This is a genomic window from Polaromonas potterensis, from assembly GCF_033446725.1.
Taxonomy (GTDB): Bacteria; Pseudomonadota; Gammaproteobacteria; order Burkholderiales; family Burkholderiaceae_C; genus Polaromonas.
Map to the genome: position 1 here is coordinate 54312 of NZ_JAWQLX010000004.1, position 113766 is coordinate 168077.

Consider the following 113766-nt stretch of genomic DNA (forward strand, 5'->3'; position numbering starts at 1 on the left):
AATCCCCGGCCGGTCCCCAGAATTGCTTCATCGCTTCGTCAAAGCCCACTTCTGCGGCTTGTGCGCAGCGACAAGCGATTTACCACCTACCGGAGAAGCACCATGCAACGTCGTTTTACCCTCAAGGCGCTGACCGCCGCCGTCGCCCTGGCCGGCCTGGCCGTGCTGCCCGCCCATGCCCAGTCGGGCGGCACCATCAAGGTGGGCGTGTTGCACAGCCTGTCGGGCACCATGGCCATTTCTGAAACCACCTTGAAAGACACGGTGCTGATGGCGATTGAAGAGATCAATGCCAAGGGTGGTGTGATGGGCAAAAAGCTGGAGCCCGTGGTGGTGGACCCGGCCTCCAACTGGCCGCTGTTTGCCGAAAAAACCAAACAACTGCTGGGCCAGGACAAGGTCGCCGTGATCTTCGGCTGCTGGACATCGGTCTCGCGCAAGTCGGTGTTGCCGGTGGTGGAGGAAATGAACGGCCTGCTGTTCTACCCCGTGCAATACGAGGGTGAAGAGTTGTCCAAAAACGTGTTTTACACGGGCGCGGCTCCGAATCAGCAGGCGATTCCTGCCGTCGACTATTTGATGAGCAAGGCCGGCGGTGGCGCCAAACGCTGGGTGTTGCTGGGGACCGACTATGTGTACCCGCGCACCACCAACAAGATCCTGCGCGCCTACCTGAAAAGCAAGGGCGTGGCCGACAAGGACATCGACGAGAAATACACGCCCTTCGGCCACTCCGACTACCAGACCATCGTGGCGGATGTGAAGAAGTTTTCGGCCGGCGGCAAGACGGCGGTGGTGTCCACCATCAACGGCGACTCCAACGTGCCTTTCTACAAAGAGTTGGGCAATGCCGGCCTGAAAGCCAAAGACGTGCCGGTTGTCGCCTTCTCGGTGGGTGAGGAAGAGTTGCGTGGTGTGGACACCAAACCGCTGGTCGGCCACCTCGCGGCCTGGAACTACTTCCAGTCGATCAAGAGCCCGGCCAACACCGAGTTCATCAAAAAATGGTCGGCCTACGCCAAGGCCAAAAAGCTCCCTGGCGCTGACAAACCGCTGACCAACGACCCGATGGAAGCGACTTACATCGGCATCAACATGTGGAAACAGGCGGTTGAAAAAGCCCAGTCCACCGACACCGACAAAGTCATTGCCGCCATGGCCGGCCAGACCTTCAACGCACCCTCGGGCATTGTTTCGAAGATGGACGAGAAAAACCACCACCTGCACAAGTCGGTGTTTATCGGCGAGATCAAGGCCGACGGCCAGTTCAACGTGGTCTGGAAAACACCCGGCCCGGTGAAAGCCAAGCCCTGGAGCCCTTACATCGAAGGCAACGACAAAAAGCCTGACGAACCCGCCAAGGGCGCGACCGTCGCAACCAAATAAACAGGGTTGCCGCCGCCAGGCCCGTCAAGGCCGGGCGGTGCAAGCCGCGCCTGGGTTGCAGAAAACCGGTGCGGCTTTTTTGTGGTCTGGCTCGCTTCTTGCACTGCTTCGGTGCACGTCCGGTGCATGGTTTTTTTAGGGAAGTTGCAGCCTGGGCATCACAACACGCCAGCCGTGGCTGGCGGCTGTGCCCACCCTACAGGTTCTTCTCATGATGATGCGCACATTATTTCTATTCGCTACGCTTTTGATAGCCGCCAGCGCCTATGCCTTGAGCCCGGAAGAGGTCAAAGGCATGGCACTGGGCGAGACCGAGGCGCGGGTGGAGGCTTTGGGCAAGGCGGCCGCCAAACCTGACGAAAAAACCACGGCCTTTATCCAGGCGCTGGCGGACGACGCCGTCAAAACCGCTGGCGAGCAGGTGTTTGTGATCAAGGACGACAAGGGGTTCGATCCGATCAGCGGCGCGGCGCTGAAAGTGCCCGACGATGCGGAAGACGTGATCAACAACAACCTGATGCGCGGTGAGTTGGACAATGCGCTGGCCGCGCTCAAGCTGTTTTCCAAAGACGTCAAGGTGCGGCGTGAGGCGATCAAGACCTTGTCCAGCGGCAGCGACGAGTCACGCCTGCCGTTGATTGAAAAAGCCTATGCCGCCGAGACGGTTCCCGCGCTGAAAACCCAGCTGGACTTGCTGCGCGCCACCATCCTGCTGGACAGCAGCGATAGAAGCACACGCCTGGAGGCCGCCGCGCGCCTGTCTGGCAGCAACCACCCGGTCAGCAAAACCACGCTGATCGCACGCCTGGCCACGGAAGAAGACGTCGATGTCAAAAACGCGCTGCAGGTTTCGTTGCGCCAGGTCGAGGCCGCGCTGGCCTGGGGCGACAAGCTGGGCGCAGTGTTCAGCGGCATCAGCCTGGGCAGCATCTTGCTGTTGGTGGCGCTGGGCTTGGCCATCACCTACGGCCTGATGGGTGTCATCAACATGGCGCATGGCGAGTTGATGATGATTGGCGCTTACGCCACCTATGTGGTGCAGGGCCTGTTTCAAAAATACCTGCCCGGTTTGTTCGACTGGTATCTGCTGGCGGCGGTGCCGGTGGCTTTTCTGGCGTCGGCCTTGATGGGCGCGGCGCTGGAGCGCGGCGTGATTCGTTTCCTCTACGGCCGGCCGCTGGAGACCTTGCTGGCCACCTGGGGCATCAGCCTGATGTTGCAGCAACTGGTGCGCTCGATTTTCGGCGCGCAAAACGTGGGCGTCGAAAACCCGGTGTGGATGAGTGGCGGCGTGCAGGTGTTGGGCAATCTGTCGCTGCCTTACAACCGGCTGGTGATCATTGGGTTTGCAATTGCCGTGTTGTTAGGCATGGCCTGGCTGATCAGCAAGACGCGGCTGGGCCTGTTTGTGCGCGGCGTCACGCAAAATCGGCCGATTGCCTCGTGTATGGGCGTGAACACTGCGCGTGTGGACACCTATGCGTTTGCGCTGGGCTCGGGCATTGCGGGCCTGGCCGGTTGCGCGCTGAGCCAGGTGGGCAATGTCGGGCCGGACCTGGGCCAGGGCTACATCGTGGATTCCTTCATGGTGGTGGTGCTGGGCGGCGTGGGCCAACTGGCCGGCACGGTGTATGCCGCCATGGGCCTGGGTATTTTGAACAAATTTCTCGAAGGCTGGACCGGTGCGGTGCTGGCCAAAATTGCGGTGCTGGTGTTCATCATCATCTTCATCCAGAAGCGGCCGCAAGGCATCTTCGCCATGAAAGGGCGCTCCGCCGAGGCATGACCATGACAACATCCACTCCAACCCTCGACGAGGCCCTGCAAGTTGGGCAGAACCTTCCCGCGACACGCACGGCACCGGTCGATGTGCCGCCTGTTGCGGCGGTCACCCCACCGGTCGAGGCCGTGCACACCGGTTCGGCTTCTGTGCGGCTCCCGGCCAAAGGCCCCATGCTCACACGGGCCGGTTGGAGCGCTTTTATCATCGCGCTGCTGGCCGTCTGTGCTGTGGCGCCGGTGCTGAATCTGCTGGTGCCGGAGAGCAGCATGTTCCACATGAGCACCTACGCGGTGGCCTTGCTGGGCAAAATCATGTGTTACGCCATCTGCGCGCTGGCCATGGACCTGATCTGGGGCTACACCGGCATTTTGTCGCTGGGGCATGGCATGTTTTTCGCGCTAGGCGGTTATGTCATGGGCATGTATTTGATGCGCCAGATCGGCCTGGAGGGCAATTACAAAAGCAGCCTGCCCGACTTCATGGTGTTTCTGGATTGGAAAGAGCTGCCCTGGCACTGGACCTTCAGCGACAGCTTTGTCGCCACCTTGTTCCTGATCGTGCTGGTGCCCGGACTGGTGGCCTTTGTGTTTGGCTACTTTGCCTTCCGCTCGCGCATCAAAGGGGTGTATTTTTCCATCATCACGCAGGCCATGACGTTTGCCGCCATGCTGCTGTTCTTTCGCAACGAAACCGGCTTCGGTGGCAACAACGGTTTCACCGACTTCAAACGCATCCTGGACATACCGCTGGCCACACCCAGCATGCGCATGTTGCTGTTTGTAATCACCGGGCTGAGCCTGCTGGGCTTCTTTTTATTTGCCAAATGGCTGGTGGGCAGCAAATTTGGCCGGGTGTTGCAAGCGGTGCGTGATGCCGAAACACGCGTGATGTTTTCGGGCTACAACCCGATTGGTTACAAGTTGACGATCTGGACCATCTCGGCCGTGATGTGTGGCATTGCCGGCGCGCTGTATGTGCCGCAGGTCGGCATCATCAACCCGAGCGAAATGAGCCCGGCCAATTCAATCGAGATGGCCATCTGGGCCGCCGTGGGCGGTCGCGCCACGCTGATCGGGCCCATCCTGGGTGCTTTTATTGTCAACGGTGCCAAGAGCTGGCTGACGGTGGCTTACCCCGAGTACTGGCTGTATTTTCTGGGCATGTTGTTTATCGCGGTGACGCTGTTCCTGCCAAATGGTGTGGTTGGACTGGTGAGGAAACTCAGGAAGGGAGGCGAGAAATGACGCCAGATCTTCTGGAGCAGGGCGCGCGTCGCATTGAAGAACGCCGGGACGCATTGTTGGCGGACAGGAATAACACCGCGTCCGGCGGGCGCAGCGCTAGCGCGGGCCGCGTGGCCACCCCGGGTGAGGTGGACGTGACCCATGGCCGTATCTTGTACCTGCAAGACGTCAGTGTGAGTTTTGACGGCTTCAAGGCCATCAACAAACTCTCGCTGGACATTGCCCCGGGCGAGCTGCGCTGCATCATCGGGCCCAACGGTGCGGGCAAGACGACGATGATGGATATCATCACGGGCAAAACCCGGCCCGACGAAGGCACCGTTTTTTTCGGCAGCACCATAGACCTGCTGCGCCACGCCGAGCCGCAGATTGCGCAATTAGGCATAGGTCGCAAGTTTCAGAAACCCACGGTGTTTGAACAACTGACGGTGTTTGAAAACCTGGAACTCGCCCTCAAGACCGACAAGGGCGTGAAGTCGTCGATGTTCTTCAAGCTGGATTCGGCACAGAGCGACCGCCTTGCTGAAATCCTGGTGACGATTCACCTGGCCGGCAGTGTGAACCGTCTGGCGGGCAACTTGAGCCACGGGCAAAAGCAGTGGCTGGAGATTGGCATGTTGCTGATGCAGGATCCGAAACTGCTGCTGCTCGACGAACCCGTGGCGGGCATGACCGATGAAGAAACGGCACGGACGGCGGAGTTGTTCTTGACGCTCAAGGGCAAACACTCGCTGATGGTGGTGGAACACGACATGAGTTTCATCCGCACGATTTCCGAGATCGTGACGGTCTTGTGTGACGGGTCGGTGCTGGCGCAGGGAACGCTGGATCAGGTGCAGGCGGATGAACGGGTGATCGAGGTGTACCTTGGGCGCTGATTCCTTCAGCGTTCTGGACGAGCTCGTTGAAGCTTGCTTCGATCCGTCGGCCCATGGTTTGCCCACAAGCCGGGACTCGCCCCGGCGGGCGACTTACTTTTCTTTGCTTCGCCAAAGAAACCTAAGGAAAAGAAAGGCGACCCGACTGGCTGGGTCCCTGCGCTGCGCTACGGGCAACCTGCGGTGTTCGGCAAAAGCGGGGTCTCGCTCGAACTCGCCTGCGGCTCAGACAATCGCGAGCCCTGATCCGCTTTTGCCTGCGCTCCTCGGCCCAGCCAAACGGGCTAGGGGTAAGGAAACGGATGCGGGGAGACGAGGACGCGCTTGGCGCGTCCTCGTCGGAGCCCGGCTTCGTTCCCCGCTCCCAACCCCTTCTGCCTGCGCCGAGGAGCGGAGGTCCAGCCGGATCAGGGCGAGCGATTGTCTGAGCGCAGCGAGTTCGAGCTCGACCCCGGTTGGACCGAGTACCGCAGGTCGCCCCCGTAGCGCTAGCGAAGGGGGACGCAGACAGTGGGGTCGCCTTTTCTTTGCTTACTTTCTTTTGGCGAAGCAAAAGAAAGTGAGTAGCCGCCGGGCTACCCCCGGCATGCCACGCCAACCACAAGCCTGACGAGAAACACCAAAATGCTGAACGTCAAAAACATCAACCAGTATTACGGCGGCTCCCACATCCTCCGCGACGTAAGCCTGGAATCCCACCTCGGCAAAGTGACCGTCCTGCTGGGCCGCAACGGCGTGGGTAAAACCACGCTGCTCAAATCACTGATGGGTCTGGTGCCCATCAAGACCGGCAGCATCGAATTTGATGGCAAATCCATCCAGAACGCCACACCCTACGCGCGTGCAAGAGCCGGCATCGGTTTTGTGCCGCAGGGGCGCGAGATCTTCGCGCGGCTGACGGTCGAAGAAAACCTGCGCATGGGCCTGGCCTACAAAAGTGCGGGTACGCCGGTGCCTGGCGAGTTGTACGAGTTGTTTCCTGTCCTCAAGCAGATGCTGAACCGGCGCGGTGGTGATCTCTCGGGCGGGCAGCAGCAGCAACTGGCGATTGCGCGTGCGCTGGCCGCCAGCCCCAAGCTGCTGATCCTGGACGAGCCCACCGAAGGTATCCAGCCCAGCATCATCAAGGACATTGGCCGGGTGATCCGTATGCTGGCGGACCGGGGCGACATGGCGATTTTGCTGGTCGAGCAGTATTACGACTTCGCCCAAGAGCTGGCCGACGACTACCTGGTGATGGAGCGCGGCGAATTTATCGCGCGCGGCCAGGGCAAAGACATGGAAGCCAACAAGGTGCGTCAACTGGTCGCGATCTGATGTTTCGCGGCAGTGAACAAAGCCCGGTTCGCCGGGCTTTGTTCATGGCGGCTGGAGGGCCCGCGCGGCCGTGGCCCTAAAATCGCCGCTCTTGCGCCCGCCCGGCGTTCCTGTCTTTCGCTTCCGGCCTTGCTGACAAGGCCCTGGCCATCATTTCACGCCTCATGACCCTGCTTGCCCTGGACCACTGGCTGATCAACCCGCCGCCGCAGCCTGGTTTGTCCGGCTTTCGCCGTTTTGTCGTGGAGTTCCTTTTCTTCGGTCTCAAGGAGGCGCGGGCCTGCCTGTTTGCGGGGCTTTTTTTTGCGGCGGTGTTCCTGGTGCCCCGCACCGGCGTGGCGGGCATCCCGCGTTATGACCTGTTGCTGCTGATCGCGCTGCTGATTCAGGGCTGGATGGTGGCCACCGGGCTGGAAACCGTGGACGAACTCAAGGCCATCTGCCTTTTTCACGTCGTGGGTTTTGCGCTGGAGGTGTTCAAGACCTCTGGCGGCATTCAGTCCTGGAGTTACCCCGACTTCGCCTACACCAAGGTGTTTGGCGTGCCGCTGTTTTCCGGCTTCATGTACGCGGCGGTCGGCAGCTACATCATTCAGGCCTGGCGCTTGTTCGACCTGCGTGTGAGCCACCACCCACCCTACTGGATGGCCAGCCTCATCGCCGTGCTGGTGTATGCCAATTTCTTCACCCACCATTTCATCGGTGACTACCGCTGGTATGTCGCGGCCTGTGCGGGCGGCCTGTATGCGCGCTCGGTGGTGGTCTTTCGTCCTTTCGATCGGGATCGGCGTATGCCGCTTCTGCTGGCGTTTGTGTTGATCGGCTTTTTCATCTGGTTGGCCGAGAACCTCAGCACCTTTTTCAGCCTGTGGCACTACCCCAACCAGCTGGGTGCCTGGTCGGTGGTGCATGTGGGCAAGTGGAGCTCCTGGTCGCTGCTGGTGGTGATGACGTTCACCATCGTTGCCAACCTCAAACACATCAAGGCGCGTATCCATGTCCCCGAGTGAACACAGGCCCGGCGTCATAGCCTGGCGCTTTGACCGGGAAGCGCTGGCCTGGGCCGTGTTGATTTTTATCGTGGAAGTGCTGATTGCCACCGTGTGGGCGCGCCACCGCTGGCTGCGCGGTTTTTTCGGCGACCTGCTGGCCGTGGTCTGGGTGTATTACCTGTTCAAGACCGTGTTGCGCGCGCCGGTGCCGTGGCTGGCCGGCGCGGCGTTTGGTGTCGGTTGCCTGGTCGAGCTGGGCCAGTATCTGGCGGCGGCCCAGGGCTGGCAGGTCGCCCACCCGGTGTTGCGCATCGTGCTGGGGTCTGTGGCCGACTGGCTGGATGTGCTGGCGTACGCCGTCGGCTTCCTCATGGTGCTGGGGCTGGAGCGGCTGTGTGAGCGCCTTCGACCCGTCGGCATGGTGCCCAACGCTTCGTCAAAGTGAGCCGCAAGCGGCCCACTTTGTTTTGGCCAACCTTCGGCGAGGCCAAAGCCGTGGCCTCACTTCGATCGAAAAATAATCTCTTTCATGCGTTGCAGCTTGGGCGACACCACCGGCACCGTCAGCATGGTGCTGGCAATCGCCATCAGCAACAAGGCGGTGAAGGTTTCGTTGGTGATGATTTGTTTGTCCAGCAGGATGTTGACAAAAATGATCATGATCAAGGCCTTGGTCTGCAGCAGCCAGCCGATGATGGAGCTTTCGCCCGGTGCCCACCTGAGCACCTTGCCCGCGATATGAACCCCGATCAGCTTGCCGGCCACCGACGCCACCAGCAAGACGGCGGCCGCGATAAACACGGCTTCGCCGCCCACCGACCAGTTGGTGCGCAAACCCGTACTGAGGAAAAACACCGGCATCATCACCAGCAACACGTGGTGGCGGAGCAAGTCCATGTGTTCCTGGTTGAACCATTCACCGTCCATGATGGCGCCCGCCAGGAAGGCGCCCACCATGTAATGCAGTCCCGCCCAGTCGGCACCGAAGGCGCAGATGATCAGCCAGACGAGGCCGGCGTACCAGCGGTCGCGCTCGGGCAGCCACACCATGAGTTTGCGGAAGGCATAACTCAAGGCGGCAAAGGCCACCAGAAAGCCGGCCTGCCGGCCGACACGCTCCCAGTCCATCAGGATCAGTGCCAGCACGCCCCAGATCGCGATGTCGTCCAGGCTGGCATAACGCAGGATGCGCTGGCCTATGGGCTGGCGCAGGATGGCGAGTTTTTCCATCAGCAAAATCAGGATGGGCAGCGCGGTGACGGCGCAGGCCATGCCGACCCCCATCACAAACTGCCAGCGCATGCCCTGCGGACCCACCCAGCCCTCATACATCAGCATGCCGGCGGCGACCACGCAGCCAAACACCAGTGGTGTGCCCAGCGCCAGGCCGGCGGTGATGCTGCTTTCGCGCCGGTGTGCCCAGGCTTTTTTCAGGTCCAGCTCGATGCCGGCGATCCAGACAAAGACCATCACCGCCCACCAGGCAATGCCGTTGAGCGACTGCACAACCGGCGCGCTGAAGACAAACGCGTAGTAGTCCGGGTAAATTTTGCCGAGGATGCCGGGGCCGAGCAGGATGCCGGCAATGATTTGCACCACCACCAGCGGTGCGTAGTAGTCGGTGTTGAAGACCCGCCAGATCAGGTAGGGGACGGTAAAAATGATCGCCATGGCGATCAGGTAAATCTCGGTCGTGGTCATGGCCGTGTGCATGGCGCTCCCTGTATTTTTATGGATGTGGACGATGTTGCGGTGACAGGCTAGGCCATCACGCGGGTCCACCCCCAAGATACCATGGCGCCGTGCCTGGACGTGGCCGGCCGAGATGGGGTGAGAAGCGAACGAGCGGGCTAGCGGCGCGCCGCGTCGTACAGCGGCATGACGGTGGGCAGCAGCGCCTGGATCTGTTGCACGCGGCTGCTGTCGCTGGGGTGGGTGCTTAAAAAGTCAGGCGTGCCGCCCGTGCTGCCGGCACTGCCCATTTTTTGCCAGAGGCTGACCCCGGCTTGCGGGTTGTAGCCGGCGCGTGCCATCAGTTCCAGGCCGATGCGGTCGGCTTCGGCCTCATGGGCGCGGCTGAAGTTTGTGGCGACCAGCGCTTGATACGCGGTGCCCGTGAGTTGGGCGGTGCCGCTGCCCAGGCCCAGCAACTGCGTGCCGAGTCCGATGACGGATTGCGCGGCGGCGGCTTGCGAGACCTGCTCGCGCGAGTGTTCGCGCAGGGCGTGGGCGATTTCATGGCCCATCACCACGGCGATTTCTTCATCCGTGAGATTGAGCTTGCGCACCAGCCCGGTGTAGAACATGATTTTTCCGCCGGGCATGCAAAAAGCATTGAGCTGATCGCTCTCAATCAGGTTGACCTCCCACTTCCAGCTCGGGGCATCCCCCCGAAAGACCGCCGTTTTCGGCTCGAGGCGAGCGGCAACGGCGCGCACGCGTGCCAGCATCGCAACATCGGTGTTGAGCGCGCCTTTGGCGGCCGCCTCCGATGTGAGTTTGGTGTAGGCCTGCACGGCCATCTGGTCCAGCTCCTGCGACGACACCAGCAGCAACTGGGGGCGTGATGCACCCACGGCGCCGCCCTCCGTGGTGCTGGTGCAGCCTGCCAATAGGCTCAAGGCGATCAAGAGGGGGGCTAGGTGGAGGTTCATAAGGTGGGCTCGCTGGGTGAATGATTGCGGCGGCTGTGAGCGCCTATTCTGAGGGGCGATCGCGCCTTGCAAGTAGGCGGGGTGGGGCAATCCGTGTAGGCCAGAATCGCCCAACGGCCAGAGAAAGGCGACATCGGGTTTCTCTGTAGCGGGGGTGGGTGTTTTCACGGGGAAGCGCTGGAGGCTGAGCCTAGAATGAAATCTCCCTTACTTTATGGATTGGAATCAGCATGAGCATCCTCAGCAAAATTTTCGGCAAAATTTTCCCATCTGCCCAAGCCGCACCTGCCGAGTCGTCGTCCGCGCTGTCACCGGATGCCGCTGCCGCAGCGTCGGCCGACACTGCGGCGGCCGCTGCTGCGGCAGTCGCTGCTGCCATGGGGTCTGCAACCATCGCGGTGGTGGATGTCGAAGCCGTGTTGAACGAGATGGCCAGCAACAACCCTGAAAAGCTCAACTGGAAAACATCGATTGTTGATCTGATGAAGTTGCTCAAGCTGGACAGCAGCCTGGCTGAGCGCAAGGAGTTGTCCAAAGAGCTGGGCTACACCGGCGACACCAACGACAGCGCAACCATGAATATCTGGCTGCACAAGCAGGTCATGATCAAGCTGGCGGCCAACGGCGGCAAGCTGCCGGCCGACTTGCAGGGCTGATCTTCAGACGGACCAGATGCGCGGGCTGGGCGCCGCCTGGTCCCAGAAATGCCGGCGCCAGGTCTTCCAGACCTGCTTCAGCAAATCCATGGCCGGTTCCACCAGCGGCGCCAGCACACGTACCACCACCACCTGCGCATCGGGGCTGGTGGCGCCTGCGGTGTTGTTCAGCGGGTGCGCTTCCATGACTTGCCGCGCCAGGTCCAGCGCGAGCTCACGGCGCTTGCGCTCCAGCTTGCTGCCGGTCACAAAAAACAGGGTGGCAATGCAGCGCTGGCCGGCCAGGCCCAGGGGGCTGTTCATCAGCAGCAAGTCGTCGGCCCGGATACGCGCACGCTCCAGCCAGACGCCGGGCAACTCGATGTGCTGGCAAAAACTGCCTTTCACAAAGGGCTGGTTGGCACTGGGCAGGCCGAGCGCGGTGATGTCCCAACCCATCAACTCGGCACCAGGCGCCAGGTCCAGCGTCAGGTGATTTTCAGCCAGGCAGCCGCTGTAACACAAGGCTTCCATCGGCAACCATTCGGCGCGGGCACCGGCTTCCAGCCGCAAGCGGGTGCGCTGCAGGGCGGTTTCACCCAGTGATTTGTAAAAACGCGTGGCGCCCGGCGTGGTGATCAGGCCGTGGCTGCCGCTTGCCGCGCTGATGGCGATGTCCAGCGTGTCGCCGCCGACCAGGCCGCCCGGTGGATGCACCAGCACGTTGTGGCACACCGCATCACCCTCAGGGTAGAGGCTTTGCAAGATGCGCAGCGGACCGTCGTGGCGGAAATGCGCGACGGTTTTACCGGCCTGCAGGGAGTAGTCGAGGGAGAGCGATGCGTTCCAGGCCATGCTTGAGTTTAACTCGGGGTCTGGTGTTGTTATGTCTCGGTTCCGCTATTAATTCAGTAGCTTCTTGCGTCCGTCGTATATGGGCTGGAGGCCTATTTTGTTCATAAGTACGGATTGGTGAAGTCTGTGGCGGCTTCGGGCAAGCCGGGTCTCGGCCCGGCGGCCGACTTACTTGTCTTTTGCTTCGCCAAAAGAAAGTGAGCAAAGAAAAGGCGACCCTGCTGTCTGCGTCCCCTTCGCTGCGCTACGGGGCAACCTGCGGTGCTTGTATGGTGGAGGTGCTGGGGCAAAGGGACACTGTGGTGCATCGGCGCAGCCAGAAGGGGGTGGGCGCGGGAGCGAACGCGGGGAGACGAGGCCGCCATTCATGCACGCGAGCGCAGCACACGCGGCCAAATGAAGTCCCCCTCCATCGCCCAGCGGGGCGAGGGAGGGGTGAGGGGTGGGAGTGGGGAGTCAGTCCTACTGCCAGCGGCAAACTGCAAATGCAGCGTGATGCCGGCAAGTATTTGAATGCAAAGCCTCAGGCTGCAGCAACCTGCTTCACGTCCCGCGTTTCTTTCACACGCTCGGCCAGATGCGCCAGCGCTTCCTGCACCTGATCCACCAGGATCAGGCACAAGTCACCGGGCTGCAGGCGGGCCAGCGCTGTGTCGATAGCCAGAAACTCGCCGCGGATTTCGTCGATGTGGGTGGTGCGGCTGGCGTTGGCCAGGCCGTCGCGCAGCAGGGCCATGACCTCGCCGTCGGCGCGGCCACGTTGGGCGGCGTCCTGGTACAGCAAGACGTCGTCAAAGGCCTTGCCCAGGATCACGGTCTGGTCGCGGATGTCGCTGTCGCGCCGGTCGCCAGCGCCGCTGATCACCACGCTGCGGCGTTTGCCCGGCATCGCGTCCACGGCGGACACCAGAGCGCGCATCGCGTCCGGGTTGTGACCGTAGTCGGCAATCACGGTGGCGCCGCGGTAGTCCATCACGTTGAAGCGGCCCGGTGCATTGTGGGAGTCGCTGACAAAACTGGCGAGCCCGCTTTTGAGCGTGTCCCAGGTCACACCAACGGCCCAGGCGGCGGCCAGTGCGGCCATCACGTTTTCAATCTGGAATCCGATGCTGCCGTTGCGTGTCAGCGGGATGCTGTGCAGCGGCACACGTTCGCGCCAGGCGCCTTCGGCGGCGACCAGCGTGTTGCCGTCCACGTAGACCGTGCGTTTGCCCTGGGCACGGTGTGTGGCCATCAAGGGGTGGTGCCGGTCGGCGGCAAAAAAGATCACATGGCCCGGGCAGGTGGTCGCCATGGCGGCGACGATGGGGTCGGCGGCATTGAGCACCGCATAACCGGTGGGCGCGACGTTTTGCACAATCACGCGTTTAAGCACGGCCAGGTCTTCCACCGTGGTGATGTAGTTCAGGCCGAGATGGTCGCCGGTGCCGATGTTGGTGACGACGGCGACCTGGCAGCGATCAAAACCCAGGCCTTCGCGCAACACACCGCCGCGCGCCACTTCAAACACGGCAGCGTCGACGTCGGGGTGCGCCAGCACATTGCGCGCGCTTTTCGGGCCGCTGCAGTCACCGCTGTCGGTCTGTCGGCCATTGACGTACACGCCGTCGGTATTGGTCATGCCGCAGCGCAGACCGCTGGCCGTCAGCAGGTGCGAAATCAGGCGGGTGACCGTGGTTTTGCCATTGGTGCCGGTCACGGCCACCACGGGCACGCGGCCGTCGTCGCCCGGGGCAAACAACTCGTTGATCATGGCGCCACCGACGGCCTGGCCCTTGCCGTAGGACGGCGACAGGTGCATGCGCAGGCCGGGCGCGGCATTGACTTCCACCACGCCGCCGTTCTGGGCCTCCAGCGGACGCAGCACACTTTCGCAGACCACGTCCACGCCGCAGATGTGCAGGCCGACCATTTGCGCCGCGGCCACCGCGCGGGCGGCGACTTCGGGGTGCACGTCGCCGGTCACATCGGTGGCGGTGCCGCCTGTGCTCAGGTTGGCGTTGTTGCGCAGGATGACGCGGCGGCCACGCGCCGGAATCGATTCGGGCGTGAGTTCTTGTGCAAACAGGCGCGCCACGGCAATCTCATCAAACCGGATTTTGGTCAGCGAGGTGGCATGGCCTTCGCCGCGGCGCGGGTCCTGGTTGACGATTTCGACCAGTTCACGCACGGTGTGCAGGCCATCACCCAGCACCTGGGGTGGTTCGCGCCGCGAGGCGGCCACCAGCTTGTTGCCAACCACCAGCAGGCGGAAGTCGTTGCCGGGCAAGAATTTTTCGACCATCACGGTGCCGTGTTCGGCCGCTGCGCGAAAGGCGATGTCGAGGTGCTCACGCGTCACGATGTTGACGGTGACCCCTTTGCCCTGGTTGCCGTCCTGCGGCTTGAGCACCACCGGCAGGCCGATCTGCAGGGCGGCGGCCCAGGCTTCGTCGGCATCCGCGACCGGCTTGCCCATGGGCACCGGCACGCCAGCGGCGAGCAGCAGTTTTTTCGTCAAGTCCTTGTCCTGGGCGATGGACTCGGACACCGCGCTGGTGGCGTCCAGCTCGGCGGCCTGGATACGGCGCTGGCGGGAGCCCCAGCCGAACTGCACCAGGCTGCCCCGGGTCAGGCGTTTGTAGGGAATGCCGCGCGCGGTGGCCGCATCCACAATGGCGCCGGTGCTGGGACCCAGGCGCTCGTCTTCGTCCAGATCACGCAGTTGGGCGATGGCGGCATCGACATCGAAGCCGGTGTCGTTCAGCGCGGCATGCACCAGGGCCTGGGCCAGTTCCAGGGCCAGGCGGCCGACGGCTTCTTCGCTGTAGGCGACCACGGTCTGGTAAATGCCGTCTTCCAAGGTGGCCGAGGTCTGGCTGAAGGTGACCGGGCAACCGGCGTTGGCCTGCAGCGCCAGCGCGGCTGATTCCAGCACATGGGCCAGCGACACCGGGCCGGTGTAACCACCCGGGCGCAAAGCGCCTATGGCCGGGAACAGCGAGCGCACACGCGGCTCGAAGCCGGGCAGGGCAGCGATGGAACGTTCGGCCTCGGTGCAGGCAATGATGGCTTCGAGCGCCGTGTGGCGGCTCCAGAGGTTGGGACCGCGCAGGGCGCGGATGCGGGAGACTTTCATCAGCGGATCTTTCCGGGCTGGGTTGCGCTGGACTCAAAGGCTTCAATGCCGGCGCCAATCAGGTTGAGCGGAATGCCAAGCGCCCAGGCTGCCGCAATCGCGGCGAGCAGGCTGGCTTCGGCGGTGGGGGCGTGGCGGCCCTGCCAGATGGCGAGTTTGTCCAGGCCAGGCAAAAAGGCTTCGCTGCTGCCAGTGGCCAGCACGACCTGGTCCTGACGCACAAACACGGCGCGGCCGCCGCTGCCCAAGTGGGCGGTGATGGCGGAGAGGCTGGGGTCGGCAGCGTAAAAAATCACTTCGCCGTCACACAGGGCGGCCATCTTGACGATGGCCGGGTGGGCCGCGTTGAGCACGGCCACGCCGTCGGACAGCACCACATCGACCTGCGAACGCATGACCTTGTACATCGGCTCTTCGTCGAAGATGTCGAACTCGGCCAGTGTTTCGGCACCATCGAGGTCGGTGACCACGCCGACCTGGCAGCGGTCGTAGGCCAGGCCGGTGCGCAAAATCGTGTCGGCGCTGTTTTCAAACACGGCGGCCTGCACCGTGCGGTTGATCAGCAGGCGCTGGCCGGCTTCCCAATGGGTGCCATTGCTGGCGTCCAGGCAGCGGCCGTCGAGGAACAGGCCGTCGCGGCAGGCCAGGCCGGTGTGTTTGCCCGACAGCTGCAGCAGCCAGGCCACCAGGCGTGCAATATCGTGGGTGCCGGCCGAGCCGGCCACGCCGACCACCGGGATGCGGCCACTGTGGGCGCCGTCGGCCGCTTCGGGAAACAGGTGGTCGCAGATGGCGCGGCCGACCGGGCGCGGCGCACCTTCGGCCGGCTTGAGGTGCATCAGCAGGCCGGGGCCGGCATTGACTTCGACAATCGCGCCGCCCTGGGCGTGCAGCGGCTTGGAGATGTCCTGCGCCACCAGATCGATACCGGCGATGTCCAGACCGACCACACGGGCGGCCAGCGAAACGATGTGGTCCACGTCGGGGTGAACTTCGTCGGTGCAGTCGATGGACACATTGCCGTTGCGCTGGATCAGCACTTGGCGGCCCGCGGCAGGCACCGAGTCGGGGGCCAGGCCCTGACGCTGCAGTTCCAGCACGATGGCTTCCTCCTCCTCAAGCTTGATCAAGCTGAGGGGGAAATCTTCTTCGTAGCCGCGCCGCGGGTCGGTGTTGAGCTGGCTGTCGATCAGCTCCGCCACGGTGGAACGGCCGTCGCCGCGTATGGTCGCGGTCTGGCCGCGGGCGGCGGCGACCACGCGGCCACCAACCACCAGCAGGCGGTGTTCATGGCCGCGGATAAAACGCTCGACCATCACGTCGCTGCCTTGCGGGGCCGCGACATGGAAGGCGGCTTCGACTTCCTCGCGGGTGTTCAGGTCCATCGACACGCCCCGGCCGTGGTTGCCGTCTGAGGGTTTGACCACCACAGGCAGGCCGATTTCCTGGGCCGCTTCCCAGGCGGCTTCTGCCGTTTCAACAATTTCACCCTCGGGCACCGGGACGCCGCAGGAGGCGAGCAGGCTTTTGGTCAGGTCCTTGTCGCCGGCAATCCCTTCGGCGATGGCACTGGTGAACTCGGTTTCGGCGGTCCAGATGCGGCGCTGGCTGGCGCCGTAGCCCAGTTGCACCAGGTTGCCCTCGTTCAGACGGATGTGCGGGATGCGCCTGTCGGTGGCGGCGCCGACGATGGACGCGGTGCTGGGGCCGAGGTAACACTCGTCGACCTTGGCGCGCACGCGGCCGACGGCCACCTGCAGATCGCTGTCGCCATAAGCCTCGTTGTTGATCGCGGCCATCAGCAGGCGGTGGCCCTCGGCCAGGGCGCAGCGGGCGACCTGTTCGTCGCGGGCCCGAAAGACCATGCGGTAGACGCCGTGCTGCGAGGTGCTGCGGGTCTGGCCGAAGCCGGTGGGCATGCCGGCCAGGTTCAGCAGCTCGATGACCACATGCTCCAGCACATGGCCGGCCCAGGTGCCTTCCACCAGGCGCTGGATAAAACCGCCGCGCTCGCCAACGCCGCAGTGGTGCTCCATCAAGGCCGGCAGCAAGGCCACCAGGCGGTCGCTGAAGCCGGGCAGCAGGTTGGAGGGGAAGTCTTCCATAGGCCCCAGGTCCAGCCAGGTTTCCAGCACGGGCCGGTAAGTCCAGATGTTGGGGCCGCGCAGGTAGTTGATGCGCAGAAGCTTGATGTCGTCCTTTTTGCTCATGTTTTTCTGGATTCAGTCAACCGGCCAGGCCGGGGCGACGTTCTTTTCTGAGAGCGCCCCAAAGGGGCGTTTCTGGTTAATAAAGGCAGGTTTTCTGGTCCGGGCGCTGAATTAGGCATCAGCAGCCAGCCCGGCTTAGGCGAAAATCCCTGTTTCGGCCCTGAAAATTCTCAGGTTACCGGTATTTACGGCTTCCAATTCACAACAATGCAACATTCTCATCCGGTTGACGCCTCCTCCAGCGAGGTTGGCCAAGTGCAAACAGACTTGCGTGCACAACTCGCAGCCCATGAGAACGTTTTATGCACGGTGCTGGTTGACTTGGACCAGCAACTTCGGTTTTCCCGGGGCTGGCTGGCCCTGAGCGACCAACGTCTGCTGGCGCTGGACCCGCCAACCGGCCAGTGGCGGAGCTGGCCTTTGCACGGCACCGGACAGGCCAGCAGCGGCGCGTCGGCGCTATCCCTGCGCCATTTCGACCATGCCGGCGTCGGCACACTGGAGCTGCACCAGGGCGGCGAAAGGCTGGCCAGCTGGCGTTTTACGCTGGCCGTCAATGTGCAGGTGTTGCGGCTGCAGCGCCTGTTCGAGCAGCAAACTGCGCCGCGCGAGGCCGCCGGCGCGCTGTCGGGCGGCGATGAAACCGCCTTGTGCCCCTTGTGCGACGCCGTGTTGCCGCCGGACAGCGACGATTGCCCGGCCTGTGCGCGCGAGCTGCATACGGCGCCGTCCACCTGGGTGCTGCTGCGCCTGTGGCGTTTTGCCCGGCCTTACCGCGGACAGTTGCTCGCCGGGTTTTTACTGACGCTGGCCTCCACCGCCGCAACTCTGGTGCCGCCTTACCTGACCATTCCGCTGATCGACGACATCCTGATCCCCTTCCAGAACGGTCAGCAGATCGCGTCCGGGAAGGTGCTGGCGATTCTGGGCGCCTTGCTGGCCGCGGCGCTGGTCGGCTGGGCCCTGAACTGGGCGCGCACCTATTTGCTGGCGCTGGTGTCTGAACGGATAGGTGCCGACCTGCGGACCGCCACCTTTGACCACTTGCTGGAGTTGTCGCTGGATTATTTTGGCGGCAAACGCACGGGCGACCTGATGGCGCGTATCGGCTCGGAAACCGATCGCATCAACGTTTTCCTGTCCTTACATGCGCTGGACTTTGCGACCGACGTCTTGATGATTGTCATGACCGCGGCCATCCTGTTCTCGATCAACCCCTGGCTGGCGCTGGTGACCCTGCTGCCGCTGCCGTTTATTGCCTGGATGATTCACACCGTGCGCGACCGCCTGCGCACCGGTTTTGAAAAGATAGACCGGGTCTGGTCCGAAGTGACCAATGTGCTGGCCGACACCATTCCCGGCATCCGGGTGGTCAAGGCGTTTGCCCAGGAAAAGCGCGAAGCCCAGCGTTTTCGCGACGCCAACCGGCACAACCTGCTGGTCAACGACAAACTCAACAAGGTCTGGTCGCTGTTCACACCGACGGTCTCGCTGCTGACCGAAATCGGCCTGCTGGTGGTCTGGGCCTTTGGTATCTGGCTGGTGTCCAAGCAGCAGATCACGGTGGGGGTGCTGACGGCATTTATCGCCTACATCGGCCGTTTCTACACCCGGCTGGACTCCATGAGCCGGATTGTCTCGGTCACACAAAAGGCGGCGGCCGGCGCCAAGCGGATTTTCGACATCCTGGACCATGTCTCGAATGTTCCTGAGCCGGTCAACCCGGTGCCCATGGCGCCCATGCAGGGCCGCATCGAGATGACGGGCCTGGGTTTTCGTTATGGCAACCGCGCGGTGATACGCGGGCTGGATTTGTCCATCCGGCCGGGCGAAATGATAGGCCTGGTGGGCCACAGCGGCTCGGGCAAAAGCACGCTGGTCAACCTGATCTGCCGTTTTTACGACGTGACCGATGGCAGCATCAGCGTGGACGGCACCGACATCCGGCGATTCACCGTGGCCGACTACCGCCGCAACATCGGTCTGGTGCTGCAGGAGCCGTTTTTGTTCTTCGGCACGATTGCCGAAAACATCGCCTACGGCAAACCCGGCGCCAGCCGCACCGAAATTGTGGCTGCCGCCCGTGCCGCGCATGCACATGAGTTCATCCTGCGCCTGCCCCAGGGTTACGACTCGCTGGTGGGCGAGCGCGGCCAGGGCCTGTCGGGCGGCGAGCGCCAGCGTATCTCGATTGCGCGCGCGTTGCTGATCGACCCGCGCATCCTGATCCTCGACGAAGCCACCTCGTCGGTGGACACCGAGACCGAGAAAGAAATCCAGAAGGCGCTGGACAACCTGGTGCAGGGCCGCACCACCATTGCCATCGCGCACCGCCTGTCCACCCTGCGCAAGGCCGACCGCCTGGTGGTGATGGACCGCGGCCAGGTGGTCGAGGTCGGACCGCACGACGAATTGATGGCCAAACAGGGCGCTTACTGGCGGCTGTACGAGGCGCAGGCGCGCCAGGTCGACAGCGAAGGCAACCAGGACGCCGAAGAGGGCCGTATTGCACTGGCCACCTCGCAAGTCGCCCACACCGCCCAGCACACCGGCCATGTCTGAAGGACGCCGCATGACTTCCACTGAAACGACAAACAAGGCGCCCCCGGTTTTCCAACTGGCGCGCCAGGCCTCGGGCCGGCTGCTGCTGACGGACAGCGAGGGGGTGCAACACCCGGGCGTGGTGCCGGTGCGGGCTTTTCCGATTGCCGCGCCCGATGAAGGCATCTCCCTGGTGGGCAGCGAAGGCCATGAGCTGGTCTGGCTGGAGCGGCTGGACGGCTTGCCGCCGGCGCTGCGCGGCCTGCTCGAGGAAGAACTGGCGCTGCGCGATTTTGTGCCTGAAATCACGCGGCTCCAGAGTGTCTCCAGCTTTGGCACCCCCAGCACCTGGACCGTGGAAACCGACCGCGGCCTGACATCTTTTGTACTCAAGGGCGAGGAAGATATCCGCCGCCTGAGCCGCCAGTCGCTGCTGATCGCCGCCGGCCACGGCGTGCATTTCAGCGTGAAAGACATGGGCGCGCTGGACCGCGGCTCGCGGCGTCTGCTGGAGCGTTTTCTCTAGGGGCAAGCGCTGGGCGGCATCCGGCTGCTATTGATTTGGTAGCTTCTTGCGCCCGTGGAATAAGGGCTGAAGGCCGATTTCTTATAAGAAATCGGCCTTTTTGCTTCTGCAGCGCCGGTTGACCATCTAACGCGAGGTTTAGTCGCCCTGTGTGCCGCGGTGCGCCCAGGCGGTGGTGTGTTTTTCGATGTAGCTGAAGAGTTCGTACATGATCATGGCCATCGCACCAATCACCACCAGGCCGGCAAACGCCAGCGCCATGCGTTGCTGGGACCCGGCGCTGAGCATCAGGTAACCGATACCGGAATCGCCGGCGGTCATTTCGGCCAGCACCGTGCCGACAAAGGCCAGCGTGATCGCAATCTTGAGCGAGCCGTAGAAGTAGGGCATGGAGCGCGGCAGGCCGACTTTGATCAACACATCCCAGCGTTTCGCGCCCAACACGCGCAACACGTCTTCGAGTTCGGGCTCCAGGGTCGCCAGCCCGGTGGCCATGTTGACCGTGATCGGGAAAAACGAAATCAGGAAAGCCGTCAGGATACCGGGCCCGACACCGATGCCGAACCAGACGATCAGGATGGGCACAATCGCCGCCTTGGGCACGGCGTTGAAGGCCACCAGCAGCGGGTAGACCGCGGCATACGCCAGGCGCGAGGAGCCGACGAGAAAACCCAACATCACACCGACCACGATGGACAGGCCGAAACCGACCATGGTGACCCAGAAGGTTTTCCAGGCCGCTTGCGCGATCGGACCGGAAAACTCGGCCATGGACTCGGCAATTTTCAAAGGCGACGGGAAGATGTATTCCTCGATCTGGAACACCGAACACACCAGTTGCCACAAGGTCACGATGACCAGTAGCAACACAAACGGGGACCAGCGTTCAATCTGTTTTTTTGTCATGGGCATCACTTGGCCTCCAGGGCGGGCGCGGGTGTGCCTACCGTACGTATCGCACCGATGTGGCTGCGCAGTTCATGGACGATGTCACCGAAGGCCTGGGTGTAGGTGATCTCCAGGTCGCGCGGGCGCGGAAGGTCAATTTCCTTGCGCACCACAAAACGCCCGGGGCTTTTGCTCATGACATAGACCGTGTCGGCCAGGAACACCGACTCGCGCAAATCGTGCGTGACCAGGATGACGTTGAATTTCTGCTCGTTCCAGAGGTCGCGCAGAATGCACCACAACTCTTCACGCGTGAAGGCGTCCAGCGCGCCGAAAGGTTCGTCGAGCAACAGCATTTTGGGCTCGTGGATCAGCGCGCGGCAAATACTCACACGCTGCTGCATGCCGCCCGATAACTGCCAGGGGAACTTGTCCTCATAACCGCCCAGGCCGACTTTTTGCAGCAGCCGGCGCGCGCGTTCTTCGAACTCCTTGCGTCTGGACTTGAGCTGGCCGCGAAAGGGCTCGACGATTTCCAGTGGCAACAACACGTTGTCCACCGTGGTCCGCCAGGGCAACAAGGAGGGCGCCTGGAAGGCCATGCCCGAAATTTTCAGCGGGCCCGTGACCGGCTGGCCGTCGATCAGGATGCGGCCTCTCGACGGCATTTTCAGCCCGGTCGTGAGTTTCATGAAGGTTGATTTACCGCAACCCGAGGGCCCGACGATGGCGATGAATTCACCTTCGCGGACCTTCAGGTCGATGGCTTCGACCGCGAAGTGGTTTTGTGCGAGCAACTCGTCGTTGTAGGCCAGCCAGACATCGCGAAAGTCAACAAAATGGGCTTCTGGGTTTTCTTGCATTGTTTTTTTGCTTGTCCTGATGTGCGCAAGGCAAAGGCCAGCCTGTCTCTTGAACAAGCTGGCCCTGCCCGGGTCTGCCGCGCGCTGGTACCGTGAGGCCGGCGCGCGGTGAGTGGCTTATCTCTTCGCGGCGGGCAACACGTTCAGTTCTGCGGCGCTGGGCAGGAAAGAACCATTCCACACGGCGTCGGCGTTGACGCGGGTCTTGGTGTTGAAAGCGTCGGACACTTGCGACGCCATCAAGGTCAGGCGCGGGCCCTTGACCTGGCCGAAACCTTCGGCGCGTGCATCCGGGCTGTTGATCACGGTGTCAATGGCCAGTTGCAGGCGGCGTGTTTCCAGCTTGGTGTCGATGATGCCGTCCCTGGCTTTCACGTCGACAATGGCGGCAGCGGGATTGGCAATCACATCTTTCACACCCTTGGTGAAGGCCTGCAGGAAGGCGCGGATCGCGGCCGGATTTTCCTTGATCAGTTTCGGCGTGGCGATGATCACGTTGCCGTACAGCTTCACGCCGTTGTCGGCATAGGGCAGGACCACGATGTCGGCGGTTTTCACGCCGCGGGCTTCGATGTTGAGCAGCGAGGTGAAGGTGAAACCGGTGATGGCATCGACGTCACCGCGGGCCAGCATGGTTTCGCGCAGGGGAGGGTCCATGGCGGTCCATTGCACATTCGTGATGTTGTTGGCCTTGGCAAAAATCGGGAAAGCGCGGCGGCCGGCGTCGAACACCGGGGCGCCGAATTTTTTGCCGCTGAGGTCGGCCACGGTTTTGATGCCGGATTTTTTCAACACCATCACCGAGGCCGGCGTGTTGTTGTAGACCATCATCACGGCGACCGGCTTGTTGGCGGCGTCCGGGTTGTTGGCATGAAACTCCATCAGTGCGGCGAGATCGGCAAAACCCATGTCGTAGCTGCCCGAGGCCACACGTGTGACGGCACCGCCCGAACCGTTGCCGGCATCAATCGTGACGTCGAGTTTGGCGTCCTTGAAATAACCCTTGGCGGCCGGCGTGACAAACAGCGCGGCCGGGCCTTCAAAACGCCAGTCCAGCTGAAATTTGATGGGTGTGTTTTGTGCGTAGGCACTGCCGCAAACGGCGACGGCGCCTGCCAGTGCGACCAGGGTCTTGATGAAAACTCGTTTTGTCATGGGTGCTCCAGATAGAAAATTGTTAGCTGGTCCTGCTAAGCAAAAACGATGCCCGGCCTTTCTGGCGGCGTCATTTGCGAGCCTTATTCTGGGGCAAATCCGGTGAAAAATCGGGCAGACGGCCTCCGTGAATACCCCCGAAATGGGGCGAACCTGGGTGGCTTGGCGAGCGCCAGCGCTTTCATCCACCATGACAAGCCGGTGATGAGGGATGAATCGGATGGCCAATACGACCTTCTTTGCAGGCGTGTGCCTTCATTTCGGTGCCGGGCAATCCCACGTGAAATGTAAGGGTCACCACGCTGTTAATGATCACTCGCGCGGCCTGATGCGTCTGAAAATCAAGCAGGGCCGTATCGCCCTGCAGGCCTTGGGACTCTAGTCCGGCGCCACCGGGTGACTGGCCATGGCTTCCAGCGCCTTGACCAGGGCCGAATGATCGGCCTGACCATGACCCAGTGCTACACATGACTGCATCAGCTGCGCCGCCATGGCGGTCTGCGGCAAGGCCACGCCCAGACTGCGTGCGCTTTGCAGTGCCAGGTTCAAATCCTTTTGGTGCAATGCCATCCGAAAGCCCGGCTGGAAGCTACGTTTGATCATGCGTTCGCCGTGCACCTCAAGAATGCGCGAGGACGCAAAACCACCCATCAGCGCAGCGCGCACCCGGGCCGGATCGGCGCCGGCTTTGGATGCAAAGACCAGCGCTTCCCCTACGGCGGCAATGTTCAGGGCCACGATGATCTGGTTCGCCACCTTGCAGATTTGTCCGTCGCCTATGCCGCCCACCCGGGTGATGTTCTTGCCCATCAGCTCGAACAGCGGCTTGATACGTTGAAACGTACTTTCCTCGGCACCGACCATGATGGTCAGGCTGCCCGCCTTGGCGCCCACTTCACCGCCCGACACCGGCGCATCCAGGTAGTCACAGCCCAGCGCCTTGATTTTTTCGGCAAAGGCCTTGGTGGCAATAGGATCGATGGAGCTGCAGTCGACCACCGTTTTGCGTCGGTCTGCAGGGGCGTTCTCCAAGCCTTTGAGTCCTTTCGCGACACCGTTCTCGCCGAATAACACCTTCTCCACATCGGGCGTGTCGGGCAGCATCAGGAAGATGATGTCGGCGCGTTCGGCCACGCCCTGGGCCGTGGTGCACAGGGTGGCGCCGTTGTCGACCAGGTGTGCCGCGACCTTGCTGCGCGTGTGCAGGAACAAGATGTGGCCGGCCTGGAGCAGATGGCCGGCCATGGGCACACCCATGACGCCCAGTCCGATGAAGCCGAGTTTGAGTCCGGACTTTGTCATGCCGATACCCCGGCCATCCAGCCCAACCCTTCGGAGGTGTTTGTTTTGGGTTTGTATTCGCAGCCTATCCAGCCGCGATAGCCAGCGGCATCGATGTGTTTGAACAGCCAGGCGTAGTTGATCTCACCGGTTCCCGGCTCGTGGCGCCCCGGGTTGTCAGCCAGCTGGATGTGGGCGATCCGTGTCAGGTGTTTGGTTATGGTGCTGGCCAGCTCGCCCTCCATGCGTTGTGCGTGGTAGATGTCGTATTGCAGGAAGAGGTTGGAGGAACCCACTTCGTCCAGGATGGCCAGGGCCTGGTCGGTGCGTGTGAGGAAAAATCCGGGAATGTCGAAACTGTTGATAGGCTCGATCAGCAGCCGGATGCCCGCTGCTTCCAGCGCGGATGCGGCAAACCGCAGGTTGGCCACCAGGGTGGCGTGGGCTTGCTCCCTGCTCACCCCCGATGGCACCTTGCCGGCCAGGCAATTGAGTTGCGGGCAAGCCAGGGTTTTGGCGTAGTCAATGGCGCGGGACACGCCTTCGCGGAACTCGGCCACCCGTTCGGAGTGGCAGGCAATGCCACGTTCACCGGCGGCCCAGTCACCGGCGGGCAGGTTGTGCAACACCTGCTTTAATCCGTTGACTTTCAAAGCGGCACTGAGACTTTCCTTGCTGTAGTCATAGGGGAACAGGTATTCCACGGCCTCAAAGCCGGCGGCGCGAGCTGCTTTGAAACGCTCCATGAAGGGAAGCTCGGTAAAAAGCATGCTGAGGTTGGCGGCAAATTTTGGCATCAATTTTTCCTAGTCAAGCATGGCGGCCACGGCGGTGGGCGCATCGTCGCGGCTGGTGGCCAGGTCTTCGAACTCGGTGATGTTGTCGATTTCAGTGCCCATGGCGATGTTGGTCACACGCTCCAGGATCACTTCGATCACCACCGGCACCTGGAACTCCTTCATCCAGGCTTCGGCCTGCTGGATGGCTGGGGCCAGTTCTTCCTGCCGGTGCACACGAATAGCCTTGCAGCCCAGGCCTTCGACGACTTTGAGGTGGTCCACGCCATAGGCCCGGACCGGTTCATCCTGCTCGGTGTTGATGTTGTCAAAACCCAGTTGTACGCAGTAGTCCATCTCGAAACCGCGTTGCGCCTGGCGAATCAGGCCCAGGTAGGAGTTGTTCACCACCATGTGGATGTAGGGCAGTTTGAATTGCGCGCCCACGGCCAGCTCTTCAATCATGAACTGGAAGTCGTAGTCGCCCGACAGCGCCACGATCTTGCGGGTCGGATCGGCGGCACGCACGCCGAGTGCCGCCGGGATGGTCCAGCCCAGGGGGCCGGCCTGGCCGCAATTGATCCAGTGGCGCGGCTTGTAGACATGCAAAAACTGCGCGCCGGCGATCTGCGACAGGCCTATGGTGCTGATGTAACAGACGTCTTCGCCAAAAGCGCGGGTCATGCATTGGTACACACGTTGCGGCTTCATGGGCACACTGTCGTAGTTGGTCTTGCGCAGCAGGGTGCCTTTGCGGTAACGGCAGGCGGAGGCCCACTCGCCGCGGTCTTTCAACTTGCCTTTCTCAGCCCATTCCGTGGCCACCTGCACGAACAGTTCCAGCGCGGCCTTGGCATCCGACACAATGCCGAAGTCAGGCGAAAAAACGCGGCCAATTTGTGTCGGCTCGATGTCCACGTGGACAAACTTTCGGCCCTTGGTATAAACATCGACCGAGCCGGTGTGGCGATTCGCCCAGCGATTGCCGATGCCGATCACGAAGTCCGAGGCCAGCAGGGTGGCGTTGCCGTAACGGTGGCTGGTTTGCAGGCCGCACATGCCGGCCATCAGCGGGTGGCTGTCCGGAATGCAGCCCCAGCCCATGAGGGTCGGGATGACTGGGATACCGGTGATCTCGGCAAACTGCACCAGCAGCTCGGAGGCGTCGGCGTTGATGATGCCGCCACCAGCCACGATCAGCGGTTTTTCAGCGGCGTTGAGCATGGTCAGCGCTTTTTCGATCTGGGCGCGTGTTGCAGCGGGTTTGTACACCGGCAGCGGCGAATAGGTGTCAATGTCGAATTCGATCTCGCCCATCTGCACGTCGAAGGGCAGGTCGATCAGCACAGGGCCTGGCCGGCCCGAGCGCATCACATGAAAGGCCTGCTGGAACACGCGTGGCACCAGGGCGGGTTCGCGCACCGTGACCGACCATTTGGTCACGGGTTTGGAAATGGACTCGATGTCCACCGCCTGAAAGTCTTCCTTGTGCAGACGTGCGCGGGGCGCCTGACCGGTGATGCATAAAATCGGAATCGAGTCGGCCTGCGCCGAATACAGGCCGGTGATCATGTCGGTGCCGGCCGGTCCCGACGTGCCTATACACACACCGATGTTGCCGGCTGCAGCACGGGTGTAACCCTCGGCCATGTGTGATGCGCCTTCCACGTGGCGGGCCAGGATATGGCTGATCGTGCCCTGCTTGCGCAACGCCGAATACAGCGGGTTGATGGCTGCACCGGGAATGCCGAATGCCTGCGTCACACCCTCTTTTTCCATCACCCAAACTGCGGCCTGGGCGGCTGTCATTTTTGCCATGTCATCTCCTGTAGATGGGTTGACTGTAGGCAGGCGGGTGGTATTGCAGAAGACGGGGCAGGACCATAAAACCTATTCCCCCATGGAATAAGTGACTATCATCGGCGCATGGATCGCTTACAGGTCATGCACATGTTTGTTCGGGTGGTGGAAACCGGCAGCTTCTCGAAAGCCGCGCGGGAGTTCGCCACCACGCAGCCCACGGTCTCCAAGCAGATCGCGGCCACCGAGGAGCGCCTGAACGTGCGGTTGCTCAACCGCAACACCCGCGGCGTCAGCCTGACGGAATCGGGCGCTTTGTATTACGAAAAGTGCAAGATCATCGTGCGTGAAACCGAGGAGGCCGACAACATCGTGCGGCTGGGCCAGAGCCAGGCTCAGGGCATGTTGCGCATTGGCACCTCGGTGGCGTTTGGGCGGCGTGTCATCGTGCCGCTGGCGCTGGACTTCATGCAGCAACACCCGCAGGTGCAGCTGGACTTGAGCTTCGAGGACCGCTACACCGACCTGGTTTCGCAAGGCCTGGACCTGGCCGTACGTATGGGAAAACTGGCCGACTCAACGCTAGGCGCGCGTTATCTGGGCATGAACCCCTGGGTGATGGTTGCGGCGCCGCGTTACCTGAAGAAACAGGGCACGCCGAAAAAGCCCAAGGATCTGAGCAGCCATGCCGCGCTGATTTACAGCAGCGTGCTGGGCGACGATGTCTGGCGGCTGCTTTCGCCCAAAGGTGAGCCGGTGACCGTGCCGGTGGCGGGCCGTCTGCGCTCCAATAATTTGTCGGCCGTCTTGGCAGCTGCGCGCGGCGGTCTGGGGATTGCCGCCATGCCGCGTTACGTCGCGGCCGATTCCTTGGCCTCCGGCCATGTGCTGGAAGTGCTCAAGGGCTACAGCCTGCCCGAGCAGGAAATCCATGCCGTGTTCCCCTCGCCCAAACGGGTGTCCGGCAAGGTCCAGGCCTTTGTCGCTTACCTGCAGGGGCGGTTTGGCGAACGTTGGTGGGAAACCTTGCCCAAGGCCTGAATCCGCACCTTATTCGACAAACCGAGCTTGCCGTTGGTGCGTGGCGGCTTCAATGGGCCTCGGCCTGCCGGGCCGCCTGGATGGCAGCTACCGTGTCTTCCTTCGCACCGTTGAAAAACAGATTGAGAGCCACCGCGCTGATCGACGCGAGCAGAATGCCCGACTCGATCAGCGGGTGCAGGCCATGCGGCATCCATTGTTTGAAGTTGGGGGCGATCAGCGGGATCATGCCTATGCCTATGGAAATCGCCACGATCAAGGCATTGAAGCGGTTGGTCTTGAAGTCCACACCCGCAAGGATACGAATGCCGGTGGCTGCCACCATGCCGAACATCACCAGGCCGGCGCCGCCCAGCACCACGGTGGGCAGCGACTCGATCAGCGCCGCCATCTTGGGCAGCACGCCCAGCACAATCAGGATGATGCCGCCGGCCACGCAGACAAAACGGCTGCGCACGCCGGTCACCGCGACCAGTCCGACGTTTTGGGAAAAGCTGGTGTAGGGGAAGGTGTTGAAGATGCCGCCTATCAGCGTGCCCAGGCCGTCGGTGCGCAGGCCACGTGCCAGATCGGGCTGGCCGACCTTGCGATCCGTCATTTCGCCAAGCGCCAGAAACATGCCGGTGGATTCGATCATCACGACAATCATCACCAGCGTCATGGTCAGGATCAGAATCGGGTCAAACACCGGCAGGCCGAACTGAAAGGGCAACACCACATCCACCCAGGCGGCCTTGCCGACCTTGTCGAAGTTCATGAGCCCCAGCGCCGCGGCCGCTACCGCCCCCACCACAATGCCCAGCAAGACCGAGATGTTGGCGATAAAGCCTTTGGCGTATTTGGCGATCAGCAGGATGGACACCAGCACCAGGGCGGCGATGCCCACGCCGGTCAGGTCGGCGTACTTCGGATTCGGCACGGTGGGCGAAATGCTCAAGCCTTTGGGTATGTTTGGTAATGCGGAGCCAGGCGAGGTGACGTCGGCCAGCCATTTGAGATGGGCTGGATCAACGATGCTGGGTGCGGTTGGACCCACCGGGTTGCCGAAAATCCAGTTGATACCGATGCGCATGAGGCTGATGCCGATGACCGCGATGATGGTGCCCGTGACCACCGGCGGGAAGAAGCGCAACATGCGGCTGACCATGGGTGCGATCAGGATGGAGATCACGCCGGCACCGATGATGGCGCCAAAAATAAGCTGGGCGCCTGGCGCGCCCGGATTGGCATTGGCCATGGCGACCATGGGTGCCACCGATGCAAAGGTCACGCCCATCATCACCGGCAGACGAATGCCGAACCATTGGGTGGCGCCCAGTGCCTGGATCAAGGTCACGATCCCGCAGCAAAACAGGTCGGCCGAGATCAGCATGGCCACCTGCTCGGGGCTGAGCTTCAGGGCGCGGCCGACGATCAGCGGCACGGCCACGGCACCGGCATACATCACCAGCACATGTTGCAGACCAAGCGCTGTGAGTTTGCCGGCGGGCAGTCTTTCGTCGACCGGGTGAACCGAAGAAGTCATGGGTGTCTCCTGTTGTGCACGTTAATGTGCACCAAACTGTATACAATTCAGTGGAGGCCCTGTATCGCGGAAAACCCGGGGTTTGCTTGACCTTCGGTTGTGTCAGTTTTGACTGTGATGAGGGTAATGGCAGCCTGGTCGCCCGTGGCGGAAAATGGGGCGGGCAGTCCACCTGCTGGTCAATGAGCCGTGGGTGCCCCGGATCAGGTCCGGGGCAGGCTCCTCGAGTCCGGCATGACAGGTTGATGGGCTGTCATTGCGGGCCTGGCCCGCAATCCATGCCGCGCTGACCTGCAAACCTGCGTCACGCCACGATGGATCCCGGATCAAGTCCGGGATGACAAACCGGGGCGAGCCGCTTTACTGAACGCTGGGCGCCTGGCCCAGCAGTTCAAGCAGTGTGCGTGCGACCACCTTGGTGGCGCGGCGCAAGTCTTCCAGGACCAGGTGTTCGTCGGCGCGTTTGGCGTTGGACTCCAGCACCGTGCGTGGCCCGGCGCCGTAAATCACGCCCGGGATACCGGCTTCGGCATACAGGCGCACATCGGTGTACAGCGGTGTGCCCATGGCCGGGATCGGTTCGCCGAACACGGCCTCACCGTGTTTCTGGATGGCATCGACCAGCGGCTGGTTGCCGGGCTGGGGCTTGAGCGCATTGGCCAGCAGCAGGCGTTTGATCTCGACGCGAACGCCAGGGCATTCCTTGGCAGCATCGGCAATCACCTTGCGGATTTCGCGTTCGACTTCCGCCGGTTTTTCTTCCGGAATCATGCGGCGGTCGAGCTGGAAGCTCACCTTGCCCGGCACCACGTTGGTGTTGGTGCCGCCTTCGATGCGACCAACGTTCAGGTAAGGGTGGTTGATGCCTTCGACCTCGGACGTGATGTCCTGGTACAGCACATTTTGTGCATACAGCGCATTGAGGATGTGCACCGCCGCCTGCAGGGCGTCAACGCCGGTGTCGGGAATGGCGGCATGCGCCATCTTGCCGTGCACGGTCACGGCCATTTGCAGGCAACCGTTGTGGGCGGTGACCACCTCGTAGCTGAAACCCGCGGCGATCAACAGGTCGGGTTGGGTGAGTTTGTGCTTGAGCAGCCAGCCCGGCCCCATCTCGCCGCCGAACTCTTCGTCGTAGGTGAAATGTAATTCCACCTTGCCGTATAGCGGCACACCCAGCGACTCAAGCGCCCGCACCGCAAAGGTGAAGGTTGCAAAATCCGACTTGCTGACCGCGGCTGCACGGCCGTAGATCTTGCCGTCTTCGACCTTGCCGCCAAACGGGTCCTGGGTCCAACCTTCACCGGGGGGCACCACGTCGCCGTGGGCGTTGAGCGCGATGGTTTTGCCTTCGCCATAAGGGCGGCGCACGATCAGGTTGGTCAGGGACTCCAGGCCGTAGGCTTTGACCTCAACCGGTGGGACCTTGTGTTTTTCCGCTTCAAAGCCGAAGGCCTTGAGCAGTTCGGCCGTGCGTTCGGCATGCGGCGCGTTGTTGCCGGGCGGGGTGGGTGTCGGGACACGAATCAGTTCCTGCAGGAAGCGCACTTCCTCGTCGAAGTGGGCGTCCACCCAGGCGTCAAGCTTGTCGTGATCAGTCATGGATTGTTTCCGCGAGTTGGTTCAGGAGGTGCTGGAAAGCCTGAACCGCGAGTTCGATGTCGTCGCTGGTGGTGCTTTCCAGCGGGTTGTGGCTGATGCCCGAATTCTGGCCGCGAACAAACAACATGGCTTGCGGCATCACTTCATGGAGTTTCATCGCGTCGTGGCCGGCGCCGCTGGGCATGCGGTAGAGCGGAACCCCCAGGCTATCGACCGCGTTTTCCCAATATTGCTGCCAGCCGGGGGCGCTGGGTGCGGCGGCCGCACGCATGGTTTCCTCGGCCGTGTGGTAAACACCGCGGCGTTCGCAGATGGCGGCGAGTTCGGCCAGCACATCCTGGACCAGGGCATCACGCTGCGAATTGGTGGGCGCGCGCAAATCCAGCGTGAACTGGCAGCGCCCCGGCACCACGTTAATGGAGCCGCCGGGCACGGTCCAGATGCCGATGGTGCCAACCGAGTCGCCATCACGCGCTGCGCGTTGTTCCACATACAGTGCGAGTTCCGCCACGGCCACGGCGGCATCGCGGCGCCGGTCCATGGGTGTGGTGCCGGCATGGCTGGCCATGCCCGTGACTTCACACATATAACGCACACCGCCATTGATCGAGGTCACGATGCCGAGTGGGATGTCGAGTTCGTTGAGCACGGGTCCTTGTTCGATGTGGACCTCGACAAAACCGAGGTAATCGGCCGGCTTGCGCTGCAACTGGCCAATGGCCTCCAGCGTGGCCGGCAGGCCGGCGTGTTGCATGGCTTCGCGCATGCTCACGCCGTCGGTATCTTTCTGGTCCAGCCAGACGGGGTTGAACTGGCCGATCAAGGCGCCAGAGCCCAGAAAGGTCGCCTTGTAACGCTGGCCTTCTTCTTCGGCAAAAGCAATCACTTCAAAGTCGAAAGGTAGGCGTTTTTTCTGGCGCGAAAGTTCAGCCACACAGGCGATAGGCGTGAAAAAACCAAGCCGGCCGTCGTATTTTCCGCCGTTGCGCACGGTGTCGTAATGCGAGCCGGTCATCAGGATTTTGGCGCCGGGCTGCGCCGCTTTGTAACGCCCAACCACGTTACCGACCGCGTCGATGAACACCTCATCAAAGCCGCTGTCCTGCATGGTCTGCTTAATCTGCTGGGCGGCGGCACGGTGTGCATCGGTCAGGTAGGTCACCGTGAGCTGGCCTTTTTCCAGGTAACCCGGGTCGCTGAAGGCGCTGAGTTTTTCCTGCCAGTCCCAGACCTGGTTGCCCAGGTGCGGCTCCATGCCGAACTTGTCGTTGAGTCTGAGCTCCACGATGCGGTAGATGTTGCGCAGGGCTTCTGCCAGTTCAAAGTCAGGGTGGTTGGCCAGGCGCCGCTCAAAGGTGGCAATGATTTCTTGCTTGGACAGACCGGCGCCGCGCGGGCCACGCACCGCCAGAATGAAGGGAAAACCGAATTTGGCCTTGTAGCTGGTGTTGAGCGCCTGGAGCTTGACCAACTCTTCAGCCGAGCAATGGGTCAGGCCCGCCTTGTTTTGCTCATTCGTCGACTCCGTCGTCAAGGTGTTGTCGACCATGGCTTTGCCGGCGAGTTCGGGGTGGGCGCAGATCAGCGCGAGCTGGGCTTCGCGGCCGGCGTCATGAACCAGACGCGCCATCAGGTGTTTGAGCTGCGGCAGCGAGCGGAACGGCCGTTGCACCAGGGCGGCGGCGGCGATCCAGGGAGAGTGTTCATACAGGCCGTCCAGCCAGGCCGTGGCCTCGGGAAGGGCGGCGGTGTTCAGTTGTTCCAGGGTCAGTGTCATGTTCAGTCTTGGTGAGGGTGGACTTGCATCCAGTGACGGGCAATGTCAATGCGGCGGCAAATCCACACGTGGTCGTGTTGTTGGATGTGGTCAAGAAAACGTTGCAAGGCGACGATGCGGCCAGGGCGGCCCAGCAGGCGACAGTGCATGCCTATGCTGAGCATTTTTGGCGCGTTCAGGCCCTGGGGATCGCCCTCGGCGTACAAAACATCAAAGCTGTCGCGGAGATAGGTGAAAAAATCGTCGGCTTGCGAGAAACCCTGGGGCAGCGCAAAACGCATGTCGTTGGTGTCCAGCGTGTAGGGTACGACCAGGCGCGGCACCCGCGTGCCATCGGTACGCTCCACCTTCATCCAGAAGGGCAGGTCGTCACCGTAATAGTCGCTGTCGTAGGCGAGCTGGCCGTCGTCAGCCACCAGGCGGCGGGTGCGCGGGCTGTCGCGGCCGGTGTACCAGCCCAGCGGGCGCTGGCCCGTCATTTGCGTGATGATCTCCAGGCCCAGACGCATGTGTTCGCGTTCGGTGGCTTCATCGACACTCTGGTAGTTGATCCAACGCAGGCCATGGCAGGCGATCTCATGGCCCAGTTCGACGAAGGCTGCGGTCAGCTCCGGGTGGCGCTGCAGAGCCATGCTGACACCGAACACTGTCAGCGGCAGTCGGCGTTTTTCAAACTCGTGCAGGATGCGCCAGACGCCGGCACGCGAGCCGTATTCGTAAATACCTTCCATGCTCAGGTGACGTTCGGGGTAGCTGGGTGGGTTGAACATCTCCGAGAGAAACTGCTCCGACCCGGCGTCGCCGTGTAACACCGAGTTCTCGCCGCCTTCTTCGTAGTTCAGCACAAACTGCACGGCAATACGGGCCTGATTCGGCCATTGCGCGTGCGGCGGGGTGCGGCCGTAACCGACCAAGTCCCGGGGATAGCCGCTTGTGTTTTGTGTGTTCATGACAGCGCCATCGAAATGTCGTTGCTGGGCACCTTGCGGTCGAAGGTCAAGTTTTTCTCCACATGCAGCAGGTGTTCGTCCATCAAGCGCACGGCGCGTTCTTCGTCTTTCGCGGCCAGGGCCTTGACGATTTCGGCGTGTTCGTCGTTGGAGTGTTCGGCCGCGCTGCTGGTCTGGTACATCAGGGTGATCAGGGCGCAACGCGAAATCAGCTCGCTGAGCATTTGCGCCAGCACCTCGTTGCCCATCAGTTCGGCCATGCGGACATGGAAATCGCCGAGTAATTCGGTGCGACCGGCCACATCTTCCTTGGCCACCGCAGCTTTTTCCTGCGCCACATGTTCCTTGAGGGCGCGGATTTTGGCCGGCGTCACGTCACGCACAAAAGCCCGTGTCATCTCGGCTTCCAGCATGCGGCGAACCGCAAAAACCTGGCGGGCTTCGTCGGCCGCCGGCGCGGCAACAAAAGCGCCACGTGCCGGTTCCAGCCGGATCAGCCGGTTTTGCGCCAGCTGGAACAAGGCCTGCCGTACCAGCGTGCGTGACACGCCAAAATGGTCGGCCAGTTTTTGTTCGGCCAGTTTGGTGCCGGGATGCAGGCGGTGATCAACAATCGCCCGGGTCAGTGCTTCAACAATAGAGCTGGTGGCAGAGGATTCCATGCGTCGCATGATAGCTGAAGGTGGAAAAGTTGTATACACTTCTGTTTACTAAATCTTCCACCAGAAAGAGGCACTCATGGGCCTGAGCACACATGTCCTGGACACCATGCACGGCACCCCGGCGGCCGGCATGCATGTCGCGCTGTACACCACCGACGGCGGCCAGGCCAGCCTGGTGAAATCGTTTGATCTGAATGGCGACGGCCGCAATCCGGACGGCCTGCTGTACGACAACAGCAGCCTGCAACGTGGCACCTACCGGCTGGTGTTTGATGTGTCGGCTTATTTCCGGGCACGCGGCGTGAACCTGCCGGAGCCGAACTTCCTGAACCAGGTCAGCCTGGATTTCGGGGTGGCTGACACCAGCCAGCATTACCACGTGCCGCTGCTGGTCAGCCCCTGGAGTTATTCGACTTACCGCGGCAGCTGAACGAGCCCCCACGTTCGTTCGCTGCGCGTAACTCTCTGCCCCCCGAGGGGGTGCATTTTTCCTTGGGGCGGCCCGGCGGAAAAACGGCCAGGTTCCTCGTGCCGCCGCGTCCCTCGGACGTGCGCTTCAGTCCTGCCCTTCGGTGAGGGTGTCCAGCTGGAACTTGCCACTTTTGTGCCACAGCCAGGTGTCGGTGTAGACCACTTTTCCCAAGCGCGTGGGTGCCGGAAAAGGGGATGCATTTTTAACCATGCGTTCGATCTCGGCAATGACTTCCGGTGCGTGGCGTGGTGCACGCATCCAGTCCAGGCGGGTCACGATGCCGACCTGGTTGATTTCTACATTCAGCACCCCGATGGCGTACAGGAGCGGCGGCATTCTGCCTTTGTAAATGCGGTCAGCGTGCAGGCCGTAAAGGTGGCTGGCACCGCTTCCGCGGTAAGCGCGGGCCGTGGTGGCCGGCGAGTTTCGGGCCGAACCGGCGGGACCGGAGACCGGGCCTACCACGGTGGGCGGCGCGGCCGGTTCCGATGGCGCGGCCGGTCCGGGCGCGGTCTTGCAGGCCGAGACGATGGCGCCGGCGGCTGCCGAGAGCAGGGCCAGCAGCCAGAAGCGGCGGGGAGGAGATTCAGACATGCATATCCTAGAGAATTTCGCCAAGGGTTTGTTGCTGCTATTGTGCAGTCTGTTCAGAAGCCGGCTGTGTAACAGCGACGGGATGGATTGTGCCGAATTATGCGATCTGCGGGCCAGGCGGTGGCGGCCCGCGTCAGAGGGTTTGTACCGTGAGTGATCAGACAGAATTGTTTTTGCAGCAGTTGAGCGCTGCGCCGGCCGTGCTGGTGCAGGTGACGGCCACCGAAGGTTCGGTGCCGCGTGAAGCGGGCACCTGGATGGCGGTTTTTGCCGATACCCTGGTGGGCACCATAGGCGGCGGCCACCTGGAGTACCAGGCGATCGCCAACGCACGGGCACGTTTGCAAGGTGTGCCGGATGCGCCAGGTGTGGCCGAGAGCCGCGTGGTGCTGGGCCCGTCCCTGGGCCAGTGTTGTGGCGGTGTGGTGTGGCTGCGTTTCGAGTTGCTTGGTCCGGCCGACGTGACGGCCTTGCGTTTGCGGCTGCGCACACATTTACAGCCTGTTGCCTTGTTTGGCGGCGGCCATGTGGGCCATGCGCTGGTTCAAGTGCTGGCGCGCCTGCCGTTTGCGCTGACCTGGATAGACAGCCGTGACGGCATCTTTCCGGACACGCTGCCGGACCGGGTGCTGTGTGAGCACTCGGAGCCGGTGCAAGGCGCTGTGCGTGGCCTGGCGCCGCAGTCCCGGGTGCTGATCATGAGTTTCAGCCACGCCGAAGACCTCGATATCCTGGCCGAATGCCTGAAGCGCCAACGCGAGCAGGCCGACTTGCCCTACATCGGCCTGATAGGCAGCAAAACCAAGTGGGCGACTTTTCGGCACCGCCTGCAGGCGCGCGGCTACAGCGACGAGGAACTGGCGCAGGTGACCTGCCCGATCGGCCTGCCCGGCATCGACAGCAAGGAGCCCGAAGTGATTGCGGTCGCGGTGGCGGCACAATTGTTGCTGCAGGGATCCACGGGAAAACCCTGAATTTCCTTCCTGACATGGCGTTCATAAAGTGTATACACTTTCGTGGACAGGTCGCAGCGGAGCCATTGTGTTCGCGGCCGAATTTCTGCTCAGAGCGCCCGCAGTGGTGAGCAGGTTTGAAAGTTGAGACATGGAAAGTTACCTCCTCGACTGGGCCAACCTGCTGCTGCGCTGGGTCCACGTCATCACCGCCATTGCCTGGGTCGGTTCCTCGTTTTATTTTGTCTTTCTCGATTCAAGCCTGACGCCGCCCGTGGACGAGGACCTCAAGAAGCAAGGTGTCAGCGGCGAACTCTGGGCCGTGCATGGCGGCGGTTTTTATCACCCGGTCAAATTCGCGGTCAAACCGCCCGAGTTGCCGAAACACCTGCACTGGTTTTACTGGGAAAGCTACAGCACCTGGCTGTCGGGTTTTGCGCTGTTCACGGTGTCTTACCTGTGGAGCGCCGGTACCTACCTGATCGACAAGTCGCTGATGAACTGGTCGCCCGGCGCGGCCATCGGTGTGGCGCTGTCTTTCTTTGTGGTGTTCTGGATGTTGTACGACAGCATCTGTCAGCTGTTCGGCAAGCGCAAACACGGCGATGCCATTGTGGGGGCGCTGGTGTTGCTGCTGGTCTGCGCCGCGTCGTGGCTGGCCTGCCACTGGTTTGCCGGCCGCGCGGCTTTTCTGCTGGTGGGCGCGATGATCGCCACGGCCATGAGTGCCAATGTGTTTTTCTGGATCATTCCCGGGCAGCGCAAGGTGGTCGCCGCGATCAAGGCCGGCCAGCCGGTGGACCCGGTGCATGGCCAGCGCGGCAAGCAGCGCAGTGTGCACAACACCTATTTCACCTTGCCGGTGTTGTTTGCCATGCTCAGCAACCATTACAGCTTCACCTACGGCCATCCGCACAACTGGCTGGTGCTGATTGTCATGATGCTGGCCGGCGCGCTGATTCGCCAGTTTTTTGTGATGCGCCACGGCTACAAGCTGGGGCGCAACCGCAATCCGCTGCCGTATGCGCTGGTGGGCGCGGTGCTGATTCTCGGGGCCATCGTCGGGCTGAAGCCGCCCACGGCCGCGGCACCTGTCGCAGTCGCTACTGATTCAATAGCTGCTTCCGCAGGTGGGGCGGGGGCTGCAGGCCAAAATAACTATAAAAATGTGCAAAAAGTGCTGGAACAGCGTTGTTACCAGTGCCACGGTGCGCAGCTGCAGATGAAAAACGTCAGACTCGATTCGCCGGCTTTGCTGAGCCAGCATGCGCAAGCGGTGTACCAGCAGGTGGTCGTGAGCAAAATCATGCCCCTGAACAACGCCACCGGCATGCTGGATGCCGAACGCGCGCAGCTCAAAGCCTGGTTCGAGGCCGGCGCGAAAACACCCTGAGGCTTGGCCTCCATCGGCCGCGCGCCAGCAGCCGTCGCCGCGTCTCAGCGTCTCCGTAATACCGCTTATCGACTTTGCCCATTCCCCATGCTTCAATTTGGGGACGGCAGCGTTTTGCTGTGCTGAGTTCATAAAAACGGAGACAAGCCCATGACGTCTGTTCCATCCCTCCTCCGCAGCCTGGCCCTGGGCAGCACCCTGGCGGCGTCCCTGGCCGCGGTCGCCGCCCCGATTGTTGTGGGACAGGTTGCGCCTTTGTCGGGCCTGGAGGGCACGCAGGCACGCGCTTATTCCACCGGCCTGCAGCTGGCGCTGAGCAAGGCCAACAAGGCCGGCGGCGTGAACGGCCATACCTTCAGTCTGGTGCGCAAGGACGATGGCGGCCGCCCCGCGGACAACATCACCGCCACCCAGCAACTGCTCAATGAACACAAACCGCTGGTGCTGGCCGGTTATTTCGGCGACCGCGTGATTGGCGAGTTGGTGAGTTCCAAACTGCTGGACAAGGAGAAAATTGCGCTGGTGGGTTACCGCGTCAACGAGGTCCGCAGCGAAGCGCCGCTGGTCTACAGCGTTAGGGCCAGCCTGCGCGACGAAATCAACAAAATCACCGAACACCTGGTTACCGTGGGCATCACCCGCATCGGGCTGTTTTACCAGGACGGCCCCGGTGCCGCGCCGCTGATTGCGGCCACCGAAGAGGTGATGAAAAGCAAGGGCGCCAAGGTCACGGCCAAGGGTGCGTACACGCCGGGCACGGCCAAGGTGAGCAACGCGGTGGTGGATGGTTTTATCGCCGCAGCGCCGCAGGCGATCATCATTGTGGCCAGCGGGTCCGCCGCCGCGGCCTTCATTGAAAAATACCGCATGGACGGCGGCACGGCGCAGTTGTTTGCCCACTCTGGCGCGGACATTGAGCAGATGTCGCAACGCCTGGGTGAGGAACAAATGAAAGGGGTGGCCATCACCCAGGTCACGCCTAATCCCTACAAAATTTCAGGACGGCTGACCAAGGAGTTCAGCGACATCACGGCCAAGACCCCCAACCTGGAGGTGCCGGTGAGTTACGCCATGATGGAAGGTTATATTGCCGGCTCCGTGATTGTGGAGGCCGTGCGGCGCATGGGGCCCAAGGTGTCGCGTGAAGCTTTTGTGAGCGCGCTGGACAACACCGACCTGGACCTGGGCGGCTACAAGGTGGACTTTGATCCCGGCATGCGCTCCGGTTCCCGGTTTGTGGAGCTGAGCATCGTCACCAGCTCTGGACGCATCAGGCAATAGGCGCTGTCCAGCCGGGAGCGCTGCCTTACCAGTTGCTCACCAGGCCCGCAGAACGGGTGGATGACTTTTCAAAATGGTGGGCCAAAAAATCCACAAAGGCCCTGACCCGCGCAGACACCTGATGCCGTTGCGGGTAGACCGCATGGATGTCGGCCGGCGGTGACTGGTATTGCGCCAGCACCTGGCGCAGGCGCCCGCTGCGCAGGTAACGCGCGATGTCCCACTCCGCCCGCATCACAATGCCGTGGCCTGCCAGTGCCCAGTTGACGGCGATTTCTCCGTCGCTGGTGCTCAGGTTGCCGCGCACCTTCACGGTCTCCGTGTATTTGCCGGAGCTCAGGCGCCAGATGCCATAGGCCTCGCCGCCTTGCCGAATGCCTATGCAGTTGTGTTGCGCCAGCTCCTGCGGCGTTTGGGGTGTGCCGCGTCTGGTCAGGTAGCCCGGTGCGGCGCACAGCAGGCGCCGGTTCGGTGCCAGCTTGCGGGCAATCACCCGTGCATCCGGTGGCTCGCCGAAGCGTACACACACATCGAAAGCATCGTCGCCCACAGGCGGTGGGTTGACCGTGAGTTGGAGCTGGATCTGCACCTCCGGATGGAGCTTGGCAAAACCCGAAATCAGCGGGGCGATGTGGCTGCGGCCAAAACCCAGGGTGGCGTTCACACGCAGCAAGCCCTTGGGTCCGGCGACAGCGCTGGCGACCAGTTGCTCCATATCCTCGATCTCGGTCAGGATGCGCCTGGCGTGGGTCAGGTAAATCTCGCCTTCGGGTGTGAGGCTGATCCGGCGTGTGCTGCGGTTGAGCAGCAACACGCCCAGGCGGGCTTCCATCTGCGCCAGGCGTTTGCTGATGGCCGGCGTGGTCAGGTCCAGCTCGCGGGCGGTGGCCGAGAAGCTGCCGGAACGCGCCAGCAGACTGAAAAAAGCCATTTCGGAAGGGGCGGAAGCAGGCGTGGACATTATTAACTCAAAGTAAACAATGGAATAACTTTAGGGGATCTTGCGGCATCTGGCAATCCGTAAAGTTAGCGCATTGTTTTGACACGAGAAACCCATGAAAACTTACAAGATTGCCTGCATCCCGGGCGACGGTATCGGCAAGGAAGTGGTGCCCGCTGGCCAGCAGGTGCTGGAAACCATGGCTGCCAGCCAAAAAAGCTTTAACTTCGACTTCAGCTTTTTCGGCTGGGGCGGTGACTGGTACCGCCAACACGGTGTGATGATGCCGGAGAACGGCCTCGATGCCTTGCGTGGCATGGACGCGATCTTGTTCGGCTCGGCCGGTGACCCGCATATTCCCGATCACATCACCTTGTGGGGCTTGCGCCTGAAAATTTGCCAGGGCTTCGACCAATACGCCAATGTTCGGCCCACACGTATCCTGCCCGGCATCGATGGGCCGCTCAAACGTTGCAAGCCGCAAGACCTGGACTGGGTGATCGTGCGCGAAAATTCGGAAGGGGAATACGCCGGTGTGGGCGGGCGTGTGCACCAGGGTCACCCGATCGAGGTGGCCACCGACATGTCCATCCTGACACGCGTCGGCGTGGAGCGCATCATGCGTTTTGCCTTCAAACTCGCGCAGTCGCGGCCGCGTAAATTGTTGACCGTGGTGACCAAATCCAACGCCCAGCGCCACGGCATGGTGATGTGGGACGAAATTGCGCTGCAGATCAGCCAGGAGTTTCCGGATGTGCGTTGGGACAAGGAGTTGGTGGACGCGTGTACCGCGCGCATGGTCAACCGCCCGGCCTCGCTGGACACCCTGGTGGCCACGAATTTACATGCCGATGTTTTGAGCGACCTGGCCGCCGCGCTGGCCGGCAGCCTGGGCATTGCGCCCACCGGCAACATCGACCCCGAGCGCCGTTACCCCTCGATGTTCGAACCCATCCACGGTTCGGCCTTCGACATCATGGGCCAGGGCCTGGCCAATCCGGTCGGCACGTTCTGGTCGGCGGTGATGTTGCTGGAACACCTGGGCGAACAGGCCGCGGCGCAGCGCCTGATGCAAGTCATCGAACAGATCACGGCCGATCCTGCGCTGCACACCCGCGACCTGGGCGGCAGCGCCACCCTGGCGCAGGTGACCCAGGCCGTGTGTGAACGGATTGCCGGTTGCCATGAGGAGACACGCCAGGCCGCCTGAGCTGCCCCAGAATGTGACAGACCTATAACGACGAAGGAGACAAGACCATGAAAAAGCTGATTGCCGCTCTTAGCCTGACCTTGCTCGCGCCCTGGGCGCTGGCACAAAACTGCCCCGACAAAAACCTGCAGTACTGGCAGGCCTTTCCGCCGGGCGGCGAGTCCGACCTGTCGGCGCGGCATCAGCAGATGGTGCTCAAGAAAAAATGCCCGGCCATAGAAACCATCGTCCAGTACAAGGCCGGTGCCGGCGGGGCCTTGATGTGGTCGCAGATGAACCAGTTGGCTCCGGACGGTCTGAACATCGTCGGTGTGAACCTGCCGCACATCGTGTTCCAGCCCATCGAGGGCCTGGTGCAATACAAGACGGCCGATGTGACGCCGGTGTTCTGGTTCCACTTCACGCCCGATGCGCTGGTTGTGCCCGAGAGCAGCCCGTACAAAACCTTTGCCGAGTTCATTGCCGCCGCCAAAAAAGATCCCGGCAAGATGAGCCTGGGCGGCTCCGGCCTGAACTCCGCCAACCACGCCTCGCATGAACGGCTGAACGCCGCCTTCGGCATCAAAAGCACCTACGTGCCCTACAAAGGCACGGGCGACATGGCGCTGGCCGTGGTCGGCAACCAGATTGACGGCGCGGTGACCTACACCGCCTTTGCCATCAACAACAAGAGCAAAACACGCGCTCTGGCCGTGGCCATGGAAAAACGCCATCCCCTGCTGCCCGACGTGCCCACCTTCAAGGAGTTGGGTGTGGACTGGGTGGACGGCGCCTACCGCGGCATCGGTGTGCCCAAGGCTACACCGCCCGAGGTACGCAAAAAACTCTCCGACATGTGGGCCGCGCTCAACAGCGACCCCGAGATGAAGGAACTGGCCGCCAAAAACGGCTTTGAATTGGTCAACGTGGGTCTGGACCAGATGGACGCCTTCATGAAGGAAAAAACGCGGCTCTACACCGAAGGTGCACAGCGGCTGGGCCTGGGCAAGAAGTAAAACGAATCGTCCGTGTCGCCGCTTCACGGGCCGGCGACACGGGCCGCTTTTGATGGCGTTCGGACCGGGTTACCAGCAGGTTACGGCGTCACAATACGGGTTGGAGACAACGAATGACCGCACCCAACCCCGCCACCCATCCCCGCGCCTTTCTCGAACATCTTTACCAGGTCGCCGTGCAGCGCGCCTTGCCGCTGCACAACACCGCTGCGTATTTACCCAAACCGCCCAAGGGCCGGACGATTGTTCTGGGCGCCGGCAAGGCGGGCGGCTCGATGGCGCAGGCGGTCGAAGCCTTGTGGCCGACCGACGCCCCGCTGGAAGGCCTGGTGGTCACGCGTTACCACCACATTCCGCCGCGCCCGCCCGGCTTGCCACAGCGTATCGAGCTTGTCGAAGCGGCCCACCCGGTGCCTGACGCGGCCGGCCTGGCAGCCGCGCAACGTATCCTGCAGATGACACAGGGACTGACCAAAGACGACCTCGTGTTGTGCCTGATCTCGGGCGGTGGTTCGGCCTTGCTGACCCTGCCGGCCGAGGGTTTGACGCTGGAGGACAAGCAGCGCATCAACAAAGCCCTGCTCAACAGCGGCGCCAACATCGGCGAGATGAATTGCGTGCGCAAACACCTGTCGCGCATCAAGGGCGGGCGTCTGGCCGCGGCCTGTGCGCCGGCCACCGTGGTGACCCTGACCATCAGCGACGTGCCGGGTGACGATCCTTCCGTGATTGCCAGCGGCCCGACCGTGGCCGACATCACCAGTTGTGCCGATGCGCTGGCCATTCTCAAACGTTACAACATTGAGGTGCCCGCGGCTTTGCTGGCGCAGCTTGAAAGCGGTACGCTGGAAACCCCCAAACCAGGAGACGCCGCATTTGCCGGCCATGCCGTGCACCTGATTGCGACCCCTCAGCAATCCCTGGAAGCCGCGGCGGCGGCGGCACGTGCGGCGGGGCTGGAGGCGCATATTCTGAGTGACGAGATGGAAGGTGAGTCACGCGAGGTCGGCAAGGTGCATGCGGCGCTGGCGCGCGCCGTGGCACTCAAGGGCCAACCCTTTACCAAACCCTGCGTGATTTTGAGCGGCGGTGAAACCACGGTCACGGTGCGGCCGCAGCCGGCCGGCGCTGACAAGTCAACGCGCGGTCGCGGTGGTCGCGCCGGCGAGTTTTGTCTGGGGCTGGCGCTGGCATTGCAGGGCCAGCCCGGTGTCTACGCGCTGGCGGCCGACACAGACGGTATTGACGGCATGGAAGACAACGCCGGTGCGTTTGTCGCGCCCGACACCCTGACGCGCGCCGTGGCGCAAGGCATGAAGGTCGACCACTTCCTGGACCGCAACGACGCCTACGGTTATTTCGAGCCGCTGGGCGACCTGGTGGTGACCGGGCCCACACACACCAATGTCAACGACTTTCGTGCGCTATTGATTTTGTAGCTTCTTGCGCCCGTCGGGTAAGGGCTGGAGCCTCTTTTTTCCTAAACTTTCAAGCCTCAATGCAGCTTGCCCAGGAACTGGCGCAGCTCCGGGGTTTGCGGGTCGCCAAACAGTTGCTCGGGCGCACCCGTCTCGTGCACCCGGCCCTGGTGCATGAAGACCACGCGGTCGCTGACCTTGCGGGCAAAACCCATTTCGTGGGTGACCATGATCAGCGTCATGCCCTGGTTGGCCAGGCCCTCGACCACTTGCAGCACCTCGCCGACCAGCTCGGGGTCGAGCGCGGACGTGACCTCATCGCACAGTAGGATCTCGGGGTCCATGGCCAGCGCGCGGGCAATGGCCACGCGCTGCTGCTGGCCGCCCGAGAGCTGATCGGGCATGGCATCGAACTTTTCCGCCAGGCCGACGCGTGCCAGCAGGCGCTCGGCGTTCTTGCGCGCCACGTCCTTGGGCTGGCTGGTGACCAGCGTGGGCGCCAGCATCACGTTGCGGCCCACGCTGAGGTGGGGGAACAGGTTGAAGTTCTGAAAAATCATGCCCACGTTTTTGCGCAGCTCGCGCAAGGCAGGGGCGTCGTCGGTCCTCACAGCCTGGCCGTGCACGCTCAGCTCGCCTTGCTGAAACTGCTCCAGCCCGTTGATGCAGCGCAGCAGCGTGGACTTGCCCGATCCGCTCTTGCCGATGATGGAGATCACCTCGCCGCGATCCACCTCCAGGTCCACGCCCTTGAGCACTTCGTTGTCGCCATAACGTTTGCGCAGGCCCTGGATGTGCACCAGCGGAAAGAGGCCGGTCGCAGTGGCGGCGGCAGCGGAAGAAGGGGAAGCAGGTGTGGTGGTCATGGCGGGAGATCCAGGTCAGGTCAAAAAATCAGGCGTGGCAAACAGAGCGTTCAGTGAGCTCAACGCTTGGGGCGCAGCCGCCGCTCCAAGCGCTGGCTCCACAACGACAGCGGAAAGCAGAGGGAGAAATACAACGCCGCCACCCAGCCGTAGACCATGAAGGGCTCGAAGGTGGCGTTGGCGATCAGCTGGCCAGCCTTGGTGATCTCGATCAAGCCGATCACGCTGGTCAGCGCCGTGCCCTTGACGATCTGCACGCTGAAGCCAGCCGTGGGTGCTATCCCCAGGCGCAGCGCCTGCGGCAGGATGACGTGGCGCAGCTGCTCGGTGAAACTCATGGCCAGGCTGGCCGAGGCCTCCCACTGGCCCTTGGGCACGGCCTCCACGCAGCCACGCCAGATCTCGCACAGATAGGCGCTGGCGTAGAGCGTGAGGCACACGCTGGCGGCCACCAGCGGCGAGGTGTCGATGCCCGCCAGGGCAAGACCGAAGTAGGTCAGAAAAATCTGCATCAGCAGCGGCGTGCCCTGAAACAGCTGCACATAAACGGCGACAAAACGCCGCGCCCCTGGCAACTTGCTCAGGCGCAGCACCAGTAGCGCCATGCCGAGCAGGCTGCCGCCAACAAAGGCAATGAGGGACAGGCCTACCGTCCAGCGCAGGGCCAGCAGCAGTTGTTTGGCAATGTCCCAGACCGTGAAATCAACCATGGTGTCTCACTCCTTCAGGCACGGCGGCCAAACACCCAGCGCGGGCCGGCCCAGTTGAGCAACTGGCGCAGCAGCACGGCCAGGCCGAGATAGACCACGGTGACGAGGATGTAGGACTCGAAGCTGCGGAAGGTGCGGCTGGAGATCAGGTTGGCGGCGTAGGAGATTTCTTCGGTCGAGATCTGGCTGCATACCGACGAGCCCAGCATGACGATGATGACTTGCCCCACCAGCGAGGGCCACACGCGGCCCAGCGACGGCGGCAGCACCACGCGGGTGAAGGTTTGCCACGGCGTCAGCGCCAGGCACTGCGCGGCCTCGAGCTGCCCATGCGGCGTGGCCTCGATGCCGGCGCGGATCTGCTCGCAGGCATAAGCGCCCAGGTTCAGCGTCATGGCCAGAATGCTCGCCACCTCGGGCGACAGCCGCACCCCCATGGACGGCAGGCCGAAAAACAGGAAGTACAGCTGGATGATGAAGGGTGTGTTGCGAAACACCTCGACATAAGCGGCCACCACGAAACGCAGCGCCGTCCCGCCATACAGCCGCGACCAGGCGCAGGTTATGCCCAGCAGCACGCCCAGCGGGATGGCGATGCCGGTCAGCACCACCGTCAAGAGCAGACCTTTGAGGAGCATGGGCCATTGGCCCAGCACCGTTGCGAAATCCATTGCCATGCGTGCAATCCGTGATCAGTGATCAAAGAGGGGGTGGCGCGCCCAGGGCGACCATGCCAGGGCACCCGTGGAACCGGCTTTGCCGGGCCACTGGGTGGGGGGGATGGCCACACGCCGTGAGGCCATCCAAACGGGGGGATTCAATCCGGCAGGTTGCCCGTGCCACGGCCCAGCCACTTCTGCGCATAGGACTCCAGCGTGCCGTCCTTCTTGGCGGTACGCAGGATCTCGTTGATCTTGTTGAGCAGCGTGGTCTCGCCCTTGCGCACGCCCGTGTAGTTGGGCGAGTCCTTGATCAGCAGCTTGTATTCGGCCTGCACCTTGGGGTTTTTCTGCAGCGCGGCGGCGGCCACGGCGGCGCCCACGGCGACAAACTGGGTCTGCTGCGTCATGAAGGCGGCCATGGTGGCGTTGTCGTCCTCGAAGCGCTGGATCTTCAGGCTCTTGGGCGCCAGGCTCACCAGCGCATCGTCCTGGATGGTGCCGCGTGTCACGGCCAGGGTCTTGTCGGCCAGCCCATCAAAGCTCTTGAGCTCCAGGTTCTTCGGACCAAACACGGCCTGGAAGAAGGGCGCATAAGACACGGAGAAGTCGATGACCTTCTGGCGCTCTTCGTTCTTGCCCAGCGCGGAGACGATGACGTCGATTTTCCTGGACTGCAGGTAGGGAATGCGGTTGGGCGTGCTCACCGGCACCAGATCGGCCTTCACGCCCAGCTTGTCGGCAATCAACTGCGCCACGGCCACGTCCACGCCGGTGGGCTTGAAGTCGGGGCCCATGAAACCGTAGGGCGGGTAGTCGGTGGGAATGCCCAGCGAGATGCGTCCCTTGTCCATCACGGCCTTGAGCGAGCCGTCCTGCTGTGCGCTGGCACCGAAGGACAAACTCATGGCAAGGGTGGCAAGGGCACCTGCGGCAAAGGCTCTGCGACTGAATTTCATATAGGCACTCCGTGAATGAAAAAATGGTTGGGATACACCTTCTTCAGCACATTGCGTGCCAGCACTGAAACAGCTGTTGCACGGCAAGGGGCACGTGGCACGCGTGGTACGGCCGGCCTCTGGCAAAAACATCCGCGACAGGCGTGCGTTATAGACGGCTGGCGACGGTGCCGGGTGCACGGTCGCGCATGCGGGCACCCTTTTTGCTCAGCAGGGTGCATGCCGATTGAAACAAGGGTTTCGTTGTTTCAGAATTCTGGCACTCATGTTTCACAACCGTGCGCCATTGCCCCAAGCTGGGGCAGAGCGCCCAAAACCAGGGAGCTGTCACCATGGCCTTGACCTTGACCGACCTGCCGTCATCACTGGAAGCCCGCGTGCGCCATATGTATGGCGATCTCTCGGGCGCCGAGCGCAAGCTGGCCGACGTGGTGCTGGCCCGCCACGACGCGTTGCTGGGCTACACCGCGACCGAACTGGCGCAGCTGGCCGGCACGTCCAAGTCCAGCGCAGCACGTTTTTTTCGCCGTGTGGGCTTTGCTGGCTTTGACGATTTTCGCCAACAGGTACGCGCCCATCACGCGCGCCAGTCGCCGCTGGCCCGCATGGCACAGGTGCGGCGCAAGGACACCTTGGCGCAGCAACTGCACGCCCATCTGCGTCAGGACGCCCAGCGCCTCGCCGACTGGGCCGACGCCCCGCCCGACGCGCAGGTGCAGGCCGCGCTGACCCTGTTGTCCAGGGCGCGCAAGGTCTGGGTGGTGGGTTACCGCCACAGCCAGGTCACGGCCGGCTACGCCCAGGCGCTGCTGGCCCAGGTGCGCGGCGATGTGCTCAGCCTGAACGACGCCGGCGGCCGCGAGGCCGATCTGCTGGCCTGCGCCAGCGACAAGGACGTGGTGCTGGCCGTGGACTTTCGCCGCCGCAGCACCCGCCTGCCCAGCGTGCTGGCGGCCGCCCGCTGCATGGGTGCACAAGTGGTGCTGCTGACCGATGCGCCGGTCTCCGCCCTGGCCATGCAGGCCCAGGTGGTCTTGCGCTGCGGCGCCAGCGACGACTCCAGCGCTCTGTTTGACTCCTATGTCTGCGCCGTCAGCCTGATGAATTTTCTCGCCAGCGCCTTTGCCGCGCAATCCAAAACCGGCACCCAGGCACGGCTGCAGCGCATCGAGCGCCTGCACGTGGTGCTGGATGACCTGGAGTCACCGCTGTAGCGTTGCACCGTGCCGCCTCCCCCTTTTTATTTGTTTGACTGAAAGACACCATGACCCCACTTCCCGCCCTCAGCGCCGAATACCTGCGCAACCCCGCCGCCGACCGCCAGGCCCCGTATGGCGAGCGCCGCAGCGCCATCCTCGGCGCCCAGGCGCTGGCGCAAGCCGAGCGCGAATTGCGCAGTTGGCAGGGCTATGCGGTCACGCCGCTGCACACCTTGCCCGCGCTGGCGCAGGCGCTGGGCGTGGCGGCGGTGCACTACAAGGATGAAGGCGGCCGCTTTGGCCTGGGTAGCTTCAAGGCCCTGGGCGGCGCCTACGCCGTGGCGTGCCTGTTGTGCCGCGAACTCGGCGCCCGCCTGGGCCGCACACTGACCACGCAAGACCTGCTGACACCCGCACTGCGCGCTTTGTGCGCCGACATCACCGTCACCTGCGCCACCGACGGCAACCACGGTCGCTCGGTCGCCTGGGGGGCGCAACTGTTTGGCTGCCGCTGCGTGATCTACATCCACGCCACGGTGAGCGAAGGCCGCAGGGTCGCCATCGCCCACTACGGCGCCGAGGTGGTGCGAACGTCCGGCAACTACGACGACGCCGTGCGCCAGGCCGATGCCGACGCCAAGCTGCACGGCCGCTTCGTCATTTCCGACACCTCCTACCCCGGCTACATGGACGTGCCGCGCGACGTGATGCAGGGTTACCAACTGATGGTGCAGGAAGCCGCGCAGCAGCTGGCGCAGCGCCCCTCGCACATCTTTGTGCAGGCCGGCGTGGGCGGCCTGGCCGCCGCCGTGTGCGGCTATTTCTGGGAGCGTGATGGCAGCGAGCGCCCGGTGTTTGTGGTGGTCGAGCCCGACCGCGCCGACTGCCTGACGCAAAGCGCCAAGGCCGGCCAACTGACGGCCGTCACCGGCGACATCGACACGTTGATGGCAGGCCTGGCCTGTGGCGAGGTCTCGCACCTGGCCTGGGAGATTCTGGAACACGGCACCGACGGTTTTTGCGTGATTGCCGACCAGGCCGCTGTGGCGGCCATGCGCCTGCTGGCCTACCCGATGGGTCAGGACCCGGTGATCGTGGCGGGCGAATCGGCCGTGGCCGGTGTGGCGGCTGCCGTGGCTGTTTGCCAAAGCGAGGCCGCGCGCGCCGCGCTAGGCCTCACGGCCGATAGCCGCATCCTGTTTTTTGGCAGCGAGGCTGCGACCGACCCGCAGCTGTACGAGGAACTGGTGGGCGAAAGCGCCGAGGCCGTGGCCGTGCGTGCCGGAGCCCGCGCATGACCGCATCACTCAAGATCAACGCCGCGCGCCTGATGCAGCGCATCGCCGAACTGGGCCAGTTTGGCGCGTTGCCCGGCGGCGGCACCAACCGCCTGGCGCTGTCCGACGCCGACCGTGCCGCCCGCGACTGGACCGTGCAGCAGATGCGTGCGCTCGACATGAGTGTCGAGGTCGACGCTATCGGCAACGTCTTCGCCACCTACGCGGGACAAGCCGGCAGCGCCGACTTGCCGCCCGTGGCCACCGGCAGCCACATCGACACGGTGCGCACCGGCGGCTTGTACGACGGCAACTACGGCGTGCTAGCCGGGCTGGAGGTGGTGGCCACGCTGCGCGATGCCGGCCTGCGCACGCGGCGCCCGCTGCAGGTGGCGTTTTTCACCAACGAGGAAGGTGCGCGTTTTCAGCCCGACATGCTGGGCAGCCTGGTGCATGTGGGCGGCATGCCACTCGATGAAGCCCTGGCCAGCGTGGCCGTGGACAACGGCGCCGCGCTGGGCGCGGAGCTGCAGCGCATCGGCTACGCCGGCACTGCGCCCGTGGGCACGCCACGTGTGGACAGTTTTGTCGAACTGCACATCGAGCAGGGCCCGGTACTGGACCGTGAGGGCATCGCCATTGGTGTGGTCGAAGGCGTGCAAGGCATTTGCTGGATGGAGTTCAGCTTCAGCGGCCATAGCAACCACGCGGGCACGACGCCGATGGCGCTGCGCTGCGACGCCGGCATGGTGGCCATGCGCTGCGCGGCCTTTCTGCACACGCTGGTGGCGCGTTACGGCGGGCGCCAGCTCGGCACGGTGGGTGCGGTCACGCTGCATCCCAACCTGATCAACGTGATCCCCAGCCGTGCCGTGATCACCGTGGACTTGCGCAACACCGACGGCGCGCTACTGCAAGCCGCGCAGGCCGAGATGCTGGCCCATGCGCGGCTGCTGGCGGCTGAACACGGTGTGCAGTTCAGCCACCGTCAGTTGGCCGACTTTGCGCCTGTGCAGTTTGATGCCGCGCTGGCGGGCAGCGTGGAGCGCCATGCGCATGCGGCCGGCCTCTCCACGCTGCGCATGCCCAGCGGCGCCGGACACGACGCGCAGATGCTGGCGCGTATCTGCCCGACGGCCATGGTGTTCGTGCCCAGCGCCGGCGGCCTGAGCCACAACGTGCGCGAGCACACCGAGGTGCAGCAGTTGGAGCAAGGCGCCAACGTGCTGCTGCAGGTGATGCTGGAACGTGCCAACCGCGCCTGATGCGGCCTACTATTTGAATAAAAACAGGCTCTAGCCCTTATTCATAAAGCGCTGATAGCTATCATTTTTGAAGAAAGCAAGGCCAATTTATGTCCCGTATCGTCAACGTCGCCCTGGGCCAGCTTGGCCCCATCCAACGCGCCGACAGCCGTCCGGCCGTGGTCCAGCGCCTGTGCGCCATGATGCGCGAGGCGCACAGCCTGGGCGCGCATGTCATCGTCTACCCCGAGCTGGCGCTGACCACCTTCTTCCCGCGTTGGTACCTGGAAGACCCGGCCGACATCCACCGCTACTTCGAGCGCAGCATGCCCAGCGCCGAGACGCTGCCGCTGTTTGATCTGTCCAGGGAACTGGGCGTGGGCTTTTATTTGGGCTACGCCGAGCTGGCCGAAGAAGACGGCCGGCTGATGCAGTACAACACCGCCATCCTGGTTGACCGCACGGGCGCCATCGTTGGCAAGTACCGCAAGATCCATGTACCCGGCCACTTCGAGCATGAACCCTGGCGCAAATTCCAGCACCTGGAAAAGCGCTATTTCACGCCCGGCCAATCATTCGACGTGCACCAGGCCTTTGGCGGCACCGTTGGCATGGCGCTGTGCAACGACCGCCGCTGGGCCGAGACTTACCGCGTGATGGCGCTGCAGGGTGCGGAGATGATTTTCATTGGCTACAACACGCCGGTGCACAACGCGCCCGCGCCGCAGCACGACGATTTGTCGCTGTTCCACAACCAGCTGGCCGTGCAGGCCGGCGCCTACCAGAATGGTTGCTGGGTCGCCAGCGTGGCCAAGGGCGGCCTGGAGGAAGGTGTGGACAGCATCGCCGGCAGCCTGCTGGTGGCGCCCTCGGGCGAAGTGGTGGCGCGCTGCACGACGAAGGACGACGAAGTCGTGCTGGGCCGCTGCGACCTGGATTTTTGCGCCGTTTACAAACGCACCACCTTCAACTTCGATCTGCATCGCCACCCCGAATGTTATGGGCTGATCGTGCAGAAAAAGGGCGAGACGCTGGCCGCCGATGGCAGCGCCTGGCAGGCCTGATATGGCCTTGGGCTCAAAGAGAAAAAACCGTTCTGGCAAGGTGCTTGCCTTGCCCCGCGAAGCTTGAACCCCATCGCTCCGTCATCGACCTAGGTGGGTTCTTTGACGGGGCTGATTCAGTATCGCCTTCACTTATTCACAAAGGCTGCGAATCTCAGTCGGAATCGGCAGGGCCCGTATCGCTTCCGGGTTGTCGGCGCGGCGGCCGGCAAAAATTCGCACTTCATCACATTCCATGATGGCTTCCGCGCCGCGCATGATGCGGTAACGCTGCACAAAACTTTTTTCCCGCCATTCGGGGATGGAGGTGTGAATCTCCAGTATGTCGCCATAGGTGGCGGTGCGCAGAAAGCGTGAATGCGTGTCCACCAGCGGTGTGCCGATCACACCCAGCGTCTTTTCGGTTTCCTGCCAGGACGGCACGCCGCACTGCACAAAAAAGTGGCGCGAGGCGGCATCTATCCAGCGGAAAAAATTGGGAAACCACACAATACGCGCCGGGTCGCAGTCGCCGAATTCGACGCGCACGGTGTGGACAACGGTTTTGGTGGCCGGGGAATCAGAGGTGGTCATAAACAAAATTCAAGGCACGCCGCCCGCAGGCGGCGTGGGTTCAGTCAGGGTACTGGGTCAGGCTGCCGGCGGCATTGTCCAGCAGCATGAACAAGTCATAGTAGGCGATGTTGAGCTTGCCGCCTATGCGGGCCTCGGTCTGGCTTATCCATTCGGGGCTGTGACCTCTTTTCGCCGCTTCTATCGATGGCCAGATGTACATGCCCATGAGCTGGCGGTTGTCCTGGCTGACCAGGTAGTGTTTGCGCACCAGCTCAGGGTTGGCCTGCCAGCGCGCGACGGTGTCCAGCGCCCCTTGCACGATGTCTTCGCGTGTACTGCCTTCGGGCGCCGCAAAACTGACAAATTCAGCAATCATGTCAGGCCTCAGTCGGCTTTGATGTTGCGTGCCTTGATCAGTGCGCCGAAGCGAATGCTGTCGATGGACGCGCGCGAGCCGAAGTCGCTGGGTGAAATTGGGGCCGGTTCACCACCGATGGCCATGATGCGTTCGCGGACGGCCGGCGTGGCCAGGATGCGGTTGACCTCGCGGTTGACGCGTGTGACCACGTCGGTGGGTGTGCCGGCTGGCGCATACAGGCCGAAGTAAGTGTCGGCGTCAAAGCCGCGCAGGCCGGCTTCGTTCAGCGTGGGCACGTCGGGGAACAGCGGCGAGCGGCGCGGGCTGCCCACGGCCAGCAGCTTGAGCCGGCCCGAACGCACATGGGTCAGGCCGACGCCGGGATCCATCCAGAAATCAAACTGGCCACCCAGCAAGTCCTGCAAGGCCGGGCCGCCGCCGCGGTAAGGCACGTGAACAGCAAAGGTATTGGTCTGCGCCTTGAGCATTTCCGCTGCGAGATGGGGCGAGCTGCCATTGCCCGGCGATCCGAAAGACAACTTGCCGGGATTGGCCTTGAGGTAGGTGATGAACTCCTGCACGTTTTTGGCGGGCAGGTCGGGTTTGGTCACCAGGTAGACCAGCACCCGGGCCACGGCCGCGACCGGCTTGATGTCCTTGGCCGGATCAAAAGGCATACGTGCATACAGGTGCGGGTTGACCGAGACCATACCGCCGGAACTCATGAGCAAGGTGTAGCCGTCGGCCGGGGCCTTGGCCACGGCTTCACCACCAATGTTGCCATTGGCGCCGCCGCGGTTTTCCACAATCACCGGCTGGCCCAGGGCTTCGGACAGCGGCACACCGATGGTGCGGGCCAACTGGTCGGCCGCGCCGCCGGGCGGGAAGTTGACAATCACCTTGATCGGTTTGGTTGGCCAGGTTTGCGCTTGGGCGACAGGCAGGATGCTGCTGGCCGCAAGTGCCAGGGCCAGCAAAATACGGCGTTGGGGTTGGCAGGGTGAGTTCATGGTTTGTCTCCTTTTCTTGGGAATTAAAGCAAGCGTGATTCAAGCGGCCTTGGCGGCTTTTGGTTTGCGGTGCGGGTTCTCCATCCAGCGTATCGGTTGTGCTTTCACAGGCCGCGCGGGCGCGCCGTGTTGCACCAGGGTCTGGTCCAGCGCTTTGCCGGCTTCGTCCAGCAGCGCCGCGCTGCGGGCGGCGGCGATGGCGGCAGCGCGCAAGTCGTTCGAGGCAAACGTGGCGCCTGTGGCCAGGTGCTCCAGCACATGCATCAGGTTGTCCTTGCCACGTTCATTGGTGCTGCCGTAACCCTTGATCAGGCGGCCGCACAACGCAATTTCGTGGCCCAGTTGCCAGTGTTGCTGCGTGCCACGCACGACGCCGGCCAGCCACTGCGTGATCAGCGCCTGTTCGGTGGCAAAACGGCTGCCGCGCACACGCAGCCATTTGAGATTGGCCAGCAGGCGCAGCGACAACATGCCGAACACCGAATGGGTGCCGATCTTGAGCGGCATGGCCCAGGGCGCCTTGCCTTTGGCCACACGCGCACGGTCCCAGCGTGTGACACGCGCCGCCAGACCGGCCGGCAGCAGCGCGGCAAACTCCGGTGCGCCGGGTTTGAAATGGTCGTAGACCTGCAGCAAATCGTCGCTACCGGCCTTGACCTCGCCACTCACACGTTGCCAGCGGCTGGCGCTGCTTTTCAGATCGGCCACACGCACGATGTCGTCAAACGCCATCCACAAGGCCAGCCAGCGCGCCATCTCGCGGGTGGTGGCGTAACCCTGGGTACCAGCGGGGTCGGCCTGTTGCTCGGCGCCCAGCACCTGCTGCAGGCGCTGCACATACAGGTCGGCGTAGGTACGGCCCTGGTACTCCAGCATGCGGGCGTGGCCCAGCGCCAGCATGTCGTGCACTGCCGCCGGGAAAATACGCGCCAAATCGGCCTCCAGCCCTTTCGCCACGGGCGCAAGCAGCTCCTGATCTGATAGCAGGCTGGTGACCAGGGCGGCCTGCTCGCGTTGGATGCCGACCTGGCCGAAGGCCTGGTCAAAACCGCGCAGGCTGGCCGCCACCCCTTTGCCGCCGTGCTGGATGACGGTTTCATAGGCTTTGCGGGGGAAGGGAAACAGGCCGCTGCCGGCGATCGCACCCAGCATCACAGCGCTGACGATGGTGCCGCAGTCTTTTGCCATCTCGCTCATGTCGAAGACATGGTGCTCGCGGCTTTGTGTGCGCAACACGTCGAGCAGCGGTGCGTTGTCGGTGCGGCCGTCGCCCGGCTCCATGCGTTCGGAGGTGGTGAAGGTCCGGCTGCTGGAGCTGATCAGCAAGGTGCGCAGCGGAGAACTCATGCCGTTGCCGACCTGGCGCGCGGTTTCCAGCAGCTCCGACGACACCAGCATGTCCAGCGCGCCGGGCACGGGGTTCAGGCTGAACACCGGGCGTTTGCCCTGGAGTTGGGCTAGCGGCACCGGGAACACTTCCAGGTAATAAGTGGTGGCGCCTGTGCGTTGCGCCACGCCGGGGATGGAGGTGCTTTGTGCGGCGTAACCGCTGGCCAGTGCGATGTCGACCAGCCATTCGGTCAAGACGCCGCCGCCTTCGCCGCCCAGGGCGCAGATCAGCAGGGTGATGGGTTTTTGTGGGTTCATGTGTTTGTTGGTTTCTGGCTTGTCATTGCGGACTTGATCCGCAATCCATGTGTGCATACTCGCGCCGATGATTTATGTGAGATGGATCCCGGATCGAGTCCGGGATGAAAGAGCGTTGAAGTTTCCGTGAATCATGTTGTCTGTAGCGTCCGTACCAGCGCGCTGCGCACGCTGCCCAGCAGGCGTTCATGCCACTTCGGGTTCTGGATCACTTCCGCGCGGTAAAACGAGGGGCACAAGGTCGCGGCATGCGCATTGGCGCCGCACAGGCCGCAGCCGACACAACCGTCGATCACGGTGGCCACCGGGTCCACCTTCAGCGGATCCGGGTTGTCTTTCAAGGTCAGGGTCGGGCAGCCCGACAGGCGGATGCAGGCATGGTCACCGTTGCAGATGTCTTCATCGACACCGTATTTCACGCGCACCACCCGTTTGCCTTTTTTGAGCAGACCGGCCAGCCAGGGTTTGATGCGGCGCTGGCGCTCGAGCTGGCATTCACCCTCGGCGACGATGACCTTCAGGCCGTTGAAGTTGGTGGTGAAGGCTTCGTTGAGTGTCTGGCGCATCTCCTCGACGTTGTAGGTGTGCACCGTGCGCAGCCATTGAATGCCCAGGCCTTGCAAGGTGTTTTCAATCGTCTTGTTGGTGTCGGTCAGGCTTTGCAGCTTGTCGCTGGCGTTGAACTTGGCATCGTCACTGGGCGTGGAAATGATGTCCTGCGTGCCGGTGGCCGAGGTGTAGCCGTTCTTGAATATCAGCAACACCGCGTCGTCGCCGTTGAATAGCGCCGACTGCACGCCGGTCAGCAGGCCGTTGTGCCAGAAACCGCCATCCCCCATGATGGACAAGGTGCGGCGCGCCATCATCGGCGAGACGCCGGCGCGGCTGGCCAGGCTCATGCCGTAACCCAGGATGGAATGGCCGAAGGAGAAGGGCGCAAAGGTGCCGAAAGCGTGGCAACCAATGTCGGCCGCGATATGTACCGGCCCCACGTCCTGCTGCGCGAGTTTGAGCGCCGAAAAAACCGGCCGCTCCGGACAGCCAATACAAAAACCAGGTGGGCGTATGGGCAGGGCCTGGTTTAGCTGCTCCGCGATCTGTTTGCCCACGGCGCCACGGCGTTCGGCATTGCCCTGCAGCCAGCCGGTGGCCGAGGAGGTGTCCACATCGGTGGCATAACGCTGGAGGAAAGCCGCCAGGCCGGCGGCCACCACTTCGACCGAATATTCGCCGCCCGAGGGCAACATGTCTTTGCCGTGCAGCGGTGTGTTGATGCCCTTGCGGCGCAAAAAGGTGGCGATTTCGTTTTCGATGTATTCGGGCTGGCCTTCTTCGACCACCAGCACCGCGCGTTTGCCGACAGCAAACTCGGCGACCTGTTCGGGCACCAGCGGGTAGGTCACGTTCAGCACCAGGATGGGGATCTCGGTCTGGCCGAAGGCATCACACAGGCCAAACTGCTGCAGCGCGCGTATCAGCGAGTTGTAGATGCCGCCCTGCACGATGATGCCGAGATCCTTGCGCGGTCCGTCCATCAGCTCATTGAGTTGCTGCTCCAGGATGTAGCGCCGCGCGGCCGGAATTCGTTCTTCGGTCTTGAGTTTTTCGTGGCGAAAGGTGACAGGCGGATGCGCCAGCTTGTCGTAGTTGAAGGCCGCGGGTTCTTCCATCGTTTGCCGCGTCGAGATCGCCGGCGGCCGGTTGTCCTTGCATTCAAAACTGCCGCGCACATGGCAGGCGCGTATACGCAGCTCCAGGATGGCCGGCATGTTCGACGCTTCGGAAATGCGAAAACCGTGTTCCACCATCTCCACCATCTTGCCCAGATCGGGGCGCGGGTCCAGCAGGCACATGGTCGATTTCAGCGCGTAAGCGTGGGTGCGTTCCTGGATCACGCTGGCGCCTTCGCCGTAGTCTTCACCGACCACAATCAGCGCGCCGCCCGTGACGCCAGGCGAGGACAAATTGGACAAGGCATCGGCCGCCACGTTGGTGCCGACGATGGACTTCCAGGTGACGGCGCCGCGCAGCGGGTAGTGGATGGACGCGCCCAGCATGGCCGCGGCCGAGGCTTCGTTGGCGCAGGCTTCGACGTGCACGCCCAGCTCGTCCATATAGGGCTTGGCCTGCACCATGACATCTAGCAGGTGGGAGACCGGTGCGCCCTGGTAGCCGCCTACATAGGCCACGCCTGACTGGAGCAAGGCTTTGGTGATGGCGAGGATACCCTCGCCGTGGAAAGTCTCGCCCGCGCCCATGCGCAGTGACTCGATTTCCTTGCTGAATGAAACTTCCAAGGCGGTCTCCGTGTTCTATTTTCGTGGGAAACAAGGAGTTTGGCGTCTGCGGGACTATCCATCAATAAAATAGCAAGACTATCTGGTATTCATTCAATGCATATAAAAGACATAGACCTGAATCTGCTGCGGCTGTTCGACGCGGTTTACCGCACGCGCAATGTCAGCCGTGCGGCCGAGTTGATGGACCTGACGCAGCCCGCCGCCAGCCAGGGCCTGACGCGATTGCGCCTGCTGATCAAGGACCCGCTGTTTGTGCGCGCCGGCGGCGGCGTGCAGCCCACGCCCAAGGCGGACCGGCTGGCTGATGCGGTGCGCAGCGCGCTGGCCACGCTGGAGCTGGCGCTGAATGAATCGGCGCAGTTTGAACCGCTGCAGTCGCGCAAGGTCTTTCGCATCCACATGAGCGACATCGGCGAAGGCCGTTTCCTGCCGGAGCTGATGGTGGCATTGCGCCGCCTCGCCCCCGGCTTGCGTATCGAGACCACACCGCTGGCCAGCGGCGATATTGCCCAGGCGCTGGACAGCGGCCGCATAGATTTTGCGTTCGGCTTTTTGCCCACGGTCAAAGACACGCAGCGTGTGCAATTGCTCAAGGACCGCTATATCGTGTTGCTGCGCGAAGGCCATCCCTTCATTCGGAAGCGTCGCAGTGGGCAGGCGCTGCTGGACGATTTGCAGCAGCTGGAGTTTGTGGCGGTGCGCACGCATTCCGACACCTTGCGCATTCTGGAACTGATGCAGCTGGAAGACCGCTTGCGCCTGACGACCGAACATTTCATGGTGTTGCCGTCGATTGTCAAAGGCACCGACCTGGCGGTGGTGATGCCGCGCAACATCGCGCAGGTGTTTGCCGCAGAAGGCGGTTACGCCATCATCGAGCCGCCGTTTCCGCTGCGCGATTTCACAGTGTCGCTGCACTGGAGCAAACGTTTTGAAGCCGACCCCGGCAACCGCTGGCTGCGCCAGACCATAGAGGATTTGTTTTCGGAGGGCTGAAGGGCGGGCGCTGACAGTAGATAGGTTTCGCTATTGATTTAATAGCTGCTTGTGACCGTCCATATTCGGCTGGAGGCCTATTTTCCTTAAAAATATGGCTTAGCGAAATTGGCCAGCCGTGCTAGGCTTGCCTGATGTTCAAGCGCTTCCCCTCATTTTTGCGCCATGTGGGCCCAGGTGTCATCACGGGTGCCGCCGACGACGACCCGTCCGGCATCGCCACCTACACACAGGCCGGCGCGCAGTTCGGCACGGGGCTGCTCTGGACGGTTTTTCTGTCGCTGCCTTTCATGATTGCGATCCAGCTGGTCAGTGCCAGGATAGGGCGCGTGACCGGCAAAGGTGTGGCGGCCAACCTGCGTGAACACACGCCGCGGCCTTTCCTGATGAGCATGGTCTTGCTGCTGGTGATGGCCAACACCATCAATATCGCCGCCGACATTGCGGCCATGGGGGAGGCGCTGCAACTGGTCGTGGGCGGAGGCGAGCATTACCACGCCCTGTTTTTTGGCGTGGTGACGGTGCTGTTGCAGGTGTTTGTGCCTTACCGCAAGCTGGCGCCTATGCTGAAATGGCTGACGCTTTTTCTGTTTTCCTACGTGATCGCCGTGTTTCTGGTGCATGTGCCCTGGACCCAGGTCTTGCACGACCTGGTGATTCCGAAGTTGCAGTGGACATCGGCTTACTGGATGATGATTGTGGCCTTGCTGGGCACCACGATTTCGCCCTATCTGTTTTTCTGGCAGGCCTCGCAGGAGGTCGAGGAGTTGCGCTTGAAAGGCCGAGGGATTGGCGCCGAAGCGCAAGTTCGCAAGGACTTGCGGCGTGTCAAGCGGGACACCTACATGGGCATGTTTTTCTCCAACAGCATTGCTTTTTTTGTGATGTTGCTGGGGGCCGTCGTGTTGTACGCAGCCGGCATTCGTGATGTGACTTCCGCGGCGCAGGCCGCGCAGGCGCTGCGTCCGCTCGCCGGTGACTTTGCGTTTGCCCTGTTTGCCGGCGGCATCATTGCCACCGGCATGTTGGCGGTGCCGGTACTGGCCTCGTCCGCGGCCTATGCGGTGGCGGAGGCTTTTGGCTGGCCCGAAGGCCTGGAGCGGCAATGGTATGAAGCCAAACGGTTTTACGCCATCATCATTCTCGCCACCCTGGTGGGCACCGGGCTGGACTTCACGTCCATAGACCCCATGAAAGCGCTGTACTGGAGCGCCGTGATCAACGGTGTGGTGGCCGTGCCCATCATGGCGGGCATGATGCTGCTGGCCGGCAACAAGGCGGTGATGGGCCCGTTCACCTCGGGCTTCAAGACCACCTGGTTTGGCTGGGGCGGGGTGGTGGTGATGGGTTTTGCGGTCTTGATGATGTTCTGGGACCTGCTGGGCCTGTCCTTCTGAGCTCGCTCCAGGGTTCTGTCCGCAGCGCCTGCTGTCAGCTTTTCCCGGCGGCCACACGCGCCGCTTCGGCGCGTATTTCCAGCGAGTGTTGTCCCAGCACCGGCGCCGCAAAAGGTGCGGGTCCGGGCGTACGGCCGAAGGCCACCGGCCCCTGGAAGCCACGGTAGGTGCCGACCACCGGGTGGTCATAGTCGGCGACCAAACCCTGGGCCAGGACTTGCGGGTCATCAAACATGTCTTCGACCGAACGCGCGGCGGCGCAGGGCACTTCTTCCCCAAACACGGCCTCCCATTCCAGCGCGGTGTGGGCTTGCAGCGCCTGGTGCAACAAGGGCAGGATCTCGTCCTGGTGCTGCGCGCGTTTGCGCACGGTGTCGTAACGGCTATCGTCTGCCAGCGCGGGCAAGCCTATCTTGTTGCACAAGGCGCGCCAGAAATGGGGCGTGTTGGCGGAGATGTAGAGATGGCCTTCACGCGTCGGGTGCAGCCCGGTGATGCCGCCGGAGCGCATGTCGCGCCCAATGTTTTTGGGCTCGTTCTCGGCCCAGACCATACGCGCCGACTGCATGGCCAGCGCGCTGCGTAGCAGCGAGATGCCCACGTATTGGCCCTGGCCGCTGCGTTCACGTTCGTACAACGCCGACGACACCCCGGCCGCGACCAGCGCCGCCGCGTAATAGTCCACCACCGAACCATAAACGATCTCGGGCGGGCCGCCGGCCTTGCCCTGCAAGTTGCAGATGCCCGTCATCGATTGCAAGACCTGGTCGTAACCGGCTTTTTCGCTCAACGGGCCGCTGTCTCCATAACCGCTGACCGCGCAATAAATCAGCCGTGGATTCAGGGCCTGGAGTTGTTCATACGCAATGCCCAGGCGTGGCGCCACGCTGGGGCGGAAGTTGTGCACCAGCACGTCCGCCGTGCGCACCAGCGCCAGCAAGGCCTGCAGGTCGTCGGCTTGTTTGAGGTCCAGCACGACGCCTAGCTTGCTGCGGTTCACACCCAGAAAAGCGCGGCTTTCGGCTTCCAGGGTGGACGGGTATTTGCGCAGGTTGTCGCCCAGAGGCGGTTCGATCTTGATGACTTCAGCGCCCTGGTCCGCCAGCAGCGTGCAGCCGTAAGGCCCGGCGATGTAGGCGCTCAGATCCAGCACCCGCAGGCCGCTCAGAGGGCCCAGGTTGCCGGTGCGTTTGGGTAAGGTGGGGGTGTTCATGGGCGGGCCTCCGGCGCATCCGCGGGCGCAACCAGCCCGAGCCGCGTGGCGGTGGCAAGCAAGGCCTCGGCGCGCCGCACAAACGGGGCATCAACCATTTTGCCGTCGACGACGTAAGCGCCCACGCCTTGTATATCGGCCTGGTGCGCAGCCTCGACCACACGCAGGGCATGCGCGATCTCCTCGTCGCCGGGACGAAAGGCCGCATTCGCCAGGGCGATCTGGCGCGGATGGATACAGCTCTTGCCGATGAAACCGAGCTGGCGCGCCTGTTGGGCCTCGGCCAGAAATCCCGCTTCATCGCGGATGTCGGCAAATGCCGCGTCATAGGCGAACACGCCGGCCTCGCCAGCCGCCATACGCACGGCAAACATGGCCTGGCGGACGGCGGACACGTCCCGGCGCGCGATGCCCAGCGGCTCGAACAGGTCGCCTAATCCCAGTTGCAGGCCCATGACACGCGGGTCGGCGGCGGCCAGTTCATGGGCGCAACGCAAGGCCTGGGGGGTTTCAATATTCACCAGCAAACCAATGGGTGCCGTCACGCCGTTGGCCTGTTGTGCGTCGGCCATGGCACGGGAAGCCGCACGAATGTCGTGGGTATCGCGCGGTTTGGGCAGGTTCAGCATGTGAACGCCCGTTTGGGTCATGGCCAGGATGTCTTCAGCAAAGTAGGGCGTCTCCGGCGCGTTGATGCGAACAATGATGGTTTTGGTCGAGCCCGACAAGGCGCCGGACCGCAGGAAGTCCCGTAGCGCGAGCCGTGCCTCGGCCTTGCGTGCCGGCGCCACCGAGTCTTCCAGGTCAAAGGCCAAGGCATCGGCATCGCTGGCCAGCGCCTTGGGGAACAGTTCGGGCCGTGAGCCCGGGACAAACAGCTTGCTTCTCATAGGCCGCAAGTCTGGCACCGTTGGGCTGAAAAATAAATGCGCCATACATGAGAATTTCTTGTCAGTCGATTGACGAAACATCAACAGACAAGAATCCAGGACTGGCTAGGATGCAGGCTACAAACCATCAAGGAGACAAACATGCTGTTCCCGTCACGCCGTACCGCCCTGGCCCTGGCCGCCTTGTGCCTGCCCCTGGCCGCCCTCGCACAAAGCGCGCCCTGGCCCAGCAAACCCATCACGCTGGTGGTCGGCAGTGCACCCGGCGGCTCCAACGACACGTTTGCGCGTGCCCTGGGCAAACGCCTGCAGGACGCGTTGGGTCAGACGGTGCTGGTGGAGAACAAGGCGGCCGGCGGGGGCGTGATCGCCAATGCCTATATTGCCAAGGCGCCGCCGGACGGTTACGCCCTGGTGGTTTTGTCGTCCACCTTCACCACGGGTGCGGCCATTCGTACCAACCTGCAATACGACGCCATCAAGAGTTTCAAACCGGTGGCCATGCTGGCCAAAGGACCGCTGCTGGTCACGGTGGCGGCCAATTCGCCTTACAAAACCATTGCCGAACTGGTCGCCGGCGCCAAGGCCAATCCGGGCAAGCTCAACTACGGCACTTCCGGGGCCGGCAGCATCAACCATTTTGCGACCGAACTGTTCATAGGCGCCGCCGATATCAAGGTCACGCATGTGCCCTACAAAGGCATGGGCCCGGCCACCAATGACTTGTTGGGCGGCCAGATCGAGGTCCTGGTGGCGAGTGCGCCGTCCATCCTGTCGCAGATCAAGAATGGCCGTGTGCGTGCGCTGGCCGTGACCACCCCCGTGCGTTCGCCGGTCGCGCCCGAGCTGCCATCGCTGGAACAATCCGGCTACAAGGGCAGCGCGGCCGAACTCTGGTGGGGTGTGCTGGCACCGGCAGGCACACCGCAGCCGATCGTGGACAAGCTCAACACCGAGATCAACAAGATTGTCCAGTCGGCGGAGATGAAAGATTTCTTCCTGCGGGAAGGGGCAGAACCCGCACCTATGAAACCAGCCGAGTACGAAGCCTTCATCGCGGCGGAAATCGATCGCTGGAAGAAGGTCGCCAAGGCCTCCGACATCAAGCCCGAATAAATAGCCAGACGGCGTCACACACGAATCGCGCCGTGGCTTATTTCGCTGTGGCCGATTTTCGCAACTTGGGCACGGGCGGTGTCTCTGTAGGCAGGGCTTGCGCCTCGCCGCGTTGCTCCAGTGCGACCAGAAAGGCATCACGAACTGCCAGTTGGCGCCTGTCTTCCGCATCCGCGCTGCGGCACACCAGGGCCACCTGGCGATGGATGCGGTTGTCGCCGAGCGCCACTTCCCGCACGTCGTAAGCGCGTAGCAGCTCCTTGCGCAATTGCGGCACCACCGACACGCCCAGCCCCGCACCCACCATGGCCACAATGCCTTCAATACTCGGCAACTCGATGGAGCGACGCACGTTGGGCGCAAGTTTCTCGACATATTGCGCCGCGACGCGGCCCGCACTCAGCTTGCGCTCCAGGCGTATCCAGTCGTATGTTTTGAGGAAATCCAGCGGCTTGTTGCCCCGCGCATCGACGGGCACCACCATGACAAAGGGGTCGCGACGCAAGGGGGTCCAGTGCAGGCGGCTGGAGCCACCCGAGGGCGGGCGCACCACCACGGCGACATCGATACGCCCGGCTTTCAACTCATCCAGCAAACTCGCCGTGGAGCCGCGCACGAAATGCAGGGTCAGCGCGGGCGCTGCGGCACGCAAGGACGCAAACGCGGCGGGCAGAACACTCATTTGCACCGACTCGATGGTGCCCAGCCGGATACGCCCGCTGACACTGCCTCGCGCGGGCCGGCGCATGGCCTCGATCTCGCCGAGCGCGCGGCGCACGGTGGACGACAACTCCTGTGCAAACGCGGTAGGCCGCGCCTGTCGGGCCGAGCGGTCGAACAGCGGCTGGCCGAAGTATTCCTCCAACTGCTTGATTTGCAGGCTCACGGCGCTGGGTGTCAGGTGCACAAACTCGGACGCGGCGACAAAACTGCCGTGGTGCATGACGGCGATCAAGGTGTTGAGGGCTTCGAGTTTCACAAAAATTAATCGTTGATGGACGAACCACGCACAAAAATATGCTTACCCCGCATTCTCTACCAGCCCTCAGTCCATCCGCCAACACCCGCCTACCACGCCGTCTGCGCAAGATTCTGTCACTCGACGATTTCGAGGACGCGGCCCGCCGCCACCTGCCGGCACCGGTGTTCGGTTATGTGTCGGGTGGCTGCGAAACCGATGCTTCGCTGCACGGCAACCGCGCGGCCTTTGCCGACTACGGTTTTGTGCCGCGCGTGTTGCAAGGCGTGTCTCAACGTTCGCAGGCGACCTCGCTGTTTGGCCACACCTGGGCCAGCCCTTTCGGGATCGCACCCATGGGCTTGTGTGCCTTGAGCGCCTACCGCGGCGACCTGGTGCTGGCGCAGGCGGCTGCCGCGGCCAACATCCCGATGCTGGTGAGCGGCACCGGCCTGATCGCGCTGGAAGATGTTCGGCGAGTCAACCCTCGGGCCTGGTTCCAGGCTTATGTGCCGGGCGAGCCGGCGCGTATCGAGACGCTGATTGCTCGGGTGGCGCAAGCAGGTTACCGCACGCTGGTCATCACGGCGGACACCACCGTTTCCGGCAACCGCGAGAACCAGGTGCGTGTGGGTTTTTCGACCCCGTTGCGTCCCAGCCTGAAGCTGGCCTGGGACGGTTTCACGCGCCCGCGCTGGTTGTGGGGCACGGCGCTGCGCACCCTGGTGCAACACGGGATGCCGCATTTCGAGAACTCGCAGGCCACACGTGGTGCGCCTATCCTGTCGCGCAACGTGACGCGCGACTTTGGCGCGCGCGACCACCTGAACTGGGAGCACCTGCGCATGATCCGTGCCTTGTGGAAGGGCGATCTGGTGGTCAAAGGCCTGATGCGTGTGGACGATGCACGCATGGCGCGCGACTGCGGTGTGGACGGCATCATCGTGTCCAACCACGGCGGGCGCCAGCTGGATGGCGCTGTTTCACCGCTGCGCGTCTTGCCCGGCATTGTCGAGGCCATGGGTGATCTGCCGGTGATGATGGACAGCGGCATACGCCGTGGCAACGACGTACTCAAAGCCATGGCGCTGGGCGCGCGTTTTGTTTTTGTTGGTCGGCCCTTTAATTACGCGGCGTCCATTGCGGGTGGGGCCGGGGTGAGCCATGCGATCAAGCTCCTGTCAGAAGAAATCATGCGCAACATGGCGCTGCTGGGTATCAACCGGCTGGAGCAGATGCGTGAGCACCGTGTGGTACGGCTTAAAGATGCATAAGGTCGGGCCGTTGAACGTGAACGTCGTTTGAGCCCAGGCCTCAATGCCGGGGACCCATCTCCACCTTGCGCCGCCAGGCACCGGGAGGCATGCCATACGTGCGCCTGAAGGCGCGACTGAAGGCCGCCTCCGATTCATAACCCACCTGTTCGGCAATCCGCGTCAGGCTGAGGTGGCCGCTGCGCAGCGCGTTCGCCGCCAGCGCCAGGCGCCAATGGGTCAGGTATTGCATGGGCGGAATGCCCATCAGCAGGGCGAAGCGCTCGGCCAGCACCGTGCGCGACACGTTCACCTCTTGGGCCAGGGAGGCCACCGTCCAGCCTTGCGCCGGTCGCTCGTGCAGCAGCGCGATGCTGCGCCCGACCTGGGGGTCGCGCAGGCCGGCCAGCCAGCCGGTGGTTTGTTCGGGTTGGGTTTCGATATGGGCGCGCAAGGCTTCGACGAACAGCAACTCGGCCAGCTTGGTGGCCATCGCATCGGCACCAGGCCGGCCCGAGGCCGCTTCACTGGCAGCGTAGCGGATTGAATGTTCCAGCCAGGGCCCTAATTCGCGCTGCCGGATGTTGATGTGAAACATCAGCGGCAGGGTGGACATCAGCGGCGTGGCGATCTGGCGCTCGTAGGCGAACCAGCCACAGACCAGTAGCGTCGCCGCGCCGTCGCCGCCGTAACGCGCCAGGGCCAGCTTGGGCAGCTTGGGCCTGACCGCGTGCGCTGGGTCGACCGGCCCGTGGTGCAGGCCGCTGCCCACCAGGTGTGCGTCGCCCTGGGGCAACACAAGGACGTCGCCGGCCTCCAGCGCGACCGCTTTGCCGCCGGGCAATTGGGCCTAGCAACGCCCTTCGACCAGCAGGTGGCAGATGGCGATGTGCTTGTGGGCGGGAGACAGCGCCGAGGCCAGTTCGGCGCCGTGAGGGGCCACCACCGACCAGGGTTCGTGGAACTGCGCGTTGAGGAACAGGGCGCCTTTGAGCCTGACGATCCGTAACACGTCGGATAACACGTCCATGAGGGGCTCTCCTGGCTTTTTCCGCTTGAAGGGGGTCTAACCTGTTTGCGGCGTTTCGGGCAAAAACGCCGAACGCCCGGGCAGGACAGCCACCGTCAATCACGACAACATACAGGGGTCCCGCAAGGCGCGAGACGCTGATCTATCTTAACTGCGAGGGAAATGCCCCATGTCCGAATCATCCAAAGAACTGGTCGTCCTGATGACCAAGGGCGCCGATCACGAATTGTCATCGGTTGCATTCACGATCGCCAATGGCGGCATCACGGCTGGCTTCAAGGTGTATGCCTTCCTGACCAGTGCGGCGGTGGACCTGGTGCGCAAGCGCGCCGTTGAGTTGACCCAGGTGCCGCCGCTGGACCCGCTCAAGGCGTTGATTGACGACTTTGTGCATAGAGGCGGCACGGTCTGGGCCTGCCCGCCTTGCGTCAAGTCACGCGGCTACACGCAAGAGGACTTTATTGAGGGCGTGGTGATTGTTGGCGCCAGCGCCATGCACGAGCGGCTGCTGGCAGGGGCGTCGTCGCTCAGCCTCTGAGACCATCCAGGGTGAGGCTGCTGCCAGGCGACGGCCCCCTCGTTGGATGGAGGCCGTCGATGGGGCTCCGCGTTTTATGGGGGGGGCCGCCACGCCAGAACCAAGGGCGGGAGGCTGGTTTGTAAGAAAAATTGGCCTCCAGCCCTTATCCCTTGTGCGCAATTAGCTATCAAAAACAGAGCGACTGCGAGCCGCTGAATCCGCTACCGCGCACTGAACTGTTCGGCGGATTTTCAGCCGGAGAACCAGCGTGCCGGCACCGTCACCAGCGCCGGGAAGGCCACCATCAGGAACATCACGGCAAACTCGGCCAGCATGAAGGGGATCACGCCCTTGGTGACATCGTCCATGCTCATGCGCCCCACGCCGGCCACCACGTTGAGCACCGTGCCCACCGGCGGCGTCACCAGCCCGATGGAGTTGTTGATGATGAACAACACGCCAAAATAAACCGGGTCTATGCCCGCCGCCTTGATCACAGGCATCAGCACCGGTGTCAGGATCAGAATGGTGGGCGTCATGTCCATCGCCGTACCCACCAGCATCACCAGCACCATGATGGCCGCCATCAGCAGGATGGGGCTGTCCATGAAGGGCTGCAGCAGGCTGACCACCGTGGCCGGCAGGTTGGCCACCGTGATCAGCCAGGCGCTGACCATGGCGGCGGCGATGAGAAACATCACGACTGCGCTGGTTTTGGCGGAACTCACAAAAATGCCATACAGCTGCGACAGTTTCAGCTCGCCGTAAATGACGGTGGAGACGAAGAGGGCATACACCGCCGCGACCACCGCCGCTTCCGTCGGTGTGAAGACCCCCATGCGCAGGCCCACCAGGATGATCGCCGGCAGCAGCAGAGCCCAGGTCGCCTCGCGAAAGGCCTTCATGATTTCGGCGCTTGATTTGCGCGGTGGCGGCACGATGTCTTCGCGCCGCACCAGCCAGGCCCAGGTGACCCACAAGGCGCCGCCTATGAGCAGGCCAGGCACGATGGCCGCGAGGAACAGCTTGGAGATGGACACATTGGCCGCCACCCCGAAAATCACCAGCCCGATGCTGGGCGGGATCACCGGACCGATCACGCCCACCGAGGCAATCAGGCCGCCGGCACGCACCTTGTTGTGGCCGGCCTTCACCATCATCGGCAGCAGCAGGGCTGTGAGGGCTGCGGCGTCGGCGACGGCGGAACCCGACAGCGCCGACAGCAGGCAGCCGGCCATGATGGTCACGTAACCCAGCCCGCCCTTGACGTGGCCGACCAGCGCCAGCGCCAGGTCGACGATGCGGCGCGACAGGCCGCCGACGTTCATCACCTCGCCGGCCAGCATGAAAAAGGGCACGGCCAGCAGCGGAAAACTGTCGGCGCCGCCGAGCAGGTTCTGCGCCAGGATTTGCGCATCAAAAAGGTCCAGGTGCCACATCAGCGCCACGCCGCTGCTCAGCAACGCAAACGCAATGGGAATGCCCAGTGCCATGGCCGCCAGCAGCGAACCAAGAAAAATGAAAATAGTCATGGCGTGGCCCTTCCCGGCGCGCCGGCATCGGCCAGCACCTGCTTGAGTTGCACGGCTTCTTCCGATTCCTGCACCATCACCAGTTCATCTTCCGAAAGCTGGCCGGTGACAATTTTGTACAGGTCCACCAGCAACAGCAGACCCGCCAGCACCGCGAAAACCAGGCCGGCTGATGAGACGATGGCCATGGACCAGCCCGTGGTGGGCGCGGTGACCTCCCAGTTGATTTTGGTCTGCTCCAGGCTGCCCTTGAACAGCAGCCCCACAATGAAAAGCATCAGTACGTGGCCGATCAGCAGGCAGAGACGTTTGCCCCAGGCCGGCAGGCGCCCGACCACCATGTCGATGCCCAGGTGACCGTGTTCGCGCAGGGCGACGACGGCCCCCAGAAACGTGCTCCAGATGAAAAGCCAGCGCGAGACTTCCTCCGACACCGTGATGCCGGAGTTAAAGCCGTAACGAAGCACCACGTTGCCAAACACCAGCAGCACCATGATGGCCAGCGCTGCAGCGATCAAAAACTCCAGGCCCTGGCAAAGCCAGTCGATCATGCGCGTCATGGCCGCGCCTAGTTCGTCGTGGCTTGGCGAGCCAGTGCGGCGATGCCGCGCAGGGCCAGCAGGTAGGACTGCGGCCCCAGGCCCTGGATGGTTCCCTTGACGGCTGGCGAGATGATGGAGTGGCTGCGCCAGGGCTCGCGTGCGGCGATGTTGGACATGTGTACTTCCAGCACCGGGAAAGGCATGGCCTTGATCGCATCGTGCAGCGGCACGCCGTGCTGCGTGAGGCCGGCCGGATTGACCAGCGCCCCCTGCGCGTCGTCGATGTGCTGGTGCAGAAAGTCGATCAGCGCACCTTCGTGGTTGGACTGAAGAATCTCCAGCGTCACCTCCAGCTCGGTCGCGAGGGCCGTGAGCTGGTCGTTGATTTGCGCCAGCGTGGTGGTGCCGTAGATGTGGGGTTCGCGCCGGCCGAACAGGTTCAGGTTCGGCCCATGCAGGACAAGGATTTTCATAGGGGTGTCAAGCTCGTTTTTATTTGCGAACCCGGGCCAGTTCGTCGTTGTACAGCTTGACGATGGCCGGCTCGTAACTGGCGGAAAACTTGTCGGTCACGGGCCTGGCGATCTGGCGCATGCGCTCCTGCTGCTCGGCGCTGAGTTCGTTGTATTGCATGCCCTTGGCCTGCAGTTCACCGACGGCCTTTTGCGCGGCGGCGCGGCTGACCTGGCGCTGGTAGCCGCGGGCTTCATTGGCCGCGTCGTTCATGATCTTCTTCTCGGTGGCCGAAAGTTTGTCCCAGAACTTCTTGCTGACCAGCACGATGTTGGCCGCGTACACATGGTTGGTGGCGCTGACAAACTTGTTGACCTCGAAAAACTTGTTCGACAGGATCACGGCAAAGGGGTTTTCCTGGCCGTCCACCGCCTTGGCTTCCAGCGCGCCGTACAACTCGGCGAAAGGCATGGGCACCGGGTTGGCCTTGAAGGCCTTGAAGGTATCGAGAAACACCGGGTTGGGAATCACGCGGATTTTCAGGCCGTCCAGGTCTTCGGGTTTGGTGATCGGACGTTTGCTGTTGGTGACATTGCGAAAGCCCAAGTCCCAGTAGCCGAGCGCGACCAGGCCTTTTTCCGGCAGCTTGGCGATCAGCGCCTGGCCGAGCGGGCCGTCGAGCAGCGCGTCGGCCTGGGCAAAACTGCTCACAGCGAAGGGGAAGTCCACCAGGCCGAATTCCTTGACGATGCCGGCCAGCGAGGTGGTGGCCGGTGCCGACATCTCCTGCACGCCGCCCTGCAGCGCCGACTGCTGCTGCAACTCGTTGCCCAGTTGCGAGGCGGGGAACTCCTGCACCTTCAGCTTGCCGCCGCTTTTGCTGGCCAGCAGTTCGGCAAATCGTTTCACGCCAAAGCTGACCGGATGGTCGGCGTTGTTCAGGTGGCCGAACTTGAGCGTCCGTTCCTGGATGTCCTGCGCCGAAACGGCCGTGGCGACGATGGAAAGGAAGGCACACGCCAGGGCGCGGCGAAGGGAAGCTTTCTGCATGGTTTTGTCTCCTCAAAAAAGCGGGTGGTATGGTCTTGCGGAATACAATGTAGCAGGAATTGGAATTGAATTCCAGTTCGGAATAACGTTCCGGAAATAAATGATGAAAGACTATTGGAGAATGAAAGCATGAGCAGCACGCTGGAACGTTCCTTCGCCATCCTTGAATACCTGGCCGCCTACCCGGAAGGTATGGCCCTGGCCGGCATTGCCCAGGATCTGGACATGCCACGCAGCGCCTGCCACCGCCTGCTGGTTGAGCTGGTGCGCTGCGGTTATGTGCGCCAGCTGCGTGAGCACGGCGATTACGCGCTGACCACCAAGCTGGCGGCGTTAGGCCTGAGTTTCCTGAGCAGTTCGGGCATCGTCGACATTGCGCAACCGCTGATTGATCGCATGGCGGAAACCTCGGGCGAGTTGGTGCGGCTGGCCATCGTGGATGGCGAACGCCTGACCTTTGTGGCCAAGGCGCAGGGCGCACGTTCCGGCCTGCGTTACGACCCGGACATGGGCATCGATGTCCGGCTGTCCTGCAGCGCCGGCGGCCACGCCTGGCTGATGACCCTGAGCGACGAGCGGGCCCTCGAGATTGTCTCCATGCAAGGTTTTGGCGACCCCAAACTTTATGGCCCCAAGGCCCCGACCACCATCAAGGCGCTCACGCGTATCCTGCAGGACGACCGCAAGCGCGGTTTCAGCCTGATCAACGAAATGTATGCGCCCGGCATGACGGCCATGGCCGCGCCCGTGCAACGCAAGGGCGAGGCGGCGATCGGTGTCATCACCGTGGCCGGGCCGCTGGTGCGCCTGACCGAACAACGCATGCTGGAACTCGGCCCCGAGTTGCTGGCGGTGGCGTCCGAGCTGGCGTCGGCCAGTTCCGCCTCACCGCTGTTTGCGCGCAGCGCGTTGGCCGGCCGCAGCACGCCCGTGCTGGAGGCGGTGAGTTCCTGAGGAGGCTAGCGGCGGGGTTCGGGGCGCTTCAGCGCCGCCAGGACATGTTCTGCCGTCGCTGGCGCATCCAGCCGCACCGCTCCCTCACGTGCCGCGGCGACCGCCTCTTTCAAGGCCTCCAGCACACTGATGGCCAGCATGAAAGGCGGCTCGCCGACGGCTTTGCTGCCGAAAACGTTGTCTTCGCGGTTGGGCTCCGGCCACAGATCAATCTTGAAGTGTTCGGGAATGTCGCCGGTGGCGGGAATTTTGTAGGTACTGGGTGCGTGGGTGGACAGGTATCCCTTGTCATTCCACACCAGTTGTTCGGTGGTCAGCCAGCCCATGCCCTGCACAAACCCGCCTTCGATCTGGCCGATGTCTATGGCCGGGTTGATGGGGGTGCCGACGTCGTGCAGGATGTCGACTTTCAAGACCCGGCTTTCGCCGGTCAGGGTGTCGATGGCGACTTCGCTGCAGGCGGCGCCATAGGCAAAATAATAAAACGGCCGGCCGGTGAGCGTGGTTTTGTCGTAATGGATTTTCGGCGTGCGGTAAAAGCCGTCGCTCCACAACTGGATGCGGTTGGCATAAGCCAGGCGCACCACTTCGGGGAAAGGCCGGCTGTTTTTTGGCGAGTGAATCAAGCCGCCCGAAAAAGTCACGGCGCCGGCGCCGCAGCTGTCCAGGCCGGAGACAAACTGCGCCAGGTTGTCACGCACGTTGCGCGCCGCGTATTGCGCGGCCCGCGCGTTGAGGTCGGTGCCGGCCGAGGCGGCGGTGGCCGAGGCATTCGGTATTTTGCTGGTGTCGCTGGCCGTGGCCAACACGTCTTCAAAGGCCACGCCCAGTTCGTCGGCCACGATTTGCGCCACCTTGGTGTTCAGGCCCTGGCCCATTTCGGTGCCGCCGTGGTTGACCTGCACGCTGCCGTCGGTGTAGACATGCACCAGCGCGCCGGCCTGGTTGAACAGGGTGGCGGTGAAGGAGATGCCGAACTTGACCGGCGTGATGGCGATGCCGCGTTTGATCACCGGGCTCTTGGCGTTCCAGGCCAAAATGGCCTCCCGCCGGCGTCGGTAGTCCGCCGTCAGCGCCAGTTTTGATAACAAGGGTTCGAGGATGTTGTCCTCGACCTGCATCTGGTAGTGCGTGATATTGCGCTCGTCCACGCCGTAGAGGTTGCGCTTGCGCACATCCAGCGGGTCCAGCTTCAACTGCCGCGCGATGTCGCCGAGTATGGTTTCGATCAGTACCACACCTTGCGGGCCGCCGAAACCGCGGAAGGCCGTGTGGCTTTGGGTGTTGGTCTTGCAGCGGTAAGACGCAATCTCCACGTCTTCCAGAAAATAGGCGTTGTCGGTGTGGAAAATCGCGCGGTCGGCGACCGGGCCGCTGAGGTCCGCGCTAAAGCCGCAGTTGGCTGCCATCATGAGTTGCAGGCCGCTCAGCCGGCCCGTGTCGTCAAAACCCACGGTGTAGTCGTAGGCAAAGGGGTGGCGTTTGCCGGTGACCATGAAGTCGTCGTCGCGGTCCAGCCGCAGCTTGATCGGGCACTTCAGTTTGTGGGCCGCCAGCGCCGCCCACACGGCCAGATGGCCGGCTTGCGTCTCTTTGCCGCCAAAACCGCCGCCCATGCGCCGGCACTCGACACGCACCGCATGGTTGCTGATGCCCAGCGCATGCGCCACCCAGTGCTGAACCTCGCCGGGGTGCTGGGTGCTGGAATAAATCAGCCACTGCTGTTGCTCTTGCGGCACCACGTAGGCCACCTGGCCTTCGAGGTAAAAATGTTCCTGGCCGCCGACTTCGAGCTGACCGCTCAAAGTGTGGGGGGCGGTTTTTAGCGCCTGGGCCGCATCACCGCGTTTCACAAACACCGGCGGCAAGACATAACTTTCAGCCTGGAGTGCGTCGCGCACATTCAGAATGGCCGGCAGTTCTTCGATCTGGAGTTTGACTTTGCGCGCAGCGCGGCGCGCCAACATCACCGAGTCGGCGATCACCAGGCCAACCACCTGGCCGACGTGCTCAACCGTGTCGGTGGCAAACACCGGCTCGTCATGCACAAACGTGGCGAGCAGCGGATCACCCGGAATGTCGCAAGCCAGGATCACATCGCGCACGCCGGGCAGGGCCAGCGCGGCGCGGGCATCCACACCCAGCAACTTGCCGTGTGCGACCGTCGACAAAATGGGCGCGGCGTACAAGGTGCCGCGGATTTCGGGAATGTCGTCCACATAGGTGGCGGCGCCAGCCACCTGAGCGCGTGCGCTTTCATGCGGGTGCGAACGACCGGCGGCGCCGCTGCGTTGAGGTGTGGCGGCTGGCTGGAGCGCGGGGACCGGCGTCAGCGCTGGGGACGGGTTGTCGGCGCGGCTGATCGGGCCTTCCTCACGGGGTTTTTCGCGGGCGTTCACGAGGCTTCCTCTTCCAGAACAAAAGATTCCAGATTGATCTGCTGCAGCCCCTGGCTTTCCAGCCAGAAACGTTGCAGCAGATTGCCCAGCACCTCGCTGCGGTAGCTGCTGGAGGCGCGCATGTCGGAGATCGGTGAAAACTCGGCGCGCAGGGTGCTGATGGCGTGCTGCACGGTTTGCAACGTCCAGGGCTGGCCGCTGAGGGCGGTTTCGGTCTGGTGGGCGCGCACCGGCGTGGCGGCCACGCCGCCTGCGCCTATCGATGCGCGGGTGACTTGGCCTTGGCTGATTTGCAGGTTCACTGCCAGGCAGACGGCCGAGATGTCGTCGTCATACCGTTTGGAGATTTTGTAGATTCTGAGCAACTCGTTTGGCACCGGCCGCGGTACCTTGATCCAGGCCAGCACCTCGTCCTTGGCTATGACGTTTTTGCGGTAGCCGGTGTACAGCGCTTCCAGCGGCATCTCGCGGTGACCACGCTGGCTCATCAGCACGATGTTGGCGCCCAGCGCAATCAGCAGCGGCATGGCATCGCCAATCGGCGAGCCATTGGCCACGTTGCCGCCCAGGGTGCCGGCGTTGCGCACCGGCAGGCCGGCAAAACGGGTGGCAAAAGTCTGCAATTGCGATCTGTCTTTTACCAGTGCGGCAAAAGCATCAGCCAGCGGCACGGCTGCGCCTATGGCGATGTGGTGTTCGTAGGCTTCAATCCGGCGCAACTCCTGCACCTTGCTCACATCCAGCACTTCGCCAAACTGCATGTGCATCTTGGTTACCCAGAGGCCCACGTCGGTGCAGCCGGCAACAAGCTGGGCCTCGGGCTGTTCGGCGCGGGCTTGCAGCAGGGCCGCCAGCGTGCGCGGGGATTTATAAGCCGAATTGGCCTCCAGCCCTTGAGGGGCGGGCGCAAGCAGCTTCAGTTTTGATAGCGTTTCGGCCTCGTCGATAGTCACGGGGGGCAGGGCGGCCATCTGTTGCGCAGCATCGAGGATGGGCCGGTAGCCGGTGCAGCGGCACAGATTGCCCGAGAGTTCTTCCTGGGCCAGTTCACGGGTGATGGTCCGGCCCTGGCAAACGTGGTTTTGGTACATGCCGAACAGGCTCATGACAAAACCCGGCGTGCAAAAGCCGCATTGGCTGCCGTGACAATCGACCAGTGCTTGTTGGGCCGGGTGCAGGCTGCCGTCCTGGGCGGCCAGGTCTTCGACGGTCCACAGCGCCTGGCCATCTATGGAATGCGCCAGCTTGATACAGCTGTTGATGGCCCGGTAAACAAGGTGATCGCCCTCGGCTTCCCCGACCACCACGGTGCAGGCGCCGCAGTCGCCTTCGCCGCAGCCCTCCTTGGTGCCGGTGCAGGCCAGGTCTTCGCGCAAGACCTCCAGCAGCGTGCGGCTGGGTGGTACATTGGCGAGCGAGATCACTTCGCCATGCCTGACAAATTGAATGGTTTTGAGAGGTGATTGAATGTCCATTTGTTTGAGCGTACGACTATTTGGCGCGCGTCGGTATACCGATCGTCATATCAGGGAAATGTATAAAAAGGTATGAGCGACCCGGCCTTATTCGACAAGATAGACCTCCATCTCATAAGGGTCTTGAACACCGTGCTGACCGAACGCAGCGTTTCGCGCGCCGCCATCCGCCTGGGCATGTACCAGCCCGCCGTCAGCGCGGCGCTCAAGCGCCTGCGCGAGTTGGCGGGTGACCCGCTGCTGGTGCGTTCGGGCGCCGGCATGGTGCCGACCGATGCCGGCCTGCGCATGATCGAGCCTTCGGCCAGTATTTTGCGGGCCGCCGCCGTGTTGTTCAGCGACGCACGCGGCTTTGAGCCGGCCACGGCCACCCACAGCTTCAGCCTGGCGGCCAGCGACTACATGGACCCGCTGTTTTTGCCGCGCCTGGTGGCGCAGATCAAAAGCCAGGCGCCGCTGTGCCACATCAATATCCATGCGTTGTCGGGCGAGTCGGACTACCGCGCACGCCTGGCCCAGGGCGACATCGACCTGGTGGTCGGCAACTGGCCGGCGCCGCCCGATGACCTGCACCTGGCGCGCCTGTTCGGCGACGAGGTGGTGTGTCTGGTGGCCGAGGATCACCCGGCGGTGCGCCGCGGCTGGGACCGTGCTACCTGGCTGGCCGCCGAACACATTGCCCCCACACCGACCCATCCCGGTGCCAAGGGGGTGATTGATGAACAGCTGGACGGGCTGGGCCTGCAACGCAACATCACGGCGCGCTGCCCACATTTCGGCCTGATCCCGGCCATGGTCGCCGACAGCCTGCTGGTGTTGACGACGGGGCGCCAGTATTGCGAACGGTATGTCGGCGTGTTACCGGTGAAAATCCTGCCATGCCCGATCGAATTCCCCCCCATGATGTATTACCAGCTCTGGCACGAGCGCACCCACGCCTCGGCGTCGGCCAAGTGGTTGCGCGAGCGGGTCAAGGCGGTGGCCGCCTCGCTACAAAAATAATAGCTGTTTGCGCCCGACCAATCAGGGCTAGAGGCCTGAAAAGCTTATAAAAATCAATAAAATCGACGAGACAATGACTGTTCCCCCTCTTTCTCAAGCCCAGGCTGCTGCTGCCGGCGCTGTGCCGCGCCTGCAACTGACTGGCATCACCAAGGCCTACCCCGCGGTGGTGGCCAACAGCGAGGTCGCCCTGACCGTGTTGCCCGGCGAGATCCATGCCGTGCTCGGCGAAAACGGCGCCGGCAAATCCACCCTGATGAAAATCATCTACGGCGCGGTCAAGCCCGATGCCGGCAGCGTGGCCATTGACGGCCAGACCGTGGTGGTGCGCAATCCGCAGGAAGCGCGGGCCCTGGGCATCAGCATGGTGTTCCAGCATTTCAGCCTGTTCGACACCCTGACCGTGGCCGAAAACGTCTGGCTGGGCCTGGACAAACACCTGAGCCTGGCCGAGGTCTCGCGGCGTATCAGCGCCACCACGCAGGAATACGGCCTGCAGCTGGAACCCACCCGGCCGGTGCACACCTTGAGCGTGGGCGAACGCCAGCGCGTGGAAATTGTGCGGGCCTTGTTGACCAACCCGCGTTTGTTGATCCTGGACGAGCCGACCTCGGTGCTGACACCGCAGGCGGTGGAAAACCTGTTTGTCACCCTGCGCCAGCTGGCCGAGCGGGGCTGCAGCATTTTGTACATCAGCCACAAGCTGCATGAAATCCGGGCCTTGTGCAGCGCCTGCACGGTGCTCCGCGGTGGCAAGGTCACCGGTGTCTGTGATCCGCGCCAGGAGTCCAACGCCTCGCTGAGCCGCCTGATGATTGGGGCCGAACCGCCGGCGCTGGAGCACCGCGAGCAGGCGCCGGGCGCCACCGTGCTGGAAGTGTGTGATCTGAGCCTGAGCCGCGAAGACCAGTTTGGCGTCGATTTGCAGCACATTGCGCTGACGGTGCGTGCCGGCGAGGTGGTTGGCATTGCCGGTGTGTCTGGCAACGGGCAAAAAGAACTGCTGTACGCGCTGTCGGGTGAAGACACCCGCGCCGCGCCGGGTGCCGTGCAGGTCAAGGGGCGGGGTGTGGGCCGGCTCAACCCGGCGCAGCGTCGTGTATTAGGCCTGCATTTTGTGCCCGAAGAAAGGCTAGGGCGTGGTGCGGTGCCGGCGCTGAGCCTGGCGCACAACCTGCTGCTCACGCGTAAAGACGCGGTGGGCCGCGGCGGCTGGCTGCAGCTGCGTAGCTTGCGGGCACAGGCCAATGCCATCATCCGCCGTTTCCATGTCAAGGCCTCTGGCGACGGCGCGGCGGCGCAATCCTTGTCGGGCGGCAATTTGCAAAAATTCATCGTCGGCCGTGAAATCGCGGCGAATCCGGCGCTGCTCATCGTCTCGCAACCGACCTGGGGCGTGGACGTGGGCGCGGCGGCCCAGATACGCGGCGAAATCCTGAAGCTGCGCGACAGCGGCTGTGCCGTGCTGGTGGTCAGCGAAGAACTCGAGGAGTTGTTTGACCTCTGTGACCGCCTCTATGTGATGGCCAAGGGCCAGATCTCGCCGCCCATGCCGCGCGCCAGTGCCACCGTCGGGCTGGTCGGGCAATGGATGAGCGGGCTCTGGCATGACGCGGCACCTGTGGAAAGCGGGGCGCAACATGTTCAAGCTTGAAGCCCGGCCCCAGCCTTCGCGCCTGTGGACTTTTGCATCGCCGGTGCTGGCGTTGCTGATCACGGTGCTGATTGGTGTCTTGCTGTTTGTGGCCCTGGGCAAAGACCCGGTGCGTGGCCTGCAGATCTTTTTCTGGGAGCCCATCAAGTCGCCGTACGCGCTGGGCGAGCTGATGGTCAAGGCCACGCCGCTGCTCATCATTGCGCTGGGCCTGGCCGTGTGTTTTCGCTCCAACGTCTGGAACATTGGCGCCGAGGGGCAGTTTGTCATCGGTGCCGTGGCCGCAGGCGGCGTGGCCTTGTTGGCCGACAAAACGACTGGCCCGTGGATTGTTCCGGCCATCATCGCGGCCGGCATGTTGGGCGGCATGGTGTGGGCCGGTATCACGGCCTTGCTGCGTGACCGCTTCAACGCCAATGAAATCCTGGTCAGCCTGATGCTGGTCTACGTGGCCGACATGGTGCTGAGTTACCTGGTCTTCGGCCCCTGGAAAGACCCCGGCGGCTACAACTTTCCGCAGACCAAAACCTTCGAGGCGGTGACGCAGATTCCGCGCCTGATGACCGGCTCGCGTGTCAGCATCGGCCTGTTGCTGGGCCTGGCGGCGGCGGCGGCCTTGTGGGTTTTCCTGTTTCGCACCTATGCCGGCTTTGCCCAGCAGGTCGGCGGCCTGGCGCCCAGCGCCGCGCGGTATGCGGGCTTTTCTTCGCGCAAGGCCTTGTGGGTCGCGCTGCTGACTTCGGGGGCGGCCGCCGGTCTGGCCGGTGCGCTGGAGGTGGCCGGGCCGATTGGCCAGCTCACGCCCTATGTGCCGGCGGGTTACGGTTTTGCCGCCATCATCGTGGCCTTTGTCGGGCGATTGCATCCGGTCGGCATGGTGTTTTCGGCGGTGTTGATGAGCATGTTTTATATAGGCGGGGAGCTGGCGCAGTCGCGTCTGGGCCTGCCCAAGTCGCTGACCGGCGTGTTCCAGGGCCTGCTGCTGTTCAGCCTGCTGGCCTGCGACACGTTGGTGGCCTACCGCCTGACTTACAAGAAAAGAGGGGTGCGCTGATGGAGTCCACCGCATTGCTGCTGGCCGCCACCTTGAGTGCGGGCACTGTGCTGGCGATTGCCGCCTTGGGCTTGCTGATCAACGAAAAAGCCGGCATCGTTAATTTGGGCGCCGAAGGCATGATGCTCTGCGCCGCGCTTGCCGGCTTTGTCACTGTGGTGCATACCGGCAACAGCTGGCTGGGTTTTGCCGCCGGCATGGCCGCCGGTGCCTTGCTGGCCGCGCTGTTTGGTGTGCTGGTGATCTGGCTCAACACCAACCAGTACGCGACCGGGCTGGCCCTGAGTTTGTTCGGCGCGGGTTTTTCGGCCTTTGCCGGCATCAAATACGTGCAGGAAAAACTGCCCGAGCAGACGCAACATGTGATCCCCTGGCTCAGCGACTTGCCCTTTGTGGGGCCGGCGCTGTTTCGCCAGCATCCCATGGTCTACATCGCCATGGGCCTGACGGTTGGCCTGATCTGGTTTTTGTACCGCACACGCGCCGGGCTGGTCTTGCGTTCGGTTGGCGAAAGCCCGGAGTCGGCGCACGCGCTGGGTTACCCGGTGCGGCGCATCCGCCTGCTGGCGGTGGTGGCCGGCGGCGCCTTGTGTGGCCTGGCCGGCGCTTATGTGTCGGTGGTCTACACGCCCTTGTGGGTCGAAGGCATGATTGCCGGCAAGGGCTGGATTGCGCTGGCGCTGACCACGTTTGCGACTTGGCGTCCGGCCCGGGTGTTGCTTGGGGCTTACCTGTTCGGCGGCGTGACCATGTTGCAGTTTCACCTGCAGGGTCTGGGGGTTGATGTGCCGTCCCAGTTCCTGACCATGCTGCCCTACCTGTCCACCATCGTGGTGCTGGTGCTGATCTCGCGCAACCCGCGCTGGATCAGGCTGAACATGCCGACCGCGATTGGCAAACCTTTCTACCCCGGCTCATAATCGGGGCTTTTCGCCCGATACTTAACCGTCGTTACAGGAGATGACATGACAGATCAACAAAAACGTTCATTGCTCAAGCTGGCTGCGCTGTCCGCCGTGGCTTCCGCCGCGCTGATGGGTTGCGGCAAAAAGGAAGAGGCTGCACCGGCGCCCGCACCTGCGCCTGCAGCGGCCGCACCGGCCAAGGCCGAGCCCTTGAAAATTGCGTTTGCCTACATCGGCCCGGTCGGCGACGGCGGCTGGACCTTCTCGCATGACAATGGCCGCAAGGCACTGGAAAAAGAATTCGGCGACAAGATCGTCACCAGCTTTGTCGAAAAAGTGCCAGAGTCGGCAGACGCGGAACGTGTGATCCGCGACATGGCCAACCAGGGCAACAAGCTGATTTTCGGCACGACTTTCGGCTACATGGAGCCCATGCTCAAGGTCGCCAACGACACCAAGGGCGTGAAGTTCGAACATGCCACCGGCTACAAAACCGCCGACAACATGCGCACCTATGACAGCCGCACCTACGAAGGCGCGTACATGGCTGGCGTGATCGCCGGCAAGATGAGCAAGACAGGCACCCTGGGTGTGGTCGGCTCGGTGCCGATTCCCGAGGTGATCCGCAACATCAACAGCTTCACGCTGGGTGCGCAGTCGGTCAACCCCAAGATCAAAACCAAGGTGGTCTGGATCAACGACTGGTTCAACCCACCCAAAGAAACCGAAGCCGCCACCGCGCTGATCAACGGCGGTGCCGACGTGTTGTTCCAGAACACCGACTCCTCGGCCGTGCTGCAGACCGCTGAAAAAATGAACAAGCGCGCCTTTGGCTGGGATTCGGACATGACCTCTTACGGTCCCAAGGCCCACCTGGGTTCCGCGGTGATCAACTGGGGCCCGTATTACATCAAGGCCACCAAGGATGCGCTGGAAGGCACCTGGACCACCGGCCAGGCCTGGTGGGGCGTGAAAGAAGGCGCGATTGACCTGGTGTCGATTGCCGCCGATGTGCCGGACGAAACCAAAAAACGCATCGACGAAGTCAAGGCCGGACTGAAAGACGGTTCCTTCGTGATCTGGAAAGGTCCGATCATGGACAACACCGGCAAAGAGCTGGTGGCCAAGGACGTGGTCGCCGACGACAAGTTTCTCGGTGGCCTGAAGTCGTATGTAAAGGGCGTGGAAGGCAAAGTCCCCGGCAACTGATGCGAGCGCGGCACGGCCGGCAGCCTGATGGCTGCCGCCTGGCTGTTTGTTGTGCCCTGGCTGCCTTCGGGCAGCCTTTTTGTTTTTTGGAGCCGAGATGAATTCCGTGAAAGCTGTTCCCTCTGACCGATTGCCCGAGTTGCTGCGCCTGATGCCCAAGGCCGAGCTGCACATTCACATCGAGGGATCACTCGAGCCCGAGCTGATTTTTGCGCTGGCGCAGCGCAACGGCGTGGCCACGCCTTACCGCAGCGTGGACGAGCTGCGCAGCGCCTACGCCTTCAGCAACCTGCAGAGTTTCCTGGACATTTATTACGCCGGTGCCAGCGTGTTGCTGAAGGAACAGGATTTTTACGACATGGCGCAGGCCTACCTGCGCAAGGCCGCGCACGACAACGTGTTACATGCCGAGCTTTTTTTCGATCCGCAAACCCACACCGCGCGTGGTATCGACATGGCGACCGTGATCAACGGCCTGCACCGCGCCTGCGTGGATGCGCAGGCCGAGCTGGGTATCAGTGCGTCGCTGATCCTGTGTTTTCTGCGCCACCTCTCTGAAGAAGAGGCTTTCGAGACGCTGGAGCAGGCCCTGCCTTACCGCGACAAGTTCATTGGCATCGGGCTGGATTCCGGCGAAGTCGGTAACCCGCCCGAAAAGTTTGCCCGCGTGTTTGCGCGCTGCCGCTCCCTGGGCTTTCACCTGGTTGCCCATGCCGGGGAAGAAGGCCCGCCCGAATATATCTGGACCGCGCTGGACCTGCTCAAGGTCCAGCGTATCGACCACGGCGTGCAGGCCATGAAAGACCCGGCGCTGATGCGACGCCTGGCGCAAGACCGCATCGCCCTGACGGTGTGCCCGCTGTCCAACCTCAAGCTCTGTGTGTTTCCCGATCTGGCGCAGCACAACTTGCGCCAACTGCTGGAGGCCGGGCTGGTCGCCACCGTCAACTCCGATGACCCGGCTTATTTTGGCGGCTACATCAACGACAACTTCACGCAGACCTTTGCGGCAACTAGCATGGGTGCAGAGCACGCTTACACGCTGGCACGCAACAGTTTTGATGCCAGTTTTATCGACGAGACCCACAGGCGCCGCTACGTCGATCAACTCAACCAGGTCTTTGAAACTTTCAGCTAAGGCCAGGCGCATATCGGCACGGCGTGTGAGGCCATTGGTTGACTAAATTTTTTGCAACCTTAAACTCCCCTGCATGTGCTCCTTGACCCTCACCCTCCACAACCATGCTGCATGGGCGTGCCTGCCCTGCGCGGCAGTTGGGGGACTGGGGCGCTGTCCTGCCGTGACGAAGACGGGTTGTCAGTTGACGCCCGGCCATTCTTAAGCCCGGCGGTTAGCTCTTTCTTTTTTGCGCTACTTTCGACCGCCGGGCCCCAAGCCCGCGCGGTAGCGACCCCCGTTCACCGGGACAGGTCGCCTTCGATTGGAGTGCTTCATGCCTGCAACCACACTTGGTGAGCGTACGCTCGCCGAATCTGACCACGTCCGCCTGAGCCAGTTGCTGCCAGCCAGCCTCTGGCCGCCTGCGCTGGCAGAACTTTTGACCATGGCCGACGTGATTTCTGCGAGCGCCATGCCAGCCAATGTCATCACCATGTATTCGCAGGTGGATATCGTGGATGCCCACACCGGCCGCCGGCAAACGCTGACCGTGTGTTACCCCGAGGATGCGGAGCCCAGCGCTGGCTTCATTTCCGTGCTGTCGCCTGTGGGTTGCGGGCTGCTGGGCCAAAAAGCGGGATCGTTCGCGCGCTGGCCCACCCCCAGCGGAGAAGAAGGCATGGCCGAAATTGTGGCCATCGTCGCGCCGCCGGCTGCGGCTGGCGGCAAGCACCGGTAGCCGCCGCTCTCCCTGCGTTGATCTCTTGGCCCCCTGTCGCTGGCCGACCGGGCGGATGCATCCTGTCTTGCGATGGAAAGTAAAAAAATGACGATTCAATCGATTTTTGCCTTGACCGATTTTTCGGCGTCCGGCAATCACGCGCTGGAACGCGCGGCCTGGCTCGCGGCGGAACACCGCGCGCGTCTCACCATCATGTATACCGCGCTGGGTGACAAGCCGGATTGCGCCGATGCGGCCCAACGCCTCGTGTACCAGGCCAGGCAACTGGCGGTGCAGTTTGGCCTGGTTGTGGACACGGTGGATGCCACCCATCACAGCGCCGAACGTATGGCCGAAGATGCGCGCCGCGCGGATCTGCTGGTGCTGGGTCACACGTACCAGCGCTCATGGCTGTCTTTTCTGAGCGGCCAGCCGGCGATGCAGTTGATGCGCTTCTGCCATTGCCCGGTTCTCGTCACAAAAAACGAGTCCGGCAAACCTTATGGCCGGACGCTGGTAGCCGTGGACTTCACGCCGGCATCCAGGCGCCTGGTTGAACTGGCCTGCCTGCTCGATGGCCATGCAGAAGTCGAGCTGTTTCACGCGCTGAGCACACTCAACGAAGCCAAGTTGCGCAGCGCCGAGGCGTCGCTTGAGGCCGTTCAGGCCTATCGGCAGGCATGTATTCGTTATGCCCAAGGCCGGATTCTGTCGCTGACCGATTCTTTCGATACCCGGAGAAATCGCGTGTTGTCTACCATTGGCCATGGCGACCCGGCGCGTCAGTTACTGACCCAGCAGCAATACGCGGGCGCGGACCTCTTGGTGGTCGGCAAACAGCGGCGATCAACGCTGATGGATTTCTTCTTCGGAAGTGTGGCGCAGCGTGTTCTGCGCTGGTCCACCGCCGACCTGCTGGTCGTGCCTCATGATTTTCAGCTGGCAACACGCGTGTTGGCGCAGCGGGGGCTAGATACCGAGCCAGGCCAGTGCCAGCCGGCCTTGCTGACCAGCCGGCGGAAGGCGTTTTGATGGACACCCGATTTCTCACCAGCGAGGAGGCCACGCTGCTGAGCCAGGCTGCCGAACACTGGCTGCGCCTGGGGGATGTGGAGCTGAACCCCGGGGAGCATGTGCTCAAGCTGCTGAGAAACGCAGCTGTCCGGCCCAGGGCCTGTCCACGGGAAGACATCGCCAGCCTCAACTGGACCTTGGAGCTGGCCTTGCCGGATGACCCTGCTCCGCAGGAGTTGACGCTGGTGTGCCCTGGGGACGACGACCTTTCACTGGCCCGTGTTTCCGTGCTGACGCTGCTGGGCCTGAGTTTTGTCGGACGTGTGGTGGGTTCTGTGGCGCCACTTCAGTTGGGTGGCGGGCCACCGAAAGTGGTCAAGCTGCTGGCGGCCAGGCGCTGCACGGCCCTGACCGCGCGTCGGGGCCCAGCGTTTCGTGCTGGCTGAGGCGCTTAGTGCTTGGAATCCTTGTTGATCCACGGGTCCTTGCCGTCTGGCGCGGCGGGCGGCAAACCGATCACGGTTCTGACCGCCTGCATCAACGCGTCGGCCTCGAAGGGTTTGGTGATGTAGCCGTCGGCGCCGCTGGCCAGGCCTTTGATCACGGCTTCGCGGGTGGCTTTTCCGGTCAGCATGATGACGGGCACGTTTTTGAGCGCCGGGTGCTGGCGCAGCCGGAGCAGGATGTCAAAGCCGTCGGCGTCCGGCAACATCACGTCCAGCAAAATCAGGTCGGGCACCGGAGGCTTGCGAAACTCGGCCACCACCTCGGCCCGGTTGCCCGCCAGCCGCACCTGAAAACCCTCGAAGGACAGGTAACTCTGGATAAATTTGGCGAGCATGGGTTCGTCGTCCACCACAATCGCCGAGAGCATTTCGCCCGGGGCCAATCGGCGCAGCGGGTCGCGCTGGCGCGCGATGCTCACGTAATAGCCGGCCTTCTTGAGCGACGCGGCGGCCGATTTGGCCTCGGCTTCGGCCTGGGGCAGTGACAGGTTGTTCAGCTGAATCTTGAACTGTTCGGCAAAAGGATCGGTCTCTGCCAGCGCCAACAAACGCAGGTCCAGCAAGCGGCTGAAGGTCAGTGTGAAGTCCTCGGGCGACACCGCAGGCATGCCGGCCCGGATTTGCGAAAGAGTCAGTGCGCCATCGATCCGGACCAGCAGTTCAATCTCAGCTGGCTGCAAGGTGGTGGCACTGCCGCGCAACTCCTGCTGACCCCGGGCGGTAAGCGTGTAAACGTCCTGGTTTTGCATCGTCGCTGGCTTTCTTGGATGAGGGCACTGTTCCGGGGAATTATCTCCCCCTCATGTCCCGGAACACGCTGTCTACTCAGGCCGTTACGACTTGCAACATAAGCTGGGAGTCAATGTATCCTCGCCTAAATCAGCCATGATTATGAATTTCATTGTTCATAGCCGGAGCACACACTTCAGCGAAAAGACCTTTTAAGTTACAACTGGAAACATATGTTTGTGATGAACGACCACTTGCCGTCCCCGCGTATGAAGATGCAGCTTCTTGTCTGCTGCCAGAGCCCAGGCGCCAAGTGGTTCTGGATGACCCGCGCGGTTTTCTGGGCCTTTCAGGCTGACAGGATCCCGGTTTGGGGCTGAACCGTTAAAATCAGGGTTCCCCCGCATGCCGTCCCGGCGCGCGGATGGTTTTTTGATTCCGGGGCCATGTAGAGGACTACCATGTATAAAAACCTCGTTGCCGCGTTCGCGGCCGCCTGTTTTATTTCTCCCGTTTTTTCCCAAGCGCCGGTCTCTGCGAAGGCGCCGCTCAAGATCGGCTTTGTGTATGTCGCGCCGGTCACCGATGCCGGTTGGGTGCGCCAGCACGACGACGCCCGCAAGGCGGTTGAGGCGGCACTCGGCGACAAAGTCAAAACCACGTATGTCGAAAATGTCGCCGAAGGCGCCGACGCCGAACGGGTGATTCGCGACCTGGCCCAGCAGGGCAACAAATTGATTTTTACCTCGAGTTTTGGCTACATGGAGCCCACGCTCAAGGTGGCCAAGGACTTTCCGGATGTGAAGTTCGAGTCCATCACCGGCTACAAAACCGCGCCCAACGTGGCGGTGGCTAATGCGCGTTATTACGAGGGCCGTTACCTGGCCGGTATTGCCGCGGGACGGCTCGCCAGCAGCGCCGGTTATGTGGCGGGTTTTCCGATTCCCGAGGTGATTCAGGGCATCAATGCCTTCACCCTGGGCATGCGCTCCGTCAACCCCCAGGCCGAGGTCAAAGTGGTTTGGTTAGGTGCCTGGTTTGATCCACCGCGCGAGCGCGAAGCGGCCATGACCTTGCTCAACCAGGGCGTGGAGGTGATGGCTTTTCACACTGCTTCGACCGCCGTGATGAGCGCGGCGCAAGAGCGCGGCAAGCTGGCGATTGCCTACCACTCGGACATGCGCAAGGTCGCGCCCGACGCTCAGGTGCTGGCCGTGACTCACCAGTGGGGCGGCTACTACACACGCCGCGCGCAAGCTGTGCTGAGCGGCACTTGGAAGAGCAGCGCGCTGTGGGGCGGCGTCAAGGAAGGCATGATTCGCGTCGACAGCTTTGGCCCCAAGGTGCCGAAAAAAGTGGTGGACGAAGTGTTGGCCCGCCAGCGCGATATCGCTGCTGGCAAGCTCCATCCCTTCAGGGCGCGCACGGCGATGCTGGACAACGAAGGCCATGAGGTATTGGCCGCCGGCAAGACCTTGAGCGACGACCAAATCCTGGGCATGAACTTCCTGGTGCAGGGCGTGCAAGGCAAGTTGAGCAAATAGTCGGAGCCCACCATGAGTTACCAGGTCAAAGAGATTTTTTACACGCTGCAGGGCGAAGGCGCCAACGCCGGCCGCCCTGCGGTTTTTTGCCGTTTTGCCGGCTGCAATTTGTGGACTGGCCGCGAGCCGGACCGCAGCACGGCGGTCTGCCGCTTTTGCGACACGGATTTTGTCGGCACCAATGGCACCTTGGGCGGCAAGTTCAAGGACGCCGAGGCACTGGCCCGGCAGATAGCCGCGCTTTGGCCCGCTGGCGCTGACCACCGTTTTGTGGTGATGACAGGCGGCGAGCCGCTGTTGCAACTCGATGCCGCACTGATAGACGCCCTGCATGGACTGGGTTTTGCCATCGCGGTGGAAAGCAATGGCAGCCTGGCAGCGCCGGCCGGCATCGATTGGTTGTGTATCAGCCCCAAGGCGGGTGCCCCCTGGGTGCAGCGCGAAGGCCAGGAACTTAAAGTCGTGTGGCCCCAGGCCGGTTTGGATCTGGCCGAGCTGGAAGCGGCCCGCTTCACACATCGCTACCTGCAGCCCATGGACAACCCCGAGCGGCAGCGCAACACCGAGGCTTGCATTCAGATGTGCCTGGATAGGCCGGCGTGGCGGCTTAGCCTGCAGACCCACAAGATCACAGGCATCCGATGAAATTCGATTCCCGGGCGCAGGGTGTTGTTGCGCGGTGCTCGGAATCCTCATGGACCTTCGTGTCCATTCCGGTTCCTGTGCGCCGTGCGCCTAACCCGGCATCCCGGTAAACGAATTTCAAGAGACAAAAAAGACGCTCAACGACAGAAAATCATGAACTACGCCATCAGTCAAAAATTCTTCTTCGATGCGGCGCACACCCTCAGGCGTGAGATCGAGGCCGACAGCAGCTTGCGTATTCACGGCCACACCTATAACGCCGAAGTGTGTCTGGGCGGTCAGCCTGATCCGCTCACCGGCATGGTGGTGGATCTGGGCCTGGTGCGTCGTGAGATCGAGTGGCTGCGGCTGCAACTGGACCACCATTTGCTTGATGATGTTCCCGGCCTGGGCCCGGCCACGCTGGAGAACCTTTGCCGTTTTATTGCCCAGCAGTTGTTGCCGCGTCTGCCCGCGCTGAGTACTGTGCGTGTCTGGCGCGAGTCCATGGGTGACGGCTGCACACTCAGCTTATAGGGCCTATAGGGTTTATTCGTCCCGGCTTATAGGCCGGGCCGCTGGGCTGCAGTATTCTTGCAGGCATGAAAGCCTACCGCGCGGCCCTGCTTTATTTTTCTGATCCGGCGCAAGCCGTGCTGGAAACCGACGGCCTGCTGGTCGTCGGCCCCAATGCCCAGGGCCGGCAGGTGGTGCAAGCGGTGGGTGCCTACAGCGCGCTGTTTGGCCGTTACCCCGGTCTGGCGATTGAACATTTTCCGGGCCGCATCATTGCGCCGGGTTTTGTGGACATGCACATCCACTACCCGCAACTGGACGTGATCGGCTCCCCCGCCGAAGGCCTGTTGCCCTGGCTGGAGAACTACACCTTTCCGCATGAAAAACGCTTTTCCGACCTCGACTACAGTGCGCAGACCGCTGCGTTTTTCATAGCAGAACTGCTGCGCCACGGCGTGACGACGGCGCTGGCGTTTGCCACTTCGCACCCGGCATCGGTGAATGCGCTGCTCGGCGAGGCGCAGCGGCGCAGCCTGCGCATGATCGCCGGCAAGGTCTTGATGGACCAGAACGCGCCCGATGGCGTGCGCGACGAGACCGAACAAAGCCTGATCGATACCGAAACCTTGATCCAACGCTGGCACGGTGTGGACCGGCTGGGTTATGCGATCACGCCGCGGTTTGTGCCCAGTTGCAGCGAAGCCCAGTTGCGCGGCGCGGGCGAACTCGCGGCGAAGTACCCGCAGGTGTGGGTGCAGTCGCACGTGGCCGAAAACAAGGACGAAATCGCCTGGGTGCGCACCTTGTACCCGCAGGCACGCAGCTACCTGAGTGTGTACGAACAGTTTGGCTTGCTGCGTCCGCGCGCCGTGTACGCGCATTGCATTCATATCGACGACGAAGACCGCGCCTTGCTGCGTGACACCGGCACAGCCGCCGCCATCAGCCCGACCAGCAACCTGTTTCTGGGCAGTGGGTTTTTTGACTACGCCAGCGCCGACCAGGCGGGCTTTTTGTACGGCCTGGCCAGTGACGTGGGCGGCGGCACCAGCTTCAGTCCTTTTCACACCATGCTGGCGGCGTATTACGTGGGGCGGGAAGGGCAGACCAAAACCGGCGTATCGCTCATGCCGCAGCAGTTGTGGTGGCAACACACGGGCGGCGCGGCGAATGCGCTGGGCTTGGCTGGTGTGGTGGGCAACCTGCTGCCGGGCTGTGAAGCCGACTTTGTGGTGCTGAATCCGCAAGCCACGCCGCTGTTGGCGCGCAAGACGGCGCAAGCCAGCAGCCTGGACGAGTTGCTGTTTGCGCTGATTGTGCTGGGTGATGACAGGCTGATAGAGCAAACCGTGATTTCGCAGGCGCAAACCGCCGATGACCCGGTTTCTTAAGAAAAATCGGCCTCTAGCCCATGGGGGACAGGCGCAAGCAGCTATTAAATCAATAGCGATTGGCGCTAGACTGAAGCACTGCGTTGAGCACCGCCGCGCCGGCGCTGTCCTTGCGCCTTGTCAGTGGCTGATCATCCAGGGACGTTTGCTGGGAAAAACCTTGTTGCCATTGGGCGCGGTTACCGTGGCACCGCGCTTGGCCGTGGAACAACAGCCGCAGCCGGCCGGATGTTTGAGCCGCGCGTAGCTGCCCGAACTTTTCGGTTCATGGCGGGCGCGTTCGTTGGTGTCCATGGCGCGGCGCGTGCCGCCTTCCATCAGCGCCAGGGCCGGGGCGCTGGCCAGGATGCGCGGCGCGGCCCCATCGCAAGAGGGGCAGGCGGCCGCCTGGTTGCGCATGGACACCGAGCGCAGCGCGTCGAAGCTGCCGCATTGCGCGCAGTCGTAGTCATAGGTCGGCATGGCGTTCCTTTGGATTTATGTCAGGTCGTGCGACAGCGGCATGTTGATCGTGCCGTCTATGTGTTTGATGGGTCCGGACGCATTCGGGTTGATGTCGAAATCGAAGATCTGCGTCGGCAGCCACAAGGTGGCGCAGGCATTGGGTACATCGACCACGCCGCTGATGTGGCCCTGCACCGGCGCCGTGCCGAGAATGGAATAAGCCTGGGCGCCGGAGTAGCCGAATTTCTTCAGGTATTCAATGGCGTTCAGGCAGGCCTGGCGATAGGCGACGTTGACATCCAGGTAATACTGCTTGCCGGTTTCGTCGACCGAGATGCCTTCAAAGATCAGGTAGTCGTTGTAGGCCGGCGTGATGATGCTGGGTTTGAAGATAGGGTTCTTGATGCCGTATTTGGCCATGCCGCCCTTGATCAGCGTGACTTTCATGTGCACCCAGCCGGCCATTTCGATGGCGCCGCAAAAGGTGATTTCGCCGTCGCCCTGGCTGAAATGCAGGTCACCGACCGAGAGGCCGGCGCCGTCCACATAGACCGGGAAAAACACCTTGGAGCCGCGCGACAAATCCTTGATGTCGCAGTTGCCGCCGTGCTCACGCGGCGGCACGGTGCGTGCGCCCTCGGCGGCGGCCTTGGCACGTGCCTCGCCGGTCATCTTGCCCATGTGTGCGGTGGCTGCCGAGGGTGGATTGGCCAGGCCGGCGCTCGGGTTGGTGTCTATCAACGCTTGCTCACGTTCGTTCCACAAGTCCAGCATCTTCTTGTCGGGCAGGCAGCCGATCAGGCCGGGGTGAATCATGCCGGCGAAGTTGACGCCGGGAATGTGGCGCGAGCTGGTGAACATGCCCTTGAAGTCCCAGATCGACTTTTGTGCTTCGGGGAAATGCTCGGTCAAAAAACCGCCGCCGTTTTTCTTCGAGAAAAAACCGTTGAAGCCCCAGAGGCTGTCGGGCTTGGCACCGATGTCCAGCAGGTCTACCACCAGCAGGTCGCCGGGCTCGGCCCCTTTGACGCCGACCGGGCCGGACAGGTAATGCACCGTCGTCAGGTCGATGTCGCGCACATCGTCGGCGCTGTCGTTGTTTTTGATGAAACCACCGGTCCAGTCGAAGGTTTCCAGGATGAAGTCATCACCCGGGTTGACCCAGCAGGCCATGGGGATGTCCGGGTGCCAGCGGTTGTGAATGTTTTCGTTTTCTGTGGGCGACTTGCTCAGGTCAACCTTGATCAGCGTATCGGTCATTTTTTTGCTCCTGGAGGGGGTGATGAAATTGGAAAATTCAGACGGAAAGAAACTGCTTGATACGCGCCGTGTCGGTGTCAGCGCGCGTGCTTTCGTGCACCAGCTGGCCGCCTTCGATGACAAACAACCGGTCGGCCACGTCCATCGCGAAGCTCAGCACCTGTTCGGACACGATGATGGTGATTTCACGCATCTTGCGAATCTCGTTGAGCGCCCGGGCGATGTCCTTGATGATGGACGGCTGTATGCCTTCGGTCGGTTCGTCCAGCAGCAACACCTTGGGGTTGGTCACCAGCGCGCGGGCAATCGCCAGCTGCTGCTGCTGACCGCCCGAGAGGTTGCCGCCCTTGCGCTTGCGCATGTCGAACAGCACCGGAAACAGCGCATAAATTTCAGCGGGGATTTGTTTGTGACGCACGTTTTCCAGCCCGGTCTGGATGTTCTCCTCGACGGTCAGTGTCGGGAAAATCATGCGACCCTGAGGCACATAGGCGACGCCCTTGGCCACGCGCTGGTAACTCTCGTCCTTGGAAATGTCCTTGCCGTCCACGGTGATGCTTCCGGACTTGAGCGGCAGAATGCCGATGAGCGACTTGAACAGCGTGGTCTTGCCCATGCCGTTGCGGCCCATGATGGCGACGGTTTCGTTTTTCTTCGCGCTGAAAGTAAGGCCGTGTAACGCCTCGCTTTGCCCGTAGCTGACATGAAGCTGGTTGACGTTGAGCATGGTTTTTCCTTAATGGCCCAGGTAGACGTCGATCACGCGCGGATCGGCCTGCACTTTTTCCATAGATCCTTCGGCCAGGATTTTTCCCTGGTGCATGACGGTCACCTTGTCGGCGATGCGTTTGACAAACTCCATGTCGTGTTCGATGACGATCATGGCGCGGCCCTTGCAAATGCGTTGCAGCAGTTCGGCCGTGAGTTCGCGCTCGCGCACGCTCATGCCGGCAATCGGCTCGTCCAGCATCAAGAGCTCGGGGTCTTGCATCAGCAACATGCCTATCTCCAGCCACTGCTTTTGTCCGTGCGAGAGCAGGCCGGCCTCGGTGTCGAGCTGCGCCTCCAGGCCGATCTCGGCGGCCACCGACTGCACCTGGCTCTTGACCTCTTCCGTGCGTTTGAAAAACAGGGCGCCGAAGACGCCGCGTCCGCGGGGGAACGACACCTCCAAATTTTGGAACACGCTGAGGTTTTCGTAGATCGAAGGTGTTTGAAACTTGCGGCCTATGCCAGCACGCACGATCTGGTATTCGGGCAGCCGGGTCATCTCGGTGTTCTTGAACTTGATGCGGCCGGCGCTGGCGCGGGTCTTGCCGCAGATCAGGTCCAGCAGCGTGGTTTTGCCGGCGCCGTTGGGGCCTATGATCACGCGCAGCTCGTTCTGGTCCACGTAGAGATTCAGGCTGTCTATGGCCTTGAAACCGTCGAAGGACACGGTGAGGTCTTCCACCGCGAGGACAAAATCAGTGTTGCTCATGGTTTTGTTCCGGGTTTATGTTTGCTGGCCGCGCAGGCCTGCGGGCAGGGTGGGCGATGCGCTGCTCACCGCGGGCGCCGATGGCGGTGCCGCCGGTGTTGTGGCCGACGGTGCCTTGCGCCGCGCAAAACGACTGGCCAGCCAGGGCTTGATGTGTTTGTTGTAGACGCCGGCCAGTCCGTCGGGGAAGGCCAGCACCACACCGAGAAACATGGCGGCCATCAGGAACAGCCAGAGGTCGGGGAAACTTTCGGAGAAATAGGTCTTGCCGAAGTTGACCAGCAGCGCGCCGTAGACCGCGCCTACCAGCGACATGCGCCCGCCGACGGCGGCAAAAATCACCATCTCGATGGATGGCACGATGCCGACCAGCGAGGGTGACATGAAGCCCACCTGCAAGGTGAACATCGCGCCGCCCATGGCCGACAACATGGCCGCCAGACAGAAGGCGAAGATGCGGAACATGGCAACGTCGTAACCCGAGAAACGCACACGGTCTTCCTTGTCGCGCATGGCCAGCAACAGCGTGCCCAGCTTGCTGCGTTGTATCCAGGCGCATAACACGATGGAGGCCAGCAGCAGGCCGCAGGTGAGGAAGTACAAGATGTACTTGGCGCTGTCGGTGCGGGTGTCCCAGCCCATCAGGGTTTTGAGGTCGGTCATGCCGTTGACGCCACCGGTGTAGCCCTGCTGGCCGATGATGAGCACGGTCAGGATCAGGGCCACGGCCTGGGTGATGATGGCGAAGTAGACACCGCCCACGCGGCGTTTGAACATGGCGTAACCGATGATGAAGGCCAGCACGGTGGGCACGACCAGGATCAGCAGCAGGGTCAGCGGGAAGGACTGGAAGGGCGTCCACCAGATCGGCAGCGCGGTGATCTGGTTCCAGTCCATGAAGTCGGGAATGCCCGGGGTGGACTGGATCTTGGTGGTGATGGGGTCGCTGGCCTCGAGCTTCAAAAACATCGCCATGCCGTAACCGCCCAGGCCGAAGAACACGCCCTGGCCCAGGCTCAACACGCCGCCGTAACCCCAGAGCATCACCAGGCCCAGGGCGACAAAGGCATAACTCAGGTATTTGCCGACCAGGTTCAGGCGGAACAGGTCCAGGCTCAGGGGAAAAACCAGCAGCAGAACCAGCGCCAGCAGCAGCACGCTGCCCAGGCCATTGCGTTCTATCCATTGTTGGAGGTGCTTCATGAAAAACTCCGTTTGTCTGGGGTGGGGATAAACATCTCAGCGCCTGACCTTGGAGGCAAACAGCCCTTGCGGACGCAGCATCAGGATGGTCACGATGGCCATCAGGGTCAGCACCTTGGCCGTGGAGCCGGTCATGAAGAACTCGGCAATCGACTGCGTCTGCGCAATGCCAAAGGCCGAGACCACCGTGCCCAGCAGGCTGGCCGCGCCGCCGAAGGTGACCACCAGGAAGGCATCGACGATGTAAAGCGAGCCGCTGGTCGGGCCAGTCGAGCCTATGGTGGTGAAGGCCGCGCCGGCCACACCGGCGATGCCGCAGCCGATGGCAAAAGTCAGGCGGTCGGTCTTTTTGGTGTTGATGCCGGTGGCGTTGGCCATCACCCGGTTGGCAACCGTGGCGCGCACGCGCAGGCCCCAGCGTGATTTATGCAGCGCGATCAGCACGCCGCCGGTCACCACCGCGGTCAGCGCCATGACGAACATGCCGTTGATGGGAATGTCCAGGCCTTCGGACGGTGACCAGGAGCCCATGAGCCAGTCGGGCAAGGTCGGGCTGACCTCCTTGGCGCCGAAGGCGGTGCGAAAGATTTGCTGCATGCCCAGCGACAGGCCCCAGGTGGCGAGCAGGGTGTCCAGCGGGCGTTTGTAGAGGTGGCGGATAAAAGCCCATTCGGCGAGCCAGCCGGCAGCAAAAGCGAAGGCGAAAGCCGCGACGATGGCGAAGGGAAAGTAGGCTTGCACAAAACCGGGCGCATAGGTTTCGGACAGGTGCGAGAACAGGTAGATGGTGTAAGCGCCTATGGTCATGAACTCGCCATGCGCCATGTTGATCACACCCATCTGGCCAAAAATGATGGCCAAACCCAGTCCCATGAGCAGCAGCACGGAGAACAGGCTCAGGCCCGCAAAGCCCTGCATCAGGAAGATGTTGAGCGTTTCAGAAAGTGTCATGGCGGCTCCGGGTGCGGCAGGTATGAAAGAGAGGCAGTGCGTGTGCTGCAAGCCCCTGCCGGCTCACCTCGCCATCGGGTGGGAGCGAGCCGGTCAGGGGCCAGGGTCTTACTGGTAACCCTTGGGGAAAGGATTGGGCTCGATCAGCGCCGGCGACTCGGACACCAGCTTGAACTGGCCGTCGCTCTGCGCCAGGCCGATGCGGGCCTTGCTCCACAGGTGGTGGTTGTCGTGCACCTTGACGTAACCTTCGGGCGCGGTTTTTAGCTCGATACCGGCGGAGGCGGCGGCGATTTTGTCCACGTCAAAACTGCCGGCTTTCTCGACCGCCGCTTTCCACAGCCAGGGGCCCAGGTAGGCGGCCTGCGTCACGTCGCCAATCACTGCATCCTTGCCGTATTTGGCCTTGAAGGCCGTGACAAAAGCCTTGTTGTTCGGGTTGTCCAGCGACTGGAAATACTTCATGGAGGCGTAAAAGCCGTTCATGTTTTCGCCGCCTATGCCCAGCACCTCGTCTTCGGTCACCGAGATGGTCAGCAGAAACTGCTTGGCGGCCGTGACACCCGCGGCCTTGAGTTGTTTGTAGAAAGCCACGTTGGAGCCACCGACCACGGCGATAAAAATGCAGTCGGGTTTGGCCACCTTGATCTTGTTGATCAGCGAGTTGAAATTGGTGTGGCCCAGTGGGTAATACTCTTCGCCGACGACTTTGCTGCCGCTCAGGTGGCTTTCGATGTGCTTGCGGCCTATCTTCATCGAGGTGCGCGGCCAGATGTAGTCGGAGCCGACCAGGAAGAAGGTCTTGGCTTTTTTCTCTTTAGCCGCCCAGTCCAGGCCGTAGAGGATTTGCTGCGTGGCTTCCTGACCGGTGTAAATCACGTTTTTGCTCTGCTCCAGGCCTTCGTAAAAGGTCGGGTAATACAGCATGCCGTTTTCTTTTTCAAAAATCGGCAGTACGGCCTTGCGCGAGGCCGAGGTCCAGCAGCCGAACACGGCGGCGACCTTGTCGTTGACCAGCAGCTTCTTGGACTTCTCGGCGAAGGTGGGCCAGTCGGAGGCGCCGTCTTCCTTGATGACCTTGATCTTGCGACCCAGCACACCGCCCATGGCATTGATCTGGTCGATCGCCAGTTGCTCGGCCTGGATGGAGCCGGTCTCGGAAATCGCCATGGTGCCGGTGGCGGAGTGCAACTGGCCCACGGTGACTTCGGTGTCGGTGACGGCCAGTTTGCTGGTGTTGACCTTGGCGGTCGGGAAGGGCTGCGCCTGCGCCCAGAGCGGCAAACCCGCCAGGGGCAGGGCGGCGGCCATGCCCTGCACGAGGCGGCGGCGGTTGATAAAAGAAGGTGTATCGCGATCGTCGTTTGGCATGCTGGGTTCCTGCGGTTGATGAAAAGGTGAAGGGCTGCGTTGGTTCAGCTGGATCATGTTTGCAAAGGCGCCGCGTCCCCATACGTCAATCAACGTAGTCGCCCGCCTTGCCGCAATGCACCAGATGCGGGCACACTTCTTGCGAACCCGGTTGCAGGCGGCTTGCAGACCTGTTGCAGCCCTTCGCCGGAGAGCGCCCTTGACCATTGCCACACAAAAAATATTTCGCATACGCCGCGAATACAACGCCTGGGTCGCCGACGAATCGATTGAGGACTACGCCTTGCGTTACACGCCGCGCGGCTTTCGCAAGTGGTCGGAATGGCGCGTCGGCAACACCGCTTTTGGTGCGGTTTCTTTTCTCGCGCTGGAGGCCATAGGCGGCGCGATTGCGCTGAACTACGGCTTCACGAATGCCTTGTGGGCCATCCTGGTCGTCGGGCTGATCACCTTTCTGACCGGCCTGCCCATCAGTTATTACGCGGCGCGTTATGGCGTGGACATGGACTTGTTGACGCGCGGGGCCGGCTTTGGCTACCTCGGCTCGACCATCACCTCGCTGATCTACGCCAGTTTCACCTTCATCTTTTTCGCGCTGGAGGCGGCCATCATGGCGCTGGCGCTGCAGATGTACCTGGCCATCCCGATTGCCTGGTGTTACGTGATCAGCGCCGTGGTGATCGTGCCCCTGGTGGTTCGCGGCATCACGCTGATCTCGCGGCTGCAGATGTGGACACAGCCGCTGTGGGGTGTGTTGCTATTGCTGCCCTACCTGGCCGTGCTCTGGAAAAATCCTCAGGCATTTTTTGACTTCACCGGCTTGACCGGCCGCAGCTCGGGCAGCAGCGAGTTCGATCCGCTCATGTTTGGTGCGGCGGCAACGGTGGCGTTCTCGTTGGTGGTGCAGGTGGGCGAGCAGGTGGACTTTTTGCGCTTCCTGCCCGAAAAAACCCACGCCAACCGAAAACGCTGGTGGGCTGCCGTGCTGCTGGCCGGGCCGGGCTGGATCGTGTTGGGCATGCTGAAAATGTTGGGCGGCGCCTTCCTCGCCTTTTTGGTGCTTCAGCAGGAGCTGCCGGCGTCCAGGGCGATGGAGCCGACCCAGATGTACCTGGCCGGCTTCGCCTATGTGTTCAGCAACCCGGCCTGGGTGCTGGCGGCTACAGTGATCTTCGTGGTGGTGTCTCAGCTCAAGATCAACCTGACCAACGCCTATGCCGGCTCGCTGGCCTGGTCCAACTTCTTCGCGCGTTTGACACACAGCCATCCCGGCCGCGTGGTGTGGCTGGTGTTCAACGTGGCCATCGCGCTGCTGCTGATGACGCTGGATGTTTTTTCCGCGCTCGAAAAGGTGCTGGGGCTGTATGGCAATGTGGCGATTGCCTGGGTCGGTGCGCTGGTCGCCGACCTGGTCATCAACAAGCCGCTGGGCCTGAGCCCGAAAGGCATCGAGTTCAAACGGGCGCATTTGTACGACATCAACCCTGTGGGCCTGGGGTCCATGCTGCTGGCGGCCACGGTCGCGGTGGTGGCCTACACTGGCGCCATGGGTCCGCAGGCCGAGGCCTTTTCACCCTTTATTGCCCTTGGTTTGGCATTGCTGTTGTCGCCGCTGCTGGCCTGGCTGACGAAGGGACGTTATTACATCGCCCGCCAGCCCGAGGCCATGGGCGCGCCGGGTCAGAGGGTGCGCTGCCATGTGTGTGAAAACGCCTTCGAAGCCGAAGACATGGCGAGCTGCCCGGCCTACGGCGCACCCATTTGCTCGCTGTGCTGCACCTTGGAGTCGCGCTGCCACGACCGCTGCAAGACAGGCTCGCGCGCCGCCGAACAGGCCGAACAGTTTCTCGGCATGTTGCTGCCCAGCGCGCTGTCGAGGCGGGTCAATTTTCGTGTGGGCCACTACCTGGTCGTGATGTTGTCGCTGTGCGCGTTGTTGGCCACGGTGATGGGCATGGTGTACACGCAGGAGGCGGCCCTGCCTTTTTCCGCCGATCCGAGTGGCATGTTGCGCTCGGCTTTGGTGAAAGTGTTTGCCATGCTGCTGCTGATCATCGCCGTCTGCAGCTGGTGGGTGGTGCTGGGCAGCGAAAGCCGGCGCATGGCGCAGGACGAGTCGAACCGGCAGAACCAGTTGCTCTCGCGCGAGATAGCGGCGCACCAGCGCACCGACGCCGCGCTGCAAACCGCCAAGGAGCTGGCCGAGTCCGCCAACCAGGCGAAGACGCGTTATGTGGCCGGCATGACACACGAGCTGCGCACGCCACTCAACAGCATCCTGGGTTATTCGCAAATCCTGCTCAAAAGCGAGGCGCTGGCCCACATGCCGCGTGAGGCGGTGCAGACCATTCAGCGCAGCGGCGAGCATTTGCTGCAGCTGGTGGACGGCCTGCTGGACCTGGCCCGCATCGAGGCCGGGCGGCTGCGGCTGGAGCCCGTTCCCCTGCCCCTGCCTGACTTCCTGGAAGGGCTGGTCAGCATGGTGCGCCCGCAAGCCGAGGCCAAGGGGGTGGACTTCATCTACAGCCACAGCGGCCGCATGCCGGCCTGGGTGCAGGCCGATGCCAAACGTCTGCGCCAGATCATCATCAACCTGCTGAGCAATGCGGTGCGTTTCACCGACAGCGGCAGCGTGACCCTGCATGTGGATTGCCGGCGCGAGGTGATCCGCTTTGACGTGGTGGACACTGGCATAGGCATTGCGCCGCAGGACCAGCAGCGCATCTTTTTACCCTTCGAGCGCGGCGCTGCGGGTCGCCGCCGCGGTGACCCGGGGACCGGTCTGGGCCTGACCATCACGGGTTTGCTGACCGCCTTGATGGGCTGCGACCTGGCCCTGCAAAGCACGCCGGACAAAGGCAGCACTTTCAGCGTGCGGCTCTACCTGCGCGAGATCGACGACCCCGGCCCGCTGGCCGATCCGCCCCAGCAGATCGCCGGTTTCTTCGGCCAACGCAGGACGCTGCTGGTGGTGGACGACCAGCCGGTGCAGCGCCAGATGCTGGCCGGCATGCTCACGCCGCTGGGTTTTGAGATCAAGGAGGCCGCCAGCGGCCAGGAATGTATTGACAGCCTGAAAGACGAGGTGCCGGACGCCATCCTGCTCGACATCAGCATGGATGACATGGACGGCTGGCAGACCGCCACGCAGATACGCCGCCAAGGGTATGAGCGTGTGCCCATCATCGTGGTGTCGGCCAATGTGTTTGAAAACCAGCCATCGCGCTTGAAAGCCGCGGGCTGCCAGGCTTTTGTTGGCAAGCCGGTGCTGGAGTCCGAGCTGATGGCCGCCCTGCAGCGCCACCTGGGGCTGGCGTGGGTCACGTCCGTCGTCTCGCCGGTGCTGCTGCCGGCCGGCCCGGCTGATGTACTCCTCCCCTTGCCGGAAGAAGCCCGCGCCGGACTGATCCGGCTGGTGCACCTGGGCCATGTGCACGGCCTGCACCGCCTGCTCGACCGTGTGACGGCGCAAGACCCGGCGCTCGCCGCCAGCTGCACCCGGCTACGCGGCTACGTCAGCCGCTGCGAGCTGGAGCTGCTGCTCGACCATTTGATGGAGGGCGCTGATGCTTGAAGACGCCGATGAACAACGCCCGGTGGTGCTGGTGGTCGACGACGCCCCCAGCAGCCTGGGCATGTTGTGCGACACGCTGGAAGGCGAGGGTTATACCGTGCTGGTGGCGCGGGACGGTGACGCCGCGCTGCAGCGTTTGGAGCTGGTGGTGCCCGATGCCATCCTGCTCGATGCCGTCATGCCCGGCTTGTCGGGCTTCGACACCTGCCGGCAGATCAAGGCCAACCCGGCCTTGGCGCATATTCCGGTGATTTTCATGACGGGGCTGTCGGAGACGCCGCACGTGCTGGAAGGTTTTGCCTGTGGTGGCGTGGACTATGTGGTCAAGCCGCTGCGTGCGCAGGAGGTGGTGGCGCGCCTGCACACCCACACCCGCAATGCGCGCATGACCCGGCTGGCGCGCGAGGCCGTGGACGTGGCCGGCTTTGGCGTGTTGCTGGTCGACGCGCGCGGGCGTGTTGCCTGGCGCTCGCCGCAGGCGGCCTTGTGGCTGCAAACCATGGATGACGGGGCGGTCGAGGGGCGTTTGCCCGAGCCGGTGTATGCCGCGCTAGCCGGTGACACGGATCAGGTCTTCGTCAGCCTGGCCGGTGTGTCTTTGTCGGTGCGCAACATGGGCCGGGTCGGCATCGGCGAAACCATGCTGCTGCTGGAGCAACGCAGTGCCAATGCCGCAGCACCCTCGCGCCTGGCCCAGGCCGCGCTGACGCTGCGCGAAACCGAAGTTTTGTCCTGGCTGGCCAAGGGCAAAACCAACCGGGATATCGGCGACATCCTGGGCATGAGCCACCGCACGGTGAACAAACATCTGGAACACATTTTTGAAAAACTCGGGGTCGAGACCCGCTCGGCCGCTGCGGCGCTGGCGACCGGCTATATGCGCTGAGCCGGGAAAAACCCTGAATTTCCGATTTTTATGAATGAAATTGGCCTCTGGCCCTTTCTGGACGGGCGCAAGCAGCTATTAAATCAGTAGCGATTGAGTCAGGGGCTGGCTTGCCTACAATTCAGTGTGGTGTTTCACGCTATCGGGCGCATAAAACCGCGTCTTTTCCCCCAGTGCAGCGTTGCAAATCCTCGCAATAGTGGGACTATTGCTGTGGTTTGCGCCTTGCCCTGAGGAAAAAGCCATCGGTTTTATTTGCGCCCGCAAGCATGAAACACCACACTAGCAACCCAAGGAATTTCCCGACATGAGCATCAAAAGCGACAAATGGATACGCCACATGGCCGAGACCACCGGCATGATCTCCCCCTTCGAGCCGGGCCAGATCCGCGAAAGCGAAGGCAAAAAAATCATCAGCTACGGCACCAGCAGCTACGGCTACGACATCCGCTGCGCGCCTGAGTTCAAGGTCTTCACCAACATCCACAGCACGGTGGTGGACCCGAAAAACTTCGATGAAAAGAGTTTTGTCGATTTCCACGGCGACAGCTGCATCATTCCGCCCAACAGCTTCGCGCTGGCCCGCACCCTGGAGTACTTCCGCATCCCGCGCAATGTGTTGACCATCTGCCTGGGTAAAAGCACGTACGCGCGCTGCGGCATCATCGTCAACGTCACGCCCTTCGAGCCCGAGTGGGAAGGTTATGTGACCCTGGAGTTTTCCAACACCACACCGTTGCCCGCCAGGATTTATGCGGGTGAGGGCTGCGCTCAGGTCTTGTTCTTTGAAAGCGACAAGGACGATGTCTGCGAAGTCAGCTACAAAGACCGTGGCGGCAAGTACCAGGGGCAGGTGGGGGTGACACTGCCCAAGGCCTGATCCGTCGGCTGACGGATGGTCAGTGGCGGACGCTGGCGAGAAGCGTCCGCCTTTTAGCTTGAGTGAATCGGCTCAGGGCTTGACGCCCTGCGGCCGGCTCGCAAACCCGCTCATGTATTTGATGGCGTCACCAATGGTGTCGCGCCAGACCGACCATTCATGATCGCCGTCGATGACGCGGAACTCCACCAGCTTGGGCTGGTACTCGAACAGTTTCTGGAACAGCCCGGCCGAGTGGTAGGCGATCGAGAAGGTGTCGTGGTCACCGCTGTTGATGTACATCGGCACCACCATCTTGCGGCTTTTGTAGGCCTCCCAGCTGGCGGGGTAGTTCAGGCTTTCCCACGAGGCCTGATCGAACTTTCCGTCCTTCTGGAACGGTGGCACCCGCATGGCAGACGAGTGCGCTGGCGGCGTGGGTGCGTAAATCGCCGGGCTCAAGGCAGCGGCGGAGATGAATAATTCGGGGTATTTGAAAACCGCGTTCACCGTGCCAAAACCGCCGGCGGACAGGCCGGCGATCATGCGGCCTTCACGCGCCGTGATGGTCCGAAAGCCCGCATCGATGTGCGGAATCAGCTCCTTGATCAGTGCGGTTTCGGCCTTGTCCTTGTTGCCGTCCACCCACCAGCTGGTGCCACCGCCTGGCATCACGATGATGGCGGGTTGCACACGGCCTTCCTTGATCAGGCCATCCATGGTGGCTTGCACCTGGCCTTTGACCAGCCATTCGTTGTGGTCGCCGCCGTTGCCGTGCAACAGGAAAAGAACGGGGTAACGCAGCCGGCCACTTTCATACCCATCGGGCAGGTAGATGGTGTAGCGGTACTCCGCATTCAGGGCCTTCGAGTTGAAGGACCGGCTGGTGACCTCGCTCGCCAGGGACAGTTGTCCCGTGCTGACCACCAGTGCCAGCAAGCACCAGCCCAGCAGTTTGCGAATGGATTTGAACGCCATCACTGTCTCCTTGTTTATGTGATGGCGAGTATCGGGCAATCTGCAGGCGGGGGGAACGGATGTCCGGGGCCAAGGCCTTGCGGACCGGCTTGCAAGCGTCGCACAGGCGACTTGCCGCGGCCGGCAAGTTCGCCGCGTACCGGCTTACTTGACCAGCAGGACGGGAATCTCGCTGTCGGTCACCACGCGTTGGGCGACGCTGCCCATCACGGCCCGGCCCAGCAGGCCGTGGCCATGGGTGCCCATGACGATCAGGTGTGTTTTCTCCCGCTTGGCGGCCCGCAGGATTTCAGCGGTTGGCGAGCCCACCACGGCCAGGGTTCGAAACGCGATCTTGTGACGCTTGAGGAATTTTTCGATGGGGCTCAACACCTTTTGCGACTCGTCGGCATGGTAGGCATTGACAGTGGCTGCGCCCAGCATGGTTTTCACGCGCCCGGGAACGGGGGCCTGCACGTTGACCACGATCACTTCGCCTTCGGGGCCGGCCAGGCCCTCGTGGGTGACGAGGAAGGCCAGGGCCTTTTTGGTGTATTGGCTGCCGTCGGCGGCGAAGAGAATTCTCATGTCGGTTTCCTTGGTAAAAAAGCGCTGAATCGTTAATCAATCGTTAATCAATCGTTAATCGCGAGTGTTGTCTCTGATGCGCCAAGCCAGTGTGAGTTCACTCATGCGAAGCCCGTGCAGGAGAGAGTCGCCAGTTCATGTCGGCGGCTGCCGCGACCTTGGACACCATTTTTGATGGATGTCCTCTTGCAGGCGGCTTAACGCAAGACCAGCACCGGGATGCTGCTGTGTGTGAGCACATGCTGGGTTTCACTTCCCAGCAGCAGGCGCTTGATGCCTTTGCGGCCATGCGAGGCCATGACGATGAGGTCACACTTGTGTTTTTTGGCGGCGGCCAGGATGGCTTCGGCCACCAGGTCGGACCGCGTGATCACGGCCTTGGCCTTGACACCAGCCGCTTGCGCCGTCTGCTGCACGGCATCCACAATCGCCTGGCCGTCGTCGGCCCATTTTTTTTCGATGCGGCCGACGTCTTCGTTCGAAATGGTCACGCCGCCTTCGAAATAAGTCATCGGATAACGCGGCACGACGTTCAGTACCACCAGGCTGGCGTCGGTGGCACCGGCTAGCCCGATCGCGCTGCGAACCGCTTTCTTCGACAAGGTGGAGCCATCGGTGGCGACAAGAATACGTTGGTACATGGCGTTTTCCTCATTCTCCAATTAACGGGTGTTCAGTTTAGGGCCTGTACATCGGCTTTGGGTTGATCCAGGTCAACTGCGCGGGTCGCCGCGCTGGTTAGCCTAGTGCCATGCAAACTGCCAATTTCTTCGAAGGCGTAGTCCCGGCGGCGGTGCCGCCCGCAGACAGGGCGCGCTGGGCGGTGTTGGACGACCCCGCCGAATGGACAAGCTTCAGCCGGCCCGTGGCCGGTAGTGACGGCTGGCTGGAGTCTTACCTGGCCATCGACGGCATGCACTGTGTGGCCTGCTCGCTCACGGTCGAGCAGGCACTGGGTGGTTTGCCCGGCGTGGACGCGGTCCAGGTCAATGGCGCGACGGCCACGGCGCGCCTGGTGTGGCAGCCGGCGCACAGCCGCCCCTCGGACTGGATGGCGGCGCTGCAGCGTGCCGGTTATGCGGCGCTGGCCGCGGGGGACCTGTTGTCGGCGGCGCCACGCCTGCAAGCCCAACGGTTGCTCTTGTGGCGCTGGCTGGTGGCGGGGTTTTGCATGATGCAGGTGATGATGTATGCCGCGCCGGCCTATCTGGCGGCACCCGGCGAGATCAGCCCTGACGCGCAGGCCTTGTTGCGCTGGGCCTCCTGGGTGTTGACGCTGCCGGTGTTGCTGTTTTCCTGCTGGCCTTTTTTTGCAGCGGCGCTGCGTGACCTGCGCCATCAACGCATAGGCATGGATGTGCCGGTGAGCCTGGGCATCCTCATCGCGTTTGGCGCCAGCACGGCTGCCACCTTCGAGCCGGCCGGGCTGCTGGGCGCGGAGGTCTGGTACGACTCGGTGACCATGTTTGTGTTTTTCCTGCTGTCCGGGCGCCTGTTGGAGCAGCGCCTGCGTGATCGCACGGCGGGTTCGCTGGAAGCGCTGATGCGCAGGTTGCCCGACAGCGTGGAGCGGCAGGATGCGGACGGCGAATTCCGGCGCGTGGCGGTACGCAGCCTGGCCACCGGTGATGTGGTTCGTGTGTTGCCGGGGGGGGTGATTCCCGCAGACGGCCGCGTGGCCATCGGTGAAAGCCGGGTGGACGAAGCCCTGCTGACCGGCGAGTCCACGCCGCTGCGGCGTGGCCCGGGCAGCGCGGTGATTGCCGGCAGCCACAACCTGAGCGGCTTGTTGCTGGTGCGGGTGGAGCGTGTCGGCCCCGACACCCGGTATGCCGGCATTGTGGCGCTGATGGAGCAGGCCTCGGTGCAGAAACCGCAGCTGGCGCAGATCGCCGACCGCATCGCCAGCCCTTTCCTGCTGCTGGTGCTGCTGGCCAGTGCGGGCGCCGCCGCATGGTGGTGGCCGGTGGACCCGGCCCATGCCATCGGCGTGGCCGTGGCCGTGCTGATCGTCACCTGCCCCTGCGCCTTGTCGCTGGCCACGCCGGCTGCGACACTCGCGGCGGCCGGCACACTCGCGCGCCAGGGGGTGATGGTGCGCCGTCTGCAGGCGCTGGAAGCCTGCGCCGCGGTGGACACCGTGGTCTTCGACAAAACCGGCACCTTGACCGAAGACCGCATGAAGGTGATCAGGACCACCACGGCGCCGGGTGGTGACCCGGCCGGCCTGGGTGAACTGGCGGCCGCGCTGGCCCAACATTCCTTGCATCCGGTGTCCCGCGCCGTCGCCGACAGTTTCCTGCCGGGCGGCTGGACCGTCACCGAGGTGAAAGAGGTCGTGGGCCGCGGGCTGCGGGGTCGGGTGGGCAAGGCCGGCGGCTGTGCGCCACGCTGGCTGTTTCTGGGCTCGGCGGAGTTCTGCCGGGCCCCGGCCACCGACCGGCTGGTGATGGGCCCGCAGGTGCACCTGGCCGATGAAAAAGGCTGGCTGGCCAGCTTCGCGCTCGACGAAGCCTTGCGCGCCGATGCTGTTCCCGCGGTGGATGCCTTGCACAAGCTGGGATGCCGGGTTCAATTACTCTCCGGCGACCAGCACCAGGCGGTCAACCGGCTGGCCTGGCGCGCCGGCATCACCTGGTGTTATGGCGAACGTTCGCCGGAGGGCAAGCTGGACCATGTGCGTCAACTGCAGGCGCAAGGCCATTGCGTGGCCATGGTGGGCGACGGCATGAACGACGGGCCGGTGCTGGCCCGCGCGGACGTGTCGGTGGCCATGGGACAAGCTGTGCCGCTGGCGCAGGCGAAGTCCGACTTTGTGGTGCTGGGTGGCCAGCTGTCGGCCGTCGCCACGCTGCTGCAACTGGCGCGTCGCACACGCAGCGTGGTGCGCCAGAACCTGTGCTGGGCCGCTTTGTACAACGCCGTGTGTGTGCCGCTGGCGGTGCTGGGTTTCATGCCGCCCTGGCTGGCTGGCCTGGGCATGGCCGGCAGTTCACTGTTGGTGGTGTTGAACTCGGCGCGGCTGGCCCGCACCCCGGCGCCGCATTGAGATGGACATTCTTTTTTTACTGATTCCCTTGTCGGTGGTGCTGGCGCTGATGATTATTGCGGCGCTGGGCTGGGCCGTCTGGCGCGGCCAGTTTGAAGCGATGGAGCAGGAAGCCGAGCGCATTCTGCACTCCGATTGATTTGTATCAACTGAGCGCCGTGCCCCGGCGCGGACACTGGGAGCGTCTAGAAAAAGGTGCTTCATGAATCCTTCCCCAACCCCCGCCGCCATTTACCACGACACTGCGGTGCGGCAGTTTGCCCTGATGTCCGTGGTCTGGGGCGTGGTCGGCATGCTGGTCGGTGTCATCATCGCCTCGCAGCTGGCCTGGCCCGAACTCAACCTCGGTGTGTCCTGGCTCAGTTACGGCAGGCTGCGGCCCTTACACACCAACGCGGTGATTTTTGCTTTTGGTGGTTGCGCGCTGATGGCCACCAGTTTTCATGTGGTGCAGCGCACCTGCCAGGTCCGGCTGTTCGCGCCCGCGCTGGCCTCTTTTGTGTTCTGGGGCTGGCAGGCCGTCATTGTGGGCGCGGTCATCAGCCTGCCGCTGGGTTACACCTCGGGCAAGGAATACGCCGAGCTGGAGTGGCCGATTGACATCCTGATCACCGCGGTCTGGGTCGCCTACGCGATTGTGTTTTTCGGCACCATAGGTATGCGCAAGGTGCGTCACATTTATGTGGCCAACTGGTTTTACGGCGCCTTCATCATTGCCGTGGCGCTGCTGCACATCGTCAACAGCGCGGCCATTCCCGCCGGCTGGATGAAAAGTTATTCGGCCTATGCCGGCGTGCAGGACGCGATGGTGCAGTGGTGGTACGGCCATAACGCGGTGGGCTTTTTTCTCACCGCAGGTTTTCTCGGAATGATGTATTACTACATCCCCAAACAGGCCGGCCGGCCGGTGTACTCCTACCGCCTGTCCATCGTCCACTTCTGGGCGCTGATCTTCACCTATATGTGGGCGGGTCCGCACCATCTGCACTACACCGCGCTGCCTGACTGGACACAATCCATTGGCATGGTGTTTTCGCTGATCCTGCTGGCGCCCAGCTGGGGCGGCATGATCAACGGTGTCATGACGCTGTCGGGCGCCTGGCACAAGTTGCGCACCGACCCCATCCTGCGTTTCCTGATTGTGGCCTTGTCCTTCTATGGCATGGCGACCTTCGAGGGGCCCATGATGTCGATCAAGACCGTCAACGCCCTGAGCCACTACACCGACTGGACGATCGGCCACGTACACGCCGGTGCGTTGGGCTGGGTCGGGTTCATCACCATGGGATCGCTCTATTACCTGATCCCGCGCTTGTACGGCCGCACCGAGATGCACAGCATCAAGGCGATCGAAGTGCACTTCTGGATGGCGACCCTGGGCGTGGTGTTGTATATCGCCGCGATGTGGATTGCCGGCGTGATGCAAGGCCTGATGTGGCGTGCGGTCAACACCGACGGCACGTTGACCTACACCTTTGTGGAAAGTGTGAAAGCCACTTACCCCTATTACGTGGTGCGCCTGATAGGTGGCCTGCTCTACCTGGGCGGCATGCTGCTCATGGCCTGGAACGTCTGGATGACCGTGAGATCGCGCCGCGCCGTCAGCGCGACTATCCCCGCGACCCTTGCTGTCCCCGCCTGAGGAAATCACCATGAGTTCGAACACGCCAAAAACCGGCTTCTCGCACGAGAAGATCGAAACCAACAACTTTTTGATGATTGTGCTGATCCTGCTGGTCGTCGCCATAGGCGGCCTGGTGGAAATCGTGCCGCTGTTTTTCCAGAAGTCGACCACCCAGGTGATCTCAGGCATGTTGCCGCCGACCACCCTGCAGGTGCTGGGCCGGGACATCTATGTGCGTGAAGGTTGCTACAACTGTCACTCACAGATGATTCGTCCGTTTCGGGCTGAGACCCTGCGTTACGGCCACTATTCGGTGGCCGGCGAATTTGTCTACGACCATCCCTTCCAGTGGGGCAGCAAACGCACCGGACCCGACCTGCACCGCGTGGGCGGCAAATACAGCGACGAGTGGCACCGTATCCACCTGAACAATCCGCGCGACCTGGTGCCCGAGTCGAATATGCCGGCCTACCCTTGGCTGGAGAAGTCGACCTTGAATGCGAGCGAGGCCGCCACCCATTTGCGCGCCTTGCGCCGTGTCGGCGTGCCCTTTGGCGACGCGCAAATTGCCTCGACCGCCGCCGACGTCCAGGGAAAAAACGAGATGGATGCGCTGGTGGCCTACCTGCAGTCACTCGGCCTCGCGCTGAAATAGGGAGATCCCCATGGATATCACCACCTTGAGAATCGCAGCCACCTTGGCCTCCTTCATCACTTTCATCGGCATCCTGGTCTGGGCCTTTTCGCGCCGGCATGCGCAGGGCTTTGACGAAGCCGCCCGATTGCCTTTCGAGCAGGATTGAGAAAACACCATGAGCGATTTTTTCAGCGATTTCTGGTCGCACTACGTCACTTATTTGTCGCTGCTCAGCATCGGGGCTTGTGGCCTGCTGCTCTGGCTGACCGCACGCGGACGCACAGCCGGCGCCGCGGACAACACCACCGGCCACGTCTGGGACGAAGATTTGCGCGAGATGAACAACCCCATGCCGCGCTGGTGGATGGGCTTGTTTGTGCTCACCATTGTGTTTTCGCTGGCTTACCTGGTGGCTTACCCGGGGCTGGGCACCTACCCGGGTGAACTGGGATGGAGCACGGAGGGTGAATACGCCAAGGACATGGCCAAGGCGGATCGCGAGCTGGCGCCGGTGTATGCCGCCTACGCGGCCCTGCCTGCCGAGGAAGTGGTTGCTGACCCGAAAGCCATGGCCATCGGCGAGCGGCTTTTTCTCAACAACTGCGCGCAGTGCCATGGCTCCGACGCACGCGGCAGCAAGGGTTTTCCGAACCTGACTGACAGCGACTGGTTGTACGGTGGATCGCCCGAAAAAATCCGGGAAAGCATACACCTAGGCCGCACCGGCGTGATGCCGCCCATGGCCGCCGCCGTGGGCACGCCCGATGACGTGAAAAACGTCGCCAACTACGTGCTCAGCCTGTCCGGCAGTCCGCACGATTCGCTGCGGGCCGGCCTGGGCAAAGCCAAGTTCAATGCCTGTGCGGCCTGCCACGGTGTCGGCGGCGTGGGCAACCTCGCGCTGGGTGCGCCCCGGCTCAACGACAAGGTGTGGCTGCACGGTTATGGGCAGGAGGCCATCATGGCCATCATCAACACCGGCAAGACCAGTGCGATGCCGGCGCAACAAGGGCGGCTGACCGAGGCGCAGATTCATGTGTTGGCTGCCTACGTCTGGGGCCTGTCCAACAAGCCGTCTGCGGCCCCCTGAGCCAGCCCATGCCAGAAGCTCCGTTGCCTGTACGCAAGGTTATTCCCATCGCTGTGGCGCAGGAGGGGGAGGGCGGCCTGTACGCCGCGCATCAGAAGATTTATCCGCGCAGTGTCCGCGGCCTGTTTGCGCGCTGGCGCTGGGCCATGGTGTGGCTGACCCAACTGGTGTTTTACGGCTTGCCCTGGCTCGAATGGGGCCAGCGCCAGGCGGTGTTGTTCGACCTGGGCGCACGGCGGTTTTACATTTTCGGGTTGGTGCTGTACCCGCAGGACCTGATCTACCTGACAGGGCTGCTGGTGGTTTCGGCGCTGGCCTTGTTTTTGTTCACCGCGGTGGCCGGGCGTTTGTGGTGCGGCTACGCCTGCCCGCAAACCGTGTACTCCGAGATGTTCCTGTGGGTGGAGCAAAAGATTGAGGGCAGCCGCATCGCACGCATGCGCCTGGACAAGGGGGGCGTTTCCGCCGACAAGCTGCTCAAGAAAGGGGCCAAGCACTTGGTCTGGCTGGGCATCGCGGTGTGGACGGGTTTCACCTTCGTCGGTTATTTCACGCCTGTCCGCGAACTTGGCATGGAATTCCTGCAGGCACGCATGGATTCCTGGGAAGTATTCTGGGTGTTTTTCTACGGTTTCGCCACCTATGGCAATGCCGGCTTCATGCGTGAGCAGGTGTGCAAATACATCTGTCCTTACGCACGCTTCCAGGGCGCAATGTTTGACCGCGACACACTCATCGTGAGTTATGACACGCTGCGCGGCGAGCCGCGCGGCCTGCACGCCAGAGGCAGCGATGCCAGGGCACAAGGCCTGGGCGACTGCGTCGATTGCGGCTTGTGTGTCCAGGTCTGCCCGACCGGCATCGATATCCGTGAAGGCCTGCAATACGAATGTATTGGCTGCGGCCTGTGTATAGACGCCTGCAACACCATGATGGACCGCCTGGCCGCGCCGCGTGGCCTGATCCGTTACGCCACACAAAACAGCATGGCTGCGCGCTGGAGCCCCCGGCAGGTGGTGCGCCGCGTGTTGCGGCCGCGTGTGTTGCTTTACACCGGCGTGCTGGCGGTCTTGTGTTTTGGCCTGTTGGCCAGCCTGGTGTTGCGCACGCCGCTCAAGGTTGATGTGGTGCGTGACCGCGCTTCGCTGGCACGTATCACCGAAGGCGGGCAGCTTGAAAATGTGTACCGCCTGCAGATCATGAACGCGACCGAGCAACTGCAGCATTACCGTATTGAAGCGAGCGGCCTGGCGGACCTGAAGGTGTCGCCGGACCAACCTGTGGCGGTTGACGCGGCCCAGTCGCGCTGGGTGGCCGTGCGTTTGCAACTGCCTTACGGCAGTGCTGCGGCCGGTTCACACACCGTGTTTTTCGAGGTCTCGTCCGCCGACGGCAACGCGCGGGTGTCCGAAAAAGCGGTTTTCCTGGTACCCCGATGAACTTCAAGGACACAAGATGAACACTGACAACACTTGCACGCCAGAGGCGCCCTGGTGGAAGTTTCCGCTGGTCTGGATGGTGATTGCCGGGCCGGCGGCCGTGGTGGTTGCCGGTTTCGTCACGCTCTGGCTGGCGATTCGCACGCCCGATCCGGTGGTGGCCGGGGACTACTACCGCCAGGGCATCCGCATCAACCAGACCTTGGCCGACAGGGACAAGTCGCTGGCACCAGCGTTGCAGGGTCGCAACCACGCGGCCACACCGGCAGCCGCTGGGGGCCGCTAGGCGACCGGCCCCCGCCAGATCAAAGAAGGAGACACGTTAGATGTGGAAGAAAAAAATCATGATGATCCTGTGGCCGGCTTTCCTGATGGCCTGCCTGCTGGAGCTGCTGGTGTTTGCGCTGGTGGACCCGCGCGAGTTGCACTGGTCGGGCCAGCCGCTGGAGCTGTCCCGCCAGGGCGTGTACACCGCAGCTTTTTTCGCCTTCTGGCTGGTTTGCATGGCCTCCAGCACACTCACGGCGATGTTGGGCATGCCCTCGGCAGACGTGAATCGGGGGCCACGGCAATAACATCCAGCCGAATGGCGTCTGCTGTCGGGCTGGCTGTTCTGGAGGGGATTCGCTCCTCTATTGATAGCTGCTTGCGCCCAAAGGGCGGGGGCTACAGGCCTTTTTTATTAAAAAACTCTGTGGCGGTACCTTGGGCTCAAGTCCGCTGTCTTGCGCTGACCCACGCCGTATCCAGTGCGCAGGCGGCGTCCTTGTTCTGGCGTCGAGCACCCCGGCGGTAAGATCAAGGCATCGTTTCAGAACAAGACCTCTCCGTGCCTTACACCTCCTTCGGGCCTTCCTACCGGGCTGCCGTGCCGCAGCGTTCGGCAGCGCTGGCCCTGGCCGTGTTGGCCGCCTTGACCTTGCTGGCCTGTCTGGGCCTGGCGGCGGGCTGGCGCTCCGGCCTGGCCATGGCCGCGGTGGTGGCGCTGGCGCTGGCTACCGCCGTGCTCGCAGCTTTTCATGCGCGCCGCGAAGCGGTTCAGCGCCGCGCCAGCGGGCAAGCGCTGGATGGCGCCGCCGCGCGTTTGGCCGGTCTGCTGGATTCGGCCATGGATGCGATCATCACGGTGGACGGCGAGCAACGTATCGTCCTGTACAACCGGGCGGCTGAAAAAATCTTCGGCTGGCCCAGCCAGCAAGCCTTGGGCGAACGCCTGGAAACCTTGATGCCGGCGCGTTTTCGCGCGGGTCATGGCGAACATATCCAGCGGTTTTCCACCACCGGCACCACCTCGCGGCGCATGGGCGACGGCACCGTGCTTTATGGGCAACGCGCCAATGGCGAGGAGTTTCCGATGGAAGCCTCGATCTCCCAGCTTGAAACAGCCGAAGGCCGGCTCTTCACCGTGATCCTGCGCGACGTCACCGAGCGGGTGCGTACCCAGGAAGAACTGAGCGCTTTCGCCTCCGAGGCCCACGCGATTCTGGAAGGCGAAAAAACCCGCATCGCGCGCGAGCTGCACGACGAATTGGCGCAGTCCCTGACCGCACTCAAGATGGACACCATCTGGGTGCGCGACAAACTCCCTGGCGGCGAGTCCGTGGTCGCCGCCAAACTGGGTGACATGTTGCTCATGCTGGACACCACGGTGGCTGCCACGCGGCGCATCGCCGCCGACCTGCGGCCCTTGCTGCTGGACGACCTTGGTCTGGCGGCGGCCACCGAGTGGCTGGTCCAGAACTTCGGTCAGCGCACGGGTGTGGCCTGCACGCTGTCGGTGGACGAAGACGTGGAACTGCATGAACCTTATGCCACCGCGGTGTTTCGCATCGTGCAAGAGTCGCTGGCCAACGTGGCCAAACACGCCCAGGCTTCGCAGGTGGAAGTCCAGATCGACCGGATGCCGGGCGCGGTGGTGCTGCGGGTGCGTGACAACGGGCGCGGCTTTTTGCCGACCATGCCGCGCAAACCTTATTCCCTGGGCCTGATGGGCTTGCGCGAACGCACGCAACTGCTCAAGGGCACCATCACCATCCACAGCCAGCCGGGGCAGGGCACCTGTATCGACGTGCGTATCCCAGTGCTTGAAACAGGAGCCGCGTCTTGATCCGCATCGTGATCGCCGATGACCACGCCATCGTGCGTGAAGGCCTCAAACGTATTGTTTCTTCGGTCGACGGCCTGCAGGTGGTTGGCGAGGCGGCCGACGGCACCGAGGTCATGCAGCGGGTGCGTGAACTCAGCTTTGACGTCTTGATGCTGGATTTGTCCATGCCGGGGCGCAGTGGCATGGAGCTGATCCGGCTGGTGCGCGCCGAGAAACCCAAGCTGCGTATCCTGGTGCTGAGCATGCACCAGGAGCTGCAATACGCCGTGCGCGCCATCAAGTCCGGCGCCAGCGGTTACCTGACCAAGGAAAGTGCGCCGGCGCAACTGGAACAGGCGATCCGCAAGATTGCGGCAGGCGGCGCTTTCATCAGCGCCGAGGTGGCCGAGCAGCTGGCCCTGGGCGCCATGCCGGGCAGCGAAGTGTCGCCGCAGGAAAGCCTGTCCAACCGCGAGTTCGAAGTGTTTCGCCTGTTGGTGGACGGCGTGACCGTGACCGATATCGCGGCCCGGCTCAGCCTCTCGGTGAAGACGGTGAGTACGCACAAAGTCAACCTGATGCAAAAGTTGGGGCTGCAAAATCAGAACGATCTCATTCGTTATGCGCTGAAGCAGGGTTTTGCGGATCGGCTGGAACCCTAGGGTTGGTCGGTTTTCCGGCGGTGGCGCGGGCGACACTTTGGTCGCTGTGCCTTTTGGTTGACGATTGTCAACATCTGTCGGGGACGGTGTATTAAAGTTGAGTGGCAACAACCCTGCCGACGGAGGTTCGCCATGAAAACGTCCCGCATGCAACTGCTTGTTCACCTGGATGCTTCGCCGCGTGCAGAACAGCGGCTGAAGGTCGCGCGCCAGCTCGGAAAGCGTCTTGGCGCTGCTGTGTCGGCCCTGTACGCCGCGACCCCCAATCTGGTGGAA

At 62.8% G+C, this 113766-nt stretch carries 104 protein-coding genes and 1 pseudogene (1 of these 105 cut by a window edge); 56 read left to right on the forward strand and 49 right to left on the reverse strand.

Translation table 11 applies throughout. The features are described 5' to 3' along the window. The first annotated feature begins 102 nt into the window (after positions 1-102). The 7 genes from urtA (R6254_RS09085) to R6254_RS09115 all read left to right on the forward strand — a co-directional run bounded on the left by urtA (R6254_RS09085) (position 103) and on the right by R6254_RS09115 (position 8045). Positions 103-1386 (forward strand): urea ABC transporter substrate-binding protein, encoded by a 1284-nt coding sequence (gene urtA / locus R6254_RS09085; RefSeq protein ID WP_318406193.1) that lies wholly within the window; start codon positions 103-105, stop codon positions 1384-1386. A gap of 214 nt (positions 1387-1600) precedes the next feature. Beyond that, on the forward strand, positions 1601-3172 hold the full coding sequence (urtB, locus tag R6254_RS09090; RefSeq protein WP_318406195.1) for an urea ABC transporter permease subunit UrtB: 1572 nt from the start codon (positions 1601-1603) through the stop codon (positions 3170-3172). 167 nt (positions 3173-3339) lie between these two features. Continuing rightward, positions 3340-4413: an urea ABC transporter permease subunit UrtC gene (urtC, locus tag R6254_RS09095; RefSeq protein ID WP_318406670.1), complete on the forward strand. Its 1074-nt coding sequence runs from the start codon at positions 3340-3342 to the stop codon at positions 4411-4413. Continuing rightward, complete coding sequence (urtD, locus tag R6254_RS09100; protein WP_318406197.1) at positions 4410-5291, forward strand: urea ABC transporter ATP-binding protein UrtD; 882 nt, start codon at positions 4410-4412, stop codon at positions 5289-5291. The genes urtC (R6254_RS09095) and urtD (R6254_RS09100) overlap by 4 nt, the downstream gene beginning before the upstream one ends. Positions 5292-5915: 624 nt before the next feature. Then, positions 5916-6608 carry an urea ABC transporter ATP-binding subunit UrtE gene (gene urtE / locus R6254_RS09105; RefSeq protein WP_318406198.1) on the forward strand — a complete coding sequence of 231 codons (693 nt, stop codon included), beginning with the start codon at positions 5916-5918 and terminating at the stop codon, positions 6606-6608. Between the two features lie 164 nt (positions 6609-6772). Beyond that, positions 6773-7618, forward strand: a complete 846-nt coding sequence (locus tag R6254_RS09110; protein ID WP_318406200.1) for a DUF817 domain-containing protein — start codon at positions 6773-6775, stop codon at positions 7616-7618. Further along, a complete protein-coding gene (locus tag R6254_RS09115) occupies positions 7605-8045 on the forward strand; it encodes a ribosomal maturation YjgA family protein (RefSeq protein WP_318406201.1) in 441 nt (146 codons plus the stop codon). The genes R6254_RS09110 and R6254_RS09115 overlap by 14 nt, the downstream gene beginning before the upstream one ends. 56 nt (positions 8046-8101) lie before the next feature. Here R6254_RS09115 and R6254_RS09120 read toward each other — a convergent pair whose 3' ends face one another. Both R6254_RS09120 and R6254_RS09125 read right to left on the reverse strand, forming a co-directional pair. Then, positions 8102-9313, reverse strand: coding sequence for a cation:proton antiporter (locus tag R6254_RS09120; protein ID WP_318406202.1), 1212 nt, complete (start codon positions 9311-9313; stop codon positions 8102-8104). 137 nt (positions 9314-9450) lie between these two features. Then, positions 9451-10254 carry a M48 family metallopeptidase gene (locus R6254_RS09125; RefSeq protein ID WP_318406204.1) on the reverse strand — a complete coding sequence of 268 codons (804 nt, stop codon included), beginning with the start codon at positions 10252-10254 and terminating at the stop codon, positions 9451-9453. A 230-nt stretch (positions 10255-10484) separates the two neighbouring features. Between R6254_RS09125 and R6254_RS09130 the strand changes: the two genes are divergently transcribed. After that, complete coding sequence (locus R6254_RS09130; protein WP_318406206.1) at positions 10485-10910, forward strand: DUF3597 domain-containing protein; 426 nt, start codon at positions 10485-10487, stop codon at positions 10908-10910. 3 nt (positions 10911-10913) lie between these two features. Here R6254_RS09130 and R6254_RS09135 read toward each other — a convergent pair whose 3' ends face one another. The 3 genes from R6254_RS09135 to R6254_RS09145 form a co-directional block, all read right to left on the reverse strand. After that, a complete protein-coding gene (locus tag R6254_RS09135; protein WP_318406208.1) occupies positions 10914-11744 on the reverse strand; it encodes an urease accessory protein UreD in 831 nt (276 codons plus the stop codon). Between the two features lie 523 nt (positions 11745-12267). Next, entirely contained in the window at positions 12268-14862 is a 2595-nt protein-coding gene (gene cphA, locus R6254_RS09140) for a cyanophycin synthetase (protein ID WP_318406210.1), read from the reverse strand. Beyond that, positions 14862-17072, reverse strand: coding sequence for a cyanophycin synthetase (locus tag R6254_RS09145; RefSeq protein ID WP_318406212.1), 2211 nt, complete (start codon positions 17070-17072; stop codon positions 14862-14864). The genes cphA and R6254_RS09145 overlap by 1 nt, the downstream gene beginning before the upstream one ends. A gap of 207 nt (positions 17073-17279) precedes the next feature. Here R6254_RS09145 and R6254_RS09150 point away from each other — a divergent pair, with 207 nt between their 5' ends. Both R6254_RS09150 and R6254_RS09155 read left to right on the forward strand, forming a co-directional pair. Continuing rightward, complete coding sequence (locus R6254_RS09150) at positions 17280-19634, forward strand: cyanophycin metabolism-associated ABC transporter (RefSeq protein ID WP_318406214.1); 2355 nt, start codon at positions 17280-17282, stop codon at positions 19632-19634. 10 nt (positions 19635-19644) lie between these two features. Then, the gene (locus R6254_RS09155) at positions 19645-20139 is read left to right on the forward strand and encodes a cyanophycin metabolism-associated DUF1854 family protein (protein ID WP_318406215.1); all 495 of its coding nucleotides are present in this window, start codon (positions 19645-19647) and stop codon (positions 20137-20139) included. 138 nt (positions 20140-20277) lie between these two features. On the opposite strand, the gene R6254_RS09160 is transcribed toward R6254_RS09155, so the two are convergent. From R6254_RS09160 to gcl, 6 genes are all read right to left on the reverse strand, one after another. Next, positions 20278-21045 carry an ABC transporter permease gene (locus R6254_RS09160; protein ID WP_318406217.1) on the reverse strand — a complete coding sequence of 256 codons (768 nt, stop codon included), beginning with the start codon at positions 21043-21045 and terminating at the stop codon, positions 20278-20280. A 5-nt stretch (positions 21046-21050) separates the two neighbouring features. Further along, complete coding sequence (locus R6254_RS09165) at positions 21051-21890, reverse strand: ABC transporter ATP-binding protein (protein ID WP_318406218.1); 840 nt, start codon at positions 21888-21890, stop codon at positions 21051-21053. Positions 21891-22007: 117 nt separating this feature from the next. Further along, positions 22008-23045, reverse strand: a complete 1038-nt coding sequence (locus R6254_RS09170) for an ABC transporter substrate-binding protein (protein WP_318406219.1) — start codon at positions 23043-23045, stop codon at positions 22008-22010. A 378-nt stretch (positions 23046-23423) separates the two neighbouring features. Then, positions 23424-24347: a 2-hydroxy-3-oxopropionate reductase gene (locus tag R6254_RS09175; RefSeq protein WP_318406221.1), complete on the reverse strand. Its 924-nt coding sequence runs from the start codon at positions 24345-24347 to the stop codon at positions 23424-23426. Continuing rightward, a complete protein-coding gene (hyi, locus tag R6254_RS09180; RefSeq protein WP_318406222.1) occupies positions 24344-25123 on the reverse strand; it encodes a hydroxypyruvate isomerase in 780 nt (259 codons plus the stop codon). The genes R6254_RS09175 and hyi overlap by 4 nt, the downstream gene beginning before the upstream one ends. Positions 25124-25132: 9 nt before the next feature. Further along, a complete protein-coding gene (gcl, locus tag R6254_RS09185) occupies positions 25133-26920 on the reverse strand; it encodes a glyoxylate carboligase (RefSeq protein WP_318406224.1) in 1788 nt (595 codons plus the stop codon). 108 nt (positions 26921-27028) lie between these two features. Between gcl and R6254_RS09190 the strand changes: the two genes are divergently transcribed. After that, complete coding sequence (locus R6254_RS09190; RefSeq protein WP_318406225.1) at positions 27029-27943, forward strand: LysR family transcriptional regulator; 915 nt, start codon at positions 27029-27031, stop codon at positions 27941-27943. Between the two features lie 49 nt (positions 27944-27992). Here R6254_RS09190 and R6254_RS09195 read toward each other — a convergent pair whose 3' ends face one another. From R6254_RS09195 to R6254_RS09215, 5 genes are all read right to left on the reverse strand, one after another. Then, entirely contained in the window at positions 27993-29468 is a 1476-nt protein-coding gene (locus R6254_RS09195) for a nucleobase:cation symporter-2 family protein (RefSeq protein ID WP_318406227.1), read from the reverse strand. A 360-nt stretch (positions 29469-29828) separates the two neighbouring features. Beyond that, on the reverse strand, positions 29829-31070 hold the full coding sequence (locus R6254_RS09200; RefSeq protein WP_318406228.1) for a M20 family metallopeptidase: 1242 nt from the start codon (positions 31068-31070) through the stop codon (positions 29829-29831). Continuing rightward, positions 31063-32847 carry a 2-oxo-4-hydroxy-4-carboxy-5-ureidoimidazoline decarboxylase gene (gene uraD, locus R6254_RS09205; protein WP_318406229.1) on the reverse strand — a complete coding sequence of 595 codons (1785 nt, stop codon included), beginning with the start codon at positions 32845-32847 and terminating at the stop codon, positions 31063-31065. Before uraD ends, R6254_RS09200 begins: the two co-directional genes overlap by 8 nt. Before the next feature lie 2 nt (positions 32848-32849). Then, positions 32850-33797 carry an allantoinase PuuE gene (puuE, locus tag R6254_RS09210; protein WP_318406230.1) on the reverse strand — a complete coding sequence of 316 codons (948 nt, stop codon included), beginning with the start codon at positions 33795-33797 and terminating at the stop codon, positions 32850-32852. Next, positions 33794-34468 carry a GntR family transcriptional regulator gene (locus tag R6254_RS09215; RefSeq protein WP_318406232.1) on the reverse strand — a complete coding sequence of 225 codons (675 nt, stop codon included), beginning with the start codon at positions 34466-34468 and terminating at the stop codon, positions 33794-33796. Before R6254_RS09215 ends, puuE begins: the two co-directional genes overlap by 4 nt. 67 nt (positions 34469-34535) lie before the next feature. Here R6254_RS09215 and uraH point away from each other — a divergent pair, with 67 nt between their 5' ends. Continuing rightward, entirely contained in the window at positions 34536-34889 is a 354-nt protein-coding gene (uraH, locus tag R6254_RS09220) for a hydroxyisourate hydrolase (RefSeq protein WP_318406234.1), read from the forward strand. Positions 34890-35015: 126 nt separating this feature from the next. Here the strand turns inward: uraH and R6254_RS09225 are convergent, their stop codons facing one another. Further along, complete coding sequence (locus tag R6254_RS09225; RefSeq protein WP_318406236.1) at positions 35016-35525, reverse strand: hypothetical protein; 510 nt, start codon at positions 35523-35525, stop codon at positions 35016-35018. A 149-nt stretch (positions 35526-35674) separates the two neighbouring features. Between R6254_RS09225 and xdhC the strand changes: the two genes are divergently transcribed. From xdhC to R6254_RS09240, 3 genes are all read left to right on the forward strand, one after another. Further along, a complete protein-coding gene (gene xdhC / locus R6254_RS09230) occupies positions 35675-36499 on the forward strand; it encodes a xanthine dehydrogenase accessory protein XdhC (RefSeq protein ID WP_318406238.1) in 825 nt (274 codons plus the stop codon). Positions 36500-36629: 130 nt separating this feature from the next. Next, the gene (locus R6254_RS09235; protein ID WP_318406240.1) at positions 36630-37871 is read left to right on the forward strand and encodes a urate hydroxylase PuuD; all 1242 of its coding nucleotides are present in this window, start codon (positions 36630-36632) and stop codon (positions 37869-37871) included. A gap of 150 nt (positions 37872-38021) precedes the next feature. Next, the gene (locus R6254_RS09240; RefSeq protein ID WP_318406242.1) at positions 38022-39152 is read left to right on the forward strand and encodes an ABC transporter substrate-binding protein; all 1131 of its coding nucleotides are present in this window, start codon (positions 38022-38024) and stop codon (positions 39150-39152) included. Positions 39153-39177: 25 nt separating this feature from the next. Here R6254_RS09240 and R6254_RS09245 read toward each other — a convergent pair whose 3' ends face one another. After that, on the reverse strand, positions 39178-40113 hold the full coding sequence (locus tag R6254_RS09245; protein WP_318406243.1) for a LysR family transcriptional regulator: 936 nt from the start codon (positions 40111-40113) through the stop codon (positions 39178-39180). A gap of 94 nt (positions 40114-40207) precedes the next feature. Here R6254_RS09245 and R6254_RS09250 point away from each other — a divergent pair, with 94 nt between their 5' ends. The 3 genes from R6254_RS09250 (at position 40208) to R6254_RS09260 (ending at position 43736) form a co-directional block, all read left to right on the forward strand. Then, positions 40208-41302 carry a tartrate dehydrogenase gene (locus R6254_RS09250; protein ID WP_318406245.1) on the forward strand — a complete coding sequence of 365 codons (1095 nt, stop codon included), beginning with the start codon at positions 40208-40210 and terminating at the stop codon, positions 41300-41302. A gap of 47 nt (positions 41303-41349) precedes the next feature. Then, on the forward strand, positions 41350-42297 hold the full coding sequence (locus tag R6254_RS09255; protein ID WP_318406247.1) for a tripartite tricarboxylate transporter substrate binding protein: 948 nt from the start codon (positions 41350-41352) through the stop codon (positions 42295-42297). A 113-nt stretch (positions 42298-42410) separates the two neighbouring features. Next, entirely contained in the window at positions 42411-43736 is a 1326-nt protein-coding gene (locus R6254_RS09260; RefSeq protein ID WP_318406249.1) for a glycerate kinase type-2 family protein, read from the forward strand. Positions 43737-43792: 56 nt separating this feature from the next. Here R6254_RS09260 and R6254_RS09265 read toward each other — a convergent pair whose 3' ends face one another. From R6254_RS09265 to R6254_RS09280, 4 genes are all read right to left on the reverse strand, one after another. After that, entirely contained in the window at positions 43793-44581 is a 789-nt protein-coding gene (locus R6254_RS09265) for an amino acid ABC transporter ATP-binding protein (RefSeq protein WP_318406251.1), read from the reverse strand. A 59-nt stretch (positions 44582-44640) separates the two neighbouring features. Beyond that, positions 44641-45291: an amino acid ABC transporter permease gene (locus tag R6254_RS09270; protein ID WP_318406253.1), complete on the reverse strand. Its 651-nt coding sequence runs from the start codon at positions 45289-45291 to the stop codon at positions 44641-44643. A 14-nt stretch (positions 45292-45305) separates the two neighbouring features. Continuing rightward, entirely contained in the window at positions 45306-45968 is a 663-nt protein-coding gene (locus tag R6254_RS09275; RefSeq protein WP_318406255.1) for an amino acid ABC transporter permease, read from the reverse strand. A 140-nt stretch (positions 45969-46108) separates the two neighbouring features. After that, positions 46109-46909 carry a transporter substrate-binding domain-containing protein gene (locus R6254_RS09280; RefSeq protein ID WP_318406257.1) on the reverse strand — a complete coding sequence of 267 codons (801 nt, stop codon included), beginning with the start codon at positions 46907-46909 and terminating at the stop codon, positions 46109-46111. A 332-nt stretch (positions 46910-47241) separates the two neighbouring features. Here R6254_RS09280 and R6254_RS09285 point away from each other — a divergent pair, with 332 nt between their 5' ends. From R6254_RS09285 to R6254_RS09300, 4 genes are all read left to right on the forward strand, one after another. After that, positions 47242-48123 carry a MurR/RpiR family transcriptional regulator gene (locus tag R6254_RS09285; RefSeq protein ID WP_318406259.1) on the forward strand — a complete coding sequence of 294 codons (882 nt, stop codon included), beginning with the start codon at positions 47242-47244 and terminating at the stop codon, positions 48121-48123. Positions 48124-48173: 50 nt separating this feature from the next. Further along, positions 48174-49406 (forward strand): diaminopropionate ammonia-lyase, encoded by a 1233-nt coding sequence (locus tag R6254_RS09290; protein ID WP_318406260.1) that lies wholly within the window; start codon positions 48174-48176, stop codon positions 49404-49406. Further along, positions 49403-50650, forward strand: coding sequence for a Zn-dependent hydrolase (locus R6254_RS09295; RefSeq protein ID WP_318406262.1), 1248 nt, complete (start codon positions 49403-49405; stop codon positions 50648-50650). The genes R6254_RS09290 and R6254_RS09295 overlap by 4 nt, the downstream gene beginning before the upstream one ends. Before the next feature lie 89 nt (positions 50651-50739). Beyond that, positions 50740-51693, forward strand: a complete 954-nt coding sequence (locus R6254_RS09300) for an N-carbamoyl-D-amino-acid hydrolase (RefSeq protein WP_318406264.1) — start codon at positions 50740-50742, stop codon at positions 51691-51693. A 132-nt stretch (positions 51694-51825) separates the two neighbouring features. Here the strand turns inward: R6254_RS09300 and R6254_RS09305 are convergent, their stop codons facing one another. The 5 genes from R6254_RS09305 to R6254_RS09325 all read right to left on the reverse strand — a co-directional run bounded on the left by R6254_RS09305 (position 51826) and on the right by R6254_RS09325 (position 57560). Further along, complete coding sequence (locus tag R6254_RS09305) at positions 51826-52266, reverse strand: acyl-CoA thioesterase (protein ID WP_318406266.1); 441 nt, start codon at positions 52264-52266, stop codon at positions 51826-51828. Between the two features lie 40 nt (positions 52267-52306). After that, positions 52307-52624 (reverse strand): hypothetical protein, encoded by a 318-nt coding sequence (locus R6254_RS09310; RefSeq protein WP_318406267.1) that lies wholly within the window; start codon positions 52622-52624, stop codon positions 52307-52309. 8 nt (positions 52625-52632) lie between these two features. Further along, positions 52633-53616, reverse strand: coding sequence for a Bug family tripartite tricarboxylate transporter substrate binding protein (locus tag R6254_RS09315; RefSeq protein ID WP_318406269.1), 984 nt, complete (start codon positions 53614-53616; stop codon positions 52633-52635). 39 nt (positions 53617-53655) lie between these two features. Beyond that, positions 53656-55263, reverse strand: a complete 1608-nt coding sequence (locus tag R6254_RS09320; protein WP_318406271.1) for an indolepyruvate oxidoreductase subunit beta family protein — start codon at positions 55261-55263, stop codon at positions 53656-53658. A 131-nt stretch (positions 55264-55394) separates the two neighbouring features. Then, positions 55395-57560 carry a thiamine pyrophosphate-dependent enzyme gene (locus R6254_RS09325; RefSeq protein WP_318406273.1) on the reverse strand — a complete coding sequence of 722 codons (2166 nt, stop codon included), beginning with the start codon at positions 57558-57560 and terminating at the stop codon, positions 55395-55397. Between the two features lie 96 nt (positions 57561-57656). Between R6254_RS09325 and R6254_RS09330 the strand changes: the two genes are divergently transcribed. Both R6254_RS09330 and R6254_RS09335 read left to right on the forward strand, forming a co-directional pair. After that, a complete protein-coding gene (locus R6254_RS09330; RefSeq protein ID WP_318406274.1) occupies positions 57657-58559 on the forward strand; it encodes a LysR family transcriptional regulator in 903 nt (300 codons plus the stop codon). Positions 58560-58693: 134 nt separating this feature from the next. Beyond that, positions 58694-59956 carry an NRAMP family divalent metal transporter gene (locus tag R6254_RS09335; protein ID WP_318406275.1) on the forward strand — a complete coding sequence of 421 codons (1263 nt, stop codon included), beginning with the start codon at positions 58694-58696 and terminating at the stop codon, positions 59954-59956. A 34-nt stretch (positions 59957-59990) separates the two neighbouring features. Here R6254_RS09335 and R6254_RS09340 read toward each other — a convergent pair whose 3' ends face one another. Further along, complete coding sequence (locus R6254_RS09340; protein ID WP_318406277.1) at positions 59991-61169, reverse strand: CaiB/BaiF CoA transferase family protein; 1179 nt, start codon at positions 61167-61169, stop codon at positions 59991-59993. After that, positions 61166-62059 (reverse strand): HpcH/HpaI aldolase/citrate lyase family protein, encoded by an 894-nt coding sequence (locus R6254_RS09345; RefSeq protein WP_318406279.1) that lies wholly within the window; start codon positions 62057-62059, stop codon positions 61166-61168. The genes R6254_RS09340 and R6254_RS09345 overlap by 4 nt, the downstream gene beginning before the upstream one ends. 141 nt (positions 62060-62200) lie before the next feature. Between R6254_RS09345 and R6254_RS09350 the strand changes: the two genes are divergently transcribed. Beyond that, on the forward strand, positions 62201-63175 hold the full coding sequence (locus tag R6254_RS09350) for a Bug family tripartite tricarboxylate transporter substrate binding protein (protein WP_318406280.1): 975 nt from the start codon (positions 62201-62203) through the stop codon (positions 63173-63175). Positions 63176-63212: 37 nt separating this feature from the next. Here R6254_RS09350 and R6254_RS09355 read toward each other — a convergent pair whose 3' ends face one another. After that, positions 63213-64154: a LysR family transcriptional regulator gene (locus R6254_RS09355; protein WP_318406281.1), complete on the reverse strand. Its 942-nt coding sequence runs from the start codon at positions 64152-64154 to the stop codon at positions 63213-63215. 38 nt (positions 64155-64192) lie between these two features. On the opposite strand from R6254_RS09355, the gene R6254_RS09360 reads away from it, so the two are divergent. Then, positions 64193-65407, forward strand: coding sequence for an alpha-hydroxy acid oxidase (locus tag R6254_RS09360; RefSeq protein WP_318406282.1), 1215 nt, complete (start codon positions 64193-64195; stop codon positions 65405-65407). A 40-nt stretch (positions 65408-65447) separates the two neighbouring features. Here R6254_RS09360 and R6254_RS09365 read toward each other — a convergent pair whose 3' ends face one another. Both R6254_RS09365 and R6254_RS09370 read right to left on the reverse strand, forming a co-directional pair. Then, entirely contained in the window at positions 65448-65720 is a 273-nt protein-coding gene (locus tag R6254_RS09365; protein WP_318406672.1) for a helix-turn-helix transcriptional regulator, read from the reverse strand. 114 nt (positions 65721-65834) lie between these two features. Then, positions 65835-66416: pseudogene (locus R6254_RS09370) on the reverse strand (cupin domain-containing protein); the annotation flags it as partial. A gap of 169 nt (positions 66417-66585) precedes the next feature. On the opposite strand from R6254_RS09370, the gene R6254_RS09375 reads away from it, so the two are divergent. Then, positions 66586-66954: a DsrE family protein gene (locus tag R6254_RS09375; RefSeq protein ID WP_318406284.1), complete on the forward strand. Its 369-nt coding sequence runs from the start codon at positions 66586-66588 to the stop codon at positions 66952-66954. A gap of 233 nt (positions 66955-67187) precedes the next feature. Here R6254_RS09375 and R6254_RS09380 read toward each other — a convergent pair whose 3' ends face one another. Genes R6254_RS09380 through R6254_RS09395 form a run of 4 tightly spaced genes read right to left on the reverse strand, consistent with a single transcriptional unit; the run spans position 67188 to position 70513 of the window. Then, a complete protein-coding gene (locus R6254_RS09380) occupies positions 67188-68468 on the reverse strand; it encodes a TRAP transporter large permease (protein ID WP_318406286.1) in 1281 nt (426 codons plus the stop codon). Then, positions 68465-69028, reverse strand: coding sequence for a TRAP transporter small permease (locus R6254_RS09385; protein WP_318406287.1), 564 nt, complete (start codon positions 69026-69028; stop codon positions 68465-68467). The genes R6254_RS09380 and R6254_RS09385 overlap by 4 nt, the downstream gene beginning before the upstream one ends. An 8-nt stretch (positions 69029-69036) precedes the next feature. Further along, the gene (locus tag R6254_RS09390; RefSeq protein ID WP_318406288.1) at positions 69037-69483 is read right to left on the reverse strand and encodes a type II 3-dehydroquinate dehydratase; all 447 of its coding nucleotides are present in this window, start codon (positions 69481-69483) and stop codon (positions 69037-69039) included. A 19-nt stretch (positions 69484-69502) separates the two neighbouring features. Then, positions 69503-70513, reverse strand: a complete 1011-nt coding sequence (locus R6254_RS09395) for a TRAP transporter substrate-binding protein (RefSeq protein WP_318406290.1) — start codon at positions 70511-70513, stop codon at positions 69503-69505. Between the two features lie 129 nt (positions 70514-70642). Here R6254_RS09395 and R6254_RS09400 point away from each other — a divergent pair, with 129 nt between their 5' ends. Continuing rightward, positions 70643-71467: an IclR family transcriptional regulator gene (locus tag R6254_RS09400; protein ID WP_318406291.1), complete on the forward strand. Its 825-nt coding sequence runs from the start codon at positions 70643-70645 to the stop codon at positions 71465-71467. A gap of 5 nt (positions 71468-71472) precedes the next feature. Here the strand turns inward: R6254_RS09400 and xdhB are convergent, their stop codons facing one another. Then, a complete protein-coding gene (gene xdhB / locus R6254_RS09405; RefSeq protein ID WP_412103141.1) occupies positions 71473-73866 on the reverse strand; it encodes a xanthine dehydrogenase molybdopterin binding subunit in 2394 nt (797 codons plus the stop codon). Continuing rightward, entirely contained in the window at positions 73863-75341 is a 1479-nt protein-coding gene (gene xdhA, locus R6254_RS09410) for a xanthine dehydrogenase small subunit (protein ID WP_318406293.1), read from the reverse strand. The genes xdhB and xdhA overlap by 4 nt, the downstream gene beginning before the upstream one ends. 72 nt (positions 75342-75413) lie before the next feature. On the opposite strand from xdhA, the gene R6254_RS09415 reads away from it, so the two are divergent. The 9 genes from R6254_RS09415 to R6254_RS09455 all read left to right on the forward strand — a co-directional run bounded on the left by R6254_RS09415 (position 75414) and on the right by R6254_RS09455 (position 84466). Further along, on the forward strand, positions 75414-76343 hold the full coding sequence (locus tag R6254_RS09415; protein WP_318406295.1) for a LysR family transcriptional regulator: 930 nt from the start codon (positions 75414-75416) through the stop codon (positions 76341-76343). A gap of 73 nt (positions 76344-76416) precedes the next feature. Next, positions 76417-77997 (forward strand): ABC transporter ATP-binding protein, encoded by a 1581-nt coding sequence (locus R6254_RS09420; RefSeq protein WP_318406296.1) that lies wholly within the window; start codon positions 76417-76419, stop codon positions 77995-77997. Beyond that, entirely contained in the window at positions 77984-79051 is a 1068-nt protein-coding gene (locus R6254_RS09425; RefSeq protein WP_318406297.1) for an ABC transporter permease, read from the forward strand. Before R6254_RS09420 ends, R6254_RS09425 begins: the two co-directional genes overlap by 14 nt. Continuing rightward, a complete protein-coding gene (locus R6254_RS09430; protein WP_318406298.1) occupies positions 79051-79971 on the forward strand; it encodes an ABC transporter permease in 921 nt (306 codons plus the stop codon). Before R6254_RS09425 ends, R6254_RS09430 begins: the two co-directional genes overlap by 1 nt. 45 nt (positions 79972-80016) lie before the next feature. Then, the gene (locus tag R6254_RS09435; protein ID WP_318406300.1) at positions 80017-81165 is read left to right on the forward strand and encodes a BMP family ABC transporter substrate-binding protein; all 1149 of its coding nucleotides are present in this window, start codon (positions 80017-80019) and stop codon (positions 81163-81165) included. Between the two features lie 97 nt (positions 81166-81262). Further along, positions 81263-82303, forward strand: coding sequence for an adenosine deaminase (locus tag R6254_RS09440; RefSeq protein ID WP_318406302.1), 1041 nt, complete (start codon positions 81263-81265; stop codon positions 82301-82303). Between the two features lie 316 nt (positions 82304-82619). After that, positions 82620-83024, forward strand: a complete 405-nt coding sequence (locus tag R6254_RS09445) for a GreA/GreB family elongation factor (protein ID WP_318406303.1) — start codon at positions 82620-82622, stop codon at positions 83022-83024. A gap of 87 nt (positions 83025-83111) precedes the next feature. Further along, positions 83112-84038 carry a universal stress protein gene (locus R6254_RS09450; RefSeq protein WP_318406305.1) on the forward strand — a complete coding sequence of 309 codons (927 nt, stop codon included), beginning with the start codon at positions 83112-83114 and terminating at the stop codon, positions 84036-84038. After that, positions 84038-84466: a hypothetical protein gene (locus tag R6254_RS09455; RefSeq protein ID WP_318406306.1), complete on the forward strand. Its 429-nt coding sequence runs from the start codon at positions 84038-84040 to the stop codon at positions 84464-84466. The genes R6254_RS09450 and R6254_RS09455 overlap by 1 nt, the downstream gene beginning before the upstream one ends. Positions 84467-84471: 5 nt before the next feature. Here R6254_RS09455 and R6254_RS09460 read toward each other — a convergent pair whose 3' ends face one another. Continuing rightward, positions 84472-85275, reverse strand: coding sequence for a response regulator transcription factor (locus tag R6254_RS09460; protein WP_318406307.1), 804 nt, complete (start codon positions 85273-85275; stop codon positions 84472-84474). A gap of 441 nt (positions 85276-85716) precedes the next feature. On the opposite strand from R6254_RS09460, the gene R6254_RS09465 reads away from it, so the two are divergent. From R6254_RS09465 to guaD, 4 genes are all read left to right on the forward strand, one after another. Next, positions 85717-86799 carry a BMP family ABC transporter substrate-binding protein gene (locus tag R6254_RS09465; protein WP_318406308.1) on the forward strand — a complete coding sequence of 361 codons (1083 nt, stop codon included), beginning with the start codon at positions 85717-85719 and terminating at the stop codon, positions 86797-86799. Positions 86800-86811: 12 nt separating this feature from the next. Then, the gene (gene queE, locus R6254_RS09470) at positions 86812-87444 is read left to right on the forward strand and encodes a 7-carboxy-7-deazaguanine synthase (protein ID WP_318406310.1); all 633 of its coding nucleotides are present in this window, start codon (positions 86812-86814) and stop codon (positions 87442-87444) included. Positions 87445-87597: 153 nt separating this feature from the next. Beyond that, complete coding sequence (locus R6254_RS09475) at positions 87598-87960, forward strand: 6-carboxytetrahydropterin synthase (protein ID WP_318406311.1); 363 nt, start codon at positions 87598-87600, stop codon at positions 87958-87960. Between the two features lie 65 nt (positions 87961-88025). Then, entirely contained in the window at positions 88026-89330 is a 1305-nt protein-coding gene (gene guaD / locus R6254_RS09480; RefSeq protein ID WP_318406313.1) for a guanine deaminase, read from the forward strand. Positions 89331-89450: 120 nt separating this feature from the next. Here the strand turns inward: guaD and R6254_RS09485 are convergent, their stop codons facing one another. The 7 genes from R6254_RS09485 to urtA (R6254_RS09515) form a co-directional block, all read right to left on the reverse strand. Then, positions 89451-89792, reverse strand: a complete 342-nt coding sequence (locus R6254_RS09485; protein WP_318406315.1) for an FmdB family zinc ribbon protein — start codon at positions 89790-89792, stop codon at positions 89451-89453. Between the two features lie 15 nt (positions 89793-89807). Then, positions 89808-91034: a formamidase gene (gene fmdA, locus R6254_RS09490; RefSeq protein ID WP_318406317.1), complete on the reverse strand. Its 1227-nt coding sequence runs from the start codon at positions 91032-91034 to the stop codon at positions 89808-89810. Between the two features lie 37 nt (positions 91035-91071). Further along, positions 91072-91761: an urea ABC transporter ATP-binding subunit UrtE gene (gene urtE / locus R6254_RS09495; protein WP_318406319.1), complete on the reverse strand. Its 690-nt coding sequence runs from the start codon at positions 91759-91761 to the stop codon at positions 91072-91074. 9 nt (positions 91762-91770) lie between these two features. After that, a complete protein-coding gene (gene urtD / locus R6254_RS09500; protein ID WP_318406321.1) occupies positions 91771-92514 on the reverse strand; it encodes an urea ABC transporter ATP-binding protein UrtD in 744 nt (247 codons plus the stop codon). A gap of 15 nt (positions 92515-92529) precedes the next feature. Next, positions 92530-93717, reverse strand: coding sequence for an urea ABC transporter permease subunit UrtC (urtC, locus tag R6254_RS09505; RefSeq protein WP_318406322.1), 1188 nt, complete (start codon positions 93715-93717; stop codon positions 92530-92532). A gap of 36 nt (positions 93718-93753) precedes the next feature. Next, complete coding sequence (gene urtB, locus R6254_RS09510) at positions 93754-94668, reverse strand: urea ABC transporter permease subunit UrtB (RefSeq protein ID WP_318406324.1); 915 nt, start codon at positions 94666-94668, stop codon at positions 93754-93756. A 108-nt stretch (positions 94669-94776) separates the two neighbouring features. Beyond that, positions 94777-96039, reverse strand: coding sequence for an urea ABC transporter substrate-binding protein (gene urtA / locus R6254_RS09515; RefSeq protein ID WP_318406326.1), 1263 nt, complete (start codon positions 96037-96039; stop codon positions 94777-94779). Positions 96040-96238: 199 nt separating this feature from the next. Here urtA (R6254_RS09515) and R6254_RS09520 point away from each other — a divergent pair, with 199 nt between their 5' ends. The 3 genes from R6254_RS09520 to dcd all read left to right on the forward strand — a co-directional run bounded on the left by R6254_RS09520 (position 96239) and on the right by dcd (position 101379). Further along, a complete protein-coding gene (locus R6254_RS09520) occupies positions 96239-99613 on the forward strand; it encodes a hybrid sensor histidine kinase/response regulator (protein WP_318406327.1) in 3375 nt (1124 codons plus the stop codon). Further along, a complete protein-coding gene (locus R6254_RS09525; RefSeq protein ID WP_318406328.1) occupies positions 99606-100499 on the forward strand; it encodes a response regulator transcription factor in 894 nt (297 codons plus the stop codon). The genes R6254_RS09520 and R6254_RS09525 overlap by 8 nt, the downstream gene beginning before the upstream one ends. Before the next feature lie 307 nt (positions 100500-100806). Beyond that, a complete protein-coding gene (gene dcd / locus R6254_RS09530) occupies positions 100807-101379 on the forward strand; it encodes a dCTP deaminase (protein WP_318406330.1) in 573 nt (190 codons plus the stop codon). Positions 101380-101451: 72 nt separating this feature from the next. On the opposite strand, the gene R6254_RS09535 is transcribed toward dcd, so the two are convergent. The 3 genes from R6254_RS09535 to R6254_RS09545 all read right to left on the reverse strand — a co-directional run bounded on the left by R6254_RS09535 (position 101452) and on the right by R6254_RS09545 (position 103544). Further along, the gene (locus R6254_RS09535; protein ID WP_318406332.1) at positions 101452-102336 is read right to left on the reverse strand and encodes an alpha/beta hydrolase; all 885 of its coding nucleotides are present in this window, start codon (positions 102334-102336) and stop codon (positions 101452-101454) included. A gap of 144 nt (positions 102337-102480) precedes the next feature. Beyond that, complete coding sequence (locus R6254_RS09540) at positions 102481-102903, reverse strand: universal stress protein (protein ID WP_318406333.1); 423 nt, start codon at positions 102901-102903, stop codon at positions 102481-102483. A 197-nt stretch (positions 102904-103100) separates the two neighbouring features. Continuing rightward, complete coding sequence (locus R6254_RS09545; protein WP_318406334.1) at positions 103101-103544, reverse strand: universal stress protein; 444 nt, start codon at positions 103542-103544, stop codon at positions 103101-103103. Positions 103545-103654: 110 nt separating this feature from the next. Here R6254_RS09545 and R6254_RS09550 point away from each other — a divergent pair, with 110 nt between their 5' ends. From R6254_RS09550 to R6254_RS09605, 12 genes are all read left to right on the forward strand, one after another. Further along, positions 103655-105952 carry a heavy metal translocating P-type ATPase gene (locus R6254_RS09550; RefSeq protein ID WP_318406335.1) on the forward strand — a complete coding sequence of 766 codons (2298 nt, stop codon included), beginning with the start codon at positions 103655-103657 and terminating at the stop codon, positions 105950-105952. Position 105953: 1 nt separating this feature from the next. Then, the gene (ccoS, locus tag R6254_RS09555) at positions 105954-106091 is read left to right on the forward strand and encodes a cbb3-type cytochrome oxidase assembly protein CcoS (protein ID WP_318406337.1); all 138 of its coding nucleotides are present in this window, start codon (positions 105954-105956) and stop codon (positions 106089-106091) included. Positions 106092-106154: 63 nt separating this feature from the next. Further along, positions 106155-107594, forward strand: a complete 1440-nt coding sequence (gene ccoN, locus R6254_RS09560) for a cytochrome-c oxidase, cbb3-type subunit I (protein ID WP_318406339.1) — start codon at positions 106155-106157, stop codon at positions 107592-107594. A gap of 10 nt (positions 107595-107604) precedes the next feature. Further along, positions 107605-108231 (forward strand): cytochrome-c oxidase, cbb3-type subunit II, encoded by a 627-nt coding sequence (gene ccoO / locus R6254_RS09565; RefSeq protein WP_318406341.1) that lies wholly within the window; start codon positions 107605-107607, stop codon positions 108229-108231. 10 nt (positions 108232-108241) lie between these two features. Continuing rightward, a complete protein-coding gene (locus tag R6254_RS09570) occupies positions 108242-108379 on the forward strand; it encodes a cbb3-type cytochrome oxidase subunit 3 (RefSeq protein WP_318406343.1) in 138 nt (45 codons plus the stop codon). A 9-nt stretch (positions 108380-108388) separates the two neighbouring features. Next, the gene (ccoP, locus tag R6254_RS09575; protein WP_318406344.1) at positions 108389-109303 is read left to right on the forward strand and encodes a cytochrome-c oxidase, cbb3-type subunit III; all 915 of its coding nucleotides are present in this window, start codon (positions 108389-108391) and stop codon (positions 109301-109303) included. Between the two features lie 8 nt (positions 109304-109311). Further along, the gene (gene ccoG, locus R6254_RS09580) at positions 109312-110742 is read left to right on the forward strand and encodes a cytochrome c oxidase accessory protein CcoG (RefSeq protein ID WP_318406346.1); all 1431 of its coding nucleotides are present in this window, start codon (positions 109312-109314) and stop codon (positions 110740-110742) included. Between the two features lie 16 nt (positions 110743-110758). After that, positions 110759-111028: a FixH family protein gene (locus tag R6254_RS09585; protein ID WP_318406348.1), complete on the forward strand. Its 270-nt coding sequence runs from the start codon at positions 110759-110761 to the stop codon at positions 111026-111028. A gap of 58 nt (positions 111029-111086) precedes the next feature. After that, complete coding sequence (locus R6254_RS09590) at positions 111087-111317, forward strand: hypothetical protein (protein ID WP_412103142.1); 231 nt, start codon at positions 111087-111089, stop codon at positions 111315-111317. Positions 111318-111571: 254 nt separating this feature from the next. After that, a complete protein-coding gene (locus R6254_RS09595; protein WP_318406352.1) occupies positions 111572-112849 on the forward strand; it encodes a PAS domain-containing sensor histidine kinase in 1278 nt (425 codons plus the stop codon). Continuing rightward, positions 112846-113490: a response regulator transcription factor gene (locus R6254_RS09600; protein ID WP_318406353.1), complete on the forward strand. Its 645-nt coding sequence runs from the start codon at positions 112846-112848 to the stop codon at positions 113488-113490. Before R6254_RS09595 ends, R6254_RS09600 begins: the two co-directional genes overlap by 4 nt. 132 nt (positions 113491-113622) lie before the next feature. Further along, positions 113623-113766, forward strand: partial view of a universal stress protein gene (locus tag R6254_RS09605; RefSeq protein WP_318406354.1) — the 5' end (the start) only. The gene runs 702 nt beyond the window's last position; only the first 144 of its 846 coding nucleotides appear in the window; the start codon lies at positions 113623-113625; its stop codon lies off the right edge, out of view.

Bases quoted from the DNA above. Each gene is read 5' to 3' on its own strand.
- R6254_RS09240 (WP_318406242.1), top strand. From the start codon at position 38,022: ATGACGTCTGTTCCATCCCTCCTCCGCAGCCTGGCCCTGGGCAGCACC.
- R6254_RS09265 (WP_318406251.1), bottom strand. From the start codon at position 44,581: ATGACCACCACACCTGCTTCCCCTTCTTCCGCTGCCGCCGCCACTGCG.
- R6254_RS09570 (WP_318406343.1), top strand. From the start codon at position 108,242: ATGGATATCACCACCTTGAGAATCGCAGCCACCTTGGCCTCCTTCATC.
- R6254_RS09190 (WP_318406225.1), top strand. From the start codon at position 27,029: ATGGATCGCTTACAGGTCATGCACATGTTTGTTCGGGTGGTGGAAACC.
- R6254_RS09250 (WP_318406245.1), top strand. From the start codon at position 40,208: ATGAAAACTTACAAGATTGCCTGCATCCCGGGCGACGGTATCGGCAAG.
- gcl (WP_318406224.1), bottom strand. From the start codon at position 26,920: ATGGCAAAAATGACAGCCGCCCAGGCCGCAGTTTGGGTGATGGAAAAA.
- guaD (WP_318406313.1), top strand. From the start codon at position 88,026: ATGAAAGCCTACCGCGCGGCCCTGCTTTATTTTTCTGATCCGGCGCAA.
- urtD (WP_318406197.1), top strand. From the start codon at position 4,410: ATGACGCCAGATCTTCTGGAGCAGGGCGCGCGTCGCATTGAAGAACGC.
- R6254_RS09165 (WP_318406218.1), bottom strand. From the start codon at position 21,890: ATGCAAGAAAACCCAGAAGCCCATTTTGTTGACTTTCGCGATGTCTGG.
- ccoG (WP_318406346.1), top strand. From the start codon at position 109,312: ATGCCAGAAGCTCCGTTGCCTGTACGCAAGGTTATTCCCATCGCTGTG.
- R6254_RS09110 (WP_318406200.1), top strand. From the start codon at position 6,773: ATGACCCTGCTTGCCCTGGACCACTGGCTGATCAACCCGCCGCCGCAG.
- R6254_RS09150 (WP_318406214.1), top strand. From the start codon at position 17,280: ATGCAACATTCTCATCCGGTTGACGCCTCCTCCAGCGAGGTTGGCCAA.
- ccoN (WP_318406339.1), top strand. From the start codon at position 106,155: ATGAATCCTTCCCCAACCCCCGCCGCCATTTACCACGACACTGCGGTG.
- R6254_RS09380 (WP_318406286.1), bottom strand. From the start codon at position 68,468: ATGACTATTTTCATTTTTCTTGGTTCGCTGCTGGCGGCCATGGCACTG.
- ccoS (WP_318406337.1), top strand. From the start codon at position 105,954: ATGGACATTCTTTTTTTACTGATTCCCTTGTCGGTGGTGCTGGCGCTG.
- R6254_RS09425 (WP_318406297.1), top strand. From the start codon at position 77,984: ATGTTCAAGCTTGAAGCCCGGCCCCAGCCTTCGCGCCTGTGGACTTTT.
- R6254_RS09385 (WP_318406287.1), bottom strand. From the start codon at position 69,028: ATGACGCGCATGATCGACTGGCTTTGCCAGGGCCTGGAGTTTTTGATC.
- R6254_RS09550 (WP_318406335.1), top strand. From the start codon at position 103,655: ATGCAAACTGCCAATTTCTTCGAAGGCGTAGTCCCGGCGGCGGTGCCG.
- R6254_RS09545 (WP_318406334.1), bottom strand. From the start codon at position 103,544: ATGTACCAACGTATTCTTGTCGCCACCGATGGCTCCACCTTGTCGAAG.
- R6254_RS09585 (WP_318406348.1), top strand. From the start codon at position 110,759: ATGAACACTGACAACACTTGCACGCCAGAGGCGCCCTGGTGGAAGTTT.
- R6254_RS09415 (WP_318406295.1), top strand. From the start codon at position 75,414: ATGAGCGACCCGGCCTTATTCGACAAGATAGACCTCCATCTCATAAGG.
- urtE (WP_318406319.1), bottom strand. From the start codon at position 91,761: ATGCTCAACGTCAACCAGCTTCATGTCAGCTACGGGCAAAGCGAGGCG.
- uraD (WP_318406229.1), bottom strand. From the start codon at position 32,847: ATGACACTGACCCTGGAACAACTGAACACCGCCGCCCTTCCCGAGGCC.
- R6254_RS09270 (WP_318406253.1), bottom strand. From the start codon at position 45,291: ATGGTTGATTTCACGGTCTGGGACATTGCCAAACAACTGCTGCTGGCC.
- R6254_RS09300 (WP_318406264.1), top strand. From the start codon at position 50,740: ATGTCCCGTATCGTCAACGTCGCCCTGGGCCAGCTTGGCCCCATCCAA.
- R6254_RS09330 (WP_318406274.1), top strand. From the start codon at position 57,657: ATGCATATAAAAGACATAGACCTGAATCTGCTGCGGCTGTTCGACGCG.
- R6254_RS09285 (WP_318406259.1), top strand. From the start codon at position 47,242: ATGGCCTTGACCTTGACCGACCTGCCGTCATCACTGGAAGCCCGCGTG.
- queE (WP_318406310.1), top strand. From the start codon at position 86,812: ATGAGTTACCAGGTCAAAGAGATTTTTTACACGCTGCAGGGCGAAGGC.
- R6254_RS09160 (WP_318406217.1), bottom strand. From the start codon at position 21,045: ATGACAAAAAAACAGATTGAACGCTGGTCCCCGTTTGTGTTGCTACTG.
- ccoO (WP_318406341.1), top strand. From the start codon at position 107,605: ATGAGTTCGAACACGCCAAAAACCGGCTTCTCGCACGAGAAGATCGAA.
- R6254_RS09475 (WP_318406311.1), top strand. From the start codon at position 87,598: ATGAACTACGCCATCAGTCAAAAATTCTTCTTCGATGCGGCGCACACC.
- urtA (WP_318406326.1), bottom strand. From the start codon at position 96,039: ATGCCAAACGACGATCGCGATACACCTTCTTTTATCAACCGCCGCCGC.
- puuE (WP_318406230.1), bottom strand. From the start codon at position 33,797: ATGAACACACAAAACACAAGCGGCTATCCCCGGGACTTGGTCGGTTAC.
- R6254_RS09310 (WP_318406267.1), bottom strand. From the start codon at position 52,624: ATGATTGCTGAATTTGTCAGTTTTGCGGCGCCCGAAGGCAGTACACGC.
- R6254_RS09465 (WP_318406308.1), top strand. From the start codon at position 85,717: ATGTATAAAAACCTCGTTGCCGCGTTCGCGGCCGCCTGTTTTATTTCT.
- R6254_RS09290 (WP_318406260.1), top strand. From the start codon at position 48,174: ATGACCCCACTTCCCGCCCTCAGCGCCGAATACCTGCGCAACCCCGCC.
- R6254_RS09445 (WP_318406303.1), top strand. From the start codon at position 82,620: ATGCCTGCAACCACACTTGGTGAGCGTACGCTCGCCGAATCTGACCAC.
- R6254_RS09485 (WP_318406315.1), bottom strand. From the start codon at position 89,792: ATGCCGACCTATGACTACGACTGCGCGCAATGCGGCAGCTTCGACGCG.
- uraH (WP_318406234.1), top strand. From the start codon at position 34,536: ATGGGCCTGAGCACACATGTCCTGGACACCATGCACGGCACCCCGGCG.
- R6254_RS09345 (WP_318406279.1), bottom strand. From the start codon at position 62,059: ATGAGAAGCAAGCTGTTTGTCCCGGGCTCACGGCCCGAACTGTTCCCC.
- R6254_RS09590 (WP_412103142.1), top strand. From the start codon at position 111,087: ATGATGATCCTGTGGCCGGCTTTCCTGATGGCCTGCCTGCTGGAGCTG.
- R6254_RS09260 (WP_318406249.1), top strand. From the start codon at position 42,411: ATGACCGCACCCAACCCCGCCACCCATCCCCGCGCCTTTCTCGAACAT.
- urtC (WP_318406670.1), top strand. From the start codon at position 3,340: ATGCTCACACGGGCCGGTTGGAGCGCTTTTATCATCGCGCTGCTGGCC.
- R6254_RS09135 (WP_318406208.1), bottom strand. From the start codon at position 11,744: ATGGCCTGGAACGCATCGCTCTCCCTCGACTACTCCCTGCAGGCCGGT.
- urtE (WP_318406198.1), top strand. From the start codon at position 5,916: ATGCTGAACGTCAAAAACATCAACCAGTATTACGGCGGCTCCCACATC.
- hyi (WP_318406222.1), bottom strand. From the start codon at position 25,123: ATGCCAAAATTTGCCGCCAACCTCAGCATGCTTTTTACCGAGCTTCCC.
- urtA (WP_318406193.1), top strand. From the start codon at position 103: ATGCAACGTCGTTTTACCCTCAAGGCGCTGACCGCCGCCGTCGCCCTG.
- R6254_RS09245 (WP_318406243.1), bottom strand. From the start codon at position 40,113: ATGTCCACGCCTGCTTCCGCCCCTTCCGAAATGGCTTTTTTCAGTCTG.
- cphA (WP_318406210.1), bottom strand. From the start codon at position 14,862: ATGAAAGTCTCCCGCATCCGCGCCCTGCGCGGTCCCAACCTCTGGAGC.
- urtB (WP_318406324.1), bottom strand. From the start codon at position 94,668: ATGACACTTTCTGAAACGCTCAACATCTTCCTGATGCAGGGCTTTGCG.
- R6254_RS09305 (WP_318406266.1), bottom strand. From the start codon at position 52,266: ATGACCACCTCTGATTCCCCGGCCACCAAAACCGTTGTCCACACCGTG.
- urtD (WP_318406321.1), bottom strand. From the start codon at position 92,514: ATGAGCAACACTGATTTTGTCCTCGCGGTGGAAGACCTCACCGTGTCC.
- R6254_RS09195 (WP_318406227.1), bottom strand. From the start codon at position 29,468: ATGACTTCTTCGGTTCACCCGGTCGACGAAAGACTGCCCGCCGGCAAA.
- R6254_RS09340 (WP_318406277.1), bottom strand. From the start codon at position 61,169: ATGAACACCCCCACCTTACCCAAACGCACCGGCAACCTGGGCCCTCTG.
- R6254_RS09395 (WP_318406290.1), bottom strand. From the start codon at position 70,513: ATGCAGAAAGCTTCCCTTCGCCGCGCCCTGGCGTGTGCCTTCCTTTCC.
- R6254_RS09435 (WP_318406300.1), top strand. From the start codon at position 80,017: ATGACAGATCAACAAAAACGTTCATTGCTCAAGCTGGCTGCGCTGTCC.
- R6254_RS09170 (WP_318406219.1), bottom strand. From the start codon at position 23,045: ATGACAAAACGAGTTTTCATCAAGACCCTGGTCGCACTGGCAGGCGCC.
- R6254_RS09275 (WP_318406255.1), bottom strand. From the start codon at position 45,968: ATGGCAATGGATTTCGCAACGGTGCTGGGCCAATGGCCCATGCTCCTC.
- R6254_RS09235 (WP_318406240.1), top strand. From the start codon at position 36,630: ATGGAAAGTTACCTCCTCGACTGGGCCAACCTGCTGCTGCGCTGGGTC.
- R6254_RS09200 (WP_318406228.1), bottom strand. From the start codon at position 31,070: ATGACTGATCACGACAAGCTTGACGCCTGGGTGGACGCCCACTTCGAC.
- ccoP (WP_318406344.1), top strand. From the start codon at position 108,389: ATGAGCGATTTTTTCAGCGATTTCTGGTCGCACTACGTCACTTATTTG.
- R6254_RS09400 (WP_318406291.1), top strand. From the start codon at position 70,643: ATGAGCAGCACGCTGGAACGTTCCTTCGCCATCCTTGAATACCTGGCC.
- R6254_RS09320 (WP_318406271.1), bottom strand. From the start codon at position 55,263: ATGAACCCACAAAAACCCATCACCCTGCTGATCTGCGCCCTGGGCGGC.
- xdhA (WP_318406293.1), bottom strand. From the start codon at position 75,341: ATGGACATTCAATCACCTCTCAAAACCATTCAATTTGTCAGGCATGGC.
- R6254_RS09155 (WP_318406215.1), top strand. From the start codon at position 19,645: ATGACTTCCACTGAAACGACAAACAAGGCGCCCCCGGTTTTCCAACTG.
- R6254_RS09540 (WP_318406333.1), bottom strand. From the start codon at position 102,903: ATGAGAATTCTCTTCGCCGCCGACGGCAGCCAATACACCAAAAAGGCC.
- R6254_RS09115 (WP_318406201.1), top strand. From the start codon at position 7,605: ATGTCCCCGAGTGAACACAGGCCCGGCGTCATAGCCTGGCGCTTTGAC.
- R6254_RS09420 (WP_318406296.1), top strand. From the start codon at position 76,417: ATGACTGTTCCCCCTCTTTCTCAAGCCCAGGCTGCTGCTGCCGGCGCT.
- R6254_RS09375 (WP_318406284.1), top strand. From the start codon at position 66,586: ATGTCCGAATCATCCAAAGAACTGGTCGTCCTGATGACCAAGGGCGCC.
- fmdA (WP_318406317.1), bottom strand. From the start codon at position 91,034: ATGACCGATACGCTGATCAAGGTTGACCTGAGCAAGTCGCCCACAGAA.
- R6254_RS09440 (WP_318406302.1), top strand. From the start codon at position 81,263: ATGAATTCCGTGAAAGCTGTTCCCTCTGACCGATTGCCCGAGTTGCTG.
- R6254_RS09130 (WP_318406206.1), top strand. From the start codon at position 10,485: ATGAGCATCCTCAGCAAAATTTTCGGCAAAATTTTCCCATCTGCCCAA.
- R6254_RS09225 (WP_318406236.1), bottom strand. From the start codon at position 35,525: ATGTCTGAATCTCCTCCCCGCCGCTTCTGGCTGCTGGCCCTGCTCTCG.
- R6254_RS09280 (WP_318406257.1), bottom strand. From the start codon at position 46,909: ATGAAATTCAGTCGCAGAGCCTTTGCCGCAGGTGCCCTTGCCACCCTT.
- R6254_RS09175 (WP_318406221.1), bottom strand. From the start codon at position 24,347: ATGACAAAGTCCGGACTCAAACTCGGCTTCATCGGACTGGGCGTCATG.
- urtB (WP_318406195.1), top strand. From the start codon at position 1,601: ATGATGCGCACATTATTTCTATTCGCTACGCTTTTGATAGCCGCCAGC.
- R6254_RS09360 (WP_318406282.1), top strand. From the start codon at position 64,193: ATGCTTACCCCGCATTCTCTACCAGCCCTCAGTCCATCCGCCAACACC.
- urtC (WP_318406322.1), bottom strand. From the start codon at position 93,717: ATGAAGCACCTCCAACAATGGATAGAACGCAATGGCCTGGGCAGCGTG.
- R6254_RS09350 (WP_318406280.1), top strand. From the start codon at position 62,201: ATGCTGTTCCCGTCACGCCGTACCGCCCTGGCCCTGGCCGCCTTGTGC.
- R6254_RS09450 (WP_318406305.1), top strand. From the start codon at position 83,112: ATGACGATTCAATCGATTTTTGCCTTGACCGATTTTTCGGCGTCCGGC.
- R6254_RS09535 (WP_318406332.1), bottom strand. From the start codon at position 102,336: ATGGCGTTCAAATCCATTCGCAAACTGCTGGGCTGGTGCTTGCTGGCA.
- dcd (WP_318406330.1), top strand. From the start codon at position 100,807: ATGAGCATCAAAAGCGACAAATGGATACGCCACATGGCCGAGACCACC.
- R6254_RS09390 (WP_318406288.1), bottom strand. From the start codon at position 69,483: ATGAAAATCCTTGTCCTGCATGGGCCGAACCTGAACCTGTTCGGCCGG.
- R6254_RS09255 (WP_318406247.1), top strand. From the start codon at position 41,350: ATGAAAAAGCTGATTGCCGCTCTTAGCCTGACCTTGCTCGCGCCCTGG.
- R6254_RS09215 (WP_318406232.1), bottom strand. From the start codon at position 34,468: ATGCGACGCATGGAATCCTCTGCCACCAGCTCTATTGTTGAAGCACTG.
- R6254_RS09525 (WP_318406328.1), top strand. From the start codon at position 99,606: ATGCTTGAAGACGCCGATGAACAACGCCCGGTGGTGCTGGTGGTCGAC.
- R6254_RS09145 (WP_318406212.1), bottom strand. From the start codon at position 17,072: ATGAGCAAAAAGGACGACATCAAGCTTCTGCGCATCAACTACCTGCGC.
- R6254_RS09315 (WP_318406269.1), bottom strand. From the start codon at position 53,616: ATGAACTCACCCTGCCAACCCCAACGCCGTATTTTGCTGGCCCTGGCA.
- R6254_RS09455 (WP_318406306.1), top strand. From the start codon at position 84,038: ATGGACACCCGATTTCTCACCAGCGAGGAGGCCACGCTGCTGAGCCAG.
- R6254_RS09295 (WP_318406262.1), top strand. From the start codon at position 49,403: ATGACCGCATCACTCAAGATCAACGCCGCGCGCCTGATGCAGCGCATC.
- R6254_RS09125 (WP_318406204.1), bottom strand. From the start codon at position 10,254: ATGAACCTCCACCTAGCCCCCCTCTTGATCGCCTTGAGCCTATTGGCA.
- R6254_RS09120 (WP_318406202.1), bottom strand. From the start codon at position 9,313: ATGCACACGGCCATGACCACGACCGAGATTTACCTGATCGCCATGGCG.
- R6254_RS09335 (WP_318406275.1), top strand. From the start codon at position 58,694: ATGTTCAAGCGCTTCCCCTCATTTTTGCGCCATGTGGGCCCAGGTGTC.
- R6254_RS09430 (WP_318406298.1), top strand. From the start codon at position 79,051: ATGGAGTCCACCGCATTGCTGCTGGCCGCCACCTTGAGTGCGGGCACT.
- R6254_RS09460 (WP_318406307.1), bottom strand. From the start codon at position 85,275: ATGCAAAACCAGGACGTTTACACGCTTACCGCCCGGGGTCAGCAGGAG.